Source organism: Nocardiopsis sp. iso_25 (assembly GCF_056173305.1).
The window spans coordinates 6,466,396-6,581,738 of the sequence record NZ_CM149667.1; the positions used below are offsets into that span (position 1 = coordinate 6,466,396).

Genomic DNA, 115,343 nt, shown 5'->3' on the forward strand with positions numbered 1-115,343 from the left:
CAACAGCTACGCGGAGGGTGCCGCCAGCCAGGCCGCTGCGGTCAGCGAGACCGAACGGGCCACGGGGATGACGGACGGCCAGTGGTGGAGCACCCACGGCCCGCTGCTCGCCGCGTTCACGCGGGACAGCGACTACCCGCTCGCCTCGCGGGTGGGCAGCACGGTGGGCAGGGAGCACAGGACGGTCTACTCGTCCGACCACGAGTTCGCGTTCGGTCTCGAACGCGTCCTGGACGGCGTCCGGGTCCTGGTGGAGTCGCGCTCCGCCCGGGGCGCGGAGGAGTCCTGAGGAACGGGGCACCCGGGGTCAGGGGGTCGCGCGGCGGCCCTCCACCGGCACCGCGCGTCTGGTCGGCCGACCCTCCCGCCTCCGGCGGCGGACGCCGACCGCGCTAGACCACCGCGTCCCCGCCCCGGACGGGGACGAGTCCGCTCCGGAAGGCCCAGACCACCAGCTGGACGCGGTTGCGCAGTCCCCGTTTGGCCAGGACGCTGGACACGTGTGACTTGATGGTCGTCTCGGACAGTCCGAGGACCCCGGCGATCTCGGCGTTGCTGGCGCCGGTGGCGACCAGCGCGACCACGTCCTTCTCGCGGTCGGTGAACTGCTCCTTCCAGCACGAGTCCGGGTCGTCCGCCCCGACGCACACCGCCGCCTCGTAGCGCACGAACTCCTCCACGACCGTGCCGACCACGGCCGGATCGAGCACGGTGTGCCCCTCCCGGAGCGAGCGCACGGCGTCGGTGATGACGGACATGTCGCTTCCGGTGAGGATGTAGCCGCAGGCACCGGCCCGCAGGCAGCTGACGAGGTTGTCCCTGTCGTTGGGCACCGCCAGGGCGAGGACGCGAACGCGGGGGTCGTCCAGCTCCGAGAGCTCGCGGACCACCTCGTTCCCCCTCTCCCCCAGCGCCGCCATGTCGACGACGGCCACGTCGGGACGGAGCTGCCGTGCCCTGGCCACCGCCGCTCGCAGGTCGCCGGTCGTTCCGACCACCTTGATGTCTTCCGTCGCTCCGAAGGCCGTACACAGTCCCAGCCTCACTACGTCCTGGTCACCGATAATCAGTACGCGGGTAATCAGTTGACCTGTCCCCTTTTCGTGCGAAACCTCCGGGGCGTGGGGGCGGGGGAACCCGGAGTTGTCCATTGGAAAGAAGCCAGCCGTCCTTAAATCCCCGATACCTTACAGACAAACCCTTCGCCCTTGGCCGCATGTGGCCAGCGGAGAATAAAACCGAAAAAAACGGTCACGGCCCGTGTTCACGGAGCACAGAGGTCCGAGCATCGCGCCGGGATCCTCATTTCCTGCCCCGCGGGCAATCGCGCCCGGGCAGGCCGCACTGTTCCCGGAGGCTTCGAGCCGTAACCATTTCCTTTTCCATAGGATATCGCCGTGGGTATCGGACGGGGAATTCCCCTCTTTCTGGAATCCCGTCCCCAAAGGACGGCTCCTCATCCGCCCCAGGCGACCGGAAGGGAGTGCACCCCGTAGACGGCGGAGGTGTCGCGCATACGAACGCTGTGCGGCGGGACGGCCAGGCGCAGGTCGGGTATCCGCCGGAACAGCGTGCCGTACCCCAGCCGCAGTTCCGTCCGGGCCAACTGGTGGCCCAGGCAGTGGTGGGCGCCCAGGCCGAAGGCCAGGTGCATGGGGCGCTCCCGCCCCGGGTCGAGCACGTCGGGCCCGGGGAAGGCCCGCGGGTCGCGGTTGGCGGCGGACAGGGAGACCACGACCGCCTCCCCCGCCCGGACGCGCTCCCCGCGCACCTCCAAATCCTCGCGTGCCACCCGCATCGCCCCGAACTGCATGATCGTCAGGTAGCGCAGCAGCTCGTCCACCAGCCGCGCCATCGGCTTCGGGTCGGTGCCGGTGAGCGCCCCGCGCCACGGCCCGGGGTGGGTGAGCAGGGCGAACGCGCCCAAGGCGAGCATGCTCGCCGTCGTCTCGTGCCCGGCGACCAGCAGCAGGAAGGCCATCGCCGCGACTTCCCCGTCCGTCAGGTCCGGGGCGTCCAGCAGCCCGCTGAGCAGGTCCTCCCCCGGTTCGCGGCGCTTGCGGCGCACCAGCTCGGCCAGGAAGGCGTTGAGGTCGGCGAGCGCCGCCGAGACCCGCTCCCGGGGCTGTCCCACGTCGAAGGCGACCGCCGTGTCGCACTGGAACCGCTCGCGCTCCCCGTAGGGCACACCGAGCAGCTCGCAGATGACCAGTGACGGCAGCGGCAGGGCGTAGTCGGCCACCAGGTCGGCGGGCGCGCCCGCCGAGAGCATGCGCTCCACGTGCTCCTCGGCGATCTCCCCGATGCGCGACTCCAGCAGGAGCATCCGCCGCCGGGTGAACTGCCCGGCCAGGCGTCTGCGGTAGCGGGTGTGCTCGGGCGCGTCCATCCGCACGAAGAAGCCGGGCGCCGCCGGAGGCGCCGGAGCCTGCCCCGGCGGCGGGACGCGGATGTCCTGCCGCGCGCTGAAGCGCTGGTCCACCAGGACGTCGCAGGCCAGCTCGTAGTCGGTCACGAGCCACCCCTCCGTCCCGTCGGGCAGGGCCAGCCGGGTGATCGGCGACCTCTCGCGCAGTTCGGCGAAGCGGGGCGGCGGGTCCAGGGCGTGCTCACGCGCGGTGGGCAGGCTCACAGGGCACGCCGACGGTGTCGGGGCGTCGGCCATGGACGTGCTCCTCTCGTCGCGGGGGCCCGCGCTCACGGGCGCGCGGACGCCCCGGCGTGTGCGGCGGCCATCGCGGTGACCAGGGTCGTGTGGTAGCAGGTGCGGAAGACGTAGGCGGTGGCCCGCTCCCCCGTGCGCCCGGCCAGGACCCCGGCGTCGAAGGGCGGGCCGGGCAGGGAGCCGTCGGGGCGCTGGGCCCCGGCCAGCCGCTCCCAGGCGCGCCGTTCCAGCGCGAAGGGCCCTCCTCGGACGATCCGCGCGCACAGGAGCAGTTCGGCGGCCAGGTCCAGGTGTCCCTCGTCCAGGTAGGCGCGCAGCAGACCGTCGAGCACACGCCCCGTGCGCGCGGCGTTCCCCGGCAGCGGCCGGGCCCCGAAGTCGGTGGCGTACAGGACGGCGTGCGTGACCCCGTAGGCGTCGTACTCGCCGGTGCCGCCCGCGTGCTCGGCCAGGCAGGCCTCGTAGAGCGGCGCGGCGCCGGGCAGGTCCGCGGGGGCGGCGAGCCCGGCCAGGTCGAGGATGTGGCGCAGTTCCAGGGCCAGGACCGGTGAGGCGCCCGCGCCGGGCAGCCGCGGGGGCCGCCGCCCGGCGGAGGCTCGGGCGTCGGCGAGGGGCCCGTCCGCCGGACGGCCCAGGTCGGCCAGCAGCGCCGCCGTCCACAGCCGGTAGGGCGGGTTCTCGCCCTCCCCGCCGGTGGTGGTCGCGGCGACCGCGTCCCGGGCCAGGTCAGCGGCGGCGCGCTCCAGTTCCGCGGCTCCGGGCGGGGCCGGGTCCGTCCGGCGCAGGAGGCGGCAGAGCATGAGCAGCTCCATGACGGTGGACCCGGCGAAGTCGCGCGGCGGGAAGTGGTCGTCCCAGCGCGGCCCGAACCACTCGGCGTGGTCGGTGAGCCAGGCCAGGGCCGCGTCCAGGACGCCGGAGGCGGTGCTCGCGTCCGTCCGGGCCGTCGCGCCCGTCCCGCCGGTGGCGGCCATCGGTCCTCCCCGTCGTGCGCCGGGCGGGTCCCGGCGGTCTCCTCTTCCCTGCCGACGCTCCCGACACTAGGTCGGCCCCGCGCACGGCGCCTCGGTCCGGAGGAGGAAATACGCGCCCCTCCCGCGGACCGGCCGGGGCCGTCCGGGCGGCGGAGCCTCCTACCTGGGGAGGAGGATGAGCGAGAATGTCCGGGAATCGCGCCGGGAAGGGCGTCGGGAAGCGGTGTGGGGCCCCGGGTCGCGGGTAAGTTGAAGCCCGCGTTCACGGAGAGCGACCATCGAGCGACACTGGAGTGGGGACGGTATGGGAGACATCGACCTGGCGCTGATCGGGGACCTGTACCGCAGGTACCGGGACCCCCTGGCGAAGGTGCGGGACGCGCAGCGCGAGTTCCTCCGGCGCACGCGCGGACGGATGACGCCGCAGCTGGACGACCTGGAGGCGGAGATCACCTACCTGCTGCTGCGCGAGACGCGGCCGGACACGGTGATGGAGCTGGGGACCTTCCACGGCTGGTCCACCACGTGGATCCTGTCCGCGCTGCGCGACAACGGCGGGGGGACGCTGCACTCCTTCGACATCGTGGACAACGTGGTGGCGAACGTGCCCTCCGAGCTGTCCCTGGGGCGGTGGGAGTTCCACAAGGGCGACGTCCGCGAGAACATGTCCCAGGTCCCCGAGGGGATCGGTTACCTGTTCGTGGACGCCGCGCACAACGGGCGGTTCGCCAGGTGGTACCTGGAGGCGCTGTTCCCGCGCGTGGCCCCGGGGACGCCGGTCAGCGTCCACGACGTCTTCCACGGCAAGCGGGCCCTGCCCTTCACCGAGGGCGCCGTGGTGCTGTCGTGGCTGCGCGAGAACGGCACGGACTTCTTCACCCCCTCCCGCAAGAAGGCCCCCGCGCCCTACACCGCCCTCCTGGAGCTGCGGGAGGACCTGGGGCTGGGTGAGCCGGTGCGCACCAGCACCGACAACCCGATGATCTACTTCCGGATGCCGCAGCACCGGGGCGCCCGAACCGGGAACTGAGGCGTCCGCGCCGGGGCGCGGAGCGCCTGCTCCGGGCCGGGTCCCGGGCCGCGCGCACGGCGCCCCGGCGCGACGGAGCGCCCCCGCCGAGCAGGGCCCCGGAGCCGCGCACGCCGGTGACGCCACGGGGTGACGGGGCACCCGCGCCGGTCGGGGCCGCCCGGTCTCAGACCGGCACCGGCCCCGCCCCGCTGCTCCGCCACAGGCGGGCGTAGACGCCCCCCGACGCCGACAGCTCCCCGTGCGTGCCCGTCTCGACCACCCGCCCGCCGTCGAGCACCGCGATCCGGTCCGCGCGGGCGGCCGTCGCCAGGCTGTGGGTGACCACGAAGGTCGTCCTCCCCCGGGACAGACGGTCCATCGCCGTCAGCACGGCGCGCTCGGTGCCCGGGGCCAGCCCCGCGGAGGGCTCGTCCAGCAGCAGCACGTCGGGGTCCACCAGCTGCGCCCGCGCCAGCGCGACGAGCTGGCGCTGCCCGGTGGACAGGCCGCGCCCGCGCTCGCCGACCGGGTGGCGCATCCCCCGGGGCAGGGCCGCCACGGCGTCCAGGGCGCCGACCGCGCGCACGGCCTCCTCCACCTCGCGGTCGCCCGCCCCGGGGCGTCCGTAGCGCACGTTGTCCGCGACGGTCCCGGTGAACAGGTGGGGCTCCTGGGGGACCACGCCGAGTCTGCGCCGGTGCTCGGCCGGGTCGAGGTCGCGCACGTCCGTCCCGTCCACCAGGACCGCTCCCCGGTCGGGGTCGTGGAAGCGGGCGATGAGCCTGACCACGGTGGACTTCCCGGCGCCGGTCCCGCCGACCAGCGCCACGGTCTCGCCCGGGTCGGCGGACAGGGTGATGTCGGCCAGGGCGGGCCCGCCCGCGCCGGGGTAGGTGAAGCCGACCCCCTCCAGGCGCACCCGGCCGCCGCCCCGCCGGACCGGTGCGGGGACCGCCCGCCGGGAGGCCGCGGCGGTGGGCGGCGTGCGCAGCAGCCCGCCGATGCGGTCCACGCCCACGCGCGCCTGCTGGTAGCTGTCGAAGACCACCGACAACTGCTGGAACGGGGCGTAGAACATCCCCAGGTAGAGCAGGAACGCGGTCAGGACGCCCACCGACAGGGTGCCCTCCGCCACCCGGTACGCACCCGCCCCGAGGACGGCGGCGGTGGACACGTCCCCGAGCAGGGTGACGAACGGGAAGTACAGGGCGATGTGGCGCTGGGCGGTCAGCCGGGTCCTGCGGTAGCGGTCGGACAGGGCGGCGAAGCGCTCGCTCGCGCCGTCCTCGGCCCCGGCCGCCTGGGACTCGCGCGCCCCCGCCACCTGTTCCTGGAGGTCGGCGTTGACCTCCCCGATCCGTTCCCGGGACAGGTGGTAGGCCAGCGACACGCAGCGGCGGAAGTACAGGGTCGCGGCGAGCAGCACCGGCAGGACCGCCAGGGCGACCAGGGCCAGGCCCGGGTCCAGCAGCAGCATCGCCGCGACCATCCCCAGCACGGTGGCGCCGTTGACCACGACGATGGTCAGCCCGCTCTCCACGAACGTGGACAGCGCGGTGACGTCGGTGGTCATGCGGGTCATGGTCCCGCCGCCGCGCTCGCGCTCGTGGAAGTCCACGCCGAGCCGGTGCAGGTGCCGGAAGACGCGCAGGCGCAGGGCGTACAGGGCGCTCTCCCCGGTCCGGGTGACCACGCGGGGCTGGAGGGCCAGAACCCACCAGTTGACCGCCACCAGGGCCAGGGCCGCCGCGCCCACCGACGCGACCACGCCCGCGTCGCCGGAGGCGACGCCCCGGTCCAGGCCCCAGCGCAGCACCACGGGCAGGGCGGTGGTGGCCAGGGCGTCGGCCAGGACCAGCAGGACGGCGAGCGCCAGCAGGGCCCGGACGGGGGCCAGCACCCGGCGGACGCCGAAGCGCGCTCCGGGCTCCTCCGGCGGCGTGCGGTCCAGGCGCCCGGCGGGGCGGTCGTCGGCGGCGGGCAGCGCCGCCTCGTCGGGGTCGGCGGTCTCCGGCACGGGTTCGGGCCACAGGGGGGAGCCGCCCCCGTCGGAGGTCGGGGCCGGCTCCTCGACGCCGCCCCCGTCCCCGGCGCACAGCCGCGTGAAGAGCGGGCAGCGCCGGGTCAGTTCCGCCTCGGTGCCCACGTCCACCACCCGGCCGCCGTCGAGCACCGCGATCCGGTCGGCGAGGGCGAGGGTGGACCTGCGGTGGGCCACGAGCAGGACGGTGCGGTCGGCGGTGACGTCGGCGAGCGTGGCGACCATGGCGGCCTCGGTGGCGGCGTCCACGGCCGAGGTGGCGTCGTCCAGCACCAGGACGCGGGGGTCGCCCAGGAGCGTGCGGGCCAGGGCCACGCGCTGGCGCTGGCCGCCGGACAGGGTCAGGCCGCGCTCGCCCACGGGGGTGTCGTAGCCGTCGGGGAGCGCGCGGACGAAGCCGTCGGCCCCGGCGGCGCGGGCCGCCGCGCGGACCTGCTCGCGGGTGGCGTGCGGGCGTCCGTACGCGATGTTGTCGGCGACCGTGCCGGAGAACAGGAACGGCTCCTCGAAGGCCACGCCGACCGCGGCGCGCAGCGAGCGCAGGCGCAGCGAGCGCACGTCCACCGCGCCGCCGGGAGGGCCGATCCGCACGGCGCCGCCGGTGGTGTCGTAGAAGCGGGGCAGCAGCAGCGAGACGGTGGACTTGCCCGACCCGGCGGGGCCGACCAGCGCCAGGGTCTCGCCGGGGCGCACGCGCAGGGACAGCCCGTCGAGCACGGTGGAGTCGCGGGTGTAGCCGAAGCGCACGCCGTCCAGCTCCACGCCGACCGGCCCCTCGGGCACGTCGGCGGCGTCGGGCGCGTCGGTGACGTCGGGGCGGGAGTCGGCGAGGTCGAACACGCGCAGGGCCGCGGGCCGCACGAGCTGGGCGCTCATGACCAGGTTGGACAGGGACGCCGACGGCGCGGTGAGGGTGACCATGTACCCCGAGAAGGCGACGAGGGCGCCCAGGGACACCTCGCCGCGCGCGACCAGCCACGCGCCCGCCACCAGCACCGCGGCCTGACCGAGGTAGGGCAGCACGCCGAGGGTGGCGCTGGGGGCCGCCTGCATGCGGGCCACGCGCATGCGCTCGCCGAACAGGCGGGCGGCGAGGTCGGCCAGGCGCCGGGTCTCGCGCTCCTCCTGGCCGAAGGCCTTGACGACGCGGACGCCGGTCACGGTCTCCTCGACGTGCTGGGCGATCTCGGCGGCGCGGCGCTGCACGGCCATGGTCGCGGGCGGCATGCGCCTGCTGACCCGCGCCGTCACCACGACGAAGGAGGCCACGACGGCCGCGGCCACGACGGTGAGCGCGGGGGAGAGCCACAGCATCGCGGAGAAGGCGAACACGATGAGCACGAGGCCGCCCAGGGCCTGCGGCGCGGTGGCCAGCAGCCCCTGGACCAGTTGCAGGTCGGTGTTCGCGCGCGACATCACCTGGCCGGTGCGCAGGGTGTCCTGTCTGCCGCCGTCGAGCCGCTGGACCGAGTCGAACACGGCCGTGCGCAGGTCGTGCTGGACGCCCAGGGCGAGCTTGCCGGACAGGAACTGGCGGGCGAACGCCCCGGCGAACTGGAGCGCGGCGGCCCCCAGCAGGGCGAGGGCGAGCACGCCGATCCGGTCCGTGCGCCCCTGGACCGCGTCGTCCACGGCGATCTGGGCGGCCAGCGGGGCCAGCGCGGTCAGCCCGGTCCCCAGGACGGCCGCAGCGGCCACCCCCGCGGTCAGCCCCGGGTGGCGGCGGCAGGCGGACAGCAGCCGCAGGACCCAGTGGCGGCCCCGGTCGGCGGGCGCTTCGGTCGGCGGGGAGCCGGGCATCAGACCTCCGGTGTGACGGGGCGCGCCAGGACGAGCTGCTCCCACGCGGGCCGCGTCCCGGTGGCCGCGTACAGCAGTGCCAGGGCCACGCCCGCGTCCCCTTCGAGGAAGGAGGCGTCGCGGATCATCCCGGCGGGGTTGAAGTAGGTCAGCGGCCCTTCGGCGCGCCGCTCGGCGAGCCAGCCGGTCCAGCGCCGCACGCACTCCAGCCCCTCGGACAGGCCGTGGTCGTCGTGGGCGCGGCGGCCGAACCAGACCAGTCCGGCGGCGCCGTGGCACACGCACCCGTCCGTGATCCCGCAGTCGCGCTCGGGCCGGGTGGCGACCGCCAGGGCGGTGGCGCGGGCCAGGTCGGCGTCGCGCGGGTCCCCGGTGACCCCGGCGGCCGCGGTCAGGGCCAGGGCGATGCCGGGGTCCCCCGAGCACCAGGTGGCGCGGGCGGGCGTGTAGCGCGTCTCGACCCGGTGCGGGAAGACGGCGTGGGAGAAGTCGCCGCGCTGGGCGCGCAGCCAGCGCACGGAGTCGTCGAGCAGCGGGCGTGCGCGCGGGGCGGCGGCCGTCCCGGCGGCCGAGGCGAGGTAGGACACCAGTCCGGCGGTGCCGTGGGCGGCGCCGAGCACCCGGCAGCCCGCGGACTGGTCGGCGCGGCGCGCCGGTGAGTCGCCCAGGCGCAGGAACAGGCCGTCGTCGTCGCGTTCGGCGCGCTCCTCGACCACGTCCAGGACGCCGGAGGTGGCCTTGTCGCGGAACCCGGCGTCGGGGTGGGCCAGGGCGTAGGCGCCCAGGCCCAGCACGCCCATGGGCAGGTCGACCTCGCCCTCGGCGGGGTAGTCGGCGATCCACCGCAGGACCGCGTCGTCCACGGCGCCCAGTCCGGACGGCTCCGTGCCGCGCTCCCGGGCGAGCCGGAGCGCGGTCCACCCGGCCTGGGCGGCGCCCCGGTAGAGCCAGGGGCCGGTGCCGCCGCCGGAGCGCAGCAGGCCCATCGCCCCGTGGAAGGCGTCCTCCGCGCGGTGGTCCTCGCCGAGGGCGCGGGCGAACTCCATCCGGGCCACGGCCTGGTCCAGCAGCAGCGGGAACGTGGGGTTCTCGCGCACATGGGCGTCCGTGTCGGCCAGGAACCGCCGCGCCAGGTCCAGCGTGTCAGCGTCGTTCATCGCTTCTTGCCCTCCAGTGCGTGCAGGCGGCGCAGGTGGCGCCGGGCGAGTTCGTGCGCCAGGTACTCCATGCGCACCGCGTCGAAGGCGAAGGTCCGGTTCAGGTGCAGGTGCAGCGCCGACCCGAACACCGACCACCGGCCGCGGGTCCCGGTGCCGGGCTCCAGGGCGGCGGCCAGCGCGCCCAGGGCCTTGGCCACGTCCTCGTCGGGTCGGACCCCCTCCACGTGGGCGCGCAGGGCGGACTCGTGCGCGCGGGCGAACTTGCCGAGGCGGTTGCCCTCGCGGGTGGGGGACACGTCCAGGCCGCCCTGGCACGCGCGCAGGAACGCGTCGCGCTCGTCGGAGGCGGCGAACAGTTCGGTGCACCAGTGGGCGACGTCGGCGACCGCCCGGTAGAGGCGGGCGGACTCGTCGGCCAGGTCCGGCAGCGCGGCGGCGACGCGGTCGCTGGAAGCGGTGAACAGCTCCTCGGCCGCCCGCAGGCCCTCGGTGCCGCCGTAGCGCGCCACCTCGGGCACGTACTCGTCCAGGACGACCCGGCTGACCAGGCCCTCGGCGGCCAGCCGGGCTCCGAGGGCGTCCACGGCGGTGAGCACGCCGGGCCGCGCGGCGGGTCCGGCCGGGCGGACGCGCACCCGCACGTGGTAGCCGTCCCCGTCCTGGTAGCGGAGGAAGAACCACTGGTCGGCCCGCCCGGCGGCGCGCAGGTCCGTGGAGAGCCGGTGGGCGCGCGACACCACCCGGTCGGCGGTGGCGTGCCCGCAGTACAGGCGCGCGTAGACCCAGGCCCGGCCGTGGCCGCGGTCCAGGAGGGCCGTGCCCGCGCCGGTGCCGGGCGGCTCGCGCAGGACGGGTCCGGTGGGCACGACCACCTCGGCGACGTGGCCCCCGCCGGGACCGCGCACGGCGGGCGCCTCGGCCTGGGGCATCTCCACGAAGGCGGTGTCGCGGTCTCCGGCGCGCGCCAAGGCGGCGCGCACCGAGGCGTCCTCGCGCAGGTCCACGGGGAGCACGTGGTCGTACTCGCCGGTGCCCACCCAGGTGCGCCCGCCCAGGCCGGGCAGGCGGTCGCGCAGTGCGGCGGCCGGGGAGGGCGCGGACAGGACCGCGGCGACGTCCCCGGGACGCAGCAGCCAGCGCTCGGGGGTGACCACGACCCGGCCGCAGGTGACGCGCGGCAGGTGGGGCAGACGGGCCAGCGGGCCCCACGACCAGCCCGCTCCCCCGGACGTGGCCAGGTGGCCGAGCACCGCGTAGACCGGGTCCAGGCCGTGGAAGTCGACGTTGTGGGCGGTGTTGAGCTCCACGAGGACCGGTCGGCCGGTGCGGGAGTCGCGCAGCCGGAATCCGTCCGGGCACAGGCGCAGGAGCAGCCGGTCCAGGTGCAGGGTGCCCCCGTGGGCGCCGGTCAGGGCGATGGTCTCGTCCAGCAAACGGGGGCGCACCAGGACGTTGCCGATGCGTCCGCCCGGGTGGTAGACGAGTTCGGCGTGCAGGGGCTCCTCCGCCGCGTCCTCGGCGCGGTACCGCTCGCGGGCGCGGTCCACCTGCTCCCGGGCGCGGTCGGCCACGGCGGGGCGGTGGAGGCCGAACCGGGCCACCAGGGCGTGGGGGGCGCGGCCGACCCCGCCGACGAGCATGCTGTGCGGTCCGTCGTGGGAGGCCGGGTCGGCGTCGCCGAGCAGGACGGCCAGCAGCGCGCGGGAGCCGTCGGTGTCGGCCTCGGGCAGGTGGGCGATGTCCACGGAGCCGCCGTCGAGGTGGCCGCCGTCGGCGGTCCAGCGTCCGAGCAGGTCGAGCAGCTCGGGTTTGACGGTGGGCTCGGCGGGGCGGGAACCGGTGCGCAGGCCCGCCCTCGCGGCGAGTTCGGAGGCGCCGCGCTGAGCGGGCCGCAGCACGCCCGACTCCAGGTCCAGCGCGCTCAGCAGCGGCACCTCGGCGTCCTCGAAGCGCTGGGCGAAGGCGGCGCGGAAGGAGGCCGTGTCGAAGCCGGGGCCGCCTCCGGGGGAGGAGAGGGCGGCGAGGCGGCGCACGGCGGAGCGCAGGTCGGCGACGGTGCGCCGGTCCAGGCTGGCGGCGCGCATGGCGAGTTCGGGGTGCAGGTCGAAGCGTTCGGCGTACCTGGTCCGGGCCAGGGCGGGCGCGTGGTCGGCGGCGCGGTCCCATGCGGTGTCGAGCCGGTCGCGCAGCCCCGGCTCGAAGGGGCGCTCGCCGGCGGCGTCGGTCAGCAGGACGCGCACGGCGGCGGCCCGGTCGCGGTCGCCGACGGCGTCCAGGAGGCGCACGGCCCGGTCGGCGGGCTCGTCGCCGGGGGCGATCAGGCCGTCGGAGGGCTGGAGCAGGCCCCTGTCCCGCAGGCCGCGCACGAAGGTGCGCAGGCGGTCGGGCTCCACGCCGGGCAGCCGCTCGGCGAGCGCGTCGGCGAGGTCGGCGGCGTTCGTCTCGGCGCCGCCGAGGACCTCCAGGGCGGTGTCGATGGCCTCGGTGCGCCGCACGCTCACCACGGCCGCGGTGGCGTCGCCCGGAGCGGCGAAGCGCACGGCGGAGGGGCCGACGCGGGCCAGGGGGTTGAGGCGCAGGGGGACGCGGTCGGGGTCGGCGGCGGCGAGGGCGTCGGCGACCGTCTCCTCCAGGGCGCGCACGTCCACGCGCACCCGCACGCGGTGCCGGTCGCGCCGGTCGGCCTCCAGGTCGCGGCGGTCCCCGACCGTCAGCGGCGCGGTTCCGGCGAACAGTCCGTAGGGGGTGGCGCGCCCGCCCATGCGCGCGAGGTAGCGCAGCAGGGTGGCGCGGGCGCGCTCCTCGGACGCGGACGCGGTGCGCAGGTGGGGGTCCGCGGCCAGGTCGACGGCCATGGCGGCGACGGGGTCGTGGACGTCGCCCGCGGCGACCATGCGGGCGGACTCCTCGACGCTGAGCAGGGGTACGCGGACCAGGCCGAAGTCCGATCCGCTCACCGGGCACCGCTTCCCGTGGCGGCGGCCCCGGCGGGAAGGGGCCCGTCTGCGGGCGCAGGACGGCCGGTGGGTGTGGTGGTGCCATCGGAGGCGGCGCCGTCGGGAAGGGCCGCGGCCCCGGCGGGGGAGGCCGCGCGGCGGCGCACGGCGGCGAAGACCTCCTCCACGGCGCGCAGGTGGTCCCCGGGGTCGCTGGACAGCTCGGTGACGACCGCCTCGTCGGCGCCGGTGATGGCCAGGACGCGGTGCACGGCTTCGGCGCACTGGTCGGCCGTGCCCGCGCAGTTGACCCGCACGCCCTGGCGCAGGCTGTCGGCGCGCGCCGCGGCGGGGTCGTCGTTGGCGACCAGGGCCAGGGCCACGGCCGTGCGTCCGCCGGGGCGGGCCGCGCGGTAGGCCCTGAGCGTGCTGACGCAGGCGTCCACGTCGGTGTTGAAGAACAGGGCGTGGCAGTAGTGGGTGCCGGTCCTGGCCGCGATCTCGGCGGAGCGGTTCCCGGCGCCGTGCGACCAGAGCTGGAACCCGGTGTCCACCGGATCGACCCATTCGGCGCCCCCGCGCAGGAGGGCGACGGTCGCGTCGATGACGGCGCCCACGTCCTGTCCGCGTTCTCGCAGGTGGGCGAGGTCCTCGGCCGCTCCCCCGCTCACGTCGCCCCGGCCGAACCCGACGTCGAGGCGGTCGGGGCAGAAGTGCGCGGCGGCGGCGACGTCCTCGGCGGTCAGGTGGGGGTCGCGGATCCTGGACAGCGTGACGGCGGTGCCCACCCGCACGCGCCGGGTGTGGCTGCCCAGGACGGCGGCCAGCAGCAGCGGGTTGGTGCTGGGCACGCCGGAGGCGTGGTGCTCGGGCAGCCAGACGCGGCTGTAGCCCAGGCGCTCGGCGAGCAGGGCCGAGGCGAAGGCGGTGTCGCGCTTGTCCCGGACGGGTCGGCCCTCGGTCAGGTCGAGGTACTCCAGCAGGCCCAGCGGCGGCGCGGCGTCCGGCGGCGTCTCCTCGCGGTCCTGCGCTGTGTCGTCGTGCATGGGGGCTGCCTCCTCGGCCGGGTCCGCGCCCGCGGAGCCGCGCTCGCGGAAGGGACGGGGAACACCTGTGGATGTGCCGCGGGGCGGCGGTCGCCGAGCGGCCGCCGCCCCGGGCCTGGTCGTGCCGGGCCGCGGTGGTTCAGGGACGGGGTTCCACCGTCACGGACGGCCGAGTGCCGTCCACGGCCTCTGTGGGGACTGCGGGTCCACCCCCTAGCAGGAGACGGTGTTGGCGCTCGGGCAGGGGGTGCCCCAGCAGGTGGTGCCGAAGGTGATCGGGCCGGGGGCCTCGGCGCCGCTGTTCTCGACGGACCGGCCCGAGCCCGGGGTCTCGAAGGTCTCGGCGTCGACGTCGAGGTTGATCTCGGGGCGGTTGCTGGCGGAAACGGCCATGGGAATGCCTTTCTCGGAACACGGCGACCGTTTTGTCGGTAACGCCTGTTGCGAAATACACATTAGGCTCCGGCCGCGCCGCGGTCTTCATTCACGCGGACCATTTTCCCCTCCTCCTTCGGGACGGGTCCGCGGCCTTCCGCGGGACGACCCCCCGTACCCGGGTGCGGGGGTCGCGCAAAGGAGGCCCCCACCCGAAGGAGGGCCGCGAATGCCCGCGATCCGGGAAACGGACCCGCTTCCACCTGCTTTTATCCCTGACCCGACCGACACGGCGACTGCGGCGCCGCCGCCCGCGGTCGGGGCCGCGCCGCCCCGCGTCTCCGCCCCGGGGAGGAGACGCGCCGACCCGAGACGGAAAACCCGGATAACAGCAGAAAGCCGTAAAAATAACCCGGAAAAGGGGAAAACCCCGGCCGCCGATACGGCGGCCGGGGTTGGGGCGAAAAGCTCTAGAAAGCCGCCGCCTCCCTGGCCAGACCGGTGATCCGCTCCCACTCCCCCGCCGCCACCAGGTCGGCCGGGGTCAGCCAGCTGCCGCCCACGCAGCCCACGTTGGGCAGCGCGAGGTAGGCGGGGGCCGAAGCGACGGTGATGCCGCCGGTAGGGCAGAACCGCACCTGGGGCAGGGGGCCCGCCAGCGACTTCAGGAACGCCGCGCCGCCCGAGGCCTCGGCCGGGAAGAACTTCATCTCCGTCACCCCGCGCTCCAGGAGCGCCAAGGCCTCGGAGACGGTGCCCACGCCGGGCAGGAAGGGCAGGCCCGTGTCGGACATGGCCGACGCCAGCCGGTCGGTGCACCCCGGGCTGACCAGGAAGCGCGCTCCCGCCTCGGCGGCCGCGGCCGCCTGGTCGGGGGTGGCCACGGTGCCCGCGCCGACCACGGCCTCGGGCACCTCGGCGGCGATCCGCGCGATGGCCTCCAGCGCGGCCGGGGTCCGCAGGGTCACCTCGATGCCCGGCAGGCCGCCCGCCACCAGCGCGCGGGCCAGCGGCACGGCGGAGTCGGCGTCCGAGACGACCACCACCGGCATCACCGGGGCCAGGTCGAGGATGTCGGCGCCCGAACGGGGGTTCGTCGTCATGTCGTGTCTCTCCAGGGTCGTTCGAAGGTCTGGGGTGGGCGCGCCGCGGCCGCGGGGGCGTGCGTGGCGGGTGTCCGCCGCGCGCCCCCGGGCCGGTCCCCCGGCGCGCCCGGTCGGCGGGTCAGGATCCGAAGACCCCGGCGCCCTTCTCCGCGGGGCCGACCGCGCCGCGCAGGGCCGCGAAGAGCTCCCGGCCGGTGCCGGTGGCGGAGTCCGCGCTGGGACGGGCGGGCTCGCGGCCGGTCAGGTCGGCCAGCACCTCCAGTGTGCCCGTGGTGGCGTCCAGGCGGATGGGGTCGCCGTCGCGGACGTAGGCCAGCGCTCCGCCCGCCTCGGCCTCGGGGGAGACGTGGATGGCGGCGGGCACCTTGCCCGAGGCGCCCGACATGCGGCCGTCGGTCACCAGCGCCACCTTCTGGCCCCGGTCCTGGAGCACCGCCAGCGGCGGCGTGAGCTTGTGCAGCTCGGGCATGCCGTTGGCGCGCGGCCCCTGGAAGCGGACCACCGCGACGAAGTCGCCGGTCAGCTCCCCTGCGGCGAACGCGTCCTGGAGTTCGGCCTGGTCGCCGAAGACGCGGGCGGGCGCCTCCACCACGTGCCGCTCCGGCGCGACCGCGGACACCTTGATGACGGCGCGGCCCAGGTTGCCCGACAGCATGCGCAGGCCGCCGTCGGGGGCGAAGGGGTCGTCCGTACCGCGCAGGACGGAGGTGTCGCCGCTCTCCTTGGGGCCGTCGACCCAGGTCAGCTCGCCCCCGTCCAGGTTCGGGACCTGGCGGTAGCGGCCCAGGCCCTCGCCCATCAGGGTGCGCACGTCCTCGTGGAGCAGCCCGGCGTCCAGCAGGGAGCCGATCAGGTGGGCCATGCCGCCCGCCTCGTGGAACTGGTTCACGTCGGCGGCGCCGTTGGGGTACATGCGGGTGAGCAGCGGCACCACCTCGGACAGGTCCGCGAAGTCGTCCCAGGTCAGCTCGATACCGGCGGCGCGGGCGATGGCGACCAGGTGCAGGGTGTGGTTGCTGGAGCCGCCGGTGGCCAGCAGGGCGACCACGGCGTTGACGACGGCCCGCTCGTCGACCTGGCGGCCGACCGGGTTGTAGGAGTCGCCCAGGGCGGTGCGGGCGAGCACGCTGCGCCCGGCCTCGGCGGTCAGGGCCTCGCGCAGCGGGGTGCCCGGCTGCTCGAAGCTGGCCCCGGCCAGGTGCAGGCCCATGACCTCCATGAGCATCTGGTTGGAGTTGGCGGTGCCGTAGAAGGTGCAGGTGCCGGGCGAGTGGTAGGCGGCGGACTCGGCCTGGAGCAGCTCGCGGCGGCCCACCTGGCCCTCGGCGAAGCGCTGGCGCACGCGGGCCTTGTCCTTGTTGGGCAGGCCCGAGGGCATGGGCCCGGCGGGCACGAACGCCACCGGCAGGTGGCCGAAGGACAGGGCGCCGATCAGCAGGCCCGGCACGATCTTGTCGCACACTCCGAGCATCAGCGCGCCGTCGAACATGTCGTGGGAGAGGGCCACGGCGGTGGCCATCGCGATGACGTCCCGGCTGAACAGGGACAGCTCCATGCCCGCGCGGCCCTGCGTGATGCCGTCGCACATGGCGGGCACGCCCCCGGCGAACTGGGCGACGCCGCCCGCCTCGGCCACGGCGGCCTTGATCACGGCCGGGTAGGACTCCAGCGGCTGGTGCGCGGAGAGCATGTCGTTGTAGGCCGAGACGATCGCCAGGTTGGGCGTGACGTCGCCGGACAGCTTGAGCTTGTCCGAGACGCCGCAGGCCGCGAACCCGTGGGCGAGGTTGGCGCAGCCCAGCGCGGAACGGGCGGGGCCCTCGGCCGCCGCCGCGTCGATCCGCGCCAGGTAGGCGGACCGGGTGTCGGCGCTGCGCTCGGCGAGGCGCCGGGTGACGTCTGCGACGACGGGGTGGACGGCTGGTCCGTACCCTGCGGTGTCGGCGTCGCCGGGGATGTGCGCGGTCATCGGGGTCGCTCCTCTTCGTACCACGTACGGCCTGTTCGGCCGATGAGCCGGTGCGCGCCCGCGGGGCCGGCGCTTCCGGCTGGATAGGTCTCGGGGGTGGTGCTCAGGCCGTTCCACGCCTCGATGACGGGGTCCACCCAGCGCCAGGCGGCCTCGACCTCGTCGCGGCGCATGAAGAGGGTGGAGTCACCGGCCAGGACGTCCGTCAGCAGCCGCTCGTAGGCCTCGGGCGAGCGGGTGGCGAAGGTGTCGGCGAAGCTGAGCTCCAGCGGGGCGGGCCGCAGCCGCAGCGCTCCGGCGCCGGGCGTCTTGGCCAGCATGGTCAGGTGTATGCCCTCGTCCGGCTGGAGCCGGATGACGAGGCTGCCCGCGCCGGGCAGGTTGGTGCCGGGGAAGATCGTGTGCGGCACCTCGCGGAAGCGGATGACGATCTCCGAGCGGGAGTGCGACATGCGCTTGCCGGTGCGCAGGTAGAAGGGCACCCCCGCCCAGCGCCAGTTGGCCACCTCGGCACGCAGTGCCACGAAGGTCTCGGTGTCGCTGAGGGCGGGCCCGCCGGGCTCGTCGAGGTAGCCGAGCACCTCCGACCCCTGGACGGAACCGCGCCCGTACTGGCCGCGCACGGTGTCCTCGGCGACGCGGTCCCCGGTGAGGGGGCGCAGCGACTGGAGGACCTTGAGCTTCTCGTCGCGGACGGAGTCGCGGTCGTAGCTGACCGGGGGCTCCATGGCGGTCAGGCACAGCAGTTGGAGCAGGTGGTTCTGGACCATGTCGCGCATGGCGCCGGAGGTGTCGTAGTAGCCCCGGCGCCCGCCGACGCCGACGGTCTCGGCGGCGGTGATCTGGACGTGGTCGATCCAGCGGGAGTTCCACAGGGGTTCGAGGAAGACGTTGGCGAACCGCAGCACCAGCAGGTTCTGCACCGTCTCCTTGCCCAGGTAGTGGTCGATGCGGTAGATGCGCGACTCGTCGAAGACCGCCCCCACCGCGTCGTTGACGGCGCGGGAGGAGGCCAGGTCGCGGCCCAGGGGCTTCTCCATGACCACGCGGGAGTCGGGGGTGACGAGCCCGGCGTCGCTCAGGCCGCGGCAGATCGCGCCGGAGATCATCGGCGGGACGGCGAGGTAGAAGACGCGGTCGCGGCCGGGGCCGAGGGCGGCGGTGAGGGCGTCCCAGCCCGAGGGGTCGCCGCCGACGTCCACGGTGACGTGGGAGAGGCGCTCCAGGAACCGGTGGAGCACGTCGGGCTCGGCGACCTGGACGGCGTGGTGGCCGCGGACCGCGGAGGCGGCCTTGTCCCTGAGGTCGGCGTCGGTGAGGCCGTCGCGCGAGACGGCGACGACGCGGGTCCCCCCGTCCAGGTGGCCGTCGCGGTCCAGCAGGTACAGGGAGGGGAGGAGTTTGCGCATGGACAGGTCGCCGGTACCCCCGAAGACCACCAGGTCGGTGGCACGGGACGCGGACTGCTGCGGCATCTTCGGTCTGCTCCAGCGGGGAGGGAAGGGGATGGGGAGCGGGGGGCGGAGTGTGACGCAGGCGGGGGGTGCGGGGAGGCGGTGCGGACGCGCGGGACGTCCGGCCCTTTGAGCCTAAGCCCGACTATGGTAAAAAACCAAGCACACTTGAGAACAATTATTTACATAACCTCCCAGCCTTGTAGTCGTAACCTCATGGTTGAATGAGCTATGGCCAGAACCCCCGGACGCCTGTCCTCTGCTGCCACCAGCGGCCACATCCTGGAGCTGATCCGCTCCGGAACCGCGACCAGCCGCTCCGAGATCGGCCGGGTCACGGGCCTGTCCCGTCCCTCCGTCGCCCTGCGGGTCACCGAGCTGATCGGCGGCGGGCTCGTCACCGAGGGCTCGGGCGCGGTCTCCAGCGGCGGACGGCCGCCGACCCTGCTGGAGTTCAACGCCGCCAGCGGCCTCATCCTCACCAGTGCCCTGGGCATGGTCCGCAGCCAGGCCGCCGTGTGCGACCTCGACGGCGAGGTCCTCGTGCGCACCCCGGGCTCGCCCGCGATGGAGCAGGGCCCCGACTCCACCCTCCCCTGGCTGCTGGACACCTGGTCCGAGCAGATCGCCTCGCTCGGCCGCGACCCCGGTGACGTGCGCGGCGTGGGCATCGGCCTGCCCGGCACCGTCGAGTTCCACGCGGGCCGCGCCGACGACCGCCCCTTCCTCGGCAAGTGGGCGGGCGTGGCGCTGGCCCCGCTGGTCGCCGAGCGCTTCCCGGTGCCGGTGATGGTGGACAACGACGTGAACGTGATGGCGCTCGGCGAGCACATCGCGGGCGGGCACGGGCACCCCGACGACATGGTGTTCGTGAAGGTCTCCACGGGGATCGGCGCGGGCCTGCTGTCCGGCGGGCGGCTGCTGCGCGGCTCGCTGGGCGCCGCCGGGGAGATCGGGCACATCCCGGTGCGCGGCGCGGGCGGGCTTCCGTGCCGGTGCGGCAACACCGACTGCCTGGAGGCGGTAGCGGGCGGGCGGCGGCTGCTGGAGAGCGCCGCCGAGCAGGGGTGCCGGGCGCGGACGCTCAAGGACCTGGTGGCGCTGGCCTCGGGGGGCGACCCGGTGGCCGTCACCCTGGTCCGGGAGGCCGGGCGCAGACTGGGCGAGGCCCTCGCGGGGGCGGTGAACCTGCTCAACCCCGAGGTGGTCGTGCTGGGCGGCGACCTGGCCGAGGCCTACGACCACCTGGTGGCGGGTGTGCGCGAGGTGGTGTTCCAGCAGTGCACCGCCCTGGCCACCCGGCAGCTGCGCGTCGTGGCCAGCTCCCTGTGGGACGACGCGGGCGTGCGCGGCTGCGCGGCCATGGTGACCGAGGAGATCCTGTCGCCGGAGGCGGTGAACAAGCTCCTGGCGGGCTGAGGGAACGCTGAGGCTTGAGCCCGGCGGGTCCCGTGCGCCCCAGGGCGGTCCGGCCCCGGGCCCCGGAGGCGGGGTCGGACCCGGCGCACGCCCGACCGCCCCGCTCTTCGTCCACAGGCTGTGGACGGGGAAGTTACCTCCGCGCCCGACCGGGAATCATCGCACGGGAGGGGATCGGCCCCCTCCGGCAGCCGCTGCGACCCGCGACCGAGCCGTGCCCCCGCGCTCACCCCGGCTGAACTGCGACGGCGCGCTCGTCGGCGCGTACTCGCCCCGTGCCCGCACTTGACAACCGCCCTCGGTGTGACGAATAGTCACCGAGCATCACCCCTGCCCCGCACACCTCCGTCACCCCCGTGGCCGCGCCCGTGCGGACCCCCGCCCGGAAAGGTCCCCGCCGTGTTCCCAGAGAACCCCCTCGTACTGATCCTGTTGGGCGCCGGAATCAGCCTGGTCACCAGCGTCGTCGTCACCGCCGTCCAGGCCCGTCTGGTCAGGCGCGACTCCATCCGCACCTCCTCCCGCGCCTCCGCGCGCACCCTCACCAGCGCCTTCATCGCCGAACGCGACTCGGTCGACGGCGGCGACAGCTTCCTCGCCGAGGCGGAGCTGACCGTCATGTCCATGACCGACCGCAAGACGCGGGACCGGCTGCGCGACGTCATCCGCCTGCTGCGCGAGCGGGCCCTGCCGGAGATCGAGGAGCTCAGCGGGGTCAGGTCCGAGCGCTCCCGCCAACTGCTGTGCGACCACGCCCTGGAGGTGCTCGGAGCGCACCTGCGTTCCGAGAAGCTGCCCGAGGTGCCCGCCGCGGTCCGCAAGATGCTGTCCGTGGAGGAGGAGGCGCTGAGCATCCACTCCGGCGAGACCCCGCGTCCCGCCGAGCCCATCGCCAAGAGCGCGGTCACCCCGCGCCCCCGGCACACCGGCGCCAAGACCCCGGCCCCGGCCCGCAAGCCCGCCAAGAGCGCGGCCAAGACCCCCGCCAAGCCCGCGGCCAAGGGCGGGCGCTCCTCCTCCGCGGCCGCGGAGGAGCCCGCCAAGGAGAGCGCCTTCTGGGACGACTGACCAGGTCCCGCTCCGCCGACCGCCCGCTGTCCCCGCTCCGCGGGGCGCGGGCGGTCCGCGTCTGCCCCGACGTCGACCGGACATAGGCGTTTCAAGCGGACAAGCCGGGGAAAGTCAGGCGGACGGACGCCGGGAGACGACCACGGGGGCTGAGGAATTGTGCGGCGCAATTGCGGTCAGGCCCCTCGCTCGGGGACAACCCGCGCGCGCGGTCGGGAAGAACTTGACCTAGGATCTCTGCCACGCACACGTTTTCCGTGCCCTGGGCCGCACCCGCTTCCCGGTGCTGCCCGTGCCCCGTGGGCCGCCCCCGAATCCCCAGGAGGCCCCGGATCCGGCGACCGCCCGCCGCTGACGTTCCGCGCGTTCCCCGCCCTCCCCCGCACTCGGACGCGTGTCCCTCCGGCCCGGCGTCCGACCGCTGGCACGTCCCGCCGTCCGAACTCACCGAGATTGCACGATGCCCGCTGATGAGAAGCCCTCTGCCTCCGGCAGGGACCACACACCAGACGACAGGCCCGAGGACGGCTCCACACCCGGCTCAGGGTCCGCGAACACCGGCGGCGACGCGGCCGGTGGGGACACCGCCGCGCCCGAAACCGGGGCTGCCGGGACCGACCGGGCCCACGGGTCGGACGAGACAGAGGGGGCTGAGGAGGCCGGAAAGGCTGAAGAAGCCCCCGAACCCGGTGTGACATCAGACACCGATAGCGCCCAGGAGACTGAGAAGGCTGGCGAGCCCGCCGGGACCGAAGGGGCCTCCGAAACCGAGGAGGCCGCCGGGGGTGAGAAGGCTGTTGAGGCCGAGGAAACCCCCGAGGAGCAGGCGGCTGGATCCGCCGCCGGTGCCGAAGGGGCCTCCGGGGCTGAGGAGGCCGCTGGGACCACTGAGGCCGCAGGGGCTACTGAGGCCGCAGGGGCTACTGAAACCCCAGTGGCCGCTGAGCACGGTGAGTCCGCCAAGGCCGCCGAGACCGGTGGGGCTACCGAGACGTCAGGAACCACTGAGGCCGCCCCGGGCGCGGACGCCCCGGCTGCCGCCGCTCCCGTCCGCACCAAGCGCCGCCGGACCGGCAGGATCCTGGTGTGGGTCGCCGCGAGCCTGGTCCTCGTCTTGGCCGCCGGGGTCGGCACCGCCTACGGCTACTACCGCTCGCTGCGCTCGGACATGGTCCAGTACGACATCGACGGGCTGCTCAAGGAGGAGGAGCGGCCCGAGAGGATCAACGACTCCGTCAACATCCTCTTCATGGGCACCGACGGCTACGAGGAGGGCAGCACCGCCTACTCGACGGAGTTCGAGGGCGAGCGTTCGGACTCGGTCATGCTGGCGCACATCTCGCCCGAGAGCCGGGTGTCGGTGATCAGCTTCCCCCGCGACTCCCTGGTGGCCCTGCCCGAGTGCGAGCCCTACGGCGACACCGAGGGCACGTCCGGTTACTTCGGGATGATCAACGCCGCGATGTACCACGGCGGACCGCCCTGCGTGGTCCGCACCATCGAGTCGCTGAGCGACGTGCGCATCGACCACTTCGTACACCTGAGCTTCATGAGCTTCCGGGACGTGGTGGACGCCATCGGCGGCGTGGACATGTGCATCCCCGAGCCGATGGAGGACAGCCGGTCCAAGCTCGACCTCGACGCGGGCCAGCAGACGCTCGACGGCGACGAGGCGCTGTCGTTCGTCCGGGCCCGCTACGAGATCGGCGACGGCGGCGACATCGGCCGCATCGACCGCCAGCAGATGTTCCTCGCGGCCCTGGCCGACCAGGTGACCAGCAACGACGTGATCACCGACCCGGGCAGGCTCAACGCCGTCCTGCGCGCGGTGGCCGAGCACAGCGCCACCGACAGCGCCCTCACGTTCGACCGGATGCTGTCGATCGCCGTGACCCTGGCGGACGTGGAGCTGACCGACATCGAGTTCCACACCGTGCCCTGGTACCAGGCGCCCTCCAACCCCAACCGGGTCCTGTGGTACGAGGACCAGGCCGAGGAGCTGTTCACGGCCGTGCGCGAGGACCGGCCCCTGCCCCTCACGATGGCCGACGAGGCCCCCGTTCCCCAGGACCCGCCCGGGGCCTCGCCCTCCCCGGCGGACGAGGACGTCGCGGACGCCTCCCCAGAGGAGGACCACGCCCGGCCGGGCGTGGGACGCGACGCCACCTCCAACCCGTGCTCCGACGGGCTGGGCTACGGCACCGGCGACGAGCTGGAGTAGAACGCCGCGGAGGGGCCTTCGGGACTCCTGGAGCTTGCCGGGATCGCGGAGGCCCCTCCGCCGCTCCTTCCGTGCCTTGCGGAACGCCGAGGGGCCCCGGGGCCGGTACGACTCTCCGTACCGGCCCCGGGGCCCCTTCCGTGTTCCCGGGGACTCCGGGCACGAAGGACCGCGGTTCCGGTCCCCCCGGTCCGGAACCGCGGTCGGGCCCCGGGCGGCGGAGACTCCGCCCTCCGCCGGTACGCGCCTGGAACCCCCACAGTTCCGTTCGGCGCCCCTCAGCGGAGGTGGTCCCGCTCACCGCCCGAGGCTCGTGCGCCCGCCACGACCGGCGGGCGCACGTTCCAGGGAGGTCAGGCGATGCTGTCGGGCAGCAGGTTCAGCTGGCTGGTGTCCACCTGGGGCCGACCCAGGTCGGGCATGCCGTCCACGCCCACCAGGTCGTTGCCCACGAAGTCGCCGGAGGGGTCGAGCTGCGTCGTGCGGACGGCGTCGACGGCGAGGTCGGCCACGTCCGAGACCTCGGGGGCGGCGGCCATGGGCAGGGTGCCCGCGGGCACGGGCAGCAGGTCGGCCGAGGCGTCGGCTACGGTCTCGGGCAGCGAGGAGGCGCCCGCGGACATGGGCAGCTTCACGTCGTCGGACAGCACCAGGTCGGAGACCAGGTCGGCGGCGCCGCCGGTCAGGTCGGTGTTCTGGCCGTTGATGGGGCCGGTGGGGGTGTCCGCGGCGGCCAGGGGAAGGGTGTCCCCGGACGCGGGCAGGGTGGCGTCCAGGCCGCTCAGGTCGGTGCCGACCTCGTGCGTGCCCCGCTCGACCGAGGAGCCCAGCTGGTTGAGGCCGGTGCCGACCGTCTCCCTGGTGTCCTGGAGGGACAGGGAGGACTCCGGGTGCGACAGCGGCAGGGTGCCGCCGCCCGTGCCGCCACCGGCACCGCCCAGCAGCCCGCCCAGGATGTCCGAACCGCCCAACCCGGTGGAACCGCCGCCCAGCAGACCGGACAGCGCGTCACCCGACACCGGGCTCTCGGTACCCGACAGGGGCAGCGTCTCGCTGACGGTGTCCAGCTCCAGCGGACCGACGTTGGTGGCGTTCTCCTCCCCCGCCCGGATCGGGGTGTCGGTGGAGACGGCGTTCCCGGCGACCGGGCCGAGGGGCTGCTCCTGGGCGGACTGGCGCCGCACGTCGGGCTGGGCGGAGATCTGGCCGGGCTCGACCTTGACCAGCTCGCCCAGGGGCGTGGAGACGCCCTCCGTCAGCGGCGCCGGAACCTGGCTGCCCAGGTCGTTCAGCGCGAGCCCGTCCGTGGCGCCGCCGAGGGCGTCGGCCCCGGCGATCCCGGCGCCGAGGGCGACGAAACCCGCGGTGCTGGCGGCCACCAGCAGGGTCCTGGCAGAGGTGCGGGCGGTGTTGAACATGTCGTGTGTCCTTCCGGAATGTGGTCTGTGGCTCTCGCGTGGACGGCGTTCGTGTGCGCTTCCCGCCGTCCGACGGTTCCGCTCCCCTGGCCGGGGGGAGGGCTCCGTTCGGGTCCGGGCTTTCCGGTGGGAGAGCCCTCCGCGCCTGGAGGGTGCGGTGCGGCTCTACCGGTCATCAGTCGTGGATCTGGCTGGCCACTGACTGACGTGAACCTCGCCGTCGGGGTGCGCGGCTCACGTCAACCCCCAGAGGATTCCGGTTCCTCACCCACCGTGACCGGTCGGAGGCGCTGCGGCTCTGGGAAGGGGCGTGCCAGGAGGGGTCGCTGGGCGACCCGGCTGGAGGGAGACCGCTAGTCGGGCGAGAAGGTCGGCTCGTCCGCGGACTCGGCGGGGACCGCGAGCAGGACGTGCCGGGCGGCCTGGAGCTGGCCGGGCGCCGGTGCCGGGGCACCGGTGGTGGACAGGTAGCCCGCGACGGCGGGAATTCCGCTGGGAGCGCCCTGGGCGGAACCCGAGGCGGAACCGCCCAGCCCGGAGGGCGTGGCGACCGGATCGGAGGCCAGCCGCGCCGGAGCGTTCTCCGCGGCCGGGTCGGCGTGCGCCCGGACGGCGCCCGCGGTGGTCCCGGTGACGGCAGGGACGAAGTGCGCGACGACCCCGGCGGGTGCGGACGGTACCGCTTCCCCGCTCTCGGCTCCGGTCCGCTCGTCCGTGTCGGCCGGGTCCGCTGACGGGTCCTGCGTGCGCGGCTCGGTGTCGGGGGCGTCGTCCCCGTCGAGGTACTCCCCGACGGGCTCGGTGACCCCGTGCACGGTGTCGCGGATCTGCCGGGCCACCTCGGGGGTCTCGGGCACGTCGCCGCCGGAGACCCCGGCGGACGCGTCGAAGACCATCCGCGTGGTGCTCTGCCCCACCGCGGACACGGCGCCGACCAGCGGGTCGTTGATCCTGGCGGTCACGGGGACGGAGGCTCCGGCGTCCGCGGGCGCGGCGTCCGAGCGGTTCCCGGAGTCGGGGCCGCCCGCGTGCGTCCGGGCGGCGGAACCCTGTACTGAGCCGTCGCGCGCCGCCTCCGGGTGCTCGGCGACCGCCTGCGCGGCGGGTACCCGCACGGTCGCGGCGACGGAGGCGGCCTGGTGCACGAGGGTGCCGTTCGCCACCTCCTCCTGCGCCCGCACGGGGTCGGAGGCCGTCAGCCACGCGGTGACCACGAGCCCGGAGACCAGGGCGGCGAGCAGCAGGGCCCGCCGCACCGGGGCGGGGAGCACGGCGGAACGAACGCCGGGGGCGCTCGTGAGACCGTGGACTCCAGACACCGGGGGTTCCTCTCCACCGTGGGGCGCGGGCCGACACGCGGGGGCGGTCGGGGCCGGTCGCGCCGCGGCGAGCGGCGGCTCCCAGCCGTGGGACGGGAGGTCACAAGGGCCTCGTCGCGTCCGCTGACCGCGACGTTAGCATGAATTAGACGACCGGAACCCCGAATCCACAGGAATTCCCGCCCATCCGGAACCGGCCCCTGAACAGCAAGATGTGGCAAACCGGGGAAAAACCAACGACAATTCAACTATTACGCCCGAGGAAACGCGCATTGCCACAACGCCGACCGGCTCTGCGGAGGTTGACGGACACATGACTGAGATCCCCCAGAGCTCCTCCCTGTCCCCCAACAGCGTCGAAGAACTGCTGGACGAGGTGCACTCGCTGGACCCGCGCATGTCCGCGCACGGCAGGGTGCACTCGCTGCTCCAGGCCGTCCTGGCCATCGGCGGTGACCTCGACCTGGCTACCGTGCTGCGCAGACTGACCGAGGCGGCGGCGCAGCTGACCGGCGCCCGGTACGCGGGCCTGGGCGTGATGGACGAGGACGGGGGCTTCAGCGAGTTCATCCCCGTGGGCCTGACCGAGGAGCAGTCCCGGCGCATCGGCGGGTTCCCCCACGGCAAGGGCGTCCTGGGCGTGCCCCTGAACGAGCGCGCGTCACTGCGCCTGGCCGACCTGCGCGAGCACCCCGACTTCGAGGGCTTCCCCGAGGGCCACCCGCACATGGGCAGCTTCCTGGGCGTCCCCATCCAGGTGCGCGACGAGGTCTTCGGCAACCTCTACCTCACCGAGAAGGCCCGGGGCGCGGAGTTCGACGAGGACGACGAGGCGGTGGTGACCGCGCTGGCCACGGCCGCGGGTATGGCCATCGAGAACGCGCGCCTGTACGAGGAGGCGCGGCTGCGCGAGCGGTGGCTGGCCGCGTCCACCGAGGTCACCACGCGCCTGCTGTCGGGCGCCGACACCTCCGAGGTGCTCGCCCACATGGCCGCGCAGGCCCGGGAGATCGGCGGCGCGGACACGGCCGTGATCATGCTCCCCGACCCCCGCGCCCGGGGGCACCTGTTCGCGGAGATCGCGGACGGGCCCATCGCCCAGGAGATCCTGGGGACGCCGGTGGAGATCCACGACTCCGCGTGCGGGTGGGTGTACGAGTCGGGAGAGGCCCTGAGCGTCCCCGACCTGAGCCGGGCGAACTGCCCCATGCTCGCCCACCGCGGCTACGCCTCGGGCCTGGTGGTGCCCCTGGGCACCCCGGGGAACACGCGCGGGGTGCTGCTGCTGGGCAAGCTGTCCGACCGCGCCCCGTTCACCGCGGCGGTACGCCGCATGCTGCACGGGTTCTCCGTGCAGGCCGCGGTGGCCCTGGAACTGGCCGAGGCGCGGCGCGACACCGAGCGCCTGGCGGTGCTCGAGGAACGCGACCGGATCGCCAAGGACCTGCACGACGTGGTGATCCAGCGCCTGTTCGCCTCGGCGATGACGCTGATGAGCACGCTGCGGCTGATCGCCTCGCCCGAGGCCGAGGAGCGGGTGCAGCGGACCATCGACGAGCTGGACGGCACCATCCGCGAGATCCGCTCGACGATCTTCGCGCTCCAGAACCCGCCGAGCCGCAGGGACACGTCGCTGCGCGGACGCATCCTGAAACTGGCCGAGAACACCGCGCACAGCCTGGGGTGCCACCCCGGGGTGAGCCTGGACGGGCCGATCGACGCGTCCGTGCCCGACGACATCGGCGAGCAGCTGCTCGCGGTGCTCGGCGAGGGGCTGACCAACGTGGCGCGGCACGCGCGCGCGACGGAGGTGCACGTGTCGGTGGCGGTGGAGGAGGCCGCGGCCACCGGGCGTCCCGCCATCCTGACCCTGACGCTGACCGACAACGGCGTGGGCCTGCCCGGGCACGGAAGGCGCAGCGGTCTGCGCAACCTGGAGCAGCGGGCCCAGGCGCTGGGCGGCGGTTTCACCGCGCGCGGGAGCGAGGGCGGGGGCACGGTGCTGGTGTGGCGGGTGCCCCTGCGCGACGACGCCGTGCCGCCCCCGGACAGTTTCTGAGGGGACCGGGGGCGCGGCCACGGTTCCGGGCGGTCCCGGTCGCCCCGGGACCGCTCGGACCACCGGGACCGGCCCGCCGGGGCGGGCCGGGCAGCCGCGGTCAGTACCGGCGGCCGCGCAGTTCGGCGACGAGCACGGCGGCCTGCGTACGGCGCTTGAGGTCCAGCTTGGACAGCAGGGCGGACACGTAGTTCTTGACGGTCTTCTCCGCCAGGTACAGGCGCTCGCCGATCTGCCGGTTGGTCATCCCCTCGCCGATGAGGTCGAGGATCTGCCGCTCCTGCGGGGTCAGCTCGGCCAGCGGGTCCGGCTCGGCCTGGGCCCCGCGCAGCCGCTCCAGCATCGCGCCGGTGCTGCCCGAGTCCAGCAGCGAGCCGCCCGAGGCCACCGTGCGGACCGCCCCGACCAGATCGGCGCCGTGGATCTGCTTGAGCACGTACCCGGCCGCTCCGGCCATGACGGCGTCGTACAGGGCGTCCTCGTCGGCGAACGAGGTCAGCATCAGGCAGGCGATCTCGGGGTGGTCCGAGCGGATCTCCCGGCACACCTGCACACCCGACCCGCCCGGCAGCCGCACGTCCAGGACCGCGACGTCGGGCAGCACCACGGGAATCCGCGCCAGCGCCTGCTCGGCCGTCCCGGCCTCGCCGACGACGGTCATGTCGTCCTCGGTCTCCAGCAGGGCGGCCACTCCCCGGCGGACCACCTCGTGGTCGTCCACCAGGAACACCCTGATCCGCTTGCGAACGCCCTCGGCTCCACCAACCGGCATCGGCCCATCCTCATCCCTGCGTCACCGCGATCAGACACCGCTCCGATGAAGACGGTAATACGTGCGGGGGCCCGCGCGCGGGCCCTTAGGCACCGAACTCCTCGGACGAAGGTCCTACAAACGGACAATTCTCCTCATCTGCGGAGCAAAGCGCCTGATCGCAGCGGGTGTGCGCGTGGCTCCCATGAGCCACGGAACCTCTCCGAATTCACGGCCTCCGGTCCGCCCAGGGACGGGCGAGCTCGAACGCGCGGCAGGCCTCCAGCACCCGGGCGTCGGCGTGCCGGGGCCCGACCACCTGGAGGCCCACCGGCAGCCCCGCCGCCGTGAACCCGCACGGCACGCTCGCCGCGGGCTGCTGGGTCATGTTGAACGGGTAGCTGAACCCCGCCCACGAGGTCCACCGCTCCCCCGCCAGCCGCGGCGGCGACTCCAGCCCCGCCTCGAACGCCGCGACCGGCATCGACGGGGTGAGCAGCAGGTCGTAGGCGTCGTGGAAGCGGCCCATCCGGGCGCCCATCTCCATCCGCAGCGCCATCGCGGTCAGGTAGTCCTGCGCCGAGTAGGTCAGCCCCTCCTCGACGATCTCCCGCAGGCCGGGGTCGAGCAGGTCCCGCTGGCGGCCCGTGAGCCGGTCCGTGGCCTTGGCCGCGCCGGAGTACCACAGCACGTGGAACTCCTCCCGGGAGTCGGGCAGGCCGGGGTCGGCCTCCTCCACCCGGGCGCCCAGCGCCTCGAACACGGCCACCGCGTCGGCGACCGCGGCGGCCACCTCCGGGTCCACGTCCAGACCGCCCAGGGTGGGGCTGTAGGCGATCCTCATGCCCCGCACCAGCCCCTCGGCGTCGGTACGCAGGCGCACGTCGCCGAGGCCGGGCGCGGGCGGCGCCAGCGCGGCCCAGTCGCGCGCGTCGGGCTGGGCCATGACCTCCAGCATCAGCGCCATGTCGCCCACCGTGCGGGCCAGCGGCCCGGTGTGCGCGAGCGACCCGAAGGGGCTGGCCGGGTAGTGCGGCACCAGGCCCCACGTGGGCTTGATCCCGCACACGCCGGTGAAGCTGGCCGGGATGCGGATCGAACCGCCCCCGTCGGTCCCGGTGGACAGCGGGGCCATCCCGGCCGCGACGGCCGCCGCGGACCCGCCGCTGGAGCCGCCCGGCGTGGTGGACAGGTCCCACGGGTTGCGGGTGACCCCGGTGAGCGGGCCGTCGGTGACGCCCTTCCATGCCAGCTCGGGCGTGGTCGTCTTGCCGACGAACACCGCGCCGCTCTCGCGCAGCCGGGCCACCGCCGGGGAGTCCTCCTCCCAGGGCCCCTCCTGGGAGCTGGTGACCGACCCCTTCAGGGTGGGCCACCCCCGGGTGAGGTGGACGTCCTTGACCGAGACCGGCACCCCGTCCAGGGCTCCGGAGGGCTCGCCGCGCCGCCACCGCTCGGCGGAGGCGCGGGCGGCCTCGCGGGCCTCGTCCGGGCGCACCAGGCAGAACGCGTTGAGCGCCGGGTTGTCCCGCTCGATGCGCTCCAGGACGGAGTCGGCGGCCTCCACCGGGGACAGCTCCCCGGCGGCGTAGGCCGAGAGCAGTTGCTCGGCGGACAGGTCGGCCGGCCCGGAGGGCCCGCCGGAGCGCGCCTGCGGAACCGCGGTCGCCCCCGGGGCGCCCTCGGCCGCGCCGACGTCCGCGCCCGCGTCCTCGGTCCCGGCCCGGTCGGAACGGATCGTCACTTCAGCCTCCCGTGTCACGCCATCAGGGGTCAGCCGGGCACGTAGCCGCGGCTCTTGTCGACCACGTTGAGCAGTTCCCGCCCGTCCAGGTAACGGGCGAGGTTGTCGAGGAACAGGTCCATGAGGTCACCGCGCCATCCGACGACGTCGCCCGACATGTGCGGCGAGACCACCGACCCGGGCAGCCCCCACAGCGGGGAGACCGCCTTGAGGGGCTCGTCCTCGAACACGTCCAGCGCGGCGCCCGCGATGACGCGGTGCTCCAGGGCCGCGGCCAGGTCGGCCTCGACCACGATGGGGCCGCGCGCCACGTTGACCAGCCGCGCGGTGGGTTTCATCAGCCCCAGGAAGCGGCGGTCGACCAGCCCCCGGGTGGCGTCGGTGAGCGGGGCGGCGACCACCACGTAGTCGGCCTCGGGGAGTTCGCCGACCAGGGTCGGAGCGCCGTCGGCTCCGCGCTCGGCCAGGCTGGACTCGACCACGGAGCCGAAGTCGGGGTCGCCGCCGCGCGCGCGGCTGCCGGAGGCGTTCACGCGCATGCCCACGGCCGTCAGCTTGCGGGCGATGTGGCGGCCGATCGGCCCGGTCCCGACCACGAGGGCCCGCTTGCCGGACACGCGCTCGGTCTCCCGGTGCTCCCAGCGGTGCTCGCGCTGGTGCTCCCAGGTCTGCTGGAAGCCCTTGGCGAAGGCGATGACCTGCCCGAGCACGTACTCGGCGATGGGCTCGTCGAAGACCCCGCGCGAGTTGGTGACCACCGCCGGGCTCTCCACCAGGCCGGGGAACATGAGGTTGTCCACCCCGGCGGTGGCTGCGTGCACCCAGGACAGGGAGTCGGCCTTGGGCCAGGCGGAGGCCAGCGCCTCGGTGAACAGGTCCCACACCAGCAGCGCTTGCGCCCCGGGCAGCCTGGCGGGGAGTTCGTCGGCGGTGGCGTAGACGACCTCGCCGAGCCGGGGATGGTCGTCCATCCGCTCGCGGCCGGGCGGGAGGTCGTCGCCGTGGAGGACGAGGAGTCTCGGTCGGTCGGGCGGGATGAGGCTGTTCACGGGCGTGCACTCTCCGGTTGGCGACGGTGGTTCAGAGAGGTCGTCGGGGACGGATCGCCCTGCACGGGAAACGCTAGGGAGCCGACATAGGATTGTCAACAATCCACAAATCGACTGTTCCCCCCGAAAACCGGGCCTCTCATGCCACCTCTGACCTGCCCGGGATACCCACTCGCACCGGGGTTATTGCCGCATCCGGGTTGTGGACCCTAGGATTGTCAACAATCAACAGCCCCGACGCCGGGGGTGTTCTCGCAGGTCCCGCTGCCCGACGTCGAAGGGACTACCCATTGCCCCGGTACATGACCATCACCCTGCCCAGGCGCGGGGTCTCCTGCGTCGCCGAACTCCTGGACAAGGACGCGCCCCGCACCTGTGAGGCGGTCTGGAACGCCCTGCCGCAGGGCGACGCGGTCCAGCACGCCAAGTACGCGCGCAACGAGGTCTACACGATGGTGCCGCGGTTCGCCGAGGCCGAGCCCGGCCAGGAGAACCCCACCGTCACCCCGATCCCCGGCGACGTCGTCTACTTCTCCTTCGACGGGGGCATGCTCGACCGCGCCTTCAAGGAGGACAAGGGGATCGGCCACCTGCCCGGCGTCATCGACCTCGCCCTCTTCTACGGGCGCAACAACCTGCTCCTCAACGGCGACGTCGGCTGGGTGCCCGGCAACGTGTTCGCCACCGTCGTCGACAACCTTCCCGCCATGGCCGAGGCCTGCAACGACGTCTGGCGCTCGGGCAGCGTCGGCGAGCGCCTGGTGTACGAGCGCCTGGAGCGCTGACCGGCCCGCGAGCCGCCACGACCGCGCCCGAGGACGGCCCTCCGGCCCCGGCGCGGAGCGACCGCGTCCCCACGGGGACGGCAACGACAACACACATCCGGGAGGTGAGTGACCGATGCGGACCGACGGAGAGCACACGAACGGCACCGGCGCGCAGCAGCAGGTCGTCGAACTGGCCGCGAGCACGCGGACGCCGTGGCAGGCGGGAGTCGGCGTCATCGCGCCCTACGACTTCGCGCTCGACCGCGAACTCTGGCGCTGGACGCCCGACGACGTCTCGCTGCACGTCACGCGGTTGCCGTACGTACACGTACCGGTGACGGTCGACCAGGCCGCCGCCCTGTGCCGGGAGGAGCACGTGGACCCGGCGGTCCGCGCGCTGCTCGCCCCCGAGCCCCTGGCCATCGGGTACGCGTGCGCCTCGGGCAGCTTCGTGCACGGCGCCCGGGGCGAACGGCGCCTGCACGGGGCCATGGTGGGCGCCGGGGCGCCCGCCGCCGTCACCACGTCCGGGGCGCTGGTCCAGGCCCTGGGGGCGCTCGGCGCCGACCGGATCGCCGTCGTCACGCCCTACGTGGACAGCGTGACCGACCGGCTCCTGGCCTACCTGGCCGAGCACCGCGTCGCCGTGACCTCCAGCGTGGGGCTGGGTCTGCTCAGCCACATCTGGCGGGTGACCTACGCCGAGGTGTCCGAGGCGGTGCACTCGGTGGACCGCCCCGACGCCCAGGCCGTGTTCATCAGCTGCACCAACGTGCTCACCTACGACATCATCGCGCCCCTGGAACGCGAGCTGGGCAAACCGGTGATCGCGGCCAACCAGGTGACCATGTGGGCCGTGATGAGGGCGGCGGGCCGCCAGGCCGTGGCCCACGGACAGAGCCTGATCGACGTCGCCGCGCCGAGTGCCGCGTGATGCGCGGGACGTGACGCAAAGGAGAGCCCAATGACCCGCGTCGGATTCCTCTATCCCGGGTTCAGCGCCGAGGACGACTACAAGGCCTTCGAGGGCCTGCTCGGAGGGGGCGTCGAGCTCCCGGTGGTGCACACGCTCATGCGCGAGGACGCCCACCGGGTGGACGCCCTGCTCGACGTCGGCGGCGATGACGTGCTCGCCGGGGGCGCCCAAGAGCTTGCCGTGATGGAGGTGGAGGCCGCGGTGTGGGCCTGCACCAGCGGCAGCTTCGTGTTCGGCTGGGAGGGCGCCCGCAGACAGGTCGCGGGGGTGCGCCGGCACGCGGGCGCTCCGTCGTCGAGCACCTCGTTCGCCTTCGTGCACGCGCTGAGCCAGCTGCGCGTCTCGCGGGTGGCGATCGCCGCCACCTACCCCGACGACGTCGCCCAGAGGTTCGTGGAGTTCCTCACCGAGGCGGGGGTGACCGTGCTGTCGCTGGCCAGCCACGGCATCGCCACCGCCGCCGAGGTCGGCGACCTGGACCCCGACGACGTTCTGGACTTCGTCATCTCCAACGACCACCAGCGCGCGGAGGCCGTCCTGGTGCCGGACACCGCCCTGCACAGCGCCCACCTCATCGAACCCCTGGAGGCGCTGCTGGGCAAGACCGTGCTCACCGCCAACCAGGTGAGCGTGTGGGAGGGTCTGCGCCTGGCGGGGGCGACCGCGGGCCGGGGCTCCGGACCGGGCATGCTGTTCCGCTCGGGTTCGGCCGCGGTCAACAGCGTCCTGGCGTCCCGTTAACCTCGACGACGCGCCCGCCGCGCGTCCCGTCCCCGATCCGAGAGGAGGGCGGCCATGTCCGCCCCAGGCCAGCTCAGACCCGTGCCCCGGCGTTCCACCGCCGAACTGATCGCCGACCAGCTGCGGTCCGCGATCATGTACGGCTCGCTCGCGCCGGGGGACCAGCTCGGCGAGTCCGAGCTGGCGGGTCAGCTCGGGGTGAGCCGCGGTCCCCTGCGCGAGGCGATGCAGCGTCTGGTGCAGGAGGGGCTGCTGCGCAGCGAACGGCACAGGGGGCTGTTCGTGCGCGAACTCACGCCCGCGGACGTGCGCGACGTCTACGTGGCCCGGCTCGCCGTCGAGCGGACCGCGTGCGAGCTGATCATGCGCGGCAACCGGGGCGAGGCCGTCGCCCGCCTCACCCCGGCCGTGGAACGTCTGGCCGCCGCGGCGGCCGGCCGCGACCGCAACGCCATGAGCGACGCCGACCAGGCCTTCCACCAGACCCTCGTCAGCTGCGCGGGCAACAGCCGCCTGGAGCGCATGGCGCAGACGCTGCTGGTGGAGACCCGGATGTGCCTCACCGTGATGCAGGACGTGTACCCGGAACCGGAGGAGCTCCTGGACGAGCACCGCCGCATCCTGGACGCGATCGTGAACGGGGCGGAGGAGGAGCTGCTGCGCCTGATCGAGGCGCACATGGTGGACACGGTCGCGCGCATCAACGGCGGGGACGGGGATTCCGCCCCCGAGGTCTGAGGCTCCCGCGGGGCGCGGGCGCGCCGTCCGGTCACTCCCGCAGCCGGTACCTGGCCAGGATGCGCTCCCTGGCCTCCTCGAAGCTCATCTCACCGCGCGCGATCCGCTCCAGGTCCGCCCGCGCCTCCGGCGAGGGTTCACCGCCCGCCGCCCTGACCGAGGCCAGAGCGGCGGCGGTGTCGCCGTCGTGGGGGATTCGTGTGCCCATGGGGCGAGCGTAGGCGGTGCCGCGCCCGAAACACAGGCGAACCTCCGGATCGCCCGGATATCCGGTCAGATTCCGCCGATGCCGACGTACTTGGTCTCCAGGAACTCGTCGATGCCGACCCGGCCGCCCTCGCGGCCCAGACCGGAGTGCTTGACCCCGCCGAAGGGCGCGGCCGGGTTGGAGACCACGCCCTGGTTGAGGCCGACCATGCCGGTCTCCAGGTTCTCGCTGACCCGCAGCGCCCGGTTGAGGTCGCGGGTGTAAACGTAGCTGACCAGCCCGTACTCGGTGTCGTTGGCGGCCCGCAGCACCTCGTCCTCCGTGTCGAAGGGCAGCACGGGGGCCACCGGGCCGAAGATCTCGGTGGTGGACAGCTCGGCCTCGAAGGGCACGTCGGCGAGCACGGTGGGCTTGTAGAAGTGGCCCGGGCCGTCGCCGGGGCCGCCGCCGACCAGCACGCGGGCGCCCTTGCCCACGGCGTCGTCCACCAGGCCCTGCACCTTGTCGCGGGCCTTGTCGTCGATGAGCGGGCCCACGTCGACGCCCTCGTCCACGCCGCGGCCCAGGCGCAGCGCGCCCATGCGGCGGCTGAGGCGCTCGGCGAACTCCTCGGCGATGCCCGCCTGGGCGTAGATGCGGTTGGCGGCGGTGCAGGCCTCGCCGATGTTGCGCATCTTGGCGAGCATCGCGCCGTCCACGGCGGCGTCCATGTCGGCGTCGTCGAAGACCAGGAAGGGCGCGTTGCCGCCCAGTTCCATGGAGGTGCGCAGGACCTGCCCGGCGCTCTGTTCGAGGAGCTTGCGGCCCACGGCGGTGGAGCCGGTGAAGGAGACCTTGCGGATGCGCCCGTCGCTGAGCAGGGGCTCGGTGACCGAACCCGGGTCCGTGGTGGGGATGACGCTGAGGACGCCCTCGGGGAGCCCGGCCTCGGAGAGGATGCCCGCCAGGGCGAGGGCGGACAGGGGCGTCTGGTGGGCGGGCTTGAGGATCACGGTGCACCCCGCGGCGATGGCGGGGCCGATCTTGCGGGTGCCCATCGCCATGGGGAAGTTCCAGGGGGTGATGAGCATGCAGGGGCCGACCGCCTGGCGCATGACCAGGAAGCGGGACTTGCCGTCGGGCGAGGTGGAGAACCTGCCCTCGATGCGCACGGCCTCCTCGGAGAACCAGCGCAGGAACTCGGCGGCGTAGGCGATCTCGCCCCGCGCCTCGGCCAAGGGCTTGCCCATCTCCAGGGTCATCAGGACCGCCAGGTCCTCCCGGCGCTCCATGAGCAGCTCGTAGCCCCGGTACAGGATCTCGCCGCGGTCCCTGGGCGCCGTGCGCATCCAGTCGGCCTGGGCCCGGTGCGCCGCGTCCAGGGCGTCGAGCGCGTCCTCCTTCCCCGCGTCCGCGACCTCGCAGAGCACCTCGCGGGTGGAGGGGTCCTCCACCTCGAAGGCGTTCCCGGAGGCGGCGTCGCGCCACGTCCCGCCGATGAACAGCCTCTTGTCCACCTGCGCGACGACCCGTGCTTCCTGATCCGACATGTTCGCTACTCCCCGGTCGAGATTCGGCCTGTGGTCAGAACTGCCCAACGTGCGCCCACTGGACACCGTCGCCGCACGGATGTTTCCATAGCAGCGTCGATTGTCAACAATCCTACGGAACACGCGACACGGAATCGAGGCCACGCATGGCGGAGCTCTCCCCGATCCTCAAGCAGGCGACACCGGTCGTCGCCGCCCGAGGCGAGGGCGCCTACATCTACGACGAGGACGACCGCCGCTATCTCGACTTCACCGCCGGCATCGGCGTCACCAGCACCGGCCACTGCCACCCCCGCGTCGTGGCCGCCGCGCAGGAGCAGGTGGGGACCCTGGTCCACGGCCAGTACACCACCGTGATGCACCGGCCGCTGCTGCGGCTCACCGAGCGGCTGGGCGAGGTGCTGCCCGCCGGGCTCGACCGGCTGTTCTACGTGAACTCGGGCAGCGAGGCCGTCGAGGCCGCCCTGCGGCTGGCCCGGCAGGCGACCGGTCGGCAGAACGTCATCGTGTTCCAGGGTTCCTTCCACGGGCGCACCATGGGCGCCGCGTCGCTGACCACGTCCGGGGTCAAGATCCGGGCGGGCATCGGCCCGCTGATGCCCGGCGTGGTGGTCTCGCCGTTCCCGTACGCCTACCGGCTGGGCGTGTCCGAGGCCGACGCGGTCGCGTACGCGCTGCGCGAGCTGGACTACCTGTTCGCCACGGTCACCTCGCCCAAGGACACGGCCGCCGTGTTCATCGAGCCGGTGCTGGGCGAGGGCGGCTACGTGCCGGTGCCCGCGGCCTTCCTCCAGGGGCTGCGCGAGCGCGCCGACCGGCACGGGTTCCTGCTGGTCGCGGACGAGGTGCAGACCGGCTTCGGGCGCACGGGCACGTTCTGGGGCCACGAGCCCTCGGGCATCCGGCCGGACGTGGTCATCACCGCCAAGGGGCTGGCCAGCGGCTTCCCGCTGTCGGCGATCGCCGCCCCCGCCGCGATCATGGAGAAGGCCTGGCCGGGCTCCCAGGGCGGGACCTACGGCGGCAACGCGGTGTCCTGCGCCGCCGCCCTGGCGACCCTGGACGTGATCCAGGAGGAGGGCCTGGTGGAGAACGCCGCGCGCATGGGCGAGCGGCTGCGGCTGGGCCTGGAGAAGGTGGCGGAGGCCAACCCGGTCATCGGCGACGTGCGCGGCCGGGGGCTGATGCTCGGCAACGAGTTCACCGCCGCAGACGGGACGCCGGACGGCGCCACCGCGCTGCGCGCCCAGCAGGCCGCGGCCCGGCACGGGCTCCTGCTGCTCACCTGCGCCCCCGACGGGAACGTGGTGCGGATGATCCCGCCGCTCATCGTCGACGGCGACCAGGTCGACAGCGCGGTGTCGCTGTGGGCCGCCGCCGTGGAGGAGGCCGTCGCCGGCTGAGGCGGGATTCGTGACCGCCGCCCCGGTACGGATTCCGTGCCGGGGCGGTAACGTGCGGTGCGGACCCCCGAGAAACCGCGCGTCCGAAACGCGTGTCCGAAACGGAGGGGCCGAGCGCGGCGAACCGCACGCGAGAGGAGCCGAACCAGTGTCGGACAGCCGGTGGAAGGTCGCGGACAGCACGCGCGGGGGCGCACGTCCCGTCCTGGACCCCTCACTGCCTCCCCGCCTCTCCGGAAGGCTCCGGAAGCACCTGCCCCTCCTGCGCTCGAAGCGGGCCTGGGCCAAGCAGCCCCGGCTCCCGAACCGGACGCGCATGGCGGCGGGCGGGACCGCTGTGGCCGCGCTGAGCCTCCTCTGGGCACTGGTCAGCGGACCCCTCCTGGTGTGGTCGGTCCCCCTGTACTTCCTGGGCCTGCTGGCGCAGGCCGCGGTCGTGGGCGCCGCCGGACTCGCCGTCACCCGCGTGCGCCCGAGGTCCCTGCTGCCGCGGTGGCTGTCGCGGACCTCGCGGCGCCGGTCCTGGCAGGCGTTCTCCCTGACCTTCGTGCCCGCCACCCTGACGAGCTGGTTCCTCGCCCTGGCGGGTCCGGAGTGGGCCTTCAACCTCTACTGGTTCGTGCCGGGCGCGGTGTACGCGGCCGCCGCCCTGTGGGCGGGGTGGTGGTGGCCCCGGGGCGACCGGCTGGCCGCGGCGCACGCGGACCGCTACCTGGTGCCCGCGAACCTGGGGCGGCAGGGCGCCCGCCTGCTGCTGGACGTGCAGAGGACGATCGGAACCGTCGAGGAGGCCGACCTGCGGCTGGGCGACTCCTTCGACGCGGCCCAGCCCCTGGCGGTCCTGCGCGCCGAGGAGTGGCGGATCGCCTCGCTGCTGCACCGGCACGAGCGGATCAGGGAGGAGTACGTGGCGGACTCCCTCGACGCCGTCTCGGATCGGGTGCTCGCCGTGCTGGACCAGCAGCACGAACGGCACGAGGCCGTGTACCGCGAGCTGGCGGCGCGGGTGGACGCGGTCCGCGACTACGGCGCGTCGGTCGAGGAGGCCCTGGCCGCGCACACCGAGTGGGAGCAGGTCCGAAGGGTCGAGGAGCGCCAGCGCGAGCTGGACCTGCTCCTCGTCCAGGTGGACTCCGACGGCGGCAACGCCGACCAGCTGCACGGCGAGGCCCTGAACGCGCTCGCCGTCAGGGAGACCAGGGACGAGCTGATCGACCGGATGCTGGAGGCTGGCCGCTCCCTGGAGTCCGGGGCCGCCGGGTCGGCCGAAGCCGCCCTGCCGACGGAGACCGCCGAGGGCGCGAGGGCGTAGACCGGGAGCCGCGGAACCCCCGTGAACCCCGGCCCACCAAGAGGGGAACTTCTGTGGACGCCCATCCGCCGAAAACGTTCACCCGTGGAGCCGAAAATCATTCGGCCAAAGAGTGACATGAGTCACATGGCAACTTTGTTACCAGTGAGAACACGAGAACCTCACGGACGGATCGTGACCACGGGTTGACGCGGCGCTTCGGGGGTCGTCAGATTGGGCGCGTCTTACCAGCCCCTCCAGTGAGGCGACCCCCATGATCGACCGAAGACTGTTCCTCGGCGGCGCATCGCTCGCCACCGTCGGCACCCTGCTCGTCACGAGCGGTTGCTCCCGTGCGGAGAGCAACGGCGAACTCACCTCGGGCGGCGGCCAGGCCGGCGCCCTTCCGGTGAGGGTCGCCAACGAGACCGGAACCTTCCCCGACAGCGAGATCCGCGCCTACGTCGTGGGCACCGACCTGACCACGAACACGCAGTCCTGGGTCGACGCCGACGGCGTCGCGCACCCGGTCTCGGAGTCCGACAACACCGACGAAGGGTTCACCGACTACTCGATCCCGCTGGACTCCGTCAGCGAACTGACCCTGCCGTTCATGTCCGGCCGGGTGTACTTCGCCCTCGGCGGCAAGCTCCGGTTCAAGGTCGTCACCGACGGCAACGGCAGGCCCGCGCTCCAGTACCCGGCGGGCTGGGTCGAGTCCGACCCCAGCCACGGGGTGCTCCACGACACCGTGGAGTTCACCCACAACGAGACCGGCATGTACTGCAACACCAGCATGGTGGACCAGTTCAGCGTGCCGCTGGCCATCCGCCTCCAGGGCGAGGCCGACCAGACCACCGGCACGTTCGAGCCGGGTGGCCGCGACGCGGTCTTCGCCGCGCTCTCCGCCGACCCCGTCTTCTCGTCGCTCGTGCTGCGCGAGGGAGAACTCGTCATCGCCCCCGGGCACGGGCTGGACGCCGGACTGTTCCCCGCCGACTACTACGACTCCTACATCGACCAGGTCTGGGAGCGCTACAGCACCACCGACCTGCGCGTCACCACCAACGCCGGGACATTCACCGGCCGCGTGGACGGCTCGGGCAACCTGGTCTTCGACGGCGGCGTGGCCCCGATCCCCAAGCCCTCCACCCGCGACGTCTTCTTCTGCGACGGCGCCCTGGCGGCCCCCAACGACGGCATCACCGGTCCGGTGGCCGCGATCCTGGGCGCGGCGTTCAACCGCTCGACCCTGCTGGACACCGCCGAGCACCCGGTCACCGACCCCGCGGCGTTCTACAACCACGAGACCACCAACCGCTACGCGGCGGTCTTCCACGAGAACACCGTGGACGGCAAGGCCTACGGCTTCGCCTTCGACGACGTGTCGAACTTCGCCTCCTACGTCCAGGACCACGCGCCGGTGTCCCTCGACGTGACGCTGACCGCGTTCTAGCACCTCCCGGGCCGGGGCCCTCCAAGACCGGAAGGCCCCGGCCCAGCCCCTGCTCCCGGCTGTTCCTCCCCGAAACCGAGGTGTCCCCCGTGCCCACCCGCATCCGCCCCGGCCGCATCGCCCTGGCCTGCGCCGTCGCACTCCCCCTGACCGCCTGCGCGACGGGCTCCCCCGTCGAGGTCGAGACCGTCGCCGACCAGACCTCCGCGTCCTGCGGCCTGTTCTTCGACGACTTCGACTACACCGGCCCCGACGACCCGGCCCTGCGCGGCCAGGGCTGGAACGTCCGCAGCTGGCCCGGCGGCCCCGGCGTGCCCGGCGCGTCCTGGGACGCCGACAACATCTCCTTCGCCGAGGAGGGCGGCGACTCCCTGCTGCGCCTGTCCTCGACCACGGACGGCACTCCGGCGGGCACCAGCCAGGCCGAGCTGACCTTCGGCGAGGAGAAGTTCCACGAGGGCACCTACGCCGCCAAGGTCAAGTTCGCCGACGCGCCGGTCTCCGGCCAGGACGGCGACACCGTGCTCCAGACCTTCTACACGATCACGCCCCTGGCCTACGACAACGATCCCGCCTACAGCGAGCTCGACTTCGAGTACCTGCCCAACTCGGGCTGGGGCGCCCCGGCGGAGGCCATGTACCTGACCTCGTACCACACCTACCAGCGCGACCCCTGGGTCGCGGACAACACCAGCGACGTCGTGAACCGCTCCTTCGACGGATGGCGCGACCTGGTGGTCCAGGTGACGGACGGCGTGGTCCGCTACTACGTGGACACGCACCTGGTGGCCGAGCACAGCGGGAAGTACTACCCCTCGTCACCGATGTCGATCAACTTCAACCAGTGGTTCGTCGACATGAGCGGCCACACCGGCGGCCCGAGCACCTACGTGCAGGACGTGGACTGGGTGTACCACCAGCAGGGCGAGTCCGTGGCGCCCGAGGAGGTCAACCGGCGCGTGGGCGCGCAGCGCGACGCGGGCGTCTCCCGCGTCGACGGGGTCGTCCTCGGCGGAGCCTGCTGACGCTCCGGCCCGTCCGCCGGGCGGTCCGGGACCGCCCGGCGGACGGGGACCGGCATGACCGGTCGCACACTCACAAAACGGTTCGAGGCCCTCTGACACCGTGATAGAGTCAAAGACGTCGCCAGGGAGACCGGGCGACACACAACTGAACAACCTGCACTCGTAGCTCAATGGATAGAGCATCTGACTACGGATCAGAAGGTTGGGGGTTCGAGTCCTCCCGAGTGCACCACCTTGAGACAGTGATAAACCGGCCCTGAGCAGCGGAAACGCAGCTCGGGGCCGTTTTGTGCACAGCCCGCCGCACACGCGGCTCCAGCGTGGGAGCCAAGTCGACTCCAGGCCGCACCTGCACTGACCTGCGACTTTACCCTTAGGGTCCCGTGGGAGCCAACCGTTTCAGAAGGTTGGCCGCTTTCTCTCGGTTGGCGTGTTCGGCATTCACTCTCCGAGAACATCGCCCCTTGAGACCAAAGGCAGAGCCGGGTCGGCAACCGGCTTTCCAGGGCCGTGTCCTGGCCACGGTTGTCCGCACCCCGAGGAGAAGTACTGGAGGTGCGGCTACTCGGTCGGCGACCCGGACGACTCGGCTTCGACGGCGCCCCTGGAAACCCGATCTCCATCGTGGAGGCGGCCTGGGCGCCGGAGCCGTTGAGCGCATCGCGATCGGCGTGCAGCTTTATTGACCCCTCGGTCAAGGCCGACGCTCACCGACAGGGCGAGCTACGGGTACTGCATGGCTCCTCGAAACAGCCCCCGATGCTCAGCGGAAGCAGGGCGACGAGTCGGGACTTGAGGAGGAATCGACCTAGAAGCCTCACACGCGCCTTTTCAGGGGCTGGTCGCTGTTGCGCTGATAACAGGCATAGCACGTGAACTGAACGTTCGGCGTCTACCGGATCCGCAGCCGAGAGAGCCACTTTGTGTCACCCTGGGCATTCATTGGTTACTATGAGTAGCGAACCTTGTCGGCTCGATGACGGAGTAAGCCACATGAAGAAGATCCTCGTGAGCGCAGCCCTGGCCCTGGGCGTACTTGGCCTGGCCGGGCCGGCCCACGCCGACGAGAACGACTTCGGTGGGTCGAACCCCTCGAACGACTGGAACGCCACCGCTCACGACGTCTGCTTGCAGGAGCTGGCCGTGGTCCCGGTCCTGGGGGACTGGGTCGGCGACCACGCGAACAACTGCTCCACTGGGAACGTCATCGGCGCCGGAGAGTAGACGCCTGTCCTGATCAGGGAAGCCCGCTGTGGTCAAGAGCGCCCGGTGGAAGATCGTGGCCTGTCGGTCACAGCGGCTCTCGCGGTACTGGATTGCCATCAGCCCCAGAAGAAGCAGACCGGTCCCCCATGCGGGTGGCGCCGCACGGGAGGCCTCGGCGAATCGACTCACAGCCCCTGTGCGCGCCTGGCCCATTACCACGCCTGGGCCGACGACACGGGTCCTCATTCCGCCCTCAGGCGTCGAGCCGCTCCCGTCACGTCTCCTACGGACCGGTACTCGCCGCCCTCGGTGAGCAGTGACCTGGCCAGCCGCAGCGCTCGAATCTCGCAGGCCGCCCGCGCTTGCGGGTCCTCGATCCCCGTCAGGTCGGCGGGGCGTGCGAAGCCGATCAGGCGCCGGACGAGTTCGGCACCGCAAAAGCCCACGGAGTCGGCGAAGACGCGGTCCAGGAGAACACGGCGTTCGGCCTCCAGCGCGGCGGCCCCTCCGGGCCCGGCGAAGAGCACCGGTGGATAGGCGTCCCCGCTGCCGGAGGAACGCCACAGGTCCAGGAACCCTTCACGGAACACGGCCCAGGTCCGCTCCGCCTCCTCCAGCAGCCAGACCTGCTGCTCGCTCTGCTCGCCCCGGGGGCGGCGGCGCGTGTCGTCGCGGCCGTCCGCGGCGAAATAGGCGATGAGCAGGTGGGCCAGGAATCCGCCGATGTCGAAACCCATGGGGCCGAAGCAGGCGAACTCGTGGTCGAAGACCCGGCTGCCCCGGGCTCCCACCATGACCGAGCCGGTGTGCAGGTCGCCGTGCAAGAGCGCCTCGCGGCTGGTGAGGTAGAGGTACTTGAGGCGGGCCGCGGCGGTCAGGACACCGGTGTCGGATCGGATGTCGAGGACTTCGGCGTCCAGGTGGGGGCTGGTCCAGCGGTTGCGGTGGAAGTCGTGGTAGACCTCCGTGAAGACCATGTCCTCCATGATCTTGCACATCTCGGTGTTGGTCTCGAACTCGGCGACCAGGGCACGCTTGCGGGCGGCGGGCAGTGCCAGGTCGGAGGTGGCGAAGAGCGTGCGGGCCAGGTAGGCACCGACCTGCTCGCCCAGCCCCGGGTGCAGTCGGCCTCGCGCGAGGTGGTGGCGCAGGACGGTGTGCTCCTCCAGGTACTCCATGACCAGCAGGTGGGTGTCGCGGTCCAGGTGCAGCGGGGCCGGAAGCGCGCCCGGGGCCGCCCGCCCGTGTTCCTCCAGCGCGCGGTACTCGTGGACGACGCGCTCCGGCGTCAGCGGCCACGCCTGTCCGGCCACACGTACGTACGGGGGTGCTTGCTTGACGCACAGGGAACCGCCCGGCCCTTGGACCCGGTACACGAAGTTGACGTTGCCGTCGCCGATCTCGTCGACGCGCCAGTCGCCGGGCGCTCCCTCCAGGCGCCGCCTCAGGTGCGGCACACTCTCCAGGTGAGCGACCAGGGCCGCGGTGTCCGGTGCGGCGTGCCCTGTGGGAACGGTGCCCGTCATGTGGTTCCTCCGGTGCTGTGATGGGCTCGGGATGGGCGTACGGGGTCATTCGGCGTCGTGGTACCAGGAGGGGCGGGGCAGGCCGAAGTGCTCGCGCAGCACGGTCTCGGCGCTGTCGAGGGTGCCCTCGATCGATCCCGGGTCGTGGGTCCAGGGGTCTCCGACCACGTGGACGCGTTCTCGTGGGACGGGCTGGCCCATGGTCCGGGAGAGGAGGTCGGGCTCGTGGCCGGGGCGTCGTGTGTGCCATGCCGCTCGGTGGGCTCCCCGCCCCCAGCGCTGCCAGCAGGCGGCGACGGGCTCCGGTAGGTCCGTGACGCCGTGCATCTGCTGGAGGAGGGTGTGGGCATGGGTGACCACGGCGGCGGGAGGCCGGGGCGCGTTCCCGACGCTGGGGAGCGCGTTCTCGCCGTGAACCGCCGCGCCGGGCGGTAGGGCGTCCCAGTCCGAGGCCGAGGGGCCACTGGGATAGGCGGCGAGCAGGGGCGCGGGGTCTTCCTCCGCGTCGGTGTCGTCGGAACGGCAGGTACCCCCATACCAGAGCTGGCGCAGGGCGGTGTCGGTCGTGCCCCTGCCGGTGTTCAGGCCCAGGTCGCGCCACCAGGGGCGCGGGTAGAGGTGGAAGAGCTTGAGGGCGGGTACGGCTTCGACCCGCTCCAGGGCGGGGACGGAACCCGATGCGAAGGGGAGCCCGGTGCGTTCGAGGTCTCCCAGGGGTTCGGGCGGCAGTGCCAGGACGACGGCTCGGGCGTGGACCCGCACGTGGACCGGTGGGGCGCCCGTGTGCGGGGCCTGGCGCAGGAAGGTGAGCCGGTAACCGGTGCGGGCCGTACCTCTCGTCGCTCCTGCGCCTTCTTTCGGTGCGCGGTCGATCCGCAGGAGCCGGTGGCCGGTGTGCGTGGCCCCACCGGCCCGTGTGAAGCGTTCGTGCAGGGCACGGGGCAGGCTCTCCATACCCCGCCGCAGACAGACGTACTCGGCGTCGGGCGGGGTGCGGTACAGGTCGTCGAGGCGGGCCGCCGCGCTCTCACCGGCACCGATCGGGTCGTATCCGCCCGCGTCGTGGACGAAGGCCACGGCCTCGGTGCCCAGTACCGCGTGCAGGGCGTCGGACCAGGTGGTCTCCTCCAGGCTCGAACTGCGGATCCTCACCGAGCGGTGGCGTGCGCGGAACTCCTCCAGCATGACCGCGGCGCGAAGGGTCTCTCCTCGGGAGAGGGCTTCGTGGTGGGTGCGGCGATCATCGACGAACCCGGGCAGGAGGGTTTCCGCCGCCATGGTCACCAGGGCAGCAGGGGCCAGGCCCTGTTCGTGGTCGCGCAGGCGGTACGGAAGCCTCGCACGGGTCAGGTCCCGGTGACGTGTCACCGTGCCCCTGAGGTGGAGCGGACTCTCCGGACGGTCGAAGGTGAAGGGGACCAGGTCCGGGGTCAGTCCCAGGTCCTCGATCAGGCCCAGGACCCGACTCAGGCCGGTGTGCAGTCGCATCGCCCCGAGGTCGGCCCACGGCTCGGCCGGCCCTGGCAGCGGTACCGAGTAGAGGCGACCGCCGATCCTGTGGGCACGTTCGAAAAGCCCTATGCGCACCTGGGGTGATGCGTCCGCCAGCCTGGCCGCGATATGGCAACCGGCCATACCGGCGCCGACGACCGCAACATCAAAGGACATATCAAGCGGATCAGAAGTACCTGAGTTCACATTATTAACATCTTCGTTCCCGTCCATCACGCCCCTTGCATGTCCATATAAGTTTACTCATACTGGTTCGGGTATCACGCTCCGCGCACATCCTTCCCAACATGGGAGTCCTATGATCTTCCGTCCGAAGGTACTCGAAGAGACCTCGGCCGCATACGACCATCTCTCCGAGTACTTTCGCGACATCAGGTCCTTCTACGAGGTCCTCGGCGTCCGGTTCTCGCTGCCAGAATACGGAACCAAGCTGGTCCCGGTCGCTGGGAAATCGCTGTTCTCCAACGCCAACAGCTACCTCCTCTCCGATGACAGCGCCTACCCGTACTACCTGTGGCTGCCGAGCTGGCTGGGCCGGTTCTACATCGACGCGGCGCGGGTCCCAACGGGCGCGAACCCCGACGAGTGCCGCATCTCCGATGTGCGCCTGGTCGCTTTCGTCTGGCCCTGGTTGGGTTTTGGAGACGCGTACGTACAAAACTCGCCACAGCCGGAATGCTGGTTCGGGGTCACCGACCCCCTTCCCCAGAACCTGGACGAACCGGTTCTCACCACCGCACAGAACCTGTTCAACCACTTCCGTCTGGAGAGCACTTTCGAAGCCACCCGGGAGGGCTGGCTCACCGGAAGTTTTCATCCAGACCCGAAGATCGACTGCAACCTGACCGGCAGTTGGCACCTACGCAGAGTTCCGCTGGCCACATTGACGAACTACTACCAGGTAGAAAAGCACGTCATCCGACCGCTGGGCACGAAGTTCACCGAACTCGCCGAAGCGATCAGCAACGCACCCAGCGCTGCTCCCGCCAACGGTCTCGTGAATCCGCACAGTAAGAACGGGCACCGCGACCACGAACCCCACCTCGAAGCCCCCTGAGGTCAATGCGGGGAACGGGCACGCGAACCGGGAGGAGTGCACGAGGCCACAGGGATCTGTGTGATCGGCGCCGGGTTCGCGGGGCTCACCGTGTGCCGCTCACCGGCACGCCGAGGGCTGCCGTCCACCGGTGTGGACCGTTCCTCGAGTGTGGGGGCCGGGACCTGTACTGACCACCCCTGTGGTCCCAGACCCATCAGCGGTGCGGCGTCCCCTACCCGGCCTTCCCCGGCCGCCACGGCGGCCTTCGCCCGCGACGCCGGTGCTGTGCCACTGCGGGTGCGCTCGGGCAAGGAAACGGTGCACGCTCCCGGGAGCGCCCCGTCGGGACCGGCCGCTTTCGAGGGGCCGGGCGCCTCCGGCCGGTCCAGGGCCCGAAGCGCCGCGCGCCTCGGCAACCCACGGCGTGGCGGCACCGTGCGCATCGTCGAGGCGTTCAGCCCCGTGCGCGGCACTGGGCGCGTCCCGGTGTCCTGCGCACCGGCCGACCCCGTCGTCCTGCGCTTGCACGGTGGCACGTTCTGCGCGGCGAACCCCACCGTCCGCCACACGCGCCGTGTGGCGGACGACGACCAGGACCGGGCTGGTGGGCGTACGGGCTAGCGTCGTCGGAAGTCCACGTGCGCCTTGAGTTCCATGAACGGTTGCCCACTCTTGGTGCGCGCATCGATGTGGAACCGCATTTCCCCCGGCGGAGTGTTCGGAGGAGGTGTGAGGATCCAGGTCTGCTTCCACTCCCCGGCAGGCGGACACGCGTCCCCCTCCAGCTCCGCACCCAGCTTCTTCAGCACATCGGGCAGTGTGGCCTTCTCCCGTACCAGTGTCACCATGCCCAGCTTCACCATGACCTGGACCTCCACCCCGGTCAGGTCAACCTGGTCGTGGAGCCGACCGGTCATCTCCCACCGCAACTCCTTACCGTGTACCGGGGAGGGCGGCGTCAGGGTGATGTCCTTGATTTCGAACACGCAGCTCTCGTCACCGCAGTCTTCGATCAGATCAGTAGCCATGAGCGCATGGTAGTCGATTGCCCACCCTGGGTACTCGACGTGAACATGCGCAGTCGACGGTCCCACGCAGACGGATCAGCGGATGGGTGCGCAACACCGTGGCCCCGTCGCCGCTTCGACGCCCTTCCGTCCCCGCCCCACAATCGCGATTACGGTCCTGCCCAACGGCGGAATGCTCCTGGCTGCAACCACCGCCCGACGCAGCATGGCGCCGTCGACAAAACACCCTGTACCCCCACCCTGTAGACGCTGGGAGGGGAACTCTGCGGTCAATCGGGGTGGCGAGGGTTGTCCGGGATGGAGCGCGGTTACCAATCCAGCGTCATCGGAACGTGCTCGCGCAACCGGCGAGTCCCCCTTTTCCAGTGACTCTCCGTGCACGCCCGTTCTCCTTTGAGGTGCCATGCCCTTCGCCGTCCGAGAGCTACGCTCTCTCCTGGACGACTCCCGCGACCACGTGGAACTACCCCGGTCGGTGTTCGGTCTGGACGGAACACCCCGCCGGTTGGAGGCCCTCCTCGGTTCCCCCGGACTACGCCTCCACGACCCCCGCGTCGACCACGACCGGCTGACCATCAGCGGGACCTGCCCGCACCGGGGCACTGCGGTGCACGTCGTCTTCGAGTCCGACGGCGAGGACGTCACCGGCGCGCAGGTCCACGCCGTGCTCACCGAGGACGAACTCGACGAGGATCTGGCCGCTCTGGTGCGCGCCGGGTTCACCGAACCGCGGGTCATCGTGGCCACCGGTTCGGCCGTCGTCGGCCACCGGGAACGGCACGCCCTCACCCTGGGCTCGGACGAGGGCGGGTTCCGGGTCGAGTTGACGGCTCCGGCCGATGGTTCGCAGCCCTTCACGGCCCAAGACGTGGACCCCGTGCCCTTGCACGCCCTGGCCGCCTCGCTCGGGATGGCCGACCCTCCGGCACTGCCGGAACCGGCCCTGGACGGGGCGACCGTCCTGACCGCGCATACCGGTCCGGACGGTGCCCTCGTGACCGGGTCCGGCGATCTCGGCCGTGCCGCGGTGGCGCACACCGGCGACGGCTCCACCCTCCTTCTGGTGGCCGAGGGCGGCGGTGACTGGCAGGTGCTGCACGCCGACCGTGACCTGTCCGAGAAGGAGGTCCGGGAGGCCGCCGCCCGGTTGGAGTCGGTGGCAGGCGCTCCCCGACTGTCGCGGACCGGACGACTGGGCCAGGGCAGTTGGCTGGCGCTGCCCGCAGATCCGGACGGCACCTCGGAGCTGCTACCGCTGCGTGCCCGCGCACGCCGCCCCGCGGACCCACAGCAGCGTGACGGCCTGGGACGCCCTCTGCCCAGGGAGGTTCCCGAGCGCCGCTCGCGTGCGCGGCTGCGGGCCAACCGGGCGCGGCGGCACGTGGTCGCCGGGCGTGAGGGCTTCCTGCTCGTGGACAGGGGCGGGCGCGGTTCCCGGATCGGGGTGTCCGGTCGCACCGTCACCCCGCTGGAGTTCACGCCCGGCTACTCCAACGGCATCGTCTCCATCTCCTACAGCAAGCCGCCGCTGCGGATCGCCGGGGCACTGACCACGCGCGATATCGACGACCCGTCGTACAAACGGGTCTTCGGTGGTGCGGTCACCATCGACGCCAAGACGCTCGCCGGTAGCGGCGCGGCGGCCTTCTTCGAGCCCGAGAGCGGCGCAGAACCCTCGTTCTTCGCCTACGGAGCACTCAACGCCCGCAAGGCCATCGGGCCGCCCCCGTTCCAGATCCGGGGCATCGCCGCCGGGATGGGGTGGAACAGCCGTATCCGCGTGCCCACCGACGCCGGCGAGGTCCCGGACTTCCCCTTGGTCCGGGCGCTCAGCGACCCCGGGGCGATCGGTGACACCGAGGGCGACCCGGTGGCGATCCTCGAGGACCTCACCGGCGGGGACGCGTCGTGGATCACCCCGGCCGAGGACGAGTTGTGGATCGCCGCCGGGATGGCCTTCTCCAGCTTCGAGCTGCTCAAGGGCGAAGCGGTGATGGTCCTGCAGACCGGGTCCGACCTGGCCCTGGCGCTGCTGGGCCGGGGCGGTATGTCCTTTCCGGCCGAGAGCGAGCGCAAGATCGCGAGCATCGAACTCGCGGTCAGCGCGGTCTTCAAGCCCCTCGGCGGTGAGCTGGTGATGAGCTCCCAGCTCACCGGTGACTCCTACGTCCTGGACCCCAGCTGCAAGGTCACCGGTGGCAGCGCGCTCGCGGTGTGGTTCGGCGACCACCCCAGCGCGGGCGACTTCGTCTACACCGTCGGCGGCTACCACAGGGACTACGAGAAGAACCTGCCCGCCCACTACCCGCGCGTGCCCCGCCTGGGCCTGGAGTGGGGTCTGGGGTCGACGGTCAGCATCACCGGGCAGAGCTACTTCGCCCTCACCTCCGGGGCAGCGATGGCGGGCGGCCTGCTGGCGGTGCGCTTCCACTCGGGCCCGGTCAAGGCGTGGCTGGACGCATGGGTGGACGCGCTGGTCAGGTGGAAGCCGTTCCACTTCGACGTGGGCATCGGCGTGTACATCGGTGTACAGGCCAGCGTGAAGCTGCTGTTCGTGCGCGTCACGATCACCGTGGAGGTCGGCGCGGACATCCGCGTATGGGGGCCGCCCACCGGCGGCCAGGCCAAGATCAAGCTCTGGTTCGTCTCCTTCACCATCGATTTCGGTGCGAGCCGCGACGGTGGTCCGTCCACGGTGGACTGGCGGGGCTTCCAGGAGATGCTCCCGCCGCCGGAGCACACCGCGCGGATCATCGCGGGCCCGGGCCTGATGTCCGAGCAGCGCGACACCGCAGGGACCCGGGACGAGCGCGGCCCGGCCTGGCAGGTCTCGGCCGCCGGGTTCACCTTCCGGACCGACTCCGCCCTGCCGCTGCGCGAGCTGTACCTGGACGAGGACACCACCGAGCCCGCGCACTCCTCGGACGCGTTGCGCATCCGCCCCATGGACCGCTCCAACCTCACCAGCGTGCACCGGGTGGAGTTGGAGCGCGACGACTCCCCCGAGGCCCTGTCGGAGTGGGAGGACACACCCCTGCGCGGTGCGGTGCCCGCAGCGTTGTACGGGCCCGGCGACGGCTCCGCCCTGCCCGCTCCCGGCGACCAGGTGGTCGCGGACCAGCTCACCGGTGTCGAGCTCACCTCGCCTCCGGTCACCCACGGCACCAGCACCGGCTACATCAGCGAGAAGGCGCTGGCCCACACCACGCTGGTCCCGGACGGGCCCCAGCCGCTGGATCCGCAGGCCCCTCCGGACGGCCCGGTCCCCGCGTACCGCGAGGGCACCGTCGCCGCCATCCGCGACACCGTCGCCTCGGCCACCCGGGCCGAACGCGACGCGCTCGCCGACGCCCTGACCGGGCTGGGCTTCGACCTGGGCGACCGGGACGCCGAACTGCCCGGCTATGCCCGTGAGGCCGCCGTCGCCTTCACCCGCGAGCCGATGCTCGTCCCCGTCGGCTGAGAACAGGAACCGCGACATGACCCAGAACACCGTCCAGACCCGCACCCGGTTCTTCGACCACCGCATCCCCTCCCTGGCCGGTGGCAAGTACCAGATCACCCTCACCCAGGACGTCGAGGAGATCGACACCGGATCCGACCTGCCCCCGACCAGCCAGCCCTTCGACGTGCGCACCCAGCGCTTCGTACTCGGCGAGGACGACGTTCGGGCCTGCTATCCGGTCCCCGACACTGTGGGCGACTACAAGCACCTGCTCGCGCACATCACCACCGAACTGCCCGCGCTGGCCTGGGCCCGGGTGCTGCCGGGCCGGGACCGGAAGATCCCGTGGACCGCGCTGCTCCTCTTCCGGGAGGGTGAGCTGCCCGGCGACCCCGACGCCCTGGGGCTGGTGGAGCCGTGCACCGTCCACGACCTCCTCAACAGGAAGGTGGAGGGCATCGCGCCCGACATCGACCACGGCACCGTCTTCGACGACGAGTGGGACCTGGTCTGCGACACCGTCCTGGTCCCGGGGGACCTGCTGGCGGCGGTGCTGCCCCGTCCCGCGGAGGCCGCGCTGCTCGCGCACACCCGGGAGGGCGGACCGCCCGACGCCAACCACACCCGCAGCGGGTACGAGGACGATCCGCCGCGTGAGGAGGAGCTGACCTCGGTGGTGGTCGCCAACCGCTTCCCCTCCCCCGAGGGCCGCCACGCTGTGCACCTGGTCTCCCTGGAGGGGTGGGAAAACCACCTGGACGGCACCGCGCCCACCGGCGACGCCCGTCTGGTGTCCCTGTGGTCGTGGTCCTTCGAGTCCGAGGACCGCACCACCCTGGGCTTCGGCGACGTCGCCAGCAACCTGGCCACCGAGGGCCTGCCCGAGGGCGAACACCCCGACCTACTCCTGCGTTCGCGCGTACCGGACGGCTCCGGCTCCACCTCCGCCGAGCGCACCGCCCGCGAGTACCTGGCGGGCGGGGCGGCCCCGCTCCCCCAGCGCCTGGAGTCGGGGGAGCCCGGATACGCCTTCTACCGGGGACCGCTGACCGCCGCACCGGCGCAGCCGCTGCCCGAGGACCTCCCGCCCCGGTTCGACTCGGCCACCTCCGCGCTCATCTACCTGGCCGAGTACGGGATCTTCGACGCCACCTACGCCGCCGCCTTCACCCTGGGCCGCACCCTGGCGCTGGCCGACGCCGAGTTCCGCCGCCACCTGCTCGCCTACCGCTGTGCCGCCCGCTCGGCCACCCGCCGCCTGGCAGCCCTCCCCGGCGCGGGAAACCTCTCGATGGCCGACACCGCGGCCCTGCTGCGCCCGGCCGGGGCGCGGCGCTCCTTCGACCGGCTGCTGACCGCCGAAGGCGGCAGGGAGATGACCGCCGCGCTCACCGGCGCCGGACCCGCCCTGCGCGCGGGACAGCGCCGCGTCCGCACCAGCGGCGCCGCGCCGGTGCGGGTGCGCACCGCCGACCTGAAGGCGACGATCACCGGCGGGCGGACCCGCACGGCACTGGCCGGAGCCCTGTCCGACGAACTGGAGCCGGTCACCGCCTGGCTGGACCGGCTGCGGCTGCTGGAGCAGGTGCCCTTCGACCACCTGGTGCCCACCTTTGACGACCGCGACGACAAGGGGGCCCTGCCCCCGGAGAGCGTCCGCTTCGCCTACGTCGACCCCGGGTGGGTGCGCGCCGCCGTGGACGGGGCGCTCAGCGTGGGCGTGGGCCACGTCCTGGACTCCGCGCTCAACGAACTGGCCGCCGAGGGCGCCGTCTCGGCGGCATCGGCCGTGCTGGTCCGCTCAGAACTGGTCCCCAACTGGCCCGACACCCTCTACACCGCCCACCGCGACGGCGAGCAGGTCAAGGAAGCGCGCCGGGCGCAGGTGGGCGAGGACGTCATCCTGCTGCTGTACCCGGAGGTGGCGGACTCCTTCGCCGTCACCGAACCGCCCCAGGGCCTGCACTTCGGGGTCAGCAGCCGCGGCCAGCTCGCCCTGCGCAACCTCGACCCGGACGAGGCAGAGGTGGGCACCGAGCTCGGTCCCTTCCCCGAGCAGACGCATGCCTTCGCCCGGTTCCTGCGCAACCCCTCCGACGCCGCGCTCGGCGCCGACGTGGTCGCCGTGACCGAAGGAGGCGAGCCGCTGGCACCCGCCGTGGCCGCGGCCGTCGGCGTGGACGACCTCACCCCGGCGCAGTTCGCCCTCCAGATGGTCAACGCGCCCGAGATCCAGCGCTTCGCCCGTCCCCAGAGCTAGAAGGACACCCCCGATGACCGCAACGAGCTTCCCGGCCTCGGACACCCTGGTCGTGCCCGTCGAGGTCGCGGCCCTGGCCGTCAACGACACCGTGCGCGACACCAGCGTCGTCTACCGGGCCGCCGCCAACTACTATCCCGTGCTCAACGGTGAGCGCGGCGCCGAACCGGACCCGTTCGCCAACGACACCCAGTGGTGGCAGAACTCCGACGTGCCCGGCGTCTACCTCCAGTGGCAGCTGCCCGAGGCGCTCACCCGGGGCCGCCAGGGCCCCGACGGCGAGATCGGCGACTTCCCGCTGGTGCCCAACCGGTGGCTGGTGGCCCGCTACCGGTCCGGTACCCGCCAGGTGCGGGCCTGGATGGTGCACAGCGACTTCGTGGACGCGTGGGAGGGCACCGTCTCCTTCGTCGACCCCCACACCGCCCGGCCCGAGGCCACCAAGATCGGCCGCAAGGTGGAGCTGGCCAAGGGCGCACCCTGGAGCGAACCCGACGACGGTGGCGAGCCCTTCCTCACCGCCGTGGGGCCAGGCCTGCTCGCCTTCTCCGTCTACCAGCCCTTCAACACCAACGTCTTCTCCATCCACGACCCCTTGGAAGACGTGGAGGGTGAGGAGCGGCTGGGCTACTTCGTGGCGGGTTGGTACGCCGATCCCGGCAGTGACATCCTCTCCGGCGGCGTCGACTACGCGACCCTGTTGGAGGAGCTGGAGTGGCGGACGCCCTCAGGGGCCGGGCACCGGAGCCGCTCGCTCTACACCGGCACGGTCCTGGGAATCGGCTGGAAGCCCACCGGGATGATCGACGACGCCATCCCCGACCGGCGCGACGTGGCCGTGGCGGTGGGCAACAGCACCGCCGAAGCCCAGGGCGCGCTGCAACAGCAGGCGGCCGGTGCCATGAGCGAGGAGGACGCCGACCTGTTCCGCGCCTTCCTGCTGGACACCCTGGACGAGATGGACCGGCCCGAGGGGCCAACCCTGCTGGACCGGGCCGCCCACCGCTCCGGGTTCGGTCGCGGCCCCGGCGGCTACACCTGGCAGGTCGCCGATCGCGGCGATCCCTGCGCCCTGCCGCCCGAACCCGCGGGCGTCCGTCAGCAGCGGCTTCTCGCCGAACACTCCGTGGTGGGCGAACTCAACCGGCTCCAGGCCGAGCACGACCGGCTCGAACGGGACCTGGCCGCCGCCCGCGAGCGCCTCCACCACCTGTGGTTCCTGGAGCGGATGCCCACCTACGAGGACAAGCCCGAGGAGTTCACCGACCACATCACCGCCCAGTTGGACCCGGACAACCCCGACGGGGCCGCCGGGACCGTGCGGCGCCTGGCCGCCGAACTCGCCCGGATGCGCCGCGAGGACCTGCCCTGGGGCCGTGAGGACGAGGACCTACAGACCCAGGCCCGCGCCTACGCCCAGGACAAGGGCATCACCGGCACCCGGGTGCTCATGCGCGTGCCGGACACCGGGTTCGACCACTCCGCCGACCCGGTCGTCCTGCTCCAGGGAGCCGGGCTGCACGCCCCGCTCTCCAGGGACTTCTTCCTGCCGTGCCGCACCCCCGACCAGGCCGTCACCAAGGTCATCGACGGCGGCGACAGCGTCGACGCCCCCGGGGTGAGCCAGGACGTCGACCAGGTGGAGCTGACCGGCCTGCCCGCCGCCCTGGAACCGTTGGCCGCCGAGTTCTTCGTGCTCGAACGCGCCCGCGCCCTCGGCCTGGACCTGGACGACCACGAGGGCGCCCTGCCCGAGTACGGCACCGGCGACTGGGAACAGGCCTGGCAGCCGCTGGCCCTGCACTGGAGTCTGCGCTACCACCACACCCCCTTCCAGGAACAGGGGCGGGACCGGTGGGCCTTCGACGGGGTCCGCTACCGCTGGCAGGGCGGCGAGCGCGAGGAGGGCTACCGGGAGATCACCGGCAAGCAGTACCTGATGCCCAGCGCGGGCGCCGACCTCAGCGGACGACTCGCCGCCTACACCCGCTACCGCGACGACCTCGACCCGGCCACGATCCGTACCCTGCGCCAGCAGGCGAACGAGGCCGACCTGCTCTCCCAACGCCTGGACGGCTTCTCCACCCGGCTGGCCCAGCGCCTGACCGGAGGACACGTCTCCCCCACCGGCGAGATCGCCGAACTGATCGGCGACGGCCAGCGCCTGGCCCCCGACCCGGGAAAACTCCCCGGCCGGTTCGACCCCTGGCCCGCCTCGGAGTTCGTGGACCTGCGCGCCGGACAGATCCTCTTCTCCAGCCTGACCATCGTGGACCGGTTCGGCAGGGCCGTACGGCTGGTACCCGACGACGACCCGGCCCACTTCGCTCTGGACGCCGTCCCCGAGGCGATGGTGCCCGACCACCCGGTGGGCGAGTTCGGCGCCGACCGGTACGTCGAGCTGGGGCCCCGGCTGCTCCAACCCGCCCGCCTGGCCTTCGACCCGCTCATCCCCGGTAGCCAGGAGCCGGTCACTTTCGATCCCTCCCGCAACCCGGTGTGCGGCTGGCTGCTGCACAACCGTCTGGACGCCTCCCTGGCCTGCTACGCCCCCGAAGGGGACGCCCTGGGCGAGCTGCGCACGGTCATGGCCCCCGACAGCAGGGAGCAGGTGGTGGCCTGGCGACGGCTACCCGGCTCGGACCTGCACACCATGGACGACCTGCGCGAGGACCACCCCCACCTGCACGAGGTGCTCGAACCCGTGCGGCGCAAAGGCCCGGACACCCTGGCGGCGCTGCTGGCCACCGTGGACGAGGCCGCGGCCGGGATCGACCCGGGCGGCGCCGACCCGGGCGGGGCCGCGTTCTTCCTCGGCCGCCCCCTGGCCCTGGTCCGCGCCCGACTGGACATGCACCTGGAGGGACCGGCCCGCTCCGACGTGGGCTGGCGTGAGGCCATCGAACCGCCCGCCCCCGCCACCACCGGCTACCAGTGGACCGTGCGCCTGGGCGAAGCCGCCCAGACCGACGACGGCCTGGTGGGATACGTGCTCAACCGCGACTACGAGCACCTGGAGACGGTGGTCGACCCCGAGGGCCCCGACACCGACTACCTGCGCCCCATCGCCAACGGCGCACGACTGCGGCTGCGGCTGGACACCGACGACGCGGCCGAGGTGATGCTGCTCATCGACCCCCGCGCCCCCGTGCACGCGGTCACCGACGTGCTGCCCGTGGGAAAGCTGGAGATCCCCCGCAGGTTCGTGGACCCGGTGCTGGAGCACATGTCGGTGGCCTTCCGCACCGGGCCGCTGCTGGCCGCCACGGTGGAGCGGCAGGTGGACGGGGAACCGGTGGCGGCGGTGTCCATGCCACGCCCCTCGACCGTCACCGGCACCTGGTCGTGGACCGAACCGGCCGGTGAGCAGTGGCAGGAGTATCCGATCGAGGCGGCCGACCCCGCGCGGCAGCCGACCGCCAAGCCGCACCTGCGGTCCGGGTTCCTGGTCCTGGACGACGCGGTCGCCGCCCACCGCTGCGCTGAATAGCCCTCTCACCCCTGAGCAGAAAGAACGAACCACATGGCCATCATCAACACCCTGCGCACCGGCCCCGACGAGGAACCCGGCCTGGAGTACACGCTCTACACCACACCGCACCCGATCCGGGTCTCCCCCGAGGGCGCCGAGGAGGGCGACAACTCCGAACTGGACCCCGCACGCGCCCAGCTGGTGTTCGTGGCCTCCAACAACAGCCGTTCCCCGGTGCAGTTGAAGAAGCTGTCCGTGGAGATCCCCACCGGGGACCTGGCCGCCCAGCTCGCGCTGAGTCTGGAGCGGGTCGAGTCCAGCATCAGCCTGGACGGGTGGACCGCCTCCCGCAGCGGTGAGCGCATCGAGTTCACCACCACCGAACCCCACACCGAGATCGCCCCCGGACAGGGGCTCACCTTCCAGGTCTCCAACATCCCGGTCAACCACGAGGTCGGCGCCGTCGAGCTGCGCGTCCGCGAGGACTACCCGGCCGGCAGTCCGGGCACCCTCAGCATCGTCACCGGCAAGTTCCCGCAGGACTTCTACCTCGACGGCTTCTCCGCCGACGCCTACGAGATCGACAACGGCGGCAAGGTCGTCCTGACCTGGAAGAGGTCGGAAGGGGTCACCACCACCCTGCTGTACGGGGGCAAGGACCCCGAGGACGTCACGCAACTGGAGCGCAAGGAGATCACGGACGTCAGGGCGACCACGACGTTCTACCTCATCGGCAGGGTCGGTGACGTGGAGATCATGCGGTCGGTGCTGGTCACCGTCCTCAACCCGGACATGGTCGTCAACAGGCTCACCGTCAACGACAGGTTGGAGGCCAAGGGCGACGTGTCCGTGGCTGCGGACAAGACCCTGTCGGTCTCGAAGCTCTTGGACAACAACGGCGGCGGCATCACGCTGGTCGGCACCGTCACTCAGTCGAGCGGTGGCATCACCACCGGTTCCAGCGGACTCACGGTCAACGGCACGCTGGCGGCCAAGGCTGATCTGGTCGTCGCCGCCAAACTCGACGTCGGCGGCTACCTCACTGTGGATCCCGCCAACAGCTCCCACGGCACCGGCCCGGGACGCCTGCAAGTGGGCAATCTGGTCGTCAGGCCCGGAGACGTCCTCCTCCAGGACGGCCTCAGGGTGACCGGCACACTGTCCGCCGAGGGCGGGGCGACGGTCAAGAAGAACCTGACCCTGAGCGGCATGAGCGAGGGAACGAACCTCATGGGAAGCATGCACGAACTGACCGCCCGGCATCCGTTCGAAGGGTTGGCCGAGGGGGCGATGTATACCTACCGGGCCAACACTGACGGCTACGTGTATGCCACCATCAGGGCAGACTCCTATGGTGCCGTGGCCCGCGCCAACATCTACAACCGCTCCAACAATCTGACGGTCGGAGCGCTCGTCGATCCCGCGGGGAACAAGCCCGACAGGTCCTCAGCGGTCATAGGCGTCAAAAAGGGCCAGGAGTTCGGCCTGACCCGGGCAGTGTGGCACGGAGCCGTGTACATCTACTTCCGCTGGGTTTCCATCGGGCCCGGGGCCCCCGAGCCCACCTATGTCGGCACCGCGTCCGTGTCGGCCGGCGAGTTCGAAGAGGACACGGCAACGGACTTCTGCTCTGCGCCTCAGGGGGCCGCGGCCACGGACGGCGTCAAGAACAACGGGGTCGGGTAGAGGACCTCTGAAAAGGTCATGGCCGTGCACGTGCCCAACGAAGAACAGGATGAGGGCATCGCGGGATAGATGATGCCCTTCGAAGCTGCTTCGTCCTACACGCAGTGCCGAGAACCCCAACCAGATGAACTCTTGGCAGTGGCCGAGCAAAGAGTGGTGAAGCCATTCCGTGTCCGGCCCTGCCGAGCCAGCGCTCGACCATCACGCGAGTCCTAGACACGACGTTCGATTCCCCCGGCGCCGTGGCTGCGCGGTACCAGTTCCGCGACCGCCTGTGCCGACTCGTGGAACAGCTCCGGTAGGACGCTGGTGTACACGTCCAGGGTCGTGGCCACACGGGAGTGCCCCAGCGTTTCCTGCACGACCTTGACGTGGGTGCCCGCCGCCAGCAGCAGGGTCGCCGCCCCATGGCGCAGATCGTGCAACCGGATCGGCGGTAGACCCGCCTGGGCGGTGAGCTCGCGAAAGCGCCGCAGCACCCGGTCGGGGCGCAGCGGGGCTCCCAGTTCGGTGGTGAACACCAGCCCCGAGTCCTGCCACGCTCCACCCGCACGCTCCCTCCAACACGCCTGACGCTCGCGGTGGCGCTGCAGGGCCTCGACGGTGACCTCGTCCAGGGCCAGCGTCCGCCTGCTGTGGGCGGTCTTGAGCTTGGCCCACACCAGCTCCCCTTTCAGCAGGACGAGCTGCTGCCAGATCTCGGCGGTGCGATGACCAAGATCGAGGTCGAACCAGCTCAACCCGCACGCCTCGCCCCGCCGTGGGCCCCGGTAGGCGATCAGCTGGAACAGCGCCTCCATCGGATCGCCGCGGACGTGGTCCAAGAACGCCCCGGTCTGGGCGGGGGTCCAGACCATGACCGGTCCGGGCGCCTCACCGGTGACCACCCAGCGGCGCACCCGGGCATCGGTCCAGATCTGCGGCCTCTGGTGCTCGGTTTTGGGGACGCTGACGTGCGAGGCGGGGTTGAACGTGATCATCTGTCGCGCCCTGGCCGCGTTCAAGGCGCTGCGCAGCGCGCTGACGATGGCTCGCTTGGTGGTGGGGCCGGCGTGGCGGCGGTAGTGGAAACGCGCGCGCAGTGCCGGGTCCCCGGTGGTGCGCGCCAAGGCGATGAGCTCGTTCTCCTCCTCGATGAGTTCGAGCATGTCCTGCACGTGGTCCACGCGCAGACGGTCGATCCGGTACCGGCCCAGGTGCGGTTTGAGGTAGAGGCGGACGTGGGTTTCATAACCCAGGAAGGTGCTGGGTGCCAGGTGGGGGCGTTTGGAGGGGAGCCAGTGGTCCAGCCAGGTGTCGAGGGTGGGTGCCGGGGCCAGGGGTTGGCGGCGCAGGTAGCGCTCCCGCACCGTCTCTACGTCGGGCAGCTCCGCACCGTTGTCCAGGGCGTGCACCACCACGGCGGCGGCTTCGCGGCGGCCCGTGTCGTCGTCGCGGTCGGGGATCGCCAGCAGCCGCTGTGCGGCCTCCCCGACCCGGTGGGCCTCTTTCCTGCTCGGATACCCGCCGCGCTTGAGGTAGGTGTGGTCCCCGGAGCCCGAGGAGGACCGGGGGAGCGGGATGGAGAAGTACCAGGACCCGTGACCGGCACCATCGATGTCGCCACACCTCTTGCCCAGCCGCCGGTACCGGGGTTCACCGCGGCGGCCGAGTGCCGGCCGACCGTCCACCCCGAGGATCTGCTCTCTGCATGAACACCGCTTGAACAGGCGAACGGCCACTGAAGATCCTTCGCTTTCGTCCTCTTCCCCGTGGAAAGGTGCTACCCGCCATGAGAGTCAGGGGAAAGCGAAGGAACGATCCTCACCAGCGATGCCGACCGATCAGGTTGCGCAGAGCAACCCAGACCCGGACACAACGGGCTTTCTGGAGGTGAAAAGAATACCTTTTTGAATACACTTCTCACGGGTTACCGCATGGCCGTTAGGTTCCTATCTTCAGGCCCGCGCAACCGGGATTGAGCACATGCGGCCCCAGCAACGAAGCATGCCCGAGGGACGGCCCCGGCTGTTCCACCAGAGCTCGGGTGCGAACACATCATCATCCGTACGAGCGATCATGCGCTCACGGCCCCTGGCTGTCCCCGAGTCATCCAGATGCTCCAAGGAGGCCTTCACTTCGTGTGGGTGTGGGGGACGGCCAGAGCCGGAGGTCGGGCGACAGCAGTCGGGGTGCCTCGATCGGTACTGTTCGGCGGCGGTGCGGCCTTCTCAGTGCTCACGTTTCGTCAGCCTGATTTCAGATCGGGTCGGGGATGGCCTGGTCGTCCAGGTAGGCATTCAGTTCCAGGAATCCCAACAAGGTGTGACGCATGCCGGCCCTGCCCGAACCGTTGCTCGCATGGGCCGCATGCCCGAACTCGGATGCCACCACGGTTCCGGTGAGCTGAGCGACCGTATGCCCCGTCTCCCACGCGATGGACACGACCTCAGGCATCTTCGCTGACCGGTTCCCGGAGACGATCCGAGTCAGCGTGGACCGCGAGATGCCCATGGCGTCGGCGAGAGTACGCCGACTCAGGCCCGATGCCGCCCGGGCGCGCTCGGTCCGCATTCCGATATCCGTCGCTACAGTTTCCACCACTCCGCCAGCCTGAACCATCCAACTTGCACTGGGCGTACATCCGTACAGCCCCACGGTCCGAGCAGCCTGAGAGCGCGGACGTCGAGACTCTGTCGCCTCCACATCTCCAGTCCCGCGTACCGTCGCTGGACCAAGGTGGCCCATTCTGGTTCAGGAGCGTTCCATCGTGTACCAGGGGTGAACCAGGACCCCGAGCAGGGGCTCGATCAGGGCCCACTGGTCCTCGGTCAGGTCAGAGGGGTAAGCCGGGTGTCGCGGTAGGGGGTCATGTTCGCGGCCTGCCGGTATGCCAGAGCTCAAATAGCCCGCATCCCCGCCTACGCACCTCCCGAACGCGGGTCGACGCGTGATGAGGACATGTCGGGACACCTAACACGCCCCGAGAACATGTTAAGTTTATCCAGGATTCTTAACATGTTTTGCGGACACGTCGAAGGAGTTGACGCGTGCCCTGGAACCCCGACGTTCCCTTCAACGATCTGCCCCCGCTGCCGCCGGCCGGCCTCGACCTCGAGCCCAAACCCGTACTCAAGGCGACCGTCGAAGCCCGAACGGCGCTGGCGACACTCGCCCAGGCCGGCCAGCTGCTGCCGAACCCCAACATCCTGATCCACGCTGTCCCGTTGCTCGAGGCACAAGCCAGCTCCGAGATCGAGAACATCGTGACCACGGCCGATGAACTGTTCAAGCACGCCGACTCCGGCGGAGGGGACCACGCCACCAAGGAGGCACTGCGCTACCGGAGCGCACTGTTCGCAGGAGTCGAATCGGTCAGGAACCGGCCACTCACATCTGCGACAGCTATCCGAATCTGCTCCGAGTTGCAGGGCCGGGAGATGGCCATTCGTGCGGTGGCCGGCACACGCATCGCGAACCCGACCACACGGCAGGTCGTGTACGCCCCGCCCGAGGGCGCCGACCTCATTCGCGAGAAGCTGTCGGCCTGGGAGCGATTCGTTCACGCTGAGGACGACCTTGATCCGCTGGTGCGGATGGCGGTGGCCCATTACCAGTTCGAGGCGATCCACCCCTTCCACGATGGCAACGGACGTACCGGCCGCGTCATCAACATCCTGATGCTGATCGAGGCCGGTCTACTGGACGACCCGATCCTCTATCTCTCACGCGCCATCATCGCCCGCAAGAACGACTACTACCGACTCCTGCGAGCCGTGACAGCTGACGGCGCCTGGATCGAATGGGTCCTCTACATTCTCGACGCTGTTCACGACTCCGCAGTGTCGACGACGCGAAAGATCAAAGCCATCCGCACATGCCAGGAGGACATTGCCGAGCGAGCTCGTGCCGCCACCCCGGGTGGTCGGGACGCACAGTTCTTGGCAGTGCTGTTCGAGCAGCCCTACTGCCGCATCAATCTCGTGGCCGACCGATGCGAGGTCTCGCGCCAGACTGCGTCGTCCTGGTTGCACGCCCTGGTTGAGGCGAGGCTCCTCAGCGACGTCAAGGTTGGTCGGGAACGCCTCTTCGTGAACCACGAGTTCCTGGACGTGCTGACGCGCCCCGAATGAGCGGACACGAGCAAAGCCTGCGACCCGGGTCAGCCCGTCGCTACCCGAGGGGAACGCGGAGGCCGTCCGGTCCCGGGACGGCAAGCCGGAGTTCTCCGCGTTCATCGTCGCGGTCGTCGAGCGGGAACTGCGGGGACAGGGGCTGAACGAGTACCTGGCCGACTACGAGAGTCGCAGGGGGCCGGTATCCGAGCGGGCAAGGCTACGAGCACGGCAGGTTTTCGACGAGGCGTTCGCCGAAGAGGGCCAGTGGACCGCCGCGGGCTGAGCCACGAGGGGCCCTGGGCAGCGAAGGGCTCTCCAAACTGCTCGCCGATGACAAGGCCGTGGTGGTCCTGGTCACGGAGCCACGGTCGCGCGGCGTGGAGGCGGTGCTCAGCGCGCTCACCGTCATCGAGGCCGTGCACGCTCGCACGAAATCCCTACCTTCGCCCTACTGGCGAGGTTCTGTGGGTTTCGTGCGACGCGGGCGTCACAGCGGAGGAGGAGCCCTTTGAGGTGGCACGCGCACATCGTCTGACGCCGGTCAGCGAAGGCGTGAGGCGGGACCGCGGTGGGCCGCGCAGACCCCTCCAGCATGGCGCGGGAAGTATGCCGAAGGCCTGATGGGCCAACGATCGCGGCGGTGTGGCACATACGTGGAAAAGTGCGGAGTCGGACCGGCGACACAGGGCTCTGACATGCGGATATTCATCCGATCATCCGATGACTACGGATCAGAAGGTTGGGGGTTCGAGTCCTCCCGAGTGCACCATACAAGCCCCTGACCTGCAAGAATGCGGTCGGGGGTTTGCTTGTTCCAGACCATGTGAAGCCCGAAACCGCTGTTTTTCGACCCTCTGTGGCTCATACGTGGTTTTTTCACCGATCAGAAGCGCACCACAGCCCCTTAGCGACACCACGCCACCCCGCCTGAACAGGTAAAACGCGTGTACGAGCGCAACTGATGCAAAGTCAGACGCACCTTTGCCGCTGGAGGGGGTGATGAGCTCGCCGACCGGGGTTCGGTCGTCCTACTCAGAACCCGGTCACTCGGCTGAGAAGCTCACAAAACCCGCCTCCATACGGTCTCTGTTGCGCTCCTCACGTCCGCTGATGCACCTGGCGTAGACGCTCATCAAGACCTCCAAGCTGTGTCCCGCCCACTCGGCGGCCTGGGCGGGGGAGACCCCCTCGTCCAGCCACGTGGACACACAGGCTCGTCTCAGGTCATAAGGAGTGCTAGCCAACGGACTCGCCTGCTGCTCGCGGTCCAGAACCTGGACTCGGGCTCGCTTCCACGCGCGGGAGTAGACGCCGGTGTCCAACTGGCGCCCCCGGACACCGAAGAAGACCAGTCTGTCGGGACCCACTCCGAACCGGTCGTGGTGCCGGTGCAGGATGCGGGTGAGCTGCGGGGCGCACGGAACGACACGGCTTTCACCAGCGGCTCGCCCCTTGGGCTGAAGCCGGTCGCGGTGTTTCCCTGAGTCGGTCCACTGCTTTCCGACCTCGGGTGCGGCCTCTCTGATGACGATCTCGCCCCAGTTGTTTTTCGGGTCCGCCGACTCCTGCCATGACCGGCTGCCCGGGTCCCACCATCGCTGGGGTAACTGAACGTTGGGCCACCGAAGGACGACTGCCTCCTCAGAGCGTATCCCGGTGAGGTAGAGGGTGCAGAAGAACGCCTCCAGCCGTGGACCACTTGGTTGTTGGGCGGCAACGGCGTTGATCAGCGCCCGTGCCTGCGCGGGGTTCGGGACGAGGGCTCGCTCCACCACGCGCACACCGCGCCTGGGCGTCCTCCACTTGAGCTGCGTCAAGGGATTGACGTCCAGGTACCGCTGCTCGACTGCGTAGTCGAGGACGTGTGACAGCACGTGTTTGGCCTTGATCGCGCTCTGTGGCGCGCAAGGTGTGCCGTCCTTCTTCTGCGTGATGCGGGTGAGTACTTTGCGGGTAAGCGCCGGGGTAGCCAGATCTCCGATGGATCGGGTGTTTTGCTTCACCCAGGCCAACGCTTCGCTCACCTTCGCGGGACGGGGAGCGTCACGGTAATTGGTGCTGTAGGCCCAGCCCTGGAGCGCTCGTCGGAGCAGGTCTCGATCTGGCGGGCCTGAAGTCTTCTTGAGCAGCGCCTCGGTGGCGTCGGTTAGTATCCGTGCACGGTCTTTGCGGTGGTTCCCTGACGTCCCCTGCCAGTGATCATCCTGGTACTGGCAGGCGAACGCGTACCAGCTCACATCCTCGGTCTTCCAGGCATCGGGCAAGCCCGTGTCAAGTCTGAAGGCCTCACCGTGGCGCGCGGCAACGATTAACTCGGATCGGAACGCTTCAGCAAGTGCTTTGGTGGAGAAGGTCCTCGGCCTGGCCCTGTCGGCGACCCTCCAGCGCACCGTGTAGGTGCCCGTCGCCCTCTTGTTCTTGCGGATCCCCCACACTTTGACGTCGTAGGTGGTCTCCATCAGTCGGCCCCGCCTTCACGGCCATGCCCGTAATCATCTCGGGGTAGCGTCCACCCATACAGCTCGGCTCTCCAAGCCACCACCCGCTACCTCTGGCTTCCTGAATCGGGGCGGCTGGGTGTGAGCGATCATCTCCATCACATCCGGAGCTGAGCCCGAGCCTTTGTCCAGCACAATCACCTTTACAAGCGATGCCTTCCTTGCCAGCGGTTCAACCTCCCACTTGCGCGTTGGTGCGTGATAGCGGATGAGGCTTCGCTGAAGGGTCGTGACATGCTCTGGCCGTGGTGGTCAAGCTCAACCGTGCGGTCCTGGCCTACTCCTGGAAAGTGGCTGTTGAAAGACCACCGAGACCAGGCCCAGGGAGAGGAAAACGGGCCACCGGCGCCAACGCTTGGCATCGGCTGGTGACCACCCTGATCCACCTGCGTCACGACCCGCCGCACGCGGTCCTGGGCCTGTTGTTCGGTGTGGACCGCCCCGCCATCACTCACGCCATCGGCCGGAACCGTACGCTCTTGACAGAGCGGAGGTACGCGGACCCAACCGTCCGAGAGTACGCTTGCGCACCTTGAAGGACGTGTTCGCCTACGCCCACGCCGAGAGTGTGGAGTTGCGGTTGGACGCCATCCAGGTGGAGGTTCGGTGACCCCTCGCGGGTCGGGGCGGCCAGCGGGCGTTCATCTTGGGGAGAAGAACACCATGGAGGCCACCGTCGTGGCCGACCACCAAGGGCTCACATTGTGGACCAACGCCATGCGGCCCGGGCGGGTGCATGACGCCACCGCGGCCCGCGCTGCGAACATAGACGCGTGTTTCCTACTTCCACGAGGTGGAGGTGCTGTTCGACGACGGATACCTCGGCCTGCGGCCTACCGGTCCATCGCCGGGTTGGTCTCCAACCGCACCGCGGACGAGGTTGCCATGCCTCACCCGCTATCACGCACCAACTCGTTAGCCGCACCCAATCACGGCCCCTGGTCCTCCCCGAGTCCTCCAGGCGCTGTTGGCCGGTACTCCGGTAGCGGATCTCGTTGCGGTTCTCTCCCACGCTTTCGATCAGTCCTGTCACGTGGGAGTCATTGGTGGCGGGGCCGCAGGACTACACGCGCTCAGGCACTACCCCGGTTCCGGTGAACTGTCCTGTACCGGGAGAGGTGTGGGCGTACGTGGGCGCGCCGCCTCGACCGCAGGGGGTTGCGCCCTCCGGCGTCGCTCCTGCTGTGGAGTTGTTGAGCCCAAGCGGCCGGTGCTGAGCTCGGGTGTTTCGTACCGGGACGGTCCTATAGATGTCAAGTGAGGCCCAGATCGGATCTCAGATCGCGGAAGACCTCCCGAACGATGAAGCGCTTGAGGCAGCGCAACACGTCCTTCTTCGACAGACCCTCGGCAAGACGGCGACGCATGTAGTCAGTACTTCTCTGGTCGTAGCGGAGCCGGCAGACGGCGATCATGTGCAGAGCACGGTTGGCCTGCCGGTCGCCGCCACGATGCAGCCTCATCCTGCGGGACTTTCCGGAACTGACGGGAATCGGTGCGACACCGCACAAGCGCGCGAGGCCAGCCTCCGAGCCAAGCCTGTCGACGTTCTGGCCGGCGCTGACCAGCAACTGGGCCGCGTGACCGGTCCCGATCCCGACCCGGGAGACGAGCGTGGGAGCCGTCCTGGCCACCAACCGGTCCAGGTGGGTCTGGACGGCGGTGATCTCTTCGTCCAGGTCGTGCACGCGTCTGGCCAGAGCTCGCAGGGCCATTTTCGCGGCCTGAACCGGCTCATGCAGTCGGGTGGTATCGGGGCGGAGCCCGGCGCACTGGGACGCTTTGCCGCGCCCGCCACGCGCGGTGATCTGTTCGCGCACCGGTGCGGGCGCGGTGACCAGTGCGTTCTGCAGCTGGGTCAGCGCAGCTGAGCGGGCCTTCACCGCGGAGTTGCGCGCCAGGGAGAGCAGTCTGATTGATTCGACAGCGCCGTTCGTGCTCTTGGGCCTGGCGGTGGCTTCTCCAGACAGCACTTTGCGTGCGGCTGCTTCGTCATCGATCACATCGTCCTTGCCTCTACGGGCTCTGGTGTGGGGGTGGGGTGTGTTGACCTCGACCACGTCGACACCGGCGTCGAGCAGATGCCGGGTCAGCCCCGCGGCGTAGGAGCCGGTCGACTCGACACCGACCCGGTCGAGGAGACCGAAACGGGTGAGCCAGTCGAGAAGGTCTCGGTATCCGGCGGTAGAGACCGGAAACTCCTGGTCCGCGATGCGCAGTCCCTTGTCATCGAGTACGACTGCATGGTGGGTGTCCTTGTGCGCGTCGATGCCGGCGACGATCACAGGTTGCGTGGCGGCGGTGAGCACAGCGGTCATCGTGGAACGGGTCCCCTTCGCTTCGCGTACTGGACGACCGAACCGATCCGGGCGGACACAACAGTGATGAGGTACGCGGAACAGGGTCCTATGAAGTCACGTCCCGTCCGGGTCCGGCTGTCCGGACCATGTGGAGAACCGCTCGAGGGGAGCCGACGGGTCCCAGCCAGGACAGCACCGTCAGGCGCGTCAGTCTATTAGGAAGTCAGACTCCCACCGAGCGGTTCCCCTCCATCCTCACTGTTCTTTAGAGACTCAGAACCAGGCCATCCACACGACGTGGGCACTTGAACAGGCCCTGAACCGTGACATACCTGAGCGAGCGTTGCCCTTCTAAAGGACCAGCTACGAGCCGCCCCCTTCAAAAACTCGAGCAATCCTGGTTGATAACATCTCGAACAAAGCGTTCGAACATTGTGGTGCGAAATGCCGCACATCACCGAAGCCACCTACGATCAACAGACAGGACCCGATGGCTAACAGCACGTCACCCACGGAAGAGCAACCGCTGTTCGATCCGTTCGCTCCAGGGTTCACGGACGATCCCTACCCGCAGTACGCGGCACTGAGAGAGACCGCCCCCGTCTACCAACATCCTCTGGGGTTCTGGGTGGTGAGCCGGTATGAGGACGTATACGCACTACTACGCTCAGACACGTCGGCGGAGTTGCGGAACGTTGCCGCGGACTCGATGGACAACCTCCGCCAAGAAGACGAGAAAAAGAAGACCCTTCTCATTGACGGCTTCTCGATGATTGACAGGGACCCGCCGGACCACACGAGGCTGCGCCGCCTCGTCCAACAGGCGTTCTCTCCGAAATCGATCCGTGCGCTCGCCCCGCGTATCGAGGAACTCACCGAGGAATTGCTCGACGGAATCGCCGACGCGGGCGAGGGCGACCTGGTACGCGACCTGGCGTCCCCCCTGCCGTTCACCGTGATCGCCGAGATGCTCGGAGCTCCCGAGGACCACCACACGCGCATCCGGGAACTGAGCGGTACGTTGGTCCGCTCCCTCGAACCGATCAACGACCCCGCGCTCATGCGGGACATCGAGGCCGCGGACGCCGAACTCAGCGAGATCACGGCCGAGATGGTCGAATGGAAGCGCCGCACACCGGGCGACGACCTGATGACCGCCCTGATCAGAGCGAACGAGGACGGCGATACACTCAGCGAGGACGAGCTGACCGCCCAGGTACTCCTGCTCTACATCGCCGGGCACGAGACGACCGTCAACCTCATCTCCGGTGGCACGCTGGCCCTCCTCAACCACCCCGAACAGTTGGAGCTGCTGCGAAGGCGTCCCGACGAGCTGATGCCGAACGCGGTCGAGGAGCTGCTCCGTTACGACAGCCCCTTGCAGTCGAGCAGACGCATCATGCTGCGGTCGACCCCCATCGGTGGCGTCGACCTCCCGACCGGAGCGTTCGTGATCGCCGGTCTGGGATCCGCGAACCGGGACGAGCGCCACTGGGGACCGGACGCGGACACGGTGCGCTTGAAACGCGCGGACGCCCGAAGCCATGTCGCCTTCGGCGCCGGACCGCACCACTGCCTCGGAGCCTCGCTGGCCCGTCTGGAGGCCAGCGTCGTCTTCACCCGCCTTCTCCGGCGCTTTCCCAAGCTGGTGCCCGACGGCGACGTCTCCTGGAACGGCCGTATCAACGTCCGTGGTCTGGCGTCGCTGCCGATCTCGGTCCGCTGACGGTTCCACGGCACGTGTGACCCCACCAAGGAAACGGAAGGGCCTGTAATCCCCATGCCCGGAACCGTCGACACCAGCGAGCTCTGGCTCCGACGCTTTCATCCCGCGCCCGACGCGCCCACCCGCCTGCTGTGCTTTCCACACGCCGGAGGGGCCGCGAACTTCTACTTCCCGGTTTCCAAGGCCCTGTCACCCGGCACGGACGTGCTCGCGGTGCAGTATCCCGGCCGCCAGGACCGCATGTCCGAGTCGCCCCTGACCGACATCCACGCACTCGCCGACCGCATCACCGATGCGGTCACCCCCTGGGCCGACCGCCCCCTCGTGCTCTTCGGCCACAGCATGGGCTCGCTGGTGGCGTTCGAGGTGGCAAGGAGGCTACAGGACCGCGGTGTGCGCCCGCGTGCCCTATTCGTGTCCGCGCGCCGTCCTCCGCACCTGCATCGGGAAGCAGCGGACGGCGACCTCTCACAGGGCGCCCTCGTCAGGGCGATGAAGGAGCTCAACGGAACCGACTCCAGCCTGCTGGACGACCCCGCGATGCTCGACATGATCATGCCCTCGATCCGCGGTGACTTCCAGGCCGTGCGCGACTACCGCTACCGGCCCTCCCCCAGGCTGGCCTGTCCGCTGGTCGCCCTCTCCGGTGACAGTGACCCGTGGATGGACGCCGGAGAGATCCACGGATGGAGGGACCACACCTCGGCGGAGTTTCGTTCGAAGGTCCTGCCAGGCGACCACTTCTACCTCGTCCAGCACCCGGAGACCGTGCTGTCGCTCATCACGGAGTGGCTCTCGCTCCCGCACGGGACCCGATGACGTGGGTTCACGACGGCGCCGTTCTCCGCACCGACGGGAGAGAATACCCTGTTGGTGCGGTGACGGTGCCACCCACGCCCCTCCCCGGCACGGAAAGGACGCACGACTTGTCACAGGACCACGAGCCCTCCACCCCGGACGCTCCACAGCTCGACCTGGGAGCGGACTGCGCGAACTGCTTCGGCCTGTGCTGCGTCGCCCTCCCCTTCACCGCGTCCACGGACTTCGCCGTCGACAAGAAGGCGGGCGAGCCCTGCGCGAACCTGACCCGGGACTTCGGCTGCGGTATCCACTCCCAGCTCCGGGAGCGGGGTTTCCCCGGCTGCACCGTCTTCGACTGCTTCGGCGCGGGCCAGAAGGTCTCCCAGACCACCTTCGCCGGGAGGAGCTGGAGGGAGGCCCCCGACACCGCCGGAGCCATGTTCGCGGTCTTCCCGGTCATGCGCCAGCTCCACGAACTGCTCTGGTACCTCACCGAGGCCCTGCGGATGCCGGAGGCCGGCCCCGTCCACACCGACCTGCGGCGCGCGCGGAACGAGGTCGAGAACCTCACCCACCGCAGCGCCGAGGAACTCATCGGCGTGGACGCGAACAGCGTCCGCGGCGAGGTGAGTCCCCTGCTGCAGCGGGCCAGCGAACTCGCACGCGGCAAGGTCCCCGGGCGCAAGAGGAACCACCGGGGTGCCGACCTCATGGGAGCACGCCTTCGGGGAGCCAGCCTGCGCGGCGCCAACCTGCGCGGTGCCCTCCTCATCGCGGCCGACCTGCGTGGCGCCGACCTGAGGAGCGCCGACCTGACCGGGGCGGACCTGCGCGACGCCGACGTCCGCGGCACCGACCTGTCCGACGCCCTCTTCCTCACCCAGCCCCAGATCAACGCGGCCAGGGGGGACTCCGGGACCAGGGTGCCCCGGGCCCTCGCCCGACCCGCGCACTGGTAGGCCGGACTCGGGCCCAGCTCACCTCCCCGCGCCCGTGGCGTCCGCCAACCGACCGCGCAGACGCCTCATCGACACGAGGTTGCCGCCGAACTGGTTGATCGCCGGGGCGCAGTGGTGAGTCCCTCCGTGGCCGTGCTTGAAGAAGTTGGCGAAGGAGCCGCTCGCGCTGAGGTCCACGAGGAAACGGGACCCGGGTTCTCCGAGCTCGGACGCCACGAGCTCGGAGAACCTCACCTCGCGCCGGACCACGTCCCACAGGTACCGGTTCCACCCGTCCAGCTCCGAGGGGCCCAACGGCCCCGCCTTCATCGAGGAGTACACCGGAAGGCGCGGCTCTCTCACCGGGATCTTCGCGCCCAGGGCCAACCCCTCGTCCCGAAGATGGTCGAGGTACCGGGAGTGGAACGCCTGCCGCACGGGCAGCCGCACCGCGATCACGTCGTCGAACTCCAACGCCGACCGCACCTCGTCCAGTACCCGGGCCTCACCGCTGACCACGAAGTTCTCCTCGAAGTTGACGGCCGCCAGGTCCGTTCCGGCGAACAGGTTCGGCCGCTCGTCGTAGAGTGAGGGTTTCGCGAGGATGGTGAGCATGCCGCCGCCGCGCACGCCCCTGACCAGTTCGGCCTGCCGCACGACGAGATCGAGTCCGTCGTCGAAGGTCATCGCGCCGGCGACGGTGGCCGCGACGTACTCGCCCAGGCTGTGCCCCAGTACCGCGTCGGGGTGATAACCCTCCTCTCCGAGAGCCTCGGTCAGGCTGTAGCCGACGCAGTAGAGCGCCGCGTGGGAGTAGAGAACGTCGTCGAGGTCCTGGCCCCGGCGCGAGTCGTCGTAGACGGCGTCCACCAGGGACCTGCCCGTCAGCGTCTGGTACGCCGCGCTGCACCGGTCCATGGAACTCCGGAAGGCCGGGTTCTCGTCGTACAGCTCACGCCCCATCTGGTAGTACTGCGTCCCCTGGCCCCCGTACATGAAGACGAGACCGGTACGGTCCTGCGCTCCCGACACCGCGGGAACGGTCCGGGTGCTCCGGGACCGCGCGCTCTCCTCGACGGGGAGGGGCTCCTCGACGATCGAGGCCGCCAGCTTGGTCAGGACCCTGCCCGGACCGACCTCGTGGAAGTCGTCGTACCCCTGGTCCACCAGCCAGGAGATGGACTCGTACCACCTGATCGGGTTGGAGATCTGCTCGACGAGGTGGTCCGTGTACCCCGTCGTCGGATAGGGCCGGGCCGTACGGTTGGAGACGACCGGAACCGTGAGTTCCCCGAACTCGAACCCGGCCACGAACTTCGCGAACTCCTCCTCCACCTCCGCCATACAGCGCGAGTGGAAGGCCGCGCTGACGTTGAGCGGGACGAACGATGCCCCCGCCTCGGTGTAGGCCCGACGCACCTCGGGCGAGTGGAGTTCGTCGTACACCCCGGACAGGACGCACTGCCTCCGCGAGTTGATGTTGGCGATGTCGATGCCCTGGTGGGGAAGGCCCTCCAGGATCTCGGCCGTCCGTGCCTGGTCGAGGTTGACCACGGCGGCCATCGCCCCCTTGGGCGCCCGGCTCATCAGCTCGCCGCGCTTACGGACCAGCCGAAGACCGGTGACGAAGTCGAAGCCCCCGGCCGCGAACAGCGCACAGTACTCACCCAGGCTGTGACCGGCGAGGAACCCCGGTTCGACGCCGTCGCGGGAGATCCGGTCGAGGTGGTGGAGCACGTTGACGACGTAGAGCAGCGGCTGGGTGTACTCCGTCCTCGCCAGTACCCCGTCCGGGTCGCGGAGGCACACCTCCTCGACCGAGTATCCGAGGCACTCGTCGGCCTGGGCCACCAGGTCCGGGAACCGTTCGAACAGTCCCTTCCCCATCCCCCTGCGCTGTGAACCCTGACCGGGAAACATGTGGACCGGCTTCATTCTCTTCCCTTCCTCATGCCCGGGGCCGACGGTCCTCGTCGGCTGACGTGCCCTGCCCGTACCGCCCAAGCCGTTCACCCAAAAGCTCCGCGGTTCCCCTCAGGAGGTGCTCCGCGACGACAGCCACCCTCCGTTGGTGCCACGGCTCCAGCGGTGTGCCCTTCACCCAGGCGTTGAACGCGCCCATCGCCGGACCGCAGTGGATCTGGTAGTCGACCCGCTGCTCCGTGCTCCCCGACATCGCCAGCCGGGTGGAGTGGACGAAGTACCACCGGAAGATCCGCGCCATCCTCTGCTTGGGGTTGCCCTCGATGTCGGCCAGTTGCTCCGGGTACCGGCGGGCCAGGTGTTCACGCGTCTCCTGCCACACGGCGGCGATGGAGCGCTTGAAGTACTTCTCCTCGAGCATCGTCCTCGTCCGGACGTCCAGGTCGTCGATCGAACCGTGTCGCATGTACAGCTCGTACAGCTTGTTCGCCCGCGCGGGAAAGAACAGTCCCTTCCTGACCGCCTGCACCCTGGCCCCCACCTCGAACATGTCGCCGGCGGGTGCGTAGCCCGTGTCGTGGACTCCCAGCCCTTGCAGGATGTCCTTCACCGCCTCACTGGTGCCCGCCTCCACCGTGCACTGGTTGATGGACCCCGTCACGATGAAGTCGGCGCCCAGCATGAGGGCGGCGAGCGCCGACTCCGGTGTGCCGATGCCGCCGGCGGCCCCGATGCGGACGGTGTGCGAATAGCCCGCCTCGCTCCTCACGCGGTCACGTACCGCGCGCATGGCCGGCATCAGGACGTAGGCGTTGCCCGCGTCCGTGTGGCCCGCGGAGTCCGCCTCGACGCACAGGTCGTGTGCCAGGGGAACCCGCGCCCCGAGCTCGGCCTGCTCGGGGGTGATCATGCGGCGCTCCAGCAGTTCCCGTACCAGGTCGGGCGGCGCGGGACGCAGGAACCCCTCTGCCACCTCGGTCCGCGAGACCTTCGCGATGACGCGGTTCTCCTGGCGAACACCGCCGTTCGCGTCCCGTGAGAGCCCGGCCAGGCGGTAGCGCACCAGCGCCGGGGACGGCTGGACGTAGGCGGACGCCTCGACGTGACGCACACCGTGTCTGAGCAACAGCTCCACCGTCCGCATCTCGAGGTCGGGTTCCTGGGGGCCGCTGAGCAGGTTCACCCCAAAGGTCCGTCCGGGCTGGAGCCCCTGTTCGATCTTGGTGATCGAGTCGTCGACCACGTCCAGGGGGAGTCCGCCCGTGCCGAGGAAGCCGAGCATCCCCGCGTTTCCCAGGGCGGTCACCAGTTCGACCGAGGCGATCCCCTTGTACATGCCGCCGGCGACGTAGTTGTAGCGGAGTCCGTAGTCGTCGCGAAAGCCCGGGTCCCCCAGTGACTCGGGAGTCACGGCGGGCGCCCCGGACGGCACCGGGGATCGCCGTTGCTCCCCTTCGGATGCTTCGGGCGTGGGCATCGGCGTCCCGGCCTTCCCGTTCGGAGTGGGGGTGTCGTCGTTCGTCGGCCCGTCCTCCCAGGGGAAGAGGCCCTGTTCCGTGTAGCGCCGGATCGCGCGCACGTTCTCGGGATCGTCGAACGCCTCGCGGTTCGCGGCGATCGCGGCCTCCTTGTCGTGCTCCGGGACGGGTGACAGCCGTCTGAGGTAGGACTTGTACCGCACGACCGCCTTCTTGGACAGGCGGTTCAGCCGCCGCAGGTGCCCGCGCAGCAGCGCCTGGCTGTCGGCCCCGGTGGCGTCCACCAGCCCCCACTGACACGCGCGCTCGGCGTCGATCACCTGGGTCGTGCCCGCGAGGTAGCGGGCCCGCTGGGAGCCCACCCTGCGGGCGAGGAAGGGGAGGACGACCGCCGGGACGAGCCCGAACAACAGCTCCGAGAGGCTGAAGGACGCCGTCTCGTCGGCGATCACGACGTCGCTCGCCGCGACGATGCCCACCCCTCCGGCGTTCGCCCTCCCCCGTACGTGAGCCACCGTGACGAAGTCCCCGTACGCGATCCGACGGAAGAGTTCGAACATCGGCTCAGGGTCGTAGCCGGTGTCCCTCCCCTCCCTGGCCGCCTCACTGATCACCCCGAAGTCCGCCCCGAAGCAGAACACCTCGGGCAGTCCCTCGATGACGACGACGGTGGTCGGGGAGTCCGACGCGCGTGCGAGCACGTCGCCCAGTTCACGAACCATGGCGGCGTTGAGCGCGTTGTCCGCCTCCGGTCGGTGTATCCGCACGAAGCAGGTGGCGTCCTGCTGGCGCACCCTCAGGGTCTCGTAGCTCACCCGGTCCATTCGTACTCCCGGTGGAAGTCCCTGATCCCCCTGAGGACCAGTCGCGGCACCGGCCCCGCGGCGTCCCGGACCCGGGGCAGGAGCCCCTGGTCCGCGGTCACGTTCCGCGTACCGAAGCGGATGAACCCGTTCTCGCCCAGCAGCCCCTCGTACTCCTCGATCGACAGTTCGTAGCGCGCGTCGAGGTGGGCCCCGATCTCCATGCCCTTCAGTTCGGCGGCTCCCCGGGGTGTGACGACCCCGCTGTAGAACTCGGCGCAACACCCCGAGCCGTAGGAGAAGCACCCCACGCGTTTGGCCGAGTCGAACCCGCCGTTGCAGACGGTGCTCGCCAGTGCGAGGAAGACCGTGGCGCCCATGATGTTGCCGACCCGCTGGCAGTAGGCCAGCCCGGGCAGGACCCGGCGCTCGAAGTCCTCCGTGATCTCGTCGGGTTTGGCCCTGGCGACCTTGCGCATCATCGAGCGGTGGGCGCCCTTGACCATGCCGCCGAACGGGGTGTGGAAGGCGAGGTACTGGAACGAGTCGCGGTAGTCCGCCCCCTCCACGCGCTCCTCGTAGGCCCGGTAGGTCTTCTCACAGCAGTCGAGGTAGGACATCAGTGAGAGGTCGACGTCCCCCGACTCGCTGTCCGGCGCGGGGCGGCACGTGTCCATGACCTCGTAGCCGTAGTAACCGCTGGCGCCCACGTCCATCTGGAAGACGTGCGGGACATCGCTGACCAGCATGGCCACCGCTCCGGCTCCGCCGCTGGGCTCGGCGTAGGACCAGTCCTGGTCGGCCACGTCGCGTCCCTCCTCCAGGAGGTAACGCGAGATGTCCGTGGCGACCACCAGCGCCTTGGCCCCCGGCGAGGTCTGGGACAGGACGAAGTTGACGGCCATCTGCAGACCGGCCGTCCCGGCGTAGCACGCCTGCTTCAGCTCGAACATGCGGCAGTTGCGGCTGAGCCCCAGCACGTCGTGGAGGTAGGTGCTCACGGACTTGGAGAAGTCGATGCCGGATTCGGTGCACGTGACCAGCAGCTCGATGCGGTCCCTCTCCCGCGGGTCCAACCGGTCGAGGAGGGGCTTCGCCGCGTTGGCGCCGAAGGTCACGGGGTCCTCGAAGGGGAGGGCCACGGCCTTCTCCCTCATCAGCAGGTTCTCCATCCTCGGCAGGTCGAGGCCCCGATGCCTCGCGAGTCCCATGACGTCGAGCACCGCCGAACCGCCGAAGACGTTCATCGCCTCGATACCGACACGGACCATCACTTCACGCTCCCTGGACCGCTCGCGCTGACGCACAGTGCGGTGTTGATGCCGCCGAAACCCGCGCTCAGGCTCATGGCGTGCCGTACCTCAGTCTCACATCCCTCCTCGCCCACCCAGCGCAGGTCCCCGTCGACGGGATCCCGGAGGTTGCGGGTGGGGTGGAGGCGTCCCCGCCTCATCTGCAGGAGGGTGGCGACCGCCTCCACGGCTCCGGCCGCGCTCAGCCCGTGACCGGTGACGGACTTGGTGGCGTTGACCGCCGCACCCGTCAGGCCGCAGGCGCGCAGGGCCGCCACCTCGGTCCTGTCCCCGACGGGCGAGGCCGTCCCGTGGGGGTTGACGTAGTCGATCTGGCCGGCCTCTAGCCCGGCCCGTTCCAGAGCTTCCCGGATCGCCCCGGACTCACCGTCCTCGGAGGGGTCGGGCCCGCGGTTGGCGTCCAGCCGCACCGACCACCCCGACAGGGTTCCGTAGTCCTCCAGGCCGCGGCGCTCGCCCCGGCGCTCGATGACCAGGGCCGCGCACGCCTCGCCGAACACGAAGCCCTGGTGACCCCGGTCGAACGGGCGGCAGGCGAGTTCCGGAGCGTCCGCGCACCGGTCCGGGACCATCGCGCCCATCGCACGCAGGCCCAGGCACTCCCAGTACGAGAGGTCCATCAACGCGCCCAAGGCGACGCAGACGTCGACGCGGCCCGCGGCCACCGCTTCGGCGGCCTCGATGACCGCCAACTGCCCGCTGGCCGAGGCGCCCCCCACCGTGTGGGCCAGGCCCGTGATGCCGAAAGCCGACGTGCACTGGCCGCACAGGTCGCTGTCCAGGAAGGACAGCCCGTAACTGGGGCGGAGGAAGCCCGGTCTGTCCCGGTGGCGGTCGTGGGCCAGGACCAGCTCCCTCTGGCTCAGGTTGCTGCCTCCCACGACGAGACCGACGCGTGCGCCGTCGACTTCGTCGAGCCGTGCCTCCTCCCACGCCTCCTCCAGGGTCGCCAGGGCGACCCTGGCCGTGAACGAGGAGGTGCGCAGTTCACGGGTGGTGAGCCGCCCGGGGGTGACCTGGCCGGGGATCTCCGCTCCGACGAACCGGGTGCCGTGCTGCCTTCCCGGCCGCTCCATGACGGCGAACCGGTGCGCGCCGTCGAACAGGGCGCGTGCGAAGTCGGCCTTGCCCCGTCCGACGGCCGTGGTGACCCCCAGCCCGGTCACCGTGATTTCCCCCGGAGTACTCACGCCACCCGGCCCCCGGCCGCGCCCGCCTCGCTCAGGTGCTGGGCCAGCTCGCCCAGGTCGCGCGGCCCGAAGGTCTCGACCAGGGGGATGTCGAGGTTCATGCCCTCCAGGACCGTCGTGATGATCTCAGCCCGGTCCATCGAGTTCGCACCGAGGTCGGCCAGGGTGTCCGACTCCTCGAAGGCGTGGTCCTGGAGTTCCGGCAGGACCTCGCGAACGGCGTCGACGATCAACGGGAAGACTTCTTCTTTTCGCATTCTCACACCATCGGTTTCTGGGATCTGTGTCGGGTCAGGGCAGCGATCGAGGCGGTGGGCGCGCCCCCTCAGGAGCGGTCCCTCGCGGCGGCGAGGAGTTCGGAGAGATCGGCTCCCGGGTTCACGACCGCTTTCAGCAGCAGCCCTTCGTAGAGGGAGACCATGTGCTCGATGGTCCTCTTGTCGAACAGGTCGGTGCTGTACTCCATGTGGCCCCGGAGCCCCGAGGGGGTCTCACGCACCACGAGGTTGAGGTCGAACTTCGCGACCCCTCCCTCCCACGGCTCCGGGAGGAATCCGAGTTCCGGAGAGTCCTCGCCGGACGGCTCCGCCCCTGCCTTGGGGACCAGGTTGAACATGGCCTGGACCAGCGGCGGATACGCCGGGTCCGGGTCCGGGTCCAGCACCTCGGCCAGGCGGGCGAACGGCAGGTCCCTGTTCTCGTGGGCCTCGGCCGCGACCCGCCGTGTCCGCGACAGCAACTCCGGGAAGTCCTGTTCGGCGCTCACGTCCAGGCGCATCACGAGCACGTTGACGAAGTAGCCGACGACGTGCTCCAGGTCGGGATGGGGCCGGTTCGTGACCGGGGTTCCGATCGCCAGCTCACAGTCCTCGCTGTAGGAGCCCAACAGCACCGCGAAGGCCGACAGGAGGGTCATGTACAGAGTGACGCCGTGTTCGTCGCTGAAGCGGTGCAGTTGAACGAGCAGCTCCCGGGAGATCTCCAGGTCCACCGACGCGCCCCGGTAGGTCCGCACGGGGCACCTCGGGTAGTCGGTCCGCAGGGACGGGCGCCACGGGAGCCCGGACAGCCGCTGCCGCCAGTACGTCTCCTGACGGTCGAGTTCGGCCCGCCCGACCGTCTGGTGCTGCCAGTAGGCGAAGTCCGCGTACCGGACGGGAAGCGGGGGGAGGGATGGCTCGCCGCCCCGGCTCAGCTCCCGGTAGAGGACGTTCAGATCCGACAACAGGACCGCGGTCGACCAGCCGTCGAGGACGCCCCACGGGCGTGTGACGACGGCGACGTGTTCGAGCTCCGACAGGGCCAGGACCCGGACGCGGATCATGTGGGGCTCGTCGGGGGCGAAGGGCCGGTCCCGCTCCACACGCATCAGCTCCGCGACCGCGGCTTCCCCGCTCACCTTCTCGAAGGACACGGCGAAGCCGGCGGCCGCGTTCACCCGCTGCACATGGGTGTCGCCGCGCCGGTGGTAGCTGGTGCGTAGGATCTCGTGGCGTTCGACGAGCCTCTCGCAGGCGGCGGCGTAGGCGTCGCGGTCGAGTCGGCCGATGACCCGGTAGGCCGTCTGAACGTTGTCGTACGACGACGCGAGGTGGTCGGGGCGGTTGAGGAACCACAGTTCACTCTGTTGGAGGGAGAGCGCAACGGCCTCGCCGTCATCGGCCACGCGAACAAGCGGTACCGTCTCGGTTTCGGCCCCGCCGCCCTCAAGGGCGGCGGCCATCTCCCCGACGGTGGCCCCGGTCAGGACCAGCCGCAGCGGGAGTTCGGCTCCAGTCTCCTGTTTGACCCGCATGGTGAGCCGCGTGGCCAGCAGGGAGTGGCCGCCCAGGTCGAAGAATCCGTCCCTCAGCCCCACCCTCTCCAGGCCGAGGACCTCCTGGACCAGGCGGCACAGCGTCCGCTCCGTTCCGGTGGTCGGCTCGACGTAGGCCTCCTTGTGCACGTCGCCCTCGTCCGGTGCGGGCAATGCCCGTCTGTCGACCTTTCCGTTGGGGGTGAGCGGCAGCGTCTCCAGGGCCACGAAGACACTCGGCACCATGTACTCGGGGACCCTGTCCGCCAGATGGTCCTTCAGGAGGCGGGCCATCGCCTGACCCACCCGGGCGATCTGGGGGACGTTCGCCAGACGCGGCTGGCGGTACGCGCCACGAGCACGTACGCGCGGACGCTCCTCCCTTCCGAAGACGAGGTCGAGACCGTCCGGCCGGTCCTGGGACCACGTCGCCGCGGCGCGGAAACCGAGCCCTTCCGCGTACCGCAGCAAGGATTCGAGGGCGTCCACGCGTTCCCGCGCGGAGACCGAGAGCCGGGAGGAGCGCTGGAGCGGCTCCACCGGTCGTGCGGCGGGCCAGTGCGTCAGCCCCTCGCTGATCCGGACATCGTCCTCGACACGGGGGTTGGCCAGCCCGGTCACCCCGAACGCGCGGGGGCCGCCCTCCCTCAGGAGGGACCACACCTCCTCGGCGGTCGCGGCCTCCAGCCACGGCAGGGGTCCGGACGGCTCGCCGCCGCCCCTTCCTCCCTTGACCAGCACGACGTCGTAACGGTAGCCGAGCATCTCGTTCTCGCCGGTTCCGCGCTTGAGCACGATGTCGACGGCGTCCAGGTCCGGGAAGCGCTCGGAGATACGCGCGAAGTAGGTGGGGCTCACCAGGAGTTCCGTCTCCTGCTGGCGGCGACGCTGTACCCGGGCGGCCAGCTCGCCGACCGGCACCCGCCCCGCTCCACGTCCGCGCTCGACCGCGCACAGGTGCGCCGAGAACAGGTCGAGGTTCCGGACGTCCCCGACCAGGATCCGGCCGCCCTCCTTCAGGAGCGGCAGCAGCCTGGCGATGGCCTCGTCCAGATACCGGCGGTTCGGGAAGTACTGTGCGACGGAGTTGATGACAACGGTGTCGTACCCCTCCTCCACGGACTCCGGCAAGGAGAGGGCGTCCGCCTGCCCGAGCGTGACGTGGGACCAGCCGCGCTGGTCGATCCCCCGTTTGACTCCAGCCAGTGCCGACGCGGAGATGTCGACGGCGTGGACCGACTCGCAGAGCTCCGCGTAGCGGTAGAGCAGGAGGCCCGTGCCGCAGCCGACCTCCAGCAGCCGCCTGGGCCTCAGCTCCGCGATCCTGGCCACCGTGTCGTCGATCCACTCCCGCATCTCGGGCTCGGGGATGGGCTCGCCGGTATAGCTGCTGTTCCAGCCGACCAGGTTCAGGTCGTCGCCCCCGCCGTCCCCGTCGGCCTCGGAGTACTGGTCCTCGAAGAGCCGCAGCCACTGGTCCAGCCGCTCCTCGTTCTGTTCCCGTGCGGCTTCCTCCAGGTACTCGTCCGAGGGGCACACGTGGGCGACGAGTTTCCTGGTCTCGCCGAACGATTGCGGAGTGACCGCCACCCCGCTCACCGAGGGATGGCTGAGCAGAGCGCTCTCGATCTCACCGGGTTCGACCCGAAACCCTCGGATCTTCACCTGGTCGTCGATGCGGCCGACGAATTCCAGGGTGCCGTCGGGTAGCCAGCGCGCCAGGTCGCCGGTGCGGTAGAGCCTCGCCTCCGGGTCGTCTGAGAACGGGTCGGGGACGAACCGCTCCTTCGTTCGCTCCGGGTCGTTGAGGTATCCGCGCGCCACACCGGCGCCGCCCACACACAGCTCGCCGACCACACCGCGCGGGACCGGTCGAAGGTTCCGGTCGGTGACGTAGGCGGTCGACTGCGCGATCGGCGCCCCGATGGGGATCACCTCGTCCTCCTCCACGTCCCGGGGGATCACGTGGCAGGTGGAGGCGATACTGTTCTCCGTCGGGCCGTAGGCGTTGACGACCGTCAGCCCCGGCTGTGCCCGGTGGAGCCTGCGCACGTCACGGGCCGAGAACGCCTCGCCGCCCACCCCGAGGTACTCCAGGGGCAGTCGGCGCCGCTCCGACGCTTCGGCGAACGCCGGGAGGAACGCGGCCGACAGGCCCATCGTGTTCACGCCCGCGCGCTCGACGGTGTCGAGGAGCCGCTCGACGTCCTTGGCGTCGCCGTCGTGGAGGACCAGGCGCCCACCGCACGTCAGCGGGCAGAGGATCTCCTGGGATCCGACGTCGAACGAGATCGACGAGTGGTGCAGCATCACCGTGTGCTCGTCCGACGTGAAGTAGTCGGGGTTGCGCACTAGGCGGACCACTCCGCGCTGCGGCACCTGGACGCCCTTGGGACGGCCGGTGGAGCCGGAGGTGAAGATGACGTAGGCCAGGTGTTCGGGGGTCAGGCCGAGTTCCTCGCGGGACGGTCCGTGTTCGGGCCGGCCCTCCAGGACCTGGCTCCGGTCCGCGGCCAGCTCCCCGGTGTCGAGGTGGAGGACGGTGACGGTGTCCCCCAGGAGTGAGGTCGGCAGGTGGGACTGGCTGAGGGCGAGGGAGACGCCGGAACCCTCCACCAGGGCCCTGACGCGCTCCTCGGGGTAGGCCGGGTCGATCGGCACGTACGCCCCGCCCGCCTTGAGGATGCCGAACAGTCCGATCACCGTCTCCGGTGACCGCTCCGTGTACAGGCCGACCAGCGTGTCCGGCCCCACACCGCGGTGACGGAGGTAGTGGGCGACCCGGTTGGCACGGGCGTCGGTCTCGGCGTAGGTCAGCCGCAGGTCGCCGTACTCCACGGCGACGGCGTCCGGACGCCGGGCGACCTGTTCCTCGAAGAGCTCGAACAGGCATCTGTCGTGCGGGTAGGGCTTGGCCGTGTCGTTCCACTCCGCCAGGAGCCGGTGTTCGGCCGGTGGCACGACGTCGATGTCGAGTGCCTGGGTCCCCGCCCCGTCGTCCTCGGCCAGGGCGCCGACGATCCCCTCGACCGCGGCCTGCACGTAGTCCAGGACCGCGTCGGGAGAGACGGAGTCCTCAACCTGCGCGTTCATCGACAACTCGTCGCCGAGGTCGTCGACCGACACGCCCACCGGGTAGTTGGTGCGGTCGACCGCGTCCAGCCAGCGGACTCCCCATTCGTCGAGGCCGGTCAGGCCGCGCTCCCCCTCTCCCGGGTCGTAACGTCGGAAGTTGAGGCCCGAGCTGAACAGCGCCGCGTCGCCGCCCAGCCCGCTGCACCGCTGCGCGAGGACCAGCGAACTCTGCTCGTGGAAGATCAGCTCCTTGAGCGAGGCGTCGACCTCCGAGACCAGGTCCCGGACGCTTCTGTCCCCCAGGCGTACCCGCAGGGGCAGGGTGTTGATGAAGTTGCCGAGCATCCGCTCCACACCCGCCACGCCCTGCAGTCTCCCCGACAGGACGGTGCCGAACACGACGTCGTCGCGGCCGGTGGCCGCGGCGGCCACCAGGGCCCAGGCGGCGTGGAAGAGGCTCGCCGGACTGGCTCCCGCGCGCCGCGCCTGGGTACGGAGGGCCTCGTCGAGGTCCCGGGGCAGGGAACGGCGGGAGGAGAGGATCCGGCTGCCGTCGCCGTGGACGTCGGACAGTTGGAAGGGGGTGGTCGGTTCGGTGAGGTCGCCGAGCTCGCCGCGGAAGAACACCTCCGCGTCGTTCGACGCCAGATGGTGGAGTGTGTGGCCGACGAAGTCCCTGAAGGGCACCGACGGCGGCAGGCTCTCGGAGTCCCCGGCCATGTGGCTCGCCAGCTCCTCGAGGATCAGCCGCAGGGACGTCGCGTCCTCGATGAGGTGGTGGACGCTCAGGAGCAGGAAGCGCCGCGGGGAACGCGGGTCCTCCGCGATCCTCAGCCGCATGAGGGGCGCCCGGCCCAGCGCGATGACCCCGGGATCGTCGAGGAAGGCGCGGGCCTGTTCCTCAGCGTCCGCGTCGGCGGACAGCTCGGTGCGTTCCACGTCCAGGCGGACCTGGCGCAGGACGACCTGCACGGGTTCCGCGAGGTCCTCCGTCAGGACCACGGTGCGCAGGACGTCGTGCCGGTCGACGAGTGCCTGGAGGGCGGTCACGAACCTCGCGCAGGTTCCCTCGTCCGGTGCGGTGAGCAGGATGGGGATGACGTAGGGATCGTTCTCGGGGTCCATCAGGTGGTGGACGAGGATGCCCTGTTGCGCGGGGACGAGCGGGTAGACGTCCTGGACGTTCAGTGCTCCGCCGGGCACCCGCGCCACAACGGACTCGGTCTCGGCGGCGGTCAGGTCGACCAGCGGAAGCATCTCCGGGGTGATCCGGTCGCAGCCGTCCGGGATGCGGTTGGGGGGAACGGTGTAGCCGGGGCGGTGCCCGGCACGGTCGATCTCCTCCGCGAGGTGCGCCAGGGTCGGTGCGCGGAAGACCTCGCGCACGGGCACGTCGATCCCGTGTTCCCTGAGGCGGGCCACCAGCACAGTGATGAGCAGTGAGTGGCCGCCCAGGGCGAAGAAGTTGTCGTCGGCGCTGATCCGTTCGGCGTCGAAGCCAAGGACCCGTGCCCACGCGTCCGCCAGCAGCCGCTCGGTCGGGGTGCCCGGTGCCACGTACTCCCGTCGGGCGTAGGATTCGATCCCCGGAGCGGGCAGGGCCTTGCGGTCGAGCTTGCCGTTGGTGGTGAGGGGAAGCTCGTCCAGCGTGACGAAGGCGCTGGGCACCATGTGCTCCGGAAGCATGCGCTCCAGGTGACGGCCCAGTTCGGTCTGGTGGTTCGGGATCCGGCCCCCGTCCCGGGGAACGACGTAGGCGACCAGTTGTTTGTCGCCGGGCTGGCCCTCCCGTGCGATCACCGCGCACGACCGGACCGCGGGGTGTTCGTTGAGGTGGGCCTCGATCTCCCCCAACTCGATACGAAAACCCCGCACCTTCACCTGATCATCCGCACGCCCCACATACTCCAACTCACCCCCGGACAACAACCGAACCACATCACCCGTCCGATACATACGCCCACCCGAAAACGGATCATCAACAAACCGCTCCCGCGTCAACTCCGGACGATTCAAATACCCACGAGCAACACCACCACCCCCAACAAACAACTCACCAACAGCCCCCACCGGAACCGGCTCACCACCCCCATCCAAAACATACGTCCGCAAATCAGAAATACGACACCCAATCGGACTCGACGACGCCCCCTCCACATCCTCAACCGACAACAACCGATACGTCACATGAACCGTGGTCTCAGTAATCCCATACATATTGACCAAATCAACACCACGATTCACCCCCCGACGCACCCACGGCCGCAACGACGCCACATCCAACGCCTCACCACCGAACACCACCACACGCAAACAATGCCCAGCCGCATCATCCCCCTGCGCAGCCACCAACTGCCGAAAAGCACTCGGCGTCTGATTCAGAACCGTCACACCAAACGAACACAACAACCCATAGAAATCCCTCGGACTACGCGCCGTCTCCTGCGACACCACCACCAAACGCCCACCATGCAACAACGCCCCCCACATCTCCCACACAGAGAAATCAAAAGCGAAAGAATGGAACAACGTCCACACATCACCAGCACCAAAACCGAACCACCGGTCCGTCGCCGTGAACAGACGCGTCACATTACGATGCTCAACCACCACCCCCTTCGGAGCACCAGTCGAACCCGACGTATAAATCACATACGCAACATCAGAAGGCGAACACCCCACCTCACCACCGGAAAGATCCCCACCCGACAAACCCTCCCACGCAGCAGAATCCCCCCACACATCCACCACACGAACACCAGAAGTGTCCAACCCCCCAGCGACAGGCCCGTCCACCACCAACACACCCGGCGCCGCATCACGCAACACATAACCCAAACGATCCACCGGATACGCCGGATCCAACGGCACATAACCACCGCCAGCCTTCAATACAGCAAGCACACCCACCACAAGCTGCTCACCACGCGAAAGACACAACGCCACCAACACACCCGGACCCACACCCAAATCACGCAGATAACGCGCCAAACGATTCGCCCGAGCGTTCAAATCCCCATACGAAACCGAACCACCACCCTCCAACACAAGAGCGACGGCATCCGGCGAAGAACCCGCGACCTCCTCGAACCACTCATGCACACACCGACCCACCTCGAACGAACCCCCGGGCTCGTTCCACTCCTCCAACACCCGACGACGCTCGGCATCGTCAAGCATCGGGAGTCGGGAGACGCGCTCGCCGGGGTCGGCCACGATCGAGGAAAGGAGGGTCGTGTAGTGGCGGACGAAGCGCTGGACGGTCTCCCGGTCATAGAGGTCGGTGTTGTACTCGACGGAGCCGGCCAGACCGTCGGGTCCTTCCCTCAGTTCGAGGGTGAGATCGAACTTCGTGACCCGGTAGTCGACGTCCATCGGTGAGATCTCGAGGTCGCCCAGCCGGACGACGCGCTCGGTCCGCTCCTCCTGGAGCACGAACGCCACCTGGAAGAGCGGTGAGTGGCTGAGGCTGCGATCGGGCTGCAACGCGTCGACCACGGCCTCGAAGGGCACGTCCTGGTGGTCGTAGGCCCGCAGCGCCGTCTCCTTCACCCGGGCCAGCAGCTCGTGGAAGACCGGGTCGCCCGCGAGATCCGCCCGCATGACGAGCGTGTTGACGAAGAAACCGATGAGGTCCTCGACCTCCAACCGGTTGCGGTTGGCGACGGGCGAGCCGATGGTGATGTCCTCCTGGCCCCCGTAGCGGTTCAACAGCACCGCGTAGGCGGTCAGGAGGACCATGTACAGGGTCGCCCCGTGCTCCTCGCCGAGTCCCCTCAGGGACCGTGTGAGCTCGGCCGGCACGAGGAAGTCCTCACGCGATCCGTGGTAGGTCTTGACCGTGGGCCGAGGCCTGTCCGTCGGCAGCGACACCTGCGGGTCGGAGCCCTGGAGCTGTTCTCTCCAGTGGTCGACCCGGCGTCCGAGCACGTCGTCGACGAGCCACTGGCGCTGCCAGTGGGCGTAGTCCGCGTACTGGACGGCCAGGGGCTCCAGGGGGTCGGGGCGGCCGTCGCGGAACGCCTCGTACAGAGCGGTCAGCTCCCTGGAGAAGACCCCGAGCGACCACCCGTCGGAGACACTGTGGTGCATGGTCACCAGAAGGACGTGCTCGTCCGGGGACCGCCGCAGCAGGCGGGCCCTGATGAGGGAGTCGTGCTCCAGGTCGAAGGGGGTCATCGCCTCCTTCTCGCAGAGGGAGGGGAGCTCCGCCGGATCCGCCAGGTCCTCCTCGCCCACCTCGAAGCCCCGGCCGTCGCCGACGACCTGGTAGGCGACGCCGTCGCGTTCCGCGAGCCGGGTGCGCAGAACCTCGTGCCGCTCCACGATGGCCTCCAGGGCGCGCAGCAGCGCACCCCGGTCCAGAGGTCCGCGCAGTCGGAGCGCCAGCGGGATGTTGTAGTGGGCGTTGGTCCCCTCCATCCGGGCGAGGAACCACAGGCGCTGCTGGGCGAAGGAGAGCTGGACCGGCTCGTCACCGGCGGTGGGGCGGGGAGGGATCGATTCCAGTGCCGCGAGGTCGACCCCCCTCCGCGCGAGCACGGCCCTCAGCGCCCTCTGCTTCTTGGGGGACAGTGACCTGATCCTCCGGAGGAGATCGATCGTGTCGTCGGTGTTCGTCGTCTTCATCGTCAGCTCTCGTCCCCCTGGTCGTGGCCGTCGGCCAGCGCCTCCAGCTCCTCCTCGCTCATCCCTTCGATGAGGCTGAGGCCGTCACGGATGTCGTCGATGTTCAGGTTCAGCGCGTCCTGGGCGAGGGAGGTGTTCCTCTCCACCAGGTCGGCTACCCCGCCCAGCGTCGGGGAGTCGAACACGTCCTGGATGGCCAGCTCCGCCCCCGCTCCCCGCGCGAGCCGGTTGACCAGACGGGTCACCAGCAGCGAGTTCCCGCCCAGGGAGAAGAAGTCGCTGTCCTCTCCGATGTCGTCGGCCTCGACGCGCAACAGCTCCGCCCAGATCCGTGCCACCGTCCTCTGGGCCTCGGTCCGGAGCGGGGCCCGGCGCTCCTCGCGCGCTCCCCCGTGCTCCGGGTCGGGCAGCGCCCGGTGGTCCAGCTTGCCGTTCGGGGTCAACGGCAGCTCGTCGAGCGGGACGTAGGCCGCCGGAAGCATGTACTCGGGGAGGAACTCGCGCGCCGTGTCCCTGAGCTCGTCCAGCAGCCCGGCCCAGGCGCTCCACGCCCGGTCGTCGCGTTCGGGCGCCGCGGAGCCGCCCGAACGCCGGTCCGCCGACCCGTCCTCCGGCCTCCTGGCGTAGACGTTGTGGAGCGGGATGTCACGCAGGAGACGGTTGTCCTGTTCGGTGACGACCTCGTAGCCGAGAGCCCTGAGAAGGGTGGTGACCTTCTCCAGTTGGTCGTCCACGTCGTGGAGTTCCATCACGATCTGGCGGATCCGCGGCCAGTCCCGCGCCTCGATGCCCTTGAGGACCTCGTACTCCGCGTTCTCGACGTCGATCTTCAGGAGGTCGATCCGCTCGACCCCGTGGTCGCGGACGACCTCGGAGAGGGTCCTCAGCCGACAGGTGAACCGTTCGCTGTCGAGCCTGGTGTCGACCAGCTCGCCGACCAGCTCGTCGCTGGCCTGGGCGCCGTCGTCCGCCAGCCGATCCTGGTTGCGCAGGAACGACCGCACCATCTCGTGCGCCTGTTCGGTGGTGGTCCGGCTGCTGGAGATGACGGTGTTGTGGCGGTAGAAGGTGAACGTCTCCTCCCTGGCTTCGGAGGAGAGGCCGTGGGGGAACACCTTGGCGTTGAGGCCGTGGAGTTCGACGTTGCGCCTGAGCGAGTCGGCGACCGGCGGGATCGGCTCGAACGCGTAGACCGAGACGTCGCGGCGGCGCCCCGCGGCGAACAGGGTGAACAGGCCGATGTTTGCGCCCACGTCGAAGACGCAGTCACCGTCGTCGATGGTGATCCCGTGCCTCAGGTACTCGAGGTCGGTGAAGATCTCCTCGTAGACGAAGTCGGTCTCGCTCTTGTTGTGGTGGAAGACCGTCCTGCCGTCGGGCAGTTCGCAGGTCCGCCCCAGGAGGTCCGGATCGGTCCGGCGCAGACGGGCGAGCTCGCGTACCGGGTGCGCGGTCCTCTCCGAGGGCACCACGTACGCCACGAGGCGCCTGTCGTCCTCTCCGTAGTCCCTGACGACGACCCGGACGTCCTCGACCGCGGGGTGTTCGTTGAGGTGGGCCTCGATCTCCCCCAACTCGATACGAAAACCCCGCACCTTCACCTGATCATCCGCACGCCCCACATACTCCAACTCACCCCCGGACAACAACCGAACCACATCACCCGTCCGATACATACGCCCACCCGAAAACGGATCATCAACAAACCGCTCCCGCGTCAACTCCGGACGATTCAAATACCCACGAGCAACACCACCACCCCCAACAAACAACTCACCAACAGCCCCCACCGGAACCGGCTCACCACCCCCATCCAAAACATACGTCCGCAAATCAGAAATACGACACCCAATCGGACTCGACGACGCCCCCTCCACATCCTCAACCGACAACAACCGATACGTCACATGAACCGTGGTCTCAGTAATCCCATACATATTGACCAAATCAACACCACGATTCACCCCCCGACGCACCCACGGCCGCAACGACGCCACATCCAACGCCTCACCACCGAACACCACCACACGCAAACAATGCCCAGCCGCATCATCCCCCTGCGCAGCCACCAACTGCCGAAAAGCACTCGGCGTCTGATTCAGAACCGTCACACCAAACGAACACAACAACCCATAGAAATCCCTCGGACTACGCGCCGTCTCCTGCGACACCACCACCAAACGCCCACCATGCAACAACGCCCCCCACATCTCCCACACAGAGAAATCAAAAGCGAAAGAATGGAACAACGTCCACACATCACCAGCACCAAAACCGAACCACCGGTCCGTCGCCGTGAACAGACGCGTCACATTACGATGCTCAACCACCACCCCCTTCGGAGCACCAGTCGAACCCGACGTATAAATCACATACGCAACATCAGAAGGCGAACACCCCACCTCACCACCGGAAAGATCCCCACCCGACAAACCCTCCCACGCAGCAGAATCCCCCCACACATCCACCACACGAACACCAGAAGTGTCCAACCCCCCAGCGACAGGCCCGTCCACCACCAACACACCCGGCGCCGCATCACGCAACACATAACCCAAACGATCCACCGGATACGCCGGATCCAACGGCACATAACCACCGCCAGCCTTCAATACAGCAAGCACACCCACCACAAGCTGCTCACCACGCGAAAGACACAACGCCACCAACACACCCGGACCCACACCCAAATCACGCAGATAACGCGCCAAACGATTCGCCCGAGCGTTCAAATCCCCATACGAAACCGAACCACCACCCTCCAACACAAGAGCGACGGCATCCGGCGAAGAACCCGCGACCTCCTCGAACCACTCATGCACACACCGACCCACCTCGAACGAACCCCCGGGCTCGTTCCACTCCTCCAACACCCGACGACGCTCGGCACCACTGAGAACCGGGATCTCCAACGCCTTCCGGTCCGCCCTCGCCTCGTCCTCCAGGGCTCCGACGAGACCCGCCATCGCGGTCTCCAGGTAGGTGATGACCAGGCCGGTGTCCTGGGCGCGGTCGATCTGCGCGTCGATGGAGAAGGCGTCCCCCAGGTCGTCCACGGAGAGGGCCACCGGGTAGTTGCTGCGCTCGATCACGCCGACCAGCGACCTGACGCCGACGCGCTCCAGGTCGTCCTCCCCCGCCCGCTCCTCGCCCTCCAGGTGCCGGTAGTTGAGGATCGCGTTGAAGAGCGGGACGTCGCGGGGGGCGCCGCTGCACCCGTGCGCCACCGACATGGACGTCCGCTCGTGCCGTGCCAGCTCGCGTAGGTCGCGGTCGACCTCGGTGACCAGGTCGCGCACGCTCCTGCCGTCCAGGGCGACGCGCACCGGCAGGGTGTTGATGAAGTTGCCGAGCATCCGCTCGATCCCCTTCGGGCCCTGCAACCGGCCCGACATCACCGTGCCGAACACCACGTCGTCGCGTCCTCCGCAGGAGGACACGACCAGTGCCCACCCCGCGTGGAACAGGCTGGCCGGGCTGACGCGCAGCTTCCTGGCCAGGTCGCGGATCCGCTCCCCCAATCCCGTGTCCAGGGAACGGCGCAGATCGACGACCCGGCGTCCGTCACCGTGCACGTCGCGCAAGTCGAACATCACCGTGGACTCGGTGATGTCGCCCAGCCGGGACCGGAAGTAGCTCTCGGAGTCCACCGTCCTGGCGAGGTGCTGGGTGTGCGCGACGAAGTTCCGGTAGGGCACCGGCTCGTCCAAGGCGACCGCCCCGCCGTCCATGTGGTCGACGATCTCCCTGAGCAGAACACCCAGCGACGTGGCGTCGTCGATCAGGTGGTGCAGGTTCAGCACGGCGAACGGTGTGCCCGTGTCCGGGTCCTCGGCCGTCCTCAGCCGCAGCAGTGGTGCCCTGTCGATCGGCATGGCCTGCGGTTCGGAGAGCACAGCACGGACCTGCTCCTCGACGGGGACGCCCCGGGTCACCGTCAGCGGCTCGACCTCCAGCTCGGCTCGGCGGAGCACGACCTGGAGCGGTTGGGGAAGGCCGGAGGTGAGGACCACCGTGCGCAGCGCGTCGTGCCGGTCGATCGCGGAGCGCAGAGCACCGACGAAGGCGTCCATGCGGTCCCGGTCCGCGAAGGAGAAGGCGCCGGAGAGCACGTACGGGTCGTGCTGGCTCTCCTTCAGGTGGTGGAACAGCATGCCCTCCTGGAGAGCTGCCAGCGGGTGGACGTCCTGGAGGTTGGCGGCGCCGCCGGGGACGGCGGCCACGATCGTCTCCAGCTCCTCCTCGGTCAGTGACACCAGGGGCAGCATCTCCGGTGTGACGCGCGTACACCCCTCCGGCACCCGGGCGGTGGGGAGGGCGACCTCCTCCTCCGCCCGTGCGGCGTCGACGCGTTCGGCCAGGTCGCCGAGGGACGAGGCGGCGAAGACGTCGTTCAGGTCGCAGGTCACCCCCCGGTCGGCGAGCCGCACCACGAGTTTGGGGATGAGCAGGGAATGCCCGCCGAGGGCGAAGAAGTCGTCGCCCAGACCGATCCGGCCCGGTTCGAACCCGAGGACCTCGGTGCAGGCCGCGACCAGCGCGTGTTCGGTGGGGGTCCGCGGAGCCACGTGTTCCCGCAAGGCGTGCGCCCCCGCCTCCGGCGCGGGCAGGGCCTTGCGGTCGAGCTTGCCGTTGGCCGTGACGGGCAGGTCGTCCAGACGGACCAGGGCACTGGGGACCATGTACTCCGGGAGCGCCCGCCGCAGGTGGTCCAGCAGCTCGGTGCGGCGGTCGCCGTCCCCGTCGACCACGACGTAGCCGACGAGCCTCGGGGCACCGGGAACGTCCTCGCGCGCCAGGACGGCGCAGGCGCGTACCGCCGGGTACTCGGCCAGCCGCGCCTCGATCTCGTCCGGTTCGATCCGGAATCCGCGGATCTTGACCTGGTTGTCGGCGCGGCCGAGGTACTCCAGCGTGCCGTCCGGCAGCCGGCGGGCCAGGTCGCCGGTCCTGTACATGCGCGCGTCGGGGACCCCGGAGAACGGGTCGGGGACGAACCGCTCCCGGGTCAGCTCGGGATTGTTCACGTATCCCCGGGCCAACCCGTCACCGGCGATGTGCAGTTCGCCCACGCACCCGACGGCCTGCCGCAGTCCGAAGTCGTTCAGCACGTGGAGCCGGATGTTCTGGATCGGACGGCCGATCGGCACGGAGGCGGGCGGTTCCCCGTCCGGGCACGGCCAGTGGCTCACGTCGATGGCGGCCTCCGTGGGGCCGTAGAGGTTGTGCAGGCGCGCCCGGTGGACGGCGTGGTGCCGGGCGGGCAGCTCCGGCGGGAGTGCCTCCCCGCTGCAGAAGACCTGCCGGACGCTCGTGCAGTCCGCCCAGCCCGCGTGCTCGACGAGCAGCCGGAACATGGACGGTACGAAGTGCAGGGTGGTCACTCCGGTCCGCTGGATGAGCGACACCAGATAATCCGGGTTCTTGTGCCCCTCCGGTTCGGCGACGACCAACCGGGCACCGGTGATCAGCGGCCAGACGAACTCCCACACCGAGACGTCGAAGCCGAAGGGCGTCTTCTGCAGGACGACGTCGTCGGTTCCGAGCCCGTACTCGTTCTGCATCCACTCGATGCGGTTGACCGCGGCCCGGTGCTCGACCATCACACCCTTGGGGCGGCCCGTGGAGCCCGAGGTGTAGATGACGTAGGCCAGGTCCCGCGGGCCGACCGCACGGGCACTGTCTCCGTCGGCCGCGCCCTCCGGTGCGGCCGTGCCCGCCCAGCGTCCCTGGTCGTCGAGCGGGAGGACCTCGCGTGCGGCGGAGATCCCGGGGACGGTCAGGTGCGGCTGCGCCAGGACCAGTTCCGCCCCGGAGTCCCGGAGCATGTACTCGATCCGCTTGGAGGGCAAATCCGGTTCGACGGGCAGATAGGCTCCGCCGGCCCTCATCACGGCCCAGAGCGCCACGACCATCTCCACGGAGCGCTCCATGCAGACGCCGACGACGGTGTCCGGGCCGACGCCGCGCAGGCGCAGCTCGCGGGCCACCTCGCCGACGCGCTCGTCGAGCTGGGCGTAGGTCAGGATCCGGTCCCCGAACTGGAGGGCGACCCGGTCACCGTGCCGCACCGCCGCCGACCGGAAGAGGTCGTCCAGGCGGCTGTCCCGTGAGTAGTCGCGCCGCGTGTCGTTCCACGCGTCGAGTTGCCGGTGCTCCTCCTCCGACAGGTGGGAGTGCCGCGACACCTCCTGGTCCGGGGCGTCTACCAGGGCCTCCAGCAGGACCCGGTAGTGGGTCAGCATCCGCCGGACGTCGGCCTCCCCGAAGCGGTTGGCGTCGTACCTCAGGTGGAGCGCGATGTCCTCGTCGCGCTCGAAGACCTCCAGGTGGAGCTTGAACTCCCCCTCCTGGGCGATCGTGTCGACGAACCGCATGGATCCGGCCAGGTTGGTCTCCATGACCTCGTCCGCGACCCGGGTCATGCTCCGGTTCTGGAAGGCGTAGGAGACCTGGAACACGGGGGAGACGCCCGGCGCGGTCGACACGTCGAGGTCCCGCGCGATGAGGGGGAAGGGGTAGGCGGCGTGGTCGAGGCCGTCGGCCAGGGTCAGGACGAGTTCACGGAGCAGCTCCGGGAACGGCGCGTCCGGGCGCAGGTGCTGGCGGACCGGCACCATGTTGACGAAGTGGCCGACCGCACCGGTCTGGTCGAGCCCGGGGCCTCCGATCGTGGGCACGCCGACGACCAGGTCCCGCACACCGCTGTACCTGTGCAGGAGCAACTGGTACACCGCCAGCAGAAGGACGGCGGGCGTGGTCCCGTACGACGCGCACACCTTCGTGATCCGGTCGCTGAGCTCGGGGCCCAGGTCCAGTCTGGCCGTCTCCCCCACCACCGGAGCGGGTCCGTCGGTCCGCCGCTCGATGTCGAGGTGGACCACGGGCAGGTCGCCGTCCAGGGCCTCGCGCCAGTAGCGGCGGTGCTCCTCGCCCTCGGGGCTGGAGAGGAACTCGTCCTCCCGGCGGGCGAACTCGGCGTAGTCGCCGTTCGCCGCGGGGAGTTCGGGCCGCCGCCCCCGGCGGAGCGCCTCGTAGGTCACGACCAGCTCGCTCAGGAGGACGGGGGCGGAGGCTCCGTCGAACACGAGGTGGTGCAGGACCAGCAGCACGAAGGTGTCCGACGAGGCGGCCGAGCACACGTGGACGCGTGCCAGCGGTCCCTCGTGGAGGTCGAACGCCTCCTTGGCCCTAGCCCTCAGCATAGCGACCACGTCGTCCTCGGACCAGCCGTCGACCCGCTCGTGCTCGAACCCCACCTGGACCGGGAACCGCGACTCCAGGTACGGGGTCCCCTCCTCCTCCACGACCACGCTCGACAGGTGGGGGTAGCGCGAGACCACACGTTCGAAGGCGTCCCGGAAGACCGCGGTGTCGAGTGGTTCGTCCGTCCGGAAGCAGATGGGGACGTTGTACACGTCCGTCCCCGCGGCCATCTCGTGCAGGAGCCACAGCCCCTTCTGGTTCTCGGAGAGCGGGTACCGCTCGGCGGGTCCCTCGAGCCGCTCGTAGAAATCGAGCACGTCCTCGGTGGACAGCGTCCCGGCGTCGAAACCCGCGAGGATCCGGTTCTCGTTCACGCGCCCGTCGTCTCCTTCTTCATGAGTTCCTTCAGCTCGTCACGGCCGATCTCGCCGCGCCGGAACCTCTCCAGTGCCCTGGCCCTGGCCGTCCGGACCCGGTCCGCCCCGGACTCCGCCGGCAACGGCGCGACCTCCGCCGCGTCGGGGGCGGTCGGCGCCTCGGACCGCTCGGCACGTTTGTCCTCAAGCCTGGCCAGAACCCGCTCCAACGTGCGGCTTTCCGCGATCTCCCGGGCGGAGAGCCGGAGCCCGAGGTCAGCGTCGAGCGCGCGCCGCAGCCTCACCCACAGGATCGAGTCGGCCCCGACGCTCTGGAGGTCTCCGTCGAAGGGGAGGTCCCCCGGGGCCACACCGAGTGCCTCACCGAAGAACGATTCGAGGTACCGGCGCAGGTCGACCTCCCCGGACGGCTCGTCACGCGTCGGCGGCACGGGCGGCTCGCCAGGCACGGGCCGCGCGGCGCCGTCGCCCTCTGGCCGGGGGTGCCACGTGCGGCCGACCCAGTAGCTGCCGCGTTGGAAGGCCGTGGTGGGCAGAGGGAGCATCCGGGGCGCGCGTCCCCGGTGCAGTCCGTCCCACGGGATGCGCGCCCCGCAGGTCCAGAGCGCGGCCAGCCGGTCCAGGTCGCGGTCGGCCACCAGAGCGAAGAGGAATGCCTCCCCTGCGGCCCCGGAGACCACCGCCCTCATCGGACCGGCGTCGCGCTCGGCGTTGCCGGTGTGGATCCGCGCGTCGGGCCCGATGTCCTCCGGCTCAGCGCCCAGGTGGCGCCTGAGCACGGTGCGGAACTCGTCGAGGGAGTCGACCACCACGGCGAGGCGCTCCGGGAGGTGGTCGCGGCCCGACTGCAACGTGTGCGCGAGGTCCCGCAGGGACGGTCGCGCGGTGCCGTCCCCGGTGAGGTCCAGGAGCCGGCGCGCGGTGGCGCGCAGTCTGCCGGCGTCCTTGGCCGACAGCACGATGAGCTGCCGCTCCGCGGCGTCGCCGTGGTCCTCCTGGGAGACGCCACCGGTTTCCGGGGGTGCCTCGACGACCATGCTCACGTAGCTGCCGCCCGCCCCCACGGAGTTGATGAGCGCCCGACGGGGCGGGCCGCCCGCGGCCCCGCCTCCAGCCGACCGGCGCGGTTCCCAGGGCGACGGGCCCTCGCACAGCCGGAGGGGGCCGTCCTCCAGTCCGAGGTCGGGGTTGGCCCGGCCGACCTCGACCAACGGAGCGAGCTCCGTGTGCCGGAGTTGCAGGACGACCTTGGAGAGCTGCGCGATACCCGAGGCCGCCTCCGGGTGTCCCAGGTTGGATTTGACCGAGCCGAGCGCGACGGGCTCCGTGACCCCGCTGAACACCTCCCGCAGAGCTCTGACCTCCACGAGGTCGCTGAGCGACGCTCCGTTGGCCGCGGCCTCGATGTAGCCGATCGTCTCCGGCTCGACCTCGGCGTTCTCCAGCGCCCGGCGGAGGACGTTCACCTGCGTTCCGTAGCTCGGCCGCATGAACTGGTTGGCCCCGCCGCCGTGGAGGGAGGCGCTTCCCCTGATGACGGCGTGGACCGTGTCGCCGTCCCGGAGGGCCTCGGTCAACGGCTTGAGCAGCACCGCTCCCACCCCCTCGGCGGGCAGGTAGCCGTCGCCGTCGCGGAAACTACGGCTCCCGGGATGGCTGCCGAGCATCTCCGCCTGGGAGAGGGAGAGGTACTTGTTCGGGTGCAACGTCAGGTTGACCCCTCCCGCGATCGCCAGGGCGCTCTCACCGCGACGCAGGTCCGCGCAGGCCAGGTGCACGGCCATGAGCGACGACGAACACATGCTGTCCACCGCCAGGCTCGGCCCCTCCAGGCCGAAGGCGTGGGAGACGCGGTTGGCGATCAGGTTGTACGACGTGGCCGACGTCATGGCACTGCGCACGACGTCCTCGTCGTCCGCCTGGTACATCTGGTACATCGACCCGACGTAGACCCCGACCCGGCGCCCGTAGCGCCGTTCGATGCGTTCCTGGGTGAGTCCGTTCCCCTCCAGCAGCCGCCAGGTCGTCTCCATGAAGAGGCGCTGCTGCGGGTCCATGACCTCCGCCTCACGGGGCGAGATCCCGAAGAACAGCGGATCGAACCGGTCGACGCCGTCGAGGAACGCGCCCCAGCGGCCGTAGGCCTTGCCGGGCACCCCGCGTTCGGGGGAGTACAGCTCGTCGTGCTTCCACCGGTCGGCCGGGACCTCGGTGACGCAGTCCCTGCCCGACCGGAGGTTGGACCAGAACTCGCCGAGGTCCTCCGCCTGTGGATAGCGCCCGCTGATGCCGATGACGGCGATGTCGTCGTCACGCCCCGGGCCGCGACGCTCCTCGTGGTCGGACCGGGGCCCGACCTCCGGAACCGCCGCCGGACGCTCACGCGTCGGTGCGCCTCCGGGCCGGTCGGCCGCGGTGCCTCCGGACGGCTCCCGCCCGGAGGGGGAGCCGAACACGGACCGGATCGTCTCGGCGTGTTCGTCCATGAGGTACTCCACCAGTGCGCGTACGGTCTGGGCCTCGAAGAAGAGCGTTTTGGGCAGGGGGCCGAACGACTCCTCCAGAGCGCTGACGAGTTCCGTCGCGACCATGGAGTCCAGGCCGTACCGCTCCAGCGGTGTGTCGTCGTCGAGCAGTCCGGGATCGAGCCGGAGTGCCTCGGCCAACTGGCGCCCGAGCCGGCTCCGGACCCGGTCCGCCAGCGCCACCGCCTCGGCGTCGAGGAGCGGCGCCGATCGCCGGGACAGGATCGCCGGGCCCTCGGATCCGGTCCCGGTCAGCCTGGGCAGCAGCGCGTCCCGGTTCCCGCTGAGGACGAGCAACCGGGCCTCGTCAAGGCCGTTGTCCTCCGCGGCCAGACCGCACCGGAGGGCGTACAGGCCCTGCTCGGTGGCCAGGGGGGTGAGGTCCATCCCCGCCAGCCGCTCCCGCGTGGCGGTGTCCGTCCCCATGCCGCCCTCCTCCCAGAGGGGCCAGTTCACGGAGAGCGTTCTGCCGTGCCTCCGCCCGGATCGGACGAGGCGCGCCCGATGGTCCGCGTAGGCGTCCATGAAGCCGTTGGCGGCCGCGTAGTCGGCCTGTCCCGGGTTGCCCAGGGGGGCGGTCGTCGAGGAGAAGCAGACGAAGAGGTCCAGCGGCTGATCGCGGCTCAACTCGTCTAGGTGGACCAGCCCGCTCACCTTGGGCGCCAGCACGCGCGCCGCGTCCTCGGTGCTCTTCCCAGCCACGAGGCCGTCCCGGAGCACACCGGCGCAGTGCACGATGCCGGTGAGCGTCCCGTGGGTGTCGGCGACGTACTCCAGCAGACCGGCGACCGACGCGCGGTCGGAGACGTCGGCCCGCCGGTGGTCGACCCGCAGGCCCGCTCCGCGCAGCCGTTCCAGGGTTCCGCGATCGTCCTCGGTCAGTTCGGACCTGCTCGTCAGCACGACGGTGGCGCGCCCGGCCCCCGCGGCGATCGCGTCCGCCGTGATCCTGCCCAGGGCGCCCGTACCGCCGGTGATCAGGTAGACCCCGCCCTCCCGCCAGGGGGAGTCCGCCGCGACGGGTGAGTCGATCGGCTCCAGCCGCCTGACCTGGCGCCGCCCGCCGCGATAGCGCACCTCCGGGTCGCCGGTACGCGCCGCCTCCCACCGCAGCCGGTCGGCGACCAGTGCGGGATCGGCTCCGTCGGAACAGTCGACGTACTGGGTGCGCAGGTGCGGGTTCTCCAGTCGCGCCGTCCTCAGCAGGCCGCTGAGACCGGACAGGCCGGTCGCGTGTCCGGAGTCCGGCTCGGCCCCGCCGACGAGGACGACCTGGAGGAGGGCGGAACGGCCGGACGCCCGTCCGAGCAGCTCGCGGAGGCGTCCGAGGACGTGCTGGACCGCGTTGGCGTACCGGGCGTCCACGGCCCCGGACCCCGGAATCGCGAACGTGGTGTCGACCGGCTCCGGAAGCGCTCGGGCGAGGGCCTTCCGGCTGGAGCCGTCGGGGTCGCCGACGATCACGACGTGGTGCTCGTCGACGTCCGGGGCGACCACCGCGGTCCCCCGGCCGTCGATCGGGGCGTCCTCCCAGAGCGGACGCATGAGCAGCAGGTCCCCGCGCTCGGTCCGGTTCCCGGCCCCGGGTAGCGCGCGCAGGGCCAGTCCCCGCAGTTCCGCGCACACCCTCCCGTGTTCGTCGCACACCGTCACGTCGATGCCGGACGAGGAGGCGTCGGAACCGTCGTCCTCCCGGTACCTGATCCAGGCGTAGGCCCTGGTCGGGGTACCGGCGGCCGATTCCAACCGCTGGAGCGCGAAGGGGAGCGCCGCCTCGGCGGCCACGCCCTCGCCGTGCTTGGCCGGGAGCCCCAGGCCGAGCGTGGCCTGGAGGGCGCCGTCGATGACGCTCGGGTGCAGGTGGTACCGGTCCGCGCCCTCGGCGGAGGGCGGCAGCGACAGTTCGGCGAGTACCTGGGGCCGCCCGTCCTCGCCCGTCGCCACGTCGAGCCGGACCAGCGACCGGTGCGCCGGGCCGTAGTCGATGCCCGTCCTGGCGTACCGGGCGTAGACCTGGGCGGCGGAGAAGGAGGTGCCGGCGCAGGCGGCGCGGATGTCGTCGAGGGGCAGCGGGCGCCGTTCCACGGGCTCCGCCAGGCTCGCCCTGCCCTGGCCGCATAGTGCGCGCGTTCCGTCGTCCGCCACGACGTGGATGGCGTACTCACAGGTGTTCGCCGTCCGGGACCGCACGTTCACCCGCACGTCGAGACCGTCCGGTCCGCACACCGCCGGACGCAGCCACACGACCCCGTCGAGCCGCACGTGGGCCGGTCCCTCGGCGCCCAGGGTCCGGCTGACGGCCTCGCGCGCCATCTCCAACTGGGCGGCTCCGGGGAGTACCCCGCCTCCCTGGACGACGTGGTCGCGCAGGAAGGGCTCGTGCCCGTCGAACGACGCCGAGTACAGAGACTCGTCACCTCCCGGCTCGCTCCGGTGCACCAAGGGGTGGCTGTCACCGGTGCCCGCGGGACCGGGGGACTCCGCGCGGGATCCGCCGCCCACCCAGTAACGCTCCCCGGCGAACGGGTAGGTCGGCAGGCTCGTCCGCCGTGGGGAGGTTGCGGTGGGGGGCAGCAGTCGCCAGTCGACGGTCTCCCCCCGGACCCACCATGACAGGAGCAGTTCGGGGTCGTCCGCCACGGGCGACCCCGCGGGGGACGGATTCCCGCCGATGCCGGAACCCGCAGTGCGGCGGGTGACCGAACCGCGGTGCCACCCCGCCGCCGAGCCCTCGACGAAGGAGGCCAACATGCGCCGGAGTTCGTCGGTGGAGCCGGCCCGTGCGGCGAGCCGCTCCTCCATCGCGTCACGGCCCACCCGCAGGGTGTGGGCGACGTCCGCCAGCTCCCGCCGGTCGGGACGCCGCTCGTCCAGGTACCGCATCAGGCCGCGTGCCTGTTCGCGCAGCCGCTCCTCCGTCCTCGCGGACAGGACGACCGTCTCCGGAGCGGCCTCCGCGACGGGACCTCGCTCGCGTGGCGTCCGCGGCTGGTATTCCTCAAGGACGACATGGGCGTTGACTCCGCCGAACCCGAAGGAGCTGACACCGGCGCGCCTCGGGATCTCGCGGCCCTCCACGTCGCGCGGCCGGTCCCACGGCCGCCGCTCCCGGACGACCCGGAAGGGCCCGTCCCCGAGCTTGAGGTGGGGATTGAGATCCTGGGCGTGCAGGCTCTCGACGAGGGTCCCGTGCCGCATCTGCAGGACCGTCTTGACCAACCCGGCCACACCCGCGGCCAGCTCCAGGTGGCCGATGTTGCTCTTGACCGATCCCAGCCAGCAGCTCGTCGGGGCCTCCGTGCTCGCGGGCACCTCCTCGCGGAGCGACGCGAAGGCGGCCCTGAGCGCGTCGAGTTCGATGGGGTCACCGAGTTCGGTCCCGGTTCCGTGCGCCTCGACGTAGGTCACGGTGCGTGGATCGACCCCGGCCTGTCGGTAGGCCGTCCGCAGCAGTTCGGCCTGTGCGACGGGGTTGGGTGCCGTCAGCGAGTGGGCGCGCCCTCCGTGGTTCTCGGCGCTGCCCCGGATCACCGCGTGGATGTGGTCGCCGTCGCGCTCGGCCTGGTCGAGCGGTTTGAGGACCAGCAGTCCCACGCCCTCTCCGCGCACGTAGCCATTGGCGTGGGCCGAGAAGGTCTTACAGCGGCCGTCCTCGCAGAGCATCCCCGCGCGGCTGTAGCTGATGTGGAGGTCGGGGCTGACCATGGTGTTGACACCGCCCACGAGCGCCATGCGGCTCCTGCCCTGGCGGAGCAGCTCGACACCGCGGTGGACGGCCACCAGCGAACTCGAACAGGCGGTCTCGATCGGTTCGCTGGGTCCGTGCAGGTCCAGGAGGTAGCTCAGCCGGTTGGGGCCGATCGAACCGGACACCCCGGTGGCTGAGTGGGCGTCCTCTCCCTGCCGCTCGCGCAGGACCAGTTCGCCGTAGCCGCTCGGCGCGGTGCCGACCAGCACCGCCGTGTCACTCCCCGCCAGGCTCGACGGCGCGTATCCCGCGTCCTCCAACGCCTTCCACGCGTGGGTGAGCAGCAGACGCTGCTGCGGGTCCATGACGGCCGCCTCCCGGGGGGAGATGCCGAAGAACAGCGGATCGAAGCGGTCCACGCCGTCGAGGAAGCCGCCCCACCGCACGGGGCGCCTGCCCGCCGGTGCGTCGGAGGCCGCGTCCACCGCGCGCCAGTCCCAGCGCTGGGAGGGGACCTCCGTGATGCAGTCCCTACCCTCGCGGAGGTTGTCCCAGAACTCGGCGAGGTCGCCGGCCCCCGGGAAGCTGCCGCTCATTCCGATGACGGCGACGGGGACCGCCGCGGACGGCGCCGCGCTCCGGGCGGGAACGGAGGGTCCCGGTTCGGGCCGTGGGGCGGCGACGGGGACCGCGACCGGTTCGGCCGGCCGGCTCTCGGGGGCTGGGGCGAGGCGCCCGCCGTAGGCGTCGACCAGGTGGGCCGCCACGCTCGCGAGGGTCCTGTGCTCGAAGAAGACCGTGGGCGCCAGCTCCAGTCCGTACTCGTCGTTGAGGCGGTTGGCCAGGGTGGTGAGGCTGATGGAGTCGAACCCGAACTCCCCCAGTTCCTCGTCCGGGTCGAGTTCCTCCGCGGGTACCCCGAGCTGCTCGCTCACATGGGTGACCAGCGCCTCCAGCGTGCCCGCGCGGGGATCGGCGTGCTCGACGCGGCCGGGGGCGCCGGCCTCCCCCCGGGCCGGGACGTGTTCGTCCGCCTCCGTGCCCAGCCTCGCCGCCAGGCGCTCCAGCAGGAGTTCCCGGTCGCCCGCCAGGACGAGGGTCTGTCGGCGACCGCTGGCGGCCAGGGCCCGGAACGACCACAGGCCGTCCTCGGTACGCATCGGCGTCACACCGAGGCGGCGCAGCCCGGTCAGCCCTGCCTCGTCGACCCGCATCCCGCCCTCGGACCAGAGCGGCCAGTTGACCGTCAGGGACCTCCCCGACCGCAGGCCCCGGGCGACGAGCCGGTCCCGGTGGCCCGCGTAGGCGTCCATGAACGCGTTGGCCGCCGCGTAGTCCGCCTGCCCTAGGCTGCCGAGCACGGCGGCGTTGGAGGAGAAGGCGACCAGGTAGTCGAGCGGTTGGTCCCTGGTCGCCTCGTCTAGGTGGAGGAGCCCGGCCACCTTGGGCGCCAGCACGCGGTCGACGTCCTCGTCCGACTTGGTGCCGATAAGCCCGTCACGGGTCTCCCCGGCGGCGTGGACGACACCGTGGACCGCGCCGTGCCTCCGTACGACCTCGGCGACGAAATCCTCGACCTCGCGCCGGTCGGCCACGTCGACCCGGTGGTACTCGACCGTGAGCCCCGTCCGTTCGAGGGAGGCGATCCGCCGACGCCGCTCGGCGTCCGGGGCGGAGCGGCCCGCCAGCACGATCGTTCCCCCACGCAGGCTGTCCGCCATCTCCTCGGCGAACACGAGGCCGAGGCCGCCGAGGCCGCCGGTGATCACGTGGACGCCGCCGTCACGCCAGGATCCGGGGACCGCCTCCTCCGGCTCCCGCTCCACCTCCACGAGGCGCCGGACCTGGTGACGGCCGGAGACTCGGCGCACATCGGGCTCCGTGGGATCACGGCGGAACGCGCGTACGGTCTCGGCCAGCGCGTCGGCGGTGGGGTCGTCGAGGTACTCGACGCACTGTGCGCGCAGGCCCGGGTACTCCAGTTCGGCCGTTCTGAGCAGGCCCGACACACCGGTGAAGGCGGCGACCGGAGAGACCCCGTCACTCAGGACGACGACCTGGAGCAGGGCGGTGCCCCCGCGTGCGGCACCCTCCCGCACCGACTCCAGAAGGGCCCTGATCAGCCGCGGGAACCCGGTGTCCGGCTCCCCGGGGTCGAGGACCCGGAGCCGCACCCCTTCGGGAAGGAGTCCCCTGAGGGAGTCCTCGGTCGGGCCGTCGAGGCACCCGACCACCCACACGTCGTGACCGGACGGGTCGGCCGCCGCGCCCCGCGGGCCGGAACCGTCGGTCGGTGCGTCGCACCAGGTGGGCGCCAGCCACAGGAGCTCACCGGGGGACGGCTCGCCGGAGCCGCCCCCCGGAGCGCCGCAGTCCGGGCCGCCGTCACACCGTGCCGGGCTCCTGTGGGGAATCCAGTAGGACTCTCTGGCGAACGGGTAGGTCGGCAGCGTGATCCGTTCGGGGCCGCCCTCGTCGAACAGGCCGTCGTGGGCGAGCGTGCGCCCTCGCACGAACTGTTCGGCGAGGTCGCCGAGGACCGCCGCGTCGACCTGCTCGCCCCCGTCCGCCGGGCGCGGGGCGCGGACCGGCACCGAGGTGTCGGGCCTGTGATCTCCCGTCCTGACGGTGGACGCGTCGCCTCCGTCCAACCAGTGGCGCAGTTCGAGTGCCGCCCGCTCCGTCGAGCTCGCCACCAGTGCCAGGCGGTGGCGGAAGTGCTTGCGTCCCACGAGCAGCGTGTGGCTGATGCCGCGCAGGCTCTCCCCCGGGTGGGCCTCCAGGTGGGCGAGCATCCGCTCCGCCTGCTCCCGGAGGCGCTCGGCGGACCGGCCCGACAGCACGATCAGCCGCGCGCCGGCCGGGCGGACGGGCGCGGCGGCCGCGGGAGTCTCCGCCAGCACCAAGTGGGCGTTGGTCCCGCTGTAGCCGAAGGAGCTGACCGCCGCCATCCGCGGCCTCCCCCGCGTCGGCCACGGACGAGCACGGTCGTTCACGTAGAACGGGGTGTCCGCCAGGTCGATGTGGTGGTTGGTCCGCTCATGGTGGATCGTGGGCGGCAGGACGCCGTGTTCGAGTGCCAGCACGGACTTGATCGTTCCGGCGACCCCGGCCGCGCACGCCGTGTGGCCGATGTTGCTCTTCACCGAACCCAGCGCGCAGTACCCCCGTCGGTCCGTGTACGCACCGAAGCTCCGGACGAGACCGTCGACCTCCACGGGATCCCCGAGTTCGGTGCCGGTGCCGTGCGCCTCCACCAGCTCGATGTCGCCGGCGTCCACCCCGAAGGACTCGTACACGCGGCTCAGCAGCGCGGCCTGGGCCTCGGCGTTGGGGGCGGTGATGCCGTTGGACCGGCCGTCCTGGTTGACCCCCCACCCCCGGATGACGGCGTGGATCCGGTCACCGTCGGCCTCGGCGTCGGCCAGGCGCTTCAGCAGCAGCACGCCCACGCCCTCTGCCGGGACGAAGCCGTTGGCGCGCTCGTCGAAGGCGAAGCACCGTCCGTCCGGGGACAGTGCCCGCAGTTGGCTCATCGCCACGTGGACGCCGGGGCCGGGGATCACCCACACCCCGCCCGCCAGCGCCGCGTCGCTGCTGCCGAGGACCAGGCTGTCGCAGGCGTTGGCGATGGCCACGAGCGACGATGAGCAAGAGGTGTCGATGGAGAGGCAGGGGCCCTTGAGGTTGAGTACGTAGGAGATCCGGCTGGCGAGGATCGCGCTGTTGGTGCCCAGGTTCTGGTGGGCGCTCAGGTCGGTCTCGTCGGTCCACCCGCCGTAGCCGTTGACGGAGGCGCCCATGAAGACCCCGCACCGACTCCCCGAGAGCGCCTCGGGGCTGTATCCCGCCTCCTCGACGCAACGCCAGCTCTCCTGGAGGAGGACGCGCTGCTGTGGGTCCATGTACTCCGCCTCATTGGGCGAGATACCGAAGAAGAGGGGATCGAACAGGTCCGCGTTCTCCAGGACCCCCATCCACCGGCTGTAGCTGCGTCCGGGGGTGCCGGACCGTTCGTCGTAGTAGTCGTCCACTGACCAGCGTGAGTCGGGGACCTCGGAGACGCAGTCACGCCCGTCCACGATGTTGCGCCAGAACCCGTCGATGTCCTCCGCCTGGGGGAAGGCACCCGACATGCCGACGATCGCGATGTCGGTGGGAGCACCGGCCGGACCGCGCGTGCCGGTGGGATGGGGCGCGCTGGTCGCGTCGGGGGCCTCGGGCGCGCTGTCCGTGACCGCCGACGCCGTGTCGGTGGCAGTGGGCTCGGGCTCCGGAACGGCCCGCTCAACCCCCTGCTCCCGCGCCAGGTACTCCACGAGTTCCCGGATCGTCGGGTGGGAGTAGACCGTGGTCGCGGTGAGCGCGAGCCCGAACCGCGTGTTGATGGAACGTGTCCAGGTGACGCCGGTGATCGAGTCCAGCCCCAGCTCCACGAACGGCGTCTGGTCGTCCAGCTCGGACTCGTCCAACTCCAGCTCCACGGCCAGACTCGCGCGCAGCCAGGACGCGAGGGCGTCGCGCTCCTCCGCGGGCCCGGGGTCCCCCACCGTCTCGGCGGCGGGCTTCTCGGCTGGAGCGGCGTCCTCACCGCCGAGGCACTCGACGAGGTAGTCCGTCAGTTCCTCGATCGTGGGCCGACTGTAGATCTGCGTCGAGGACAGCGAGAGCCGGAAGTGCGTGTTCAGCCGCCGTGTCCAGGTGACGCCGGTGATCGAGTCCAGCCCCAGCTCCACGAACGGCGTCTGGTCGTCCAGCTCGGACTCGTCCAACTCCAGCTCCACGGCCAGACTGCGCCGTACGTACGCCGCGACGTCCGGGGTGGCTCGGGTGCGGTGGGGTGTGGCAGGCATGTGTTCTCCATCGGCGCCCCGGATCAGGGCGGCCAGTTCACCGAGGGTGGGGTGTTCGCAGACCTGCGCCACCGAGAGCGGCAGGTCGAGGGTCCGGTCGATCCGGCGCAGCCAGACGAGGCAGAGGATCGAGTCCAGCCCCAGATCAACGAGGGGCACGTCGTCGCCGGTCCGCGTCAGGTCGGTTTTCAGTACGGCGGCCAGGGACTCGCGCAGGAAGGGGAGGGGATCCTGCCGTGTCGCCGCGTCGGGGGATCGGGTCACTTCTCACCAGCCCCCATACGGTCGATGTGACGCTGGAGGACGGCGTTCAGTGCGTCGGGATCCTCCAGCATCGGGAAGTGCCCCACGCCCTTGACGAGCTCCACCTCGACTCCGCGCGCGCGTGCGGCGTCCAGGTTCGTCGGCATCCAGGAGGTGGAGTTGACGAGGGTCAGCGGTGCCGCGAACCGTTCGGGCAGCGCCCGGAGGTAGAGCAGCATCTCGCGGAAGGCCGACGAGATGACCTCCGCCCCCGTGTGCTCGCGAGTGCGCCGCACCAGTTCGACCAGGTCCTGCCGGGCCGTACCGGGGAACAGCTCCTCCGCCTCCACCGGCCGATCGGCGAAGCTCCGCACGAAGCGGTCGATCCGTTCCGGGCTGAGCGGCCTCGGAGCGAGGTCGTGCAGCGTGTCCACGCCGATCATCCCCCGTACCTCGGCGTCCAGGAGGGGAGCGGCCTCCAGCATCACGGGCCCGCCCAGCGAGTGGCCGACGAGGACCACCTCGCCGGCGCCGACGTGGTTGACCACGGCCGCCACGTCGTGCGCGAACTCCTCGACGGTCCAGCGGCTCCGGTCGCGGCCGGAGCGACCGTGCCCCACCAGGTCGAGCGTGACCACGGTGTGCCGGTCCGCGAAGTGCCGCGCCTGGTGGTGCCAGTACTCCCCGTCACACCCCAGGCCGTGGACGAACACCAGCGCGGTCCGTCCGGTCCCGTGCCTGCGGTGGTGGAGGTCGTTGCCGTCCCTCGACCTCGGGAGGTCCGCCCTCCGCGGCGGGTCCTCCGGTCTGCGCGCGATCACACCGACGTGTTCCATGCCGGGACCGGGCGCGCCGTGGGCCTGCTGGCCCGACCCCACGGCACCGAAGAACCTCGCCCGCTCCACCACGAATCCGGCGGCCTCGCACTCCCTCCGGAAGACGTCGGGGTCGAGGGCGTTGATCAGGTTCGGCCCACCGACGACGTGCTCGGCGGGAAAGTGGGCGGCGACGTCGTCGATGTGGCCGGGCCACGGGTCGCCGTCGCGCTTGCGCCTCTCGTACTCCGAGGCCTTGGAGGCCCAGTACCCGAAGTAGGGCGAGTCCGTGCTCAGGAAGACCTTTCCTCCTGGTTCGAGCCAGCGCATCATCTTCCGCAGTGTCAGCCGCACGTCCTCGGGGCTGAGGAAGTGCAGGACCCGGCTGGCGTGGATGGCCCCGAAGCGCCCGTCGGGGAAGTCGACGTCCGGCAGCACACCGCGCATCGTGGTGAGCCGCTTCCGGGCGCCGTCGGTGAGGCGCTGTTCGAGGATGTCCAGGTGTTTGCGCTCCATGTCCAGCGCGACGACACGCGCTCCACGTTCCAGGGCGGCGACGGTGGCCACACCGTAGGCGCAACCCAGGTCCAACACCTCACCGCCGCACCACCCCGCGTACTCGGCGAAGTCCGAGGAGTAGGGGATCAGGTGCTCGACCATGACGCCGGTGCGGTTCAACGTGGCGACCATGCCGTCGAACCCGGCGCCGGCCGCCGCCTTGAGGTCGACGAGGACGTCCCGGTCCCCGTCCACGGCGGGTTCCGGCAGCGCCGCCAGGCGGACCGACGGCCGTTGGTCCGGTGAGCGTCCCACGATGCGCTCCGGGCAGTCCTCCGGGCGGACGAGCACGACGCGGCCGTTGGACGTGCGCTCCCGGGGTTCGACGCGGCCGTCGGCCGCGTGGTTCCGGCGTTCGACGCGCTCCGCCGACGTCCCCGCGTCCCACGCCCCGTCCGCGCCGGTCCGCGAGCGCACCCAGTACCGGTTCCGGGCGAACGGGTAGGTCGGCAGGCGCAGGCGCGCCGCCCGCCCCCGCGCGTCACGTGTCCTTCGCCAGGGAAGCGCGTGCCCCCGGACGTAGTACTCCGCCAGCGTGTTCAGGATCCGTTCGCGCTCCTCCCCGTCGGGTCCCGTGTCCGACACGCGTGCGACCAGCGCCTCGACCCGTTCGGTGTCGGAGCCGTCGGGGTCGAAGCCGCGCGCCACGGTCCCGGAGAGGTACGGGGCACCGTCCCCCGCCGCGCCCGTGGCCCGCCACCGCCGCCAGCGGTCGGCGGCCTCGGCGAGCGTTCCCGCGACGACCGCGAGGCGGTGGCGGAAGTGGTGCCGTCCGGTGAACAGGGTCTCGCTCATCCGGTGCAGGTCCGCGTCGGTCAACGAGCCGTCCTCGACCCGCGCGATCATCGCGTCGACCAGCCGTTCCAGGGCCGCCCCGCTCTTGGCCGAGAGCGGCAGCAGATGGGGGCGGGGCCCCTCGTCGGCGGAATCCGGAGTCGGGGGCACGTACTCCCGCAGGATCACGTGTGCGTTGGTACCGCTCATGCCGAACGCGCTGACACCACCGGTACGCGGTCCCCCGGGCGGCGTCTCCCAGCGCCTGGTCTCCTTGTTGACGTACAGCGGGCTCCGGTCCCAGTCGATGTACTCGTTGTCCTGCTCGCAGTGGAGGCTGGGCGGGATGACGCCCCTGCGCACCGACTCCGACAGGCAGACGAGGCCGACCAGGCCCGAGGCGGCGAAGGTGTGGCCGATGTTGGTCTTGGGCGAGGTCAGCGCGCAGAATCCGCTCCTGTCGGTGCCCGCCCGGAAGGCGTCCTTCAGGGCGTTCACCTCGACCGGGTCCCCCAGCCGGGTCCCGGTGCCGTGCGCGACGACGTAACCGATGTCCTCGACGTCCACGCCCGCGCGCTCGTGGACGGACTCCACCAGGGCGCGCTGGGCGGCCCCCGCGGGAGCGGTGATGCCGTTGGTCCGGCCGTCGTAGTTGGTGCCGCTGGCCACGACGACGCTGTGGATCAGGTCGCCGGACTCCTCGGCCCGGTCCAGGGGCCTCAGGACCAGGGCCGCCACCGCCTCACCCGGCACCATGCCGTCGGCCCGCTGGTCGAAGGCACGGCACCTGCCCTCTGCGGACAGCATCCCCGCGCGCTCCATCGCCGCCAACGACTCCTGTGTCAGCACGAAGTTCGCCGCGGCGACGACCGCGACGTCGCAGTCCCCCTGGCGCAGGCTCGCGATGGCCTGGTGCAGGGCCACCAGCCCGGAGGAGCAGGCGGTGTTGACGGCCAGCGCGGGGCCGTCCAGGTCGAGGAAGTACGACAGGCGCGCGGCCAGGACCCCGTCGTGGTTGGAGGTCAGGTTACCGTCGTCCCCGACCAGTAACTGGTAGTCACCCTGTTCCACCCCGACGAACACGCCCACGCGGTGCCTGCCCAGTTCCTCGTGGCCCAGGCCCGCGTCCTCCAACGCCCTCCAGCACTCCTGTAGGAGGTGGCGCTGGCGCGGGTCCATGGTCCGGGCCTCCTTCGGCGCGATCTCGAAGAACGCGGGATCGAACTCGTCGGCCCAGTCGACGGTCCCCATCCAGCGGTAGCCCTCCGGCCCACCCCCGTCCACGTCGGTGGAGGGCTCCGGTGCGAAGCGCTCACCCGTCAGCTCCCGGACCATGTCCCGGCCCTCGGCCAGCGCGTCCCAGAACTCGTCGACCGACCGGCAACCGGGGAAGATCCCGCTCATCCCCGTGATGGCGACCGGGGCGTTCACGGGACGGGCCCCGGCCACGGGGGCGTCCCCTCCGTCGGAGGCGGGTTCCCGTACTCCGTCGGCGACCCGGTCGGCGAGGTGGTCCGCCAGCTCCCGGATCGTCGGGTGGTCGTAGAGCTCGGTGGGGGACACGTCCACGCCGAGGTGCGCGGAGGCCTGGTGCGCGAACTGCGTCAGGCGGATGGAGTCGAGCCCCAGGTCCGTGAAGTTGCTCTGGTCGTCCAGCTTCTCCTCGGACACCCCGAGGACGTGCCGCGCGACGGCCCTGAGCTCACTCGTCAGGGCCCTCCTCCGCTTTCCCGGTGCGTCACCGCCCGTCGCCGGGGGGCGTGCCCCGTCGGCGGCCGCACCGCCGCCGGTTCCGACGGCGCGCTCCAGGATTGCCTCGGCCGAGTCGCTCCGGGCCTGGAGGACGATCGGGTTGGCGTGGCCGGAGGCCAGGACGTCCTCCATGGCGCGCATGCCCGTGGCGGTGTCCAGCGGTCGCTGTCCGGTGGAGGCGAGGTAGGCCCTCGTGAAGTCGCCGTCGACATCCTCGTGGGCCGCCGCGCCCAGGCCGCCCTCCTCCCAGAGCGGCCATTCGAGGGCGACCGTCCGGCTGGAGGGATGGCGCTCGCGCAGGGCGCGGGCGTAGGCGGCCTGGAACCGGTTGGCCGCCGCGTAGTCACAGCCGCCGAAGTCTCCGAGGGTGGCGGCGACGGAGGAGAAGTGGCAGACGAAATCGGGTTTGCGCCGCCCGGGCACCCGTTCGAAGGCCCGTTCCACGGCCAGCGTTCCCTGGACCTTCGCCGCCAGGACCGATTCGAAGGCCTCCTGCGTACGCTCGGCCAGCGACGACGCCTGGGCCGATCCAGCGAGATGGAAAACCCCGGAGACCGCGCGCCCGGGCGGCAGTCCGGCGAGCCGCTCGGCCAGCGCACGCTCGTCGGTCACGTCGAGCGTCCAGGACTCGACCCGGCCGCCGTGCGCGCGCAACTGCTCGACCCACGCCCGCTCGGCCGTCCCCAACGGGGACCGTCCGACCAGCACCAGGTCGGCCCCGTACTCCTCGGCGAGGTACTCGCCGACACGGCGGCCGAGTCCACCGAAGGCACCGGTGACCAGGTAGGTCGCTCCCCTCCGCAGGGACACGACGGGCGCCCGCCGCCCGGTCTCCTCCAGTCGCCGCGTGGCGCAGACGAACCGCCGCTCCCGCCGGTACATGACGCTGACCCGGCGCTCCTGGCACTGCTCGGTGAACAGGAGCGCGGCCCACCGCCCGGGCGTCGCCGTCCCCTCATGCAGGACCACCCGCGTGGCCGTCCCCGGCAGGACCGAGCCCAGCGAACGCTCGTAACCGATCACCGCGTCGAGGGCGGCCTGCCCGACGGCGTCGTGGAAGTGTCCCGCGACCAGGAGGTCGGTGGCCTCCAGCGCGGAGGCGGCCAGGGCGCGCACCAGCGGAGCCAGGTCCGCGAGCACGCTGAGCGCGGAGTCTCCGTCGCCGTACTCCACGGGCCACAGGTAGTGGATCGCACCGACGGCACCGTGCTCCTCGGCGATCGCGTCGAGTGTCCGACGCAGGCCCGCCTCGTCACGGGAGCCCACGCGGTACACGCCGTCGGAGGGGGTGACCGACGTCTCCGCGTCCCCCCGCCCGGTCCTCTCGACGAACACCAAACGCGCGTTCCCGGCGTGCTCGGGCACCGACCGCCGGAAGGCGTCGCGCTCCTTCTCCCCGGTGAGGAAGCACACCACCACCCCCCGCGCCTCAGCGGCCCCGGCGGCCGGCTCCGGTGACCAGTACTCCTCGAAGTACCGGAGTTCCACCGCGTCGGAGCCGCGTCCGTCACCGCTGGGAGCGTCGGCGGCCCGCGGCGCCGGGCGTTCGGGCAGCCAGTGGTACTCCTCGCTGAAGGGGTAGGTCGGGAGGGGCACACGGCGGGGGCGGTGCGCCCCGACGCGGAGATCCCGCCAGTCCACGTGTCCGCCCCCGACCCACAGCCGGGCCACCTCGTCCAGCCGTCCCTCGGCCATCCACCGGCGTGCCAGGTCACGTTGGCCGTCCCGGTTCGACGGGGACGGGGACTCGGCCGACCCGGGCCGGAAGCACCGCTCCCCTCCCCCGCCGTCGGCGAAGTCGTCCAAGGCATGCACGAGTTCGTCCACGCCGTCCACCACGAAGGCCACCCGCTCGGCCATCGGGGTCCGCCCCACCCGCAGGGTGTGGGCGACGTCGGTGATCCGGAGCGCCCGGCCACGCAGCCAGTCCCCCCCGGAGATCCGGCGGGCGAGGTCGCGCGCGTAACGCCTCAGGTTCGGAAGACCCCGGGCCGACAGCGGAACCAGGTGCGGACCGGACGGCTCCCCGTCGTCCGCCCCCTCGGGTGTCGGCGGCTCCTCCAGGAGGGCGTGGACGTTGGTTCCTCCGATGCCGAAGGAGCTCACCCCCGCTCGCAGCGGCCCCGGCGAGGGCGCCAACTCGGTCAGCTCGGTCACCACGTAGAACGGCGAATCCTCGAAGTCGATCTGCGGGTTCGGCGCCCGGTGGTTGATGGTCGGGGGAACACGGCGCTCGCCCAGGGCCAGGGCCGCCTTGAGGCATCCGGCGAGCCCCGCCGCAGCGTCCAGGTGGCCCAGGTTGGACTTCACCGACCCGATCCCGCAGAACCCACGTGCGTCCGTGTACCGACGGAACGCCGCGGACAGCGCGCCCACCTCGATCGGGTCCCCGATCCTGGTGCCGGTACCGTGGGCCTCCACGTACCGGATCGTCTCGGGGTCCACACCGGTGCGTTCCAGAACCGAGGAGATGACCTCCGTCTGGCCCGTGGCGCCGGGCGCGTAGTAGCCCGCCTTCTCCGCGCCGTCGTTGTTCATGCCGACTCCGCGGATCACCGCGTAGACGTGGTCGCCGTCCTGTACGGCCGCCCGGGCGTCCTTGAGGAGGAACACGACGACGCCCTCTCCCCCGACCATGCCGGTGGCGTCGTCGGAGAAGGGGCCGCAGTGTCCGTTCGAGGACAGCGTCATGCCCTCCTCGTACACGTAGCCCAGGGGCTGTTCGCCGTACATGCCCGCCCCGCCGACCAGGGCGTGGGTCGTCTGGCCGGACCGGATGGCCTGGAAGGCCAGGGCCAGACCCGCGAGGGAGGAGGAGCAGTTGCTGTGCACGAACAGGCTGGGGCCGTGCAGCCCGAGTTTGTGCGAGATCGTCGTCGGGATGGTCCCCGGCTGCGCGTGCAGGAAGCCCACCAGCGCCTCCGAGTCACGCGCGGCGCCGTCGTTCCGCAGCGGCGCCTGGTAGAGCATGTTGCTGGTCGACACGTACACCGCGGCGTCGGCGACGTCCTCGGGCAGGTGCGCGGCGTCCTCCACCGCCTTCCACGAGTGCTGGAGCAGCAGGCGCGACTGCGGGTCCATCAGCTCGGCGTCGCGCGCCGAGATCCGGAAGAAGTCGGCGTCGAAGTCGCCCTTGCCGCTCATGCTGGCCCTGACCGGGACGAAGGCCGGGTCCTCGGCCAGGCGCTCGTCGACTCCCGCCCGACGGAGTTCGTCGCGGGAGAGGACCTCCACGCTCTCCTCGCCGGTGAGCAGGCGGTCCCAGAACTCCTGGTGGTCCTCGGCTCCCGGCAGTCGGCAGGACACGCCAATGATGGCGACGCCGTCGACCGAGGCCCCGGGGAGGTCCCCAGCGGTGTCGGCCCCGCTCCCCTCGCGCCCCCACCCGGACCCGTCCGCCCGCGCGCGTTCCGCACGCAGGCGCTCCGCCATTCCTCGGGCGTTGACCAGGGTGAAGACCTCCGCCGATGTGAACGGCATGCCGTACCGTTCACTGACCCGTTCGGCGAGGACGGCGGCCAGGACCGAGCTTCCCCCGCGTCCAGGAACGCGTCCGTGGGTGAGAGGTCGTCCGCGCCCAGCACCTCGCGCCACAGCGTGAGCACGTCCCCCTCCTCCGGGGCGGTGTCCTCCCGCCCCGGGACGTCCTCCCGCTCCGGAGCGGGCTCCGGCCGCCGGGTACGCTCCGGCGCTCCCGCGTGCCGGGTCACACCGAGTTCGGCCAGCGCCTCCCTGTCCACCTTCCCGTTCGGGGTGCGGGGCATCCGCTCCACCGGGACGAGGAAGGCGGGGACCATGTAGTCCGGCAGCCGACCGGCCAGGTACCGGCGCAGTTCACCGGTGTCGGCGCCGTGCCCGTCCACGGGCGCGTAGTGGACGACGAGCTGTTGGGTGCCCGACTGCTCCCGTGCCTGGGCCACGCACTCCGCCACCGCCGGGTGCGTGGCCAGGACGTGCTCGATCTCGCCGAGCTCGACGCGGAACCCGCGGATCTTGACCTGGGAGTCGATGCGGCCCAGGCACTCGATCGACCCGTCACCGCGCCACCGCGCCAGGTCGCCCGTCCGGTACAGCTTGCCGCCGGGAGGGAAGGGGTTGTCGCGGAACCGCTCCGCCGTGAGCTCTGGCTTGTTGAGGTATCCCAGCGCGACCCCGTCACCGGCGATGCACAGTTCGCCTGGAGCGCCCGTGGGCACCAGCTCGCCCCGCTCGTCGAGGATGTGGACCTGGGTGTTGTCGATGGGCCGACCGATGGTGACGCTCCTGTGGGCCTCGACCCGTTCGACGGTGGACCACACGGTCGTCTCCGTCGGCCCGAACATGTTCCAGACCTCGGCCCCCGAGGCGACCAGGCGGTCCTTCAGGGTCTCGGGCATCGGTTCCCCGCCGCACAGGACCGTCATCCGTTCGTCGTTGGTCCAGCCCGCGTGGAGCAGCATCGTCCACGTGGAGGGGGTCGCCTGCATCAGGGAGGGCCGGACGGCGCCGATCATCCGCCTGAGGCGGTCCGGGTCGCGCGCGGTGTCGCCGTCGCACAGGTGGCACAGGGCCCCGGTGACGAGCGGCAGGTAGATCTCCAGGGCGGCGATGTCGAAGCTGTGCGTGGTCACCGCCAGCACGCGGTCGCTCGGCCGCAACCCCGGCCGCCTGGCCATCGAGCACAGGAAGTTCGTGAGCGCCCGGTGGGGCACCACCACGCCCTTGGGCGCACCCGTGCTCCCCGACGTGTAGATGACGTAGGCGGGGTCGGTGCCGGCGACACGGTCGGCCACGTCCCGGTGCGCGCCCGCCGTGTCCGCGATCTCGGGCCAGTCCTCGTCGACGAGGACCATACGGGGTGTCCCGGAGGCGGCGGCCTGCGGTGTCAGGGCGGCCACCCGGTCCCGCAGGGCGGCCTGGCTCAGCACCACCTCGGCCGTGGCGTCGTCCAGGATGTGGACGATCCGCGACCTCGGGTGTGAGGGGTCCAGCGGAACGTACGCGCAGCCGGCCCTCATCGTCGCCAGCAGCGCCACCACCAGGTCGAACGACCGTTCCATGTACACCGCGACCCGTGCTCCCGGGCGCACGCCCAGGGTCTCCAGGTACACGG

At 71.3% G+C, this 115,343-nt stretch carries 59 protein-coding genes, 1 tRNA gene and 1 pseudogene (2 of these 61 only partly in view); 26 read left to right on the top strand and 35 right to left on the bottom strand.

Annotation, left to right across the window (positions count from 1 at the left end; all coding sequences use genetic code 11):
- A protein-coding gene (locus tag AC0VX6_RS27830; RefSeq protein WP_248772745.1) for a TetR/AcrR family transcriptional regulator crosses the window boundary here: on the top strand, window positions 1–289 show its 3' portion. Its footprint begins 491 nt before the window's first position; only the last 289 of its 780 coding nucleotides appear in the window; its start codon lies beyond the left edge, outside the window; its stop codon occupies window positions 287–289.
- A gap of 103 nt (window positions 290–392) precedes the next feature.
- On the opposite strand, the gene AC0VX6_RS27835 is transcribed toward AC0VX6_RS27830, so the two are convergent.
- The 3 genes from AC0VX6_RS27835 to AC0VX6_RS27845 all read right to left on the bottom strand — a co-directional run bounded on the left by AC0VX6_RS27835 (window position 393) and on the right by AC0VX6_RS27845 (window position 3,639).
- Complete coding sequence (locus AC0VX6_RS27835; RefSeq protein ID WP_368045846.1) at window positions 393–1,085, bottom strand: LuxR C-terminal-related transcriptional regulator; 693 nt, start codon at window positions 1,083–1,085, stop codon at window positions 393–395.
- A gap of 371 nt (window positions 1,086–1,456) precedes the next feature.
- Window positions 1,457–2,665, bottom strand: a complete 1,209-nt coding sequence (locus tag AC0VX6_RS27840; RefSeq protein ID WP_274975435.1) for a cytochrome P450 — start codon at window positions 2,663–2,665, stop codon at window positions 1,457–1,459.
- 32 nt (window positions 2,666–2,697) lie between these two features.
- Window positions 2,698–3,639: a DUF6895 family protein gene (locus tag AC0VX6_RS27845; RefSeq protein WP_475466871.1), complete on the bottom strand. Its 942-nt coding sequence runs from the start codon at window positions 3,637–3,639 to the stop codon at window positions 2,698–2,700.
- Between the two features lie 304 nt (window positions 3,640–3,943).
- On the opposite strand from AC0VX6_RS27845, the gene AC0VX6_RS27850 reads away from it, so the two are divergent.
- On the top strand, window positions 3,944–4,669 hold the full coding sequence (locus AC0VX6_RS27850) for a class I SAM-dependent methyltransferase (RefSeq protein WP_274975437.1): 726 nt from the start codon (window positions 3,944–3,946) through the stop codon (window positions 4,667–4,669).
- Window positions 4,670–4,835: 166 nt separating this feature from the next.
- Here AC0VX6_RS27850 and AC0VX6_RS27855 read toward each other — a convergent pair whose 3' ends face one another.
- The 8 genes from AC0VX6_RS27855 to zwf all read right to left on the bottom strand — a co-directional run bounded on the left by AC0VX6_RS27855 (window position 4,836) and on the right by zwf (window position 18,559).
- The gene (locus tag AC0VX6_RS27855) at window positions 4,836–8,492 is read right to left on the bottom strand and encodes an ABC transporter ATP-binding protein (RefSeq protein ID WP_475466872.1); all 3,657 of its coding nucleotides are present in this window, start codon (window positions 8,490–8,492) and stop codon (window positions 4,836–4,838) included.
- A complete protein-coding gene (locus AC0VX6_RS27860; protein WP_274975439.1) occupies window positions 8,492–9,649 on the bottom strand; it encodes a lanthionine synthetase C family protein in 1,158 nt (385 codons plus the stop codon). The genes AC0VX6_RS27855 and AC0VX6_RS27860 overlap by 1 nt, the downstream gene beginning before the upstream one ends.
- A complete protein-coding gene (locus tag AC0VX6_RS27865) occupies window positions 9,646–12,609 on the bottom strand; it encodes a lantibiotic dehydratase (RefSeq protein WP_475466874.1) in 2,964 nt (987 codons plus the stop codon). The genes AC0VX6_RS27860 and AC0VX6_RS27865 overlap by 4 nt, the downstream gene beginning before the upstream one ends.
- A complete protein-coding gene (locus tag AC0VX6_RS27870) occupies window positions 12,606–13,634 on the bottom strand; it encodes an LLM class flavin-dependent oxidoreductase (RefSeq protein ID WP_475466875.1) in 1,029 nt (342 codons plus the stop codon). Before AC0VX6_RS27870 ends, AC0VX6_RS27865 begins: the two co-directional genes overlap by 4 nt.
- 213 nt (window positions 13,635–13,847) lie before the next feature.
- Window positions 13,848–14,027 (bottom strand): hypothetical protein, encoded by a 180-nt coding sequence (locus AC0VX6_RS27875; RefSeq protein WP_274975442.1) that lies wholly within the window; start codon window positions 14,025–14,027, stop codon window positions 13,848–13,850.
- 452 nt (window positions 14,028–14,479) lie between these two features.
- Complete coding sequence (gene eda, locus AC0VX6_RS27880) at window positions 14,480–15,112, bottom strand: bifunctional 4-hydroxy-2-oxoglutarate aldolase/2-dehydro-3-deoxy-phosphogluconate aldolase (RefSeq protein ID WP_248772754.1); 633 nt, start codon at window positions 15,110–15,112, stop codon at window positions 14,480–14,482.
- 121 nt (window positions 15,113–15,233) lie between these two features.
- Window positions 15,234–17,084 carry a phosphogluconate dehydratase gene (edd, locus tag AC0VX6_RS27885; RefSeq protein ID WP_274975481.1) on the bottom strand — a complete coding sequence of 617 codons (1,851 nt, stop codon included), beginning with the start codon at window positions 17,082–17,084 and terminating at the stop codon, window positions 15,234–15,236.
- Window positions 17,081–18,559, bottom strand: a complete 1,479-nt coding sequence (gene zwf / locus AC0VX6_RS27890) for a glucose-6-phosphate dehydrogenase (protein ID WP_475466877.1) — start codon at window positions 18,557–18,559, stop codon at window positions 17,081–17,083. The genes edd and zwf overlap by 4 nt, the downstream gene beginning before the upstream one ends.
- Before the next feature lie 210 nt (window positions 18,560–18,769).
- Between zwf and AC0VX6_RS27895 the strand changes: the two genes are divergently transcribed.
- From AC0VX6_RS27895 to AC0VX6_RS27905, 3 genes are all read left to right on the top strand, one after another.
- Entirely contained in the window at window positions 18,770–19,957 is a 1,188-nt protein-coding gene (locus AC0VX6_RS27895) for an ROK family protein (RefSeq protein WP_475466879.1), read from the top strand.
- A gap of 399 nt (window positions 19,958–20,356) precedes the next feature.
- Entirely contained in the window at window positions 20,357–21,025 is a 669-nt protein-coding gene (locus tag AC0VX6_RS27900; protein ID WP_274975484.1) for a hypothetical protein, read from the top strand.
- 460 nt (window positions 21,026–21,485) lie between these two features.
- A complete protein-coding gene (locus AC0VX6_RS27905) occupies window positions 21,486–23,246 on the top strand; it encodes an LCP family protein (protein ID WP_475466881.1) in 1,761 nt (586 codons plus the stop codon).
- Window positions 23,247–23,599: 353 nt separating this feature from the next.
- Here the strand turns inward: AC0VX6_RS27905 and AC0VX6_RS27910 are convergent, their stop codons facing one another.
- Both AC0VX6_RS27910 and AC0VX6_RS27915 read right to left on the bottom strand, forming a co-directional pair.
- Entirely contained in the window at window positions 23,600–24,664 is a 1,065-nt protein-coding gene (locus AC0VX6_RS27910; protein WP_475466882.1) for a hypothetical protein, read from the bottom strand.
- A 353-nt stretch (window positions 24,665–25,017) separates the two neighbouring features.
- Window positions 25,018–25,983 (bottom strand): hypothetical protein, encoded by a 966-nt coding sequence (locus tag AC0VX6_RS27915; protein WP_475466883.1) that lies wholly within the window; start codon window positions 25,981–25,983, stop codon window positions 25,018–25,020.
- A 313-nt stretch (window positions 25,984–26,296) separates the two neighbouring features.
- On the opposite strand from AC0VX6_RS27915, the gene AC0VX6_RS27920 reads away from it, so the two are divergent.
- Complete coding sequence (locus AC0VX6_RS27920) at window positions 26,297–28,042, top strand: GAF domain-containing sensor histidine kinase (protein ID WP_475466885.1); 1,746 nt, start codon at window positions 26,297–26,299, stop codon at window positions 28,040–28,042.
- 100 nt (window positions 28,043–28,142) lie between these two features.
- Here AC0VX6_RS27920 and AC0VX6_RS27925 read toward each other — a convergent pair whose 3' ends face one another.
- The 3 genes from AC0VX6_RS27925 to AC0VX6_RS27935 form a co-directional block, all read right to left on the bottom strand.
- Window positions 28,143–28,814, bottom strand: coding sequence for a response regulator (locus AC0VX6_RS27925; RefSeq protein ID WP_212642159.1), 672 nt, complete (start codon window positions 28,812–28,814; stop codon window positions 28,143–28,145).
- Between the two features lie 208 nt (window positions 28,815–29,022).
- The gene (locus AC0VX6_RS27930; RefSeq protein ID WP_475466887.1) at window positions 29,023–30,537 is read right to left on the bottom strand and encodes an amidase; all 1,515 of its coding nucleotides are present in this window, start codon (window positions 30,535–30,537) and stop codon (window positions 29,023–29,025) included.
- A gap of 29 nt (window positions 30,538–30,566) precedes the next feature.
- Window positions 30,567–31,586 (bottom strand): D-2-hydroxyacid dehydrogenase, encoded by a 1,020-nt coding sequence (locus AC0VX6_RS27935; RefSeq protein ID WP_274975490.1) that lies wholly within the window; start codon window positions 31,584–31,586, stop codon window positions 30,567–30,569.
- A gap of 302 nt (window positions 31,587–31,888) precedes the next feature.
- On the opposite strand from AC0VX6_RS27935, the gene AC0VX6_RS27940 reads away from it, so the two are divergent.
- The 4 genes from AC0VX6_RS27940 (at window position 31,889) to AC0VX6_RS27955 (ending at window position 34,808) form a co-directional block, all read left to right on the top strand.
- Window positions 31,889–32,371, top strand: coding sequence for a DUF3830 family protein (locus AC0VX6_RS27940; RefSeq protein ID WP_274975491.1), 483 nt, complete (start codon window positions 31,889–31,891; stop codon window positions 32,369–32,371).
- A gap of 115 nt (window positions 32,372–32,486) precedes the next feature.
- The gene (locus tag AC0VX6_RS27945; RefSeq protein ID WP_212642155.1) at window positions 32,487–33,287 is read left to right on the top strand and encodes a maleate cis-trans isomerase family protein; all 801 of its coding nucleotides are present in this window, start codon (window positions 32,487–32,489) and stop codon (window positions 33,285–33,287) included.
- 30 nt (window positions 33,288–33,317) lie between these two features.
- The gene (locus tag AC0VX6_RS27950) at window positions 33,318–34,070 is read left to right on the top strand and encodes a maleate cis-trans isomerase family protein (protein ID WP_274975492.1); all 753 of its coding nucleotides are present in this window, start codon (window positions 33,318–33,320) and stop codon (window positions 34,068–34,070) included.
- A gap of 54 nt (window positions 34,071–34,124) precedes the next feature.
- Window positions 34,125–34,808 carry a GntR family transcriptional regulator gene (locus AC0VX6_RS27955; RefSeq protein WP_274975493.1) on the top strand — a complete coding sequence of 228 codons (684 nt, stop codon included), beginning with the start codon at window positions 34,125–34,127 and terminating at the stop codon, window positions 34,806–34,808.
- Between the two features lie 31 nt (window positions 34,809–34,839).
- On the opposite strand, the gene AC0VX6_RS27960 is transcribed toward AC0VX6_RS27955, so the two are convergent.
- Both AC0VX6_RS27960 and AC0VX6_RS27965 read right to left on the bottom strand, forming a co-directional pair.
- Window positions 34,840–35,016 carry an antitoxin VbhA family protein gene (locus tag AC0VX6_RS27960; RefSeq protein WP_274975494.1) on the bottom strand — a complete coding sequence of 59 codons (177 nt, stop codon included), beginning with the start codon at window positions 35,014–35,016 and terminating at the stop codon, window positions 34,840–34,842.
- Window positions 35,017–35,081: 65 nt separating this feature from the next.
- The gene (locus AC0VX6_RS27965) at window positions 35,082–36,545 is read right to left on the bottom strand and encodes an NAD-dependent succinate-semialdehyde dehydrogenase (protein WP_274975495.1); all 1,464 of its coding nucleotides are present in this window, start codon (window positions 36,543–36,545) and stop codon (window positions 35,082–35,084) included.
- Window positions 36,546–36,691: 146 nt separating this feature from the next.
- Between AC0VX6_RS27965 and AC0VX6_RS27970 the strand changes: the two genes are divergently transcribed.
- The 6 genes from AC0VX6_RS27970 to AC0VX6_RS27995 all read left to right on the top strand — a co-directional run bounded on the left by AC0VX6_RS27970 (window position 36,692) and on the right by AC0VX6_RS27995 (window position 42,944).
- Window positions 36,692–37,948, top strand: coding sequence for an aspartate aminotransferase family protein (locus AC0VX6_RS27970; protein WP_274975496.1), 1,257 nt, complete (start codon window positions 36,692–36,694; stop codon window positions 37,946–37,948).
- Between the two features lie 148 nt (window positions 37,949–38,096).
- Window positions 38,097–39,260, top strand: a complete 1,164-nt coding sequence (locus AC0VX6_RS27975) for a hypothetical protein (RefSeq protein WP_475466888.1) — start codon at window positions 38,097–38,099, stop codon at window positions 39,258–39,260.
- A 253-nt stretch (window positions 39,261–39,513) separates the two neighbouring features.
- On the top strand, window positions 39,514–40,695 hold the full coding sequence (locus tag AC0VX6_RS27980; protein WP_274975498.1) for a glycoside hydrolase family 64 protein: 1,182 nt from the start codon (window positions 39,514–39,516) through the stop codon (window positions 40,693–40,695).
- Window positions 40,696–40,784: 89 nt separating this feature from the next.
- Window positions 40,785–41,720: a glycoside hydrolase family 16 protein gene (locus tag AC0VX6_RS27985; protein ID WP_475466890.1), complete on the top strand. Its 936-nt coding sequence runs from the start codon at window positions 40,785–40,787 to the stop codon at window positions 41,718–41,720.
- Window positions 41,721–41,876: 156 nt separating this feature from the next.
- Window positions 41,877–41,952, top strand: a tRNA-Arg gene (locus AC0VX6_RS27990).
- Window positions 41,953–42,713: 761 nt separating this feature from the next.
- Entirely contained in the window at window positions 42,714–42,944 is a 231-nt protein-coding gene (locus tag AC0VX6_RS27995; protein WP_475466892.1) for a hypothetical protein, read from the top strand.
- Between the two features lie 224 nt (window positions 42,945–43,168).
- Here AC0VX6_RS27995 and mtnK read toward each other — a convergent pair whose 3' ends face one another.
- Window positions 43,169–44,452, bottom strand: coding sequence for an S-methyl-5-thioribose kinase (gene mtnK / locus AC0VX6_RS28000; RefSeq protein ID WP_475466893.1), 1,284 nt, complete (start codon window positions 44,450–44,452; stop codon window positions 43,169–43,171).
- Between the two features lie 45 nt (window positions 44,453–44,497).
- Entirely contained in the window at window positions 44,498–46,177 is a 1,680-nt protein-coding gene (locus AC0VX6_RS28005) for a flavin monoamine oxidase family protein (protein ID WP_475466895.1), read from the bottom strand.
- An 85-nt stretch (window positions 46,178–46,262) separates the two neighbouring features.
- On the opposite strand from AC0VX6_RS28005, the gene AC0VX6_RS28010 reads away from it, so the two are divergent.
- Window positions 46,263–47,021, top strand: coding sequence for a hypothetical protein (locus tag AC0VX6_RS28010; RefSeq protein ID WP_475466897.1), 759 nt, complete (start codon window positions 46,263–46,265; stop codon window positions 47,019–47,021).
- Between the two features lie 599 nt (window positions 47,022–47,620).
- On the opposite strand, the gene AC0VX6_RS28015 is transcribed toward AC0VX6_RS28010, so the two are convergent.
- Complete coding sequence (locus AC0VX6_RS28015; RefSeq protein WP_475466899.1) at window positions 47,621–48,031, bottom strand: ML domain-containing protein; 411 nt, start codon at window positions 48,029–48,031, stop codon at window positions 47,621–47,623.
- A gap of 403 nt (window positions 48,032–48,434) precedes the next feature.
- Here AC0VX6_RS28015 and AC0VX6_RS28020 point away from each other — a divergent pair, with 403 nt between their 5' ends.
- From AC0VX6_RS28020 to AC0VX6_RS28035, 4 genes are read left to right on the top strand one after another with little or no spacing between them, the layout of a single operon-like run.
- The gene (locus AC0VX6_RS28020) at window positions 48,435–51,494 is read left to right on the top strand and encodes a DUF6603 domain-containing protein (protein ID WP_475466901.1); all 3,060 of its coding nucleotides are present in this window, start codon (window positions 48,435–48,437) and stop codon (window positions 51,492–51,494) included.
- 16 nt (window positions 51,495–51,510) lie between these two features.
- Window positions 51,511–53,736 carry a hypothetical protein gene (locus AC0VX6_RS28025; RefSeq protein WP_475466903.1) on the top strand — a complete coding sequence of 742 codons (2,226 nt, stop codon included), beginning with the start codon at window positions 51,511–51,513 and terminating at the stop codon, window positions 53,734–53,736.
- 13 nt (window positions 53,737–53,749) lie between these two features.
- Window positions 53,750–57,226 carry a hypothetical protein gene (locus AC0VX6_RS28030; protein ID WP_475466904.1) on the top strand — a complete coding sequence of 1,159 codons (3,477 nt, stop codon included), beginning with the start codon at window positions 53,750–53,752 and terminating at the stop codon, window positions 57,224–57,226.
- A 33-nt stretch (window positions 57,227–57,259) separates the two neighbouring features.
- Window positions 57,260–58,894 carry a hypothetical protein gene (locus AC0VX6_RS28035; protein WP_475466905.1) on the top strand — a complete coding sequence of 545 codons (1,635 nt, stop codon included), beginning with the start codon at window positions 57,260–57,262 and terminating at the stop codon, window positions 58,892–58,894.
- Window positions 58,895–59,106: 212 nt separating this feature from the next.
- On the opposite strand, the gene AC0VX6_RS28040 is transcribed toward AC0VX6_RS28035, so the two are convergent.
- Both AC0VX6_RS28040 and AC0VX6_RS28045 read right to left on the bottom strand, forming a co-directional pair.
- Window positions 59,107–60,564: a tyrosine-type recombinase/integrase gene (locus tag AC0VX6_RS28040; RefSeq protein ID WP_475466908.1), complete on the bottom strand. Its 1,458-nt coding sequence runs from the start codon at window positions 60,562–60,564 to the stop codon at window positions 59,107–59,109.
- A 568-nt stretch (window positions 60,565–61,132) separates the two neighbouring features.
- Window positions 61,133–61,447, bottom strand: a complete 315-nt coding sequence (locus tag AC0VX6_RS28045) for a helix-turn-helix domain-containing protein (RefSeq protein ID WP_475466910.1) — start codon at window positions 61,445–61,447, stop codon at window positions 61,133–61,135.
- Between the two features lie 476 nt (window positions 61,448–61,923).
- Here AC0VX6_RS28045 and AC0VX6_RS28050 point away from each other — a divergent pair, with 476 nt between their 5' ends.
- Window positions 61,924–63,006 (top strand): Fic family protein, encoded by a 1,083-nt coding sequence (locus AC0VX6_RS28050; RefSeq protein ID WP_475466911.1) that lies wholly within the window; start codon window positions 61,924–61,926, stop codon window positions 63,004–63,006.
- Window positions 63,007–64,034: 1,028 nt separating this feature from the next.
- Here AC0VX6_RS28050 and AC0VX6_RS28055 read toward each other — a convergent pair.
- Window positions 64,035–65,450: a tyrosine-type recombinase/integrase gene (locus AC0VX6_RS28055; RefSeq protein ID WP_475466913.1), complete on the bottom strand. Its 1,416-nt coding sequence runs from the start codon at window positions 65,448–65,450 to the stop codon at window positions 64,035–64,037.
- Window positions 65,451–65,857: 407 nt separating this feature from the next.
- Between AC0VX6_RS28055 and AC0VX6_RS28060 the strand changes: the two genes are divergently transcribed.
- Window positions 65,858–66,025, top strand: a complete 168-nt coding sequence (locus tag AC0VX6_RS28060; protein ID WP_475466915.1) for a transposase family protein — start codon at window positions 65,858–65,860, stop codon at window positions 66,023–66,025.
- A gap of 717 nt (window positions 66,026–66,742) precedes the next feature.
- Here the strand turns inward: AC0VX6_RS28060 and AC0VX6_RS28065 are convergent.
- The gene (locus AC0VX6_RS28065; protein ID WP_475466916.1) at window positions 66,743–67,807 is read right to left on the bottom strand and encodes an IS110 family RNA-guided transposase; all 1,065 of its coding nucleotides are present in this window, start codon (window positions 67,805–67,807) and stop codon (window positions 66,743–66,745) included.
- 691 nt (window positions 67,808–68,498) lie between these two features.
- Here AC0VX6_RS28065 and AC0VX6_RS28070 point away from each other — a divergent pair.
- From AC0VX6_RS28070 to AC0VX6_RS28080, 3 genes are all read left to right on the top strand, one after another.
- Entirely contained in the window at window positions 68,499–69,515 is a 1,017-nt protein-coding gene (locus AC0VX6_RS28070) for a cytochrome P450 (protein WP_475469456.1), read from the top strand.
- 54 nt (window positions 69,516–69,569) lie between these two features.
- Window positions 69,570–70,334 carry a thioesterase II family protein gene (locus tag AC0VX6_RS28075; RefSeq protein WP_475466918.1) on the top strand — a complete coding sequence of 255 codons (765 nt, stop codon included), beginning with the start codon at window positions 69,570–69,572 and terminating at the stop codon, window positions 70,332–70,334.
- A gap of 107 nt (window positions 70,335–70,441) precedes the next feature.
- Window positions 70,442–71,275 (top strand): pentapeptide repeat-containing protein, encoded by an 834-nt coding sequence (locus AC0VX6_RS28080; protein WP_475466920.1) that lies wholly within the window; start codon window positions 70,442–70,444, stop codon window positions 71,273–71,275.
- 18 nt (window positions 71,276–71,293) lie between these two features.
- On the opposite strand, the gene fabD is transcribed toward AC0VX6_RS28080, so the two are convergent.
- From fabD to AC0VX6_RS28130, 10 genes and pseudogenes are all read right to left on the bottom strand, one after another.
- Window positions 71,294–73,189, bottom strand: coding sequence for an ACP S-malonyltransferase (gene fabD, locus AC0VX6_RS28085; RefSeq protein ID WP_475466922.1), 1,896 nt, complete (start codon window positions 73,187–73,189; stop codon window positions 71,294–71,296).
- Window positions 73,190–73,202: 13 nt separating this feature from the next.
- Window positions 73,203–75,479, bottom strand: a complete 2,277-nt coding sequence (locus tag AC0VX6_RS28090) for an enoyl-CoA hydratase/isomerase (RefSeq protein WP_475466924.1) — start codon at window positions 75,477–75,479, stop codon at window positions 73,203–73,205.
- Window positions 75,467–76,729, bottom strand: a complete 1,263-nt coding sequence (locus tag AC0VX6_RS28095) for a hydroxymethylglutaryl-CoA synthase family protein (RefSeq protein WP_475466926.1) — start codon at window positions 76,727–76,729, stop codon at window positions 75,467–75,469. Before AC0VX6_RS28095 ends, AC0VX6_RS28090 begins: the two co-directional genes overlap by 13 nt.
- A complete protein-coding gene (locus tag AC0VX6_RS28100) occupies window positions 76,729–77,937 on the bottom strand; it encodes a beta-ketoacyl synthase N-terminal-like domain-containing protein (RefSeq protein WP_475466927.1) in 1,209 nt (402 codons plus the stop codon). Before AC0VX6_RS28100 ends, AC0VX6_RS28095 begins: the two co-directional genes overlap by 1 nt.
- A gap of 20 nt (window positions 77,938–77,957) precedes the next feature.
- Window positions 77,958–78,218, bottom strand: a complete 261-nt coding sequence (locus tag AC0VX6_RS28105) for an acyl carrier protein (protein ID WP_475466928.1) — start codon at window positions 78,216–78,218, stop codon at window positions 77,958–77,960.
- Between the two features lie 68 nt (window positions 78,219–78,286).
- Window positions 78,287–87,460 carry an amino acid adenylation domain-containing protein gene (locus AC0VX6_RS28110; protein ID WP_475466930.1) on the bottom strand — a complete coding sequence of 3,058 codons (9,174 nt, stop codon included), beginning with the start codon at window positions 87,458–87,460 and terminating at the stop codon, window positions 78,287–78,289.
- Window positions 87,461–87,462: 2 nt separating this feature from the next.
- The gene (locus AC0VX6_RS28115; protein ID WP_475466932.1) at window positions 87,463–95,040 is read right to left on the bottom strand and encodes an amino acid adenylation domain-containing protein; all 7,578 of its coding nucleotides are present in this window, start codon (window positions 95,038–95,040) and stop codon (window positions 87,463–87,465) included.
- The gene (locus AC0VX6_RS28120; RefSeq protein ID WP_475466934.1) at window positions 95,037–106,373 is read right to left on the bottom strand and encodes an SDR family NAD(P)-dependent oxidoreductase; all 11,337 of its coding nucleotides are present in this window, start codon (window positions 106,371–106,373) and stop codon (window positions 95,037–95,039) included. Before AC0VX6_RS28120 ends, AC0VX6_RS28115 begins: the two co-directional genes overlap by 4 nt.
- Entirely contained in the window at window positions 106,370–113,557 is a 7,188-nt protein-coding gene (locus AC0VX6_RS28125; protein ID WP_475466936.1) for an alpha/beta fold hydrolase, read from the bottom strand. The genes AC0VX6_RS28120 and AC0VX6_RS28125 overlap by 4 nt, the downstream gene beginning before the upstream one ends.
- Window positions 113,558–114,003: 446 nt before the next feature.
- Window positions 114,004–115,343: pseudogene (locus tag AC0VX6_RS28130) on the bottom strand (amino acid adenylation domain-containing protein) (its annotated part continues 12,943 nt past the right edge of the window); the annotation flags it as partial.

What these genes read in the sequence shown, in the direction of transcription:
- AC0VX6_RS27840 (WP_274975435.1), bottom strand. Translation starts at nt 2,665, where the DNA reads ATGGCCGACGCCCCGACACCGTCGGCGTGCCCTGTGAGCCTGCCCACC.
- AC0VX6_RS27845 (WP_475466871.1), bottom strand. Translation starts at nt 3,639, where the DNA reads ATGGCCGCCACCGGCGGGACGGGCGCGACGGCCCGGACGGACGCGAGC.
- AC0VX6_RS27850 (WP_274975437.1), top strand. Translation starts at nt 3,944, where the DNA reads ATGGGAGACATCGACCTGGCGCTGATCGGGGACCTGTACCGCAGGTAC.
- AC0VX6_RS27855 (WP_475466872.1), bottom strand. Translation starts at nt 8,492, where the DNA reads ATGCCCGGCTCCCCGCCGACCGAAGCGCCCGCCGACCGGGGCCGCCAC.
- AC0VX6_RS27860 (WP_274975439.1), bottom strand. Translation starts at nt 9,649, where the DNA reads ATGAACGACGCTGACACGCTGGACCTGGCGCGGCGGTTCCTGGCCGAC.
- AC0VX6_RS27870 (WP_475466875.1), bottom strand. Translation starts at nt 13,634, where the DNA reads ATGCACGACGACACAGCGCAGGACCGCGAGGAGACGCCGCCGGACGCC.
- AC0VX6_RS27875 (WP_274975442.1), bottom strand. Translation starts at nt 14,027, where the DNA reads ATGGCCGTTTCCGCCAGCAACCGCCCCGAGATCAACCTCGACGTCGAC.
- eda (WP_248772754.1), bottom strand. Translation starts at nt 15,112, where the DNA reads ATGACGACGAACCCCCGTTCGGGCGCCGACATCCTCGACCTGGCCCCG.
- edd (WP_274975481.1), bottom strand. Translation starts at nt 17,084, where the DNA reads ATGACCGCGCACATCCCCGGCGACGCCGACACCGCAGGGTACGGACCA.
- zwf (WP_475466877.1), bottom strand. Translation starts at nt 18,559, where the DNA reads ATGCCGCAGCAGTCCGCGTCCCGTGCCACCGACCTGGTGGTCTTCGGG.
- AC0VX6_RS27895 (WP_475466879.1), top strand. Translation starts at nt 18,770, where the DNA reads ATGGCCAGAACCCCCGGACGCCTGTCCTCTGCTGCCACCAGCGGCCAC.
- AC0VX6_RS27905 (WP_475466881.1), top strand. Translation starts at nt 21,486, where the DNA reads ATGCCCGCTGATGAGAAGCCCTCTGCCTCCGGCAGGGACCACACACCA.
- AC0VX6_RS27910 (WP_475466882.1), bottom strand. Translation starts at nt 24,664, where the DNA reads ATGTTCAACACCGCCCGCACCTCTGCCAGGACCCTGCTGGTGGCCGCC.
- AC0VX6_RS27920 (WP_475466885.1), top strand. Translation starts at nt 26,297, where the DNA reads ATGACTGAGATCCCCCAGAGCTCCTCCCTGTCCCCCAACAGCGTCGAA.
- AC0VX6_RS27925 (WP_212642159.1), bottom strand. Translation starts at nt 28,814, where the DNA reads ATGCCGGTTGGTGGAGCCGAGGGCGTTCGCAAGCGGATCAGGGTGTTC.
- AC0VX6_RS27940 (WP_274975491.1), top strand. Translation starts at nt 31,889, where the DNA reads ATGACCATCACCCTGCCCAGGCGCGGGGTCTCCTGCGTCGCCGAACTC.
- AC0VX6_RS27945 (WP_212642155.1), top strand. Translation starts at nt 32,487, where the DNA reads ATGCGGACCGACGGAGAGCACACGAACGGCACCGGCGCGCAGCAGCAG.
- AC0VX6_RS27950 (WP_274975492.1), top strand. Translation starts at nt 33,318, where the DNA reads ATGACCCGCGTCGGATTCCTCTATCCCGGGTTCAGCGCCGAGGACGAC.
- AC0VX6_RS27955 (WP_274975493.1), top strand. Translation starts at nt 34,125, where the DNA reads ATGTCCGCCCCAGGCCAGCTCAGACCCGTGCCCCGGCGTTCCACCGCC.
- AC0VX6_RS27960 (WP_274975494.1), bottom strand. Translation starts at nt 35,016, where the DNA reads ATGGGCACACGAATCCCCCACGACGGCGACACCGCCGCCGCTCTGGCC.
- AC0VX6_RS27965 (WP_274975495.1), bottom strand. Translation starts at nt 36,545, where the DNA reads ATGTCGGATCAGGAAGCACGGGTCGTCGCGCAGGTGGACAAGAGGCTG.
- AC0VX6_RS27970 (WP_274975496.1), top strand. Translation starts at nt 36,692, where the DNA reads ATGGCGGAGCTCTCCCCGATCCTCAAGCAGGCGACACCGGTCGTCGCC.
- AC0VX6_RS27980 (WP_274975498.1), top strand. Translation starts at nt 39,514, where the DNA reads ATGATCGACCGAAGACTGTTCCTCGGCGGCGCATCGCTCGCCACCGTC.
- AC0VX6_RS27995 (WP_475466892.1), top strand. Translation starts at nt 42,714, where the DNA reads ATGAAGAAGATCCTCGTGAGCGCAGCCCTGGCCCTGGGCGTACTTGGC.
- mtnK (WP_475466893.1), bottom strand. Translation starts at nt 44,452, where the DNA reads ATGACGGGCACCGTTCCCACAGGGCACGCCGCACCGGACACCGCGGCC.
- AC0VX6_RS28005 (WP_475466895.1), bottom strand. Translation starts at nt 46,177, where the DNA reads ATGGACGGGAACGAAGATGTTAATAATGTGAACTCAGGTACTTCTGAT.
- AC0VX6_RS28010 (WP_475466897.1), top strand. Translation starts at nt 46,263, where the DNA reads ATGATCTTCCGTCCGAAGGTACTCGAAGAGACCTCGGCCGCATACGAC.
- AC0VX6_RS28015 (WP_475466899.1), bottom strand. Translation starts at nt 48,031, where the DNA reads ATGGCTACTGATCTGATCGAAGACTGCGGTGACGAGAGCTGCGTGTTC.
- AC0VX6_RS28020 (WP_475466901.1), top strand. Translation starts at nt 48,435, where the DNA reads ATGCCCTTCGCCGTCCGAGAGCTACGCTCTCTCCTGGACGACTCCCGC.
- AC0VX6_RS28025 (WP_475466903.1), top strand. Translation starts at nt 51,511, where the DNA reads ATGACCCAGAACACCGTCCAGACCCGCACCCGGTTCTTCGACCACCGC.
- AC0VX6_RS28030 (WP_475466904.1), top strand. Translation starts at nt 53,750, where the DNA reads ATGACCGCAACGAGCTTCCCGGCCTCGGACACCCTGGTCGTGCCCGTC.
- AC0VX6_RS28035 (WP_475466905.1), top strand. Translation starts at nt 57,260, where the DNA reads ATGGCCATCATCAACACCCTGCGCACCGGCCCCGACGAGGAACCCGGC.
- AC0VX6_RS28045 (WP_475466910.1), bottom strand. Translation starts at nt 61,447, where the DNA reads ATGCGGACCGAGCGCGCCCGGGCGGCATCGGGCCTGAGTCGGCGTACT.
- AC0VX6_RS28055 (WP_475466913.1), bottom strand. Translation starts at nt 65,450, where the DNA reads ATGGAGACCACCTACGACGTCAAAGTGTGGGGGATCCGCAAGAACAAG.
- AC0VX6_RS28065 (WP_475466916.1), bottom strand. Translation starts at nt 67,807, where the DNA reads ATGACCGCTGTGCTCACCGCCGCCACGCAACCTGTGATCGTCGCCGGC.
- AC0VX6_RS28070 (WP_475469456.1), top strand. Translation starts at nt 68,499, where the DNA reads ATGGACAACCTCCGCCAAGAAGACGAGAAAAAGAAGACCCTTCTCATT.
- AC0VX6_RS28075 (WP_475466918.1), top strand. Translation starts at nt 69,570, where the DNA reads ATGCCCGGAACCGTCGACACCAGCGAGCTCTGGCTCCGACGCTTTCAT.
- fabD (WP_475466922.1), bottom strand. Translation starts at nt 73,189, where the DNA reads ATGAAGCCGGTCCACATGTTTCCCGGTCAGGGTTCACAGCGCAGGGGG.
- AC0VX6_RS28090 (WP_475466924.1), bottom strand. Translation starts at nt 75,479, where the DNA reads ATGGACCGGGTGAGCTACGAGACCCTGAGGGTGCGCCAGCAGGACGCC.
- AC0VX6_RS28095 (WP_475466926.1), bottom strand. Translation starts at nt 76,729, where the DNA reads ATGGTCCGTGTCGGTATCGAGGCGATGAACGTCTTCGGCGGTTCGGCG.
- AC0VX6_RS28105 (WP_475466928.1), bottom strand. Translation starts at nt 78,218, where the DNA reads ATGCGAAAAGAAGAAGTCTTCCCGTTGATCGTCGACGCCGTTCGCGAG.
- AC0VX6_RS28110 (WP_475466930.1), bottom strand. Translation starts at nt 87,460, where the DNA reads ATGAAGACGACGAACACCGACGACACGATCGATCTCCTCCGGAGGATC.